101 protein-coding genes (1 of these 101 running past the window's edge) are annotated in these 93,346 nt (G+C 27.0%); 96 read left to right on the top strand and 5 right to left on the bottom strand.

The window, feature by feature from the left end; all coding sequences use genetic code 11:
* The first annotated feature begins 65 nt into the window (after positions 1-65).
* From lspA to GOQ29_RS10880, 5 genes are all read left to right on the top strand, one after another.
* The gene (lspA, locus tag GOQ29_RS10900; RefSeq protein ID WP_203372682.1) at positions 66-515 is read left to right on the top strand and encodes a signal peptidase II; all 450 of its coding nucleotides are present in this window, start codon (positions 66-68) and stop codon (positions 513-515) included.
* Positions 516-528: 13 nt separating this feature from the next.
* On the top strand, positions 529-1,452 hold the full coding sequence (locus GOQ29_RS10895) for an RluA family pseudouridine synthase (protein WP_203372681.1): 924 nt from the start codon (positions 529-531) through the stop codon (positions 1,450-1,452).
* 169 nt (positions 1,453-1,621) lie between these two features.
* A complete protein-coding gene (pyrR, locus tag GOQ29_RS10890; RefSeq protein WP_203372680.1) occupies positions 1,622-2,161 on the top strand; it encodes a bifunctional pyr operon transcriptional regulator/uracil phosphoribosyltransferase PyrR in 540 nt (179 codons plus the stop codon).
* Positions 2,162-2,234: 73 nt separating this feature from the next.
* A complete protein-coding gene (locus GOQ29_RS10885; RefSeq protein ID WP_203372679.1) occupies positions 2,235-3,524 on the top strand; it encodes a uracil-xanthine permease family protein in 1,290 nt (429 codons plus the stop codon).
* 133 nt (positions 3,525-3,657) lie between these two features.
* The gene (locus GOQ29_RS10880; protein ID WP_203372678.1) at positions 3,658-4,515 is read left to right on the top strand and encodes a phosphatase PAP2 family protein; all 858 of its coding nucleotides are present in this window, start codon (positions 3,658-3,660) and stop codon (positions 4,513-4,515) included.
* 34 nt (positions 4,516-4,549) lie between these two features.
* On the opposite strand, the gene GOQ29_RS10875 is transcribed toward GOQ29_RS10880, so the two are convergent.
* Positions 4,550-6,322: an Rqc2 family fibronectin-binding protein gene (locus GOQ29_RS10875; protein WP_203372677.1), complete on the bottom strand. Its 1,773-nt coding sequence runs from the start codon at positions 6,320-6,322 to the stop codon at positions 4,550-4,552.
* A 327-nt stretch (positions 6,323-6,649) separates the two neighbouring features.
* Between GOQ29_RS10875 and GOQ29_RS10870 the strand changes: the two genes are divergently transcribed.
* From GOQ29_RS10870 to GOQ29_RS10790, 17 genes are all read left to right on the top strand, one after another.
* A complete protein-coding gene (locus GOQ29_RS10870; protein ID WP_203372676.1) occupies positions 6,650-7,531 on the top strand; it encodes a YicC/YloC family endoribonuclease in 882 nt (293 codons plus the stop codon).
* A gap of 22 nt (positions 7,532-7,553) precedes the next feature.
* Entirely contained in the window at positions 7,554-7,814 is a 261-nt protein-coding gene (remA, locus tag GOQ29_RS10865; protein WP_484477081.1) for an extracellular matrix/biofilm regulator RemA, read from the top strand.
* Positions 7,815-7,827: 13 nt separating this feature from the next.
* The gene (gene gmk, locus GOQ29_RS10860) at positions 7,828-8,430 is read left to right on the top strand and encodes a guanylate kinase (RefSeq protein WP_203372674.1); all 603 of its coding nucleotides are present in this window, start codon (positions 7,828-7,830) and stop codon (positions 8,428-8,430) included.
* A gap of 3 nt (positions 8,431-8,433) precedes the next feature.
* Positions 8,434-8,643: a DNA-directed RNA polymerase subunit omega gene (rpoZ, locus tag GOQ29_RS10855; RefSeq protein WP_203372673.1), complete on the top strand. Its 210-nt coding sequence runs from the start codon at positions 8,434-8,436 to the stop codon at positions 8,641-8,643.
* Positions 8,644-8,656: 13 nt separating this feature from the next.
* Positions 8,657-9,838: a bifunctional phosphopantothenoylcysteine decarboxylase/phosphopantothenate--cysteine ligase CoaBC gene (coaBC, locus tag GOQ29_RS10850; RefSeq protein ID WP_203372672.1), complete on the top strand. Its 1,182-nt coding sequence runs from the start codon at positions 8,657-8,659 to the stop codon at positions 9,836-9,838.
* A 106-nt stretch (positions 9,839-9,944) separates the two neighbouring features.
* Positions 9,945-12,425 carry a primosomal protein N' gene (priA, locus tag GOQ29_RS10845; RefSeq protein WP_207750698.1) on the top strand — a complete coding sequence of 827 codons (2,481 nt, stop codon included), beginning with the start codon at positions 9,945-9,947 and terminating at the stop codon, positions 12,423-12,425.
* 10 nt (positions 12,426-12,435) lie between these two features.
* Entirely contained in the window at positions 12,436-12,882 is a 447-nt protein-coding gene (gene def, locus GOQ29_RS10840; protein ID WP_203372671.1) for a peptide deformylase, read from the top strand.
* A 6-nt stretch (positions 12,883-12,888) separates the two neighbouring features.
* On the top strand, positions 12,889-13,821 hold the full coding sequence (gene fmt / locus GOQ29_RS10835) for a methionyl-tRNA formyltransferase (protein ID WP_203372670.1): 933 nt from the start codon (positions 12,889-12,891) through the stop codon (positions 13,819-13,821).
* A 16-nt stretch (positions 13,822-13,837) separates the two neighbouring features.
* The gene (locus GOQ29_RS10830) at positions 13,838-14,587 is read left to right on the top strand and encodes a DUF116 domain-containing protein (protein ID WP_203372669.1); all 750 of its coding nucleotides are present in this window, start codon (positions 13,838-13,840) and stop codon (positions 14,585-14,587) included.
* 96 nt (positions 14,588-14,683) lie between these two features.
* Entirely contained in the window at positions 14,684-16,024 is a 1,341-nt protein-coding gene (gene rsmB, locus GOQ29_RS10825) for a 16S rRNA (cytosine(967)-C(5))-methyltransferase RsmB (RefSeq protein ID WP_203372668.1), read from the top strand.
* 55 nt (positions 16,025-16,079) lie between these two features.
* Positions 16,080-17,111, top strand: coding sequence for a dual-specificity RNA methyltransferase RlmN (gene rlmN / locus GOQ29_RS10820; RefSeq protein WP_203372667.1), 1,032 nt, complete (start codon positions 16,080-16,082; stop codon positions 17,109-17,111).
* 17 nt (positions 17,112-17,128) lie between these two features.
* Positions 17,129-17,869, top strand: a complete 741-nt coding sequence (locus GOQ29_RS10815; RefSeq protein WP_203372666.1) for a Stp1/IreP family PP2C-type Ser/Thr phosphatase — start codon at positions 17,129-17,131, stop codon at positions 17,867-17,869.
* Positions 17,870-17,881: 12 nt separating this feature from the next.
* Positions 17,882-19,828: a Stk1 family PASTA domain-containing Ser/Thr kinase gene (pknB, locus tag GOQ29_RS10810; RefSeq protein ID WP_203372665.1), complete on the top strand. Its 1,947-nt coding sequence runs from the start codon at positions 17,882-17,884 to the stop codon at positions 19,826-19,828.
* Between the two features lie 11 nt (positions 19,829-19,839).
* Positions 19,840-20,715, top strand: a complete 876-nt coding sequence (gene rsgA / locus GOQ29_RS10805; protein WP_203372664.1) for a ribosome small subunit-dependent GTPase A — start codon at positions 19,840-19,842, stop codon at positions 20,713-20,715.
* A 2-nt stretch (positions 20,716-20,717) separates the two neighbouring features.
* A complete protein-coding gene (gene rpe, locus GOQ29_RS10800) occupies positions 20,718-21,368 on the top strand; it encodes a ribulose-phosphate 3-epimerase (protein ID WP_203372663.1) in 651 nt (216 codons plus the stop codon).
* Between the two features lie 52 nt (positions 21,369-21,420).
* Positions 21,421-22,065 carry a thiamine diphosphokinase gene (locus GOQ29_RS10795; protein WP_203372662.1) on the top strand — a complete coding sequence of 215 codons (645 nt, stop codon included), beginning with the start codon at positions 21,421-21,423 and terminating at the stop codon, positions 22,063-22,065.
* A gap of 82 nt (positions 22,066-22,147) precedes the next feature.
* Complete coding sequence (locus GOQ29_RS10790; protein WP_203372661.1) at positions 22,148-22,327, top strand: hypothetical protein; 180 nt, start codon at positions 22,148-22,150, stop codon at positions 22,325-22,327.
* A gap of 47 nt (positions 22,328-22,374) precedes the next feature.
* On the opposite strand, the gene rpmB is transcribed toward GOQ29_RS10790, so the two are convergent.
* On the bottom strand, positions 22,375-22,566 hold the full coding sequence (gene rpmB, locus GOQ29_RS10785) for a 50S ribosomal protein L28 (protein ID WP_203372660.1): 192 nt from the start codon (positions 22,564-22,566) through the stop codon (positions 22,375-22,377).
* A 220-nt stretch (positions 22,567-22,786) separates the two neighbouring features.
* Between rpmB and GOQ29_RS10780 the strand changes: the two genes are divergently transcribed.
* The 6 genes from GOQ29_RS10780 (at position 22,787) to GOQ29_RS10755 (ending at position 28,772) form a co-directional block, all read left to right on the top strand.
* On the top strand, positions 22,787-23,143 hold the full coding sequence (locus GOQ29_RS10780) for an Asp23/Gls24 family envelope stress response protein (protein WP_203372659.1): 357 nt from the start codon (positions 22,787-22,789) through the stop codon (positions 23,141-23,143).
* 18 nt (positions 23,144-23,161) lie between these two features.
* Positions 23,162-24,790, top strand: a complete 1,629-nt coding sequence (locus GOQ29_RS10775) for a DAK2 domain-containing protein (RefSeq protein WP_203372658.1) — start codon at positions 23,162-23,164, stop codon at positions 24,788-24,790.
* A gap of 112 nt (positions 24,791-24,902) precedes the next feature.
* Positions 24,903-26,960, top strand: a complete 2,058-nt coding sequence (recG, locus tag GOQ29_RS10770) for an ATP-dependent DNA helicase RecG (protein ID WP_203372657.1) — start codon at positions 24,903-24,905, stop codon at positions 26,958-26,960.
* A gap of 278 nt (positions 26,961-27,238) precedes the next feature.
* On the top strand, positions 27,239-27,820 hold the full coding sequence (gene rsmD, locus GOQ29_RS10765; protein ID WP_350446014.1) for a 16S rRNA (guanine(966)-N(2))-methyltransferase RsmD: 582 nt from the start codon (positions 27,239-27,241) through the stop codon (positions 27,818-27,820).
* 4 nt (positions 27,821-27,824) lie between these two features.
* Complete coding sequence (coaD, locus tag GOQ29_RS10760) at positions 27,825-28,304, top strand: pantetheine-phosphate adenylyltransferase (protein WP_203372655.1); 480 nt, start codon at positions 27,825-27,827, stop codon at positions 28,302-28,304.
* Between the two features lie 3 nt (positions 28,305-28,307).
* A complete protein-coding gene (locus GOQ29_RS10755) occupies positions 28,308-28,772 on the top strand; it encodes an ATP synthase subunit B family protein (RefSeq protein ID WP_203372654.1) in 465 nt (154 codons plus the stop codon).
* A gap of 13 nt (positions 28,773-28,785) precedes the next feature.
* Here the strand turns inward: GOQ29_RS10755 and ylbJ are convergent, their stop codons facing one another.
* On the bottom strand, positions 28,786-30,057 hold the full coding sequence (gene ylbJ / locus GOQ29_RS10750; protein ID WP_203372653.1) for a sporulation integral membrane protein YlbJ: 1,272 nt from the start codon (positions 30,055-30,057) through the stop codon (positions 28,786-28,788).
* 91 nt (positions 30,058-30,148) lie between these two features.
* On the bottom strand, positions 30,149-31,369 hold the full coding sequence (locus tag GOQ29_RS10745; protein ID WP_203372652.1) for a nucleotidyltransferase: 1,221 nt from the start codon (positions 31,367-31,369) through the stop codon (positions 30,149-30,151).
* A 185-nt stretch (positions 31,370-31,554) separates the two neighbouring features.
* On the opposite strand from GOQ29_RS10745, the gene GOQ29_RS10740 reads away from it, so the two are divergent.
* The 27 genes from GOQ29_RS10740 (at position 31,555) to GOQ29_RS10610 (ending at position 54,838) form a co-directional block, all read left to right on the top strand.
* On the top strand, positions 31,555-32,745 hold the full coding sequence (locus GOQ29_RS10740; RefSeq protein WP_203372651.1) for an acetate/propionate family kinase: 1,191 nt from the start codon (positions 31,555-31,557) through the stop codon (positions 32,743-32,745).
* 112 nt (positions 32,746-32,857) lie between these two features.
* Complete coding sequence (locus GOQ29_RS10735) at positions 32,858-33,361, top strand: YceD family protein (protein WP_203372650.1); 504 nt, start codon at positions 32,858-32,860, stop codon at positions 33,359-33,361.
* A gap of 16 nt (positions 33,362-33,377) precedes the next feature.
* Complete coding sequence (gene rpmF / locus GOQ29_RS10730; RefSeq protein ID WP_203372649.1) at positions 33,378-33,557, top strand: 50S ribosomal protein L32; 180 nt, start codon at positions 33,378-33,380, stop codon at positions 33,555-33,557.
* A gap of 189 nt (positions 33,558-33,746) precedes the next feature.
* Entirely contained in the window at positions 33,747-34,310 is a 564-nt protein-coding gene (gene fapR, locus GOQ29_RS10725; RefSeq protein ID WP_484477080.1) for a transcription factor FapR, read from the top strand.
* A gap of 4 nt (positions 34,311-34,314) precedes the next feature.
* A complete protein-coding gene (gene plsX, locus GOQ29_RS10720; protein WP_203372648.1) occupies positions 34,315-35,319 on the top strand; it encodes a phosphate acyltransferase PlsX in 1,005 nt (334 codons plus the stop codon).
* Positions 35,312-36,304 (top strand): beta-ketoacyl-ACP synthase III, encoded by a 993-nt coding sequence (locus GOQ29_RS10715; RefSeq protein WP_203372647.1) that lies wholly within the window; start codon positions 35,312-35,314, stop codon positions 36,302-36,304. Before plsX ends, GOQ29_RS10715 begins: the two co-directional genes overlap by 8 nt.
* Before the next feature lie 22 nt (positions 36,305-36,326).
* Positions 36,327-37,259: an enoyl-[acyl-carrier-protein] reductase FabK gene (gene fabK, locus GOQ29_RS10710; protein WP_203372646.1), complete on the top strand. Its 933-nt coding sequence runs from the start codon at positions 36,327-36,329 to the stop codon at positions 37,257-37,259.
* Between the two features lie 21 nt (positions 37,260-37,280).
* Positions 37,281-38,216: an ACP S-malonyltransferase gene (gene fabD / locus GOQ29_RS10705; RefSeq protein WP_203372645.1), complete on the top strand. Its 936-nt coding sequence runs from the start codon at positions 37,281-37,283 to the stop codon at positions 38,214-38,216.
* Between the two features lie 14 nt (positions 38,217-38,230).
* Entirely contained in the window at positions 38,231-38,974 is a 744-nt protein-coding gene (fabG, locus tag GOQ29_RS10700; protein ID WP_203372644.1) for a 3-oxoacyl-[acyl-carrier-protein] reductase, read from the top strand.
* Positions 38,975-38,995: 21 nt separating this feature from the next.
* Positions 38,996-39,223: an acyl carrier protein gene (gene acpP / locus GOQ29_RS10695; RefSeq protein WP_203372643.1), complete on the top strand. Its 228-nt coding sequence runs from the start codon at positions 38,996-38,998 to the stop codon at positions 39,221-39,223.
* Between the two features lie 65 nt (positions 39,224-39,288).
* A complete protein-coding gene (fabF, locus tag GOQ29_RS10690; protein ID WP_203372642.1) occupies positions 39,289-40,533 on the top strand; it encodes a beta-ketoacyl-ACP synthase II in 1,245 nt (414 codons plus the stop codon).
* A gap of 164 nt (positions 40,534-40,697) precedes the next feature.
* Complete coding sequence (gene rnc, locus GOQ29_RS10685) at positions 40,698-41,411, top strand: ribonuclease III (RefSeq protein WP_203372641.1); 714 nt, start codon at positions 40,698-40,700, stop codon at positions 41,409-41,411.
* On the top strand, positions 41,411-42,481 hold the full coding sequence (locus tag GOQ29_RS10680) for an elongator complex protein 3 (RefSeq protein WP_203372640.1): 1,071 nt from the start codon (positions 41,411-41,413) through the stop codon (positions 42,479-42,481). The genes rnc and GOQ29_RS10680 overlap by 1 nt, the downstream gene beginning before the upstream one ends.
* Positions 42,482-42,509: 28 nt before the next feature.
* Entirely contained in the window at positions 42,510-46,091 is a 3,582-nt protein-coding gene (gene smc, locus GOQ29_RS10675; RefSeq protein ID WP_203372639.1) for a chromosome segregation protein SMC, read from the top strand.
* A 10-nt stretch (positions 46,092-46,101) separates the two neighbouring features.
* Positions 46,102-47,145 carry a signal recognition particle-docking protein FtsY gene (gene ftsY / locus GOQ29_RS10670; RefSeq protein WP_203372638.1) on the top strand — a complete coding sequence of 348 codons (1,044 nt, stop codon included), beginning with the start codon at positions 46,102-46,104 and terminating at the stop codon, positions 47,143-47,145.
* Between the two features lie 90 nt (positions 47,146-47,235).
* Entirely contained in the window at positions 47,236-47,610 is a 375-nt protein-coding gene (gene ylxM, locus GOQ29_RS10665; protein WP_203372637.1) for a YlxM family DNA-binding protein, read from the top strand.
* Positions 47,610-48,953 (top strand): signal recognition particle protein, encoded by a 1,344-nt coding sequence (gene ffh, locus GOQ29_RS10660; RefSeq protein ID WP_203372636.1) that lies wholly within the window; start codon positions 47,610-47,612, stop codon positions 48,951-48,953. The genes ylxM and ffh overlap by 1 nt, the downstream gene beginning before the upstream one ends.
* Before the next feature lie 29 nt (positions 48,954-48,982).
* Positions 48,983-49,252 (top strand): 30S ribosomal protein S16, encoded by a 270-nt coding sequence (gene rpsP, locus GOQ29_RS10655; RefSeq protein ID WP_203372635.1) that lies wholly within the window; start codon positions 48,983-48,985, stop codon positions 49,250-49,252.
* A gap of 22 nt (positions 49,253-49,274) precedes the next feature.
* The gene (locus GOQ29_RS10650) at positions 49,275-49,502 is read left to right on the top strand and encodes a KH domain-containing protein (RefSeq protein ID WP_203367688.1); all 228 of its coding nucleotides are present in this window, start codon (positions 49,275-49,277) and stop codon (positions 49,500-49,502) included.
* 62 nt (positions 49,503-49,564) lie between these two features.
* Complete coding sequence (rimM, locus tag GOQ29_RS10645) at positions 49,565-50,059, top strand: ribosome maturation factor RimM (protein ID WP_203372634.1); 495 nt, start codon at positions 49,565-49,567, stop codon at positions 50,057-50,059.
* The gene (trmD, locus tag GOQ29_RS10640) at positions 50,056-50,793 is read left to right on the top strand and encodes a tRNA (guanosine(37)-N1)-methyltransferase TrmD (RefSeq protein WP_203372633.1); all 738 of its coding nucleotides are present in this window, start codon (positions 50,056-50,058) and stop codon (positions 50,791-50,793) included. Before rimM ends, trmD begins: the two co-directional genes overlap by 4 nt.
* Before the next feature lie 93 nt (positions 50,794-50,886).
* Complete coding sequence (rplS, locus tag GOQ29_RS10635) at positions 50,887-51,234, top strand: 50S ribosomal protein L19 (RefSeq protein WP_203372632.1); 348 nt, start codon at positions 50,887-50,889, stop codon at positions 51,232-51,234.
* Positions 51,235-51,303: 69 nt separating this feature from the next.
* On the top strand, positions 51,304-52,155 hold the full coding sequence (ylqF, locus tag GOQ29_RS10630; RefSeq protein WP_203372631.1) for a ribosome biogenesis GTPase YlqF: 852 nt from the start codon (positions 51,304-51,306) through the stop codon (positions 52,153-52,155).
* Between the two features lie 76 nt (positions 52,156-52,231).
* A complete protein-coding gene (locus tag GOQ29_RS10625; protein ID WP_203372630.1) occupies positions 52,232-52,837 on the top strand; it encodes a ribonuclease HII in 606 nt (201 codons plus the stop codon).
* Positions 52,838-52,848: 11 nt separating this feature from the next.
* Complete coding sequence (locus GOQ29_RS10620) at positions 52,849-54,210, top strand: hypothetical protein (RefSeq protein ID WP_203372629.1); 1,362 nt, start codon at positions 52,849-52,851, stop codon at positions 54,208-54,210.
* Positions 54,211-54,216: 6 nt separating this feature from the next.
* The gene (locus GOQ29_RS10615) at positions 54,217-54,498 is read left to right on the top strand and encodes an EscU/YscU/HrcU family type III secretion system export apparatus switch protein (protein ID WP_203372628.1); all 282 of its coding nucleotides are present in this window, start codon (positions 54,217-54,219) and stop codon (positions 54,496-54,498) included.
* Positions 54,482-54,838, top strand: coding sequence for a YraN family protein (locus GOQ29_RS10610; RefSeq protein ID WP_203372627.1), 357 nt, complete (start codon positions 54,482-54,484; stop codon positions 54,836-54,838). Before GOQ29_RS10615 ends, GOQ29_RS10610 begins: the two co-directional genes overlap by 17 nt.
* A 22-nt stretch (positions 54,839-54,860) precedes the next feature.
* Here the strand turns inward: GOQ29_RS10610 and GOQ29_RS10605 are convergent, their stop codons facing one another.
* On the bottom strand, positions 54,861-55,316 hold the full coding sequence (locus tag GOQ29_RS10605) for a putative ABC transporter permease (RefSeq protein WP_252187593.1): 456 nt from the start codon (positions 55,314-55,316) through the stop codon (positions 54,861-54,863).
* A 266-nt stretch (positions 55,317-55,582) separates the two neighbouring features.
* Between GOQ29_RS10605 and GOQ29_RS10600 the strand changes: the two genes are divergently transcribed.
* The 41 genes from GOQ29_RS10600 to GOQ29_RS10400 form a co-directional block, all read left to right on the top strand.
* On the top strand, positions 55,583-57,115 hold the full coding sequence (locus GOQ29_RS10600; protein WP_203372626.1) for a YifB family Mg chelatase-like AAA ATPase: 1,533 nt from the start codon (positions 55,583-55,585) through the stop codon (positions 57,113-57,115).
* 32 nt (positions 57,116-57,147) lie between these two features.
* A complete protein-coding gene (gene dprA / locus GOQ29_RS10595; RefSeq protein ID WP_203372625.1) occupies positions 57,148-58,245 on the top strand; it encodes a DNA-processing protein DprA in 1,098 nt (365 codons plus the stop codon).
* Positions 58,246-58,297: 52 nt separating this feature from the next.
* Positions 58,298-60,373 (top strand): type I DNA topoisomerase, encoded by a 2,076-nt coding sequence (gene topA / locus GOQ29_RS10590; protein ID WP_203372624.1) that lies wholly within the window; start codon positions 58,298-58,300, stop codon positions 60,371-60,373.
* A gap of 15 nt (positions 60,374-60,388) precedes the next feature.
* Positions 60,389-60,919, top strand: coding sequence for an ATP-dependent protease subunit HslV (gene hslV / locus GOQ29_RS10585; RefSeq protein WP_203372623.1), 531 nt, complete (start codon positions 60,389-60,391; stop codon positions 60,917-60,919).
* Between the two features lie 12 nt (positions 60,920-60,931).
* On the top strand, positions 60,932-62,323 hold the full coding sequence (gene hslU / locus GOQ29_RS10580; protein ID WP_203372622.1) for an ATP-dependent protease ATPase subunit HslU: 1,392 nt from the start codon (positions 60,932-60,934) through the stop codon (positions 62,321-62,323).
* A gap of 225 nt (positions 62,324-62,548) precedes the next feature.
* The gene (gene flgB, locus GOQ29_RS10575; protein ID WP_203372621.1) at positions 62,549-62,956 is read left to right on the top strand and encodes a flagellar basal body rod protein FlgB; all 408 of its coding nucleotides are present in this window, start codon (positions 62,549-62,551) and stop codon (positions 62,954-62,956) included.
* 6 nt (positions 62,957-62,962) lie between these two features.
* Positions 62,963-63,400, top strand: coding sequence for a flagellar basal body rod protein FlgC (gene flgC / locus GOQ29_RS10570; RefSeq protein ID WP_203372686.1), 438 nt, complete (start codon positions 62,963-62,965; stop codon positions 63,398-63,400).
* A gap of 15 nt (positions 63,401-63,415) precedes the next feature.
* The gene (fliE, locus tag GOQ29_RS10565) at positions 63,416-63,706 is read left to right on the top strand and encodes a flagellar hook-basal body complex protein FliE (protein WP_203372620.1); all 291 of its coding nucleotides are present in this window, start codon (positions 63,416-63,418) and stop codon (positions 63,704-63,706) included.
* Between the two features lie 26 nt (positions 63,707-63,732).
* On the top strand, positions 63,733-65,259 hold the full coding sequence (gene fliF, locus GOQ29_RS10560) for a flagellar basal-body MS-ring/collar protein FliF (protein ID WP_203372619.1): 1,527 nt from the start codon (positions 63,733-63,735) through the stop codon (positions 65,257-65,259).
* Positions 65,260-65,269: 10 nt separating this feature from the next.
* On the top strand, positions 65,270-66,277 hold the full coding sequence (gene fliG, locus GOQ29_RS10555; RefSeq protein WP_203372618.1) for a flagellar motor switch protein FliG: 1,008 nt from the start codon (positions 65,270-65,272) through the stop codon (positions 66,275-66,277).
* On the top strand, positions 66,270-67,016 hold the full coding sequence (locus tag GOQ29_RS10550; protein WP_203372617.1) for a FliH/SctL family protein: 747 nt from the start codon (positions 66,270-66,272) through the stop codon (positions 67,014-67,016). The genes fliG and GOQ29_RS10550 overlap by 8 nt, the downstream gene beginning before the upstream one ends.
* Before the next feature lie 7 nt (positions 67,017-67,023).
* A complete protein-coding gene (gene fliI, locus GOQ29_RS10545; RefSeq protein ID WP_203372616.1) occupies positions 67,024-68,334 on the top strand; it encodes a flagellar protein export ATPase FliI in 1,311 nt (436 codons plus the stop codon).
* Between the two features lie 13 nt (positions 68,335-68,347).
* Positions 68,348-68,785, top strand: coding sequence for a flagellar export protein FliJ (gene fliJ, locus GOQ29_RS10540; RefSeq protein WP_203372615.1), 438 nt, complete (start codon positions 68,348-68,350; stop codon positions 68,783-68,785).
* An 11-nt stretch (positions 68,786-68,796) separates the two neighbouring features.
* A complete protein-coding gene (locus tag GOQ29_RS10535; RefSeq protein WP_203372614.1) occupies positions 68,797-69,948 on the top strand; it encodes a MotE family protein in 1,152 nt (383 codons plus the stop codon).
* A gap of 24 nt (positions 69,949-69,972) precedes the next feature.
* Positions 69,973-71,337: a flagellar hook-length control protein FliK gene (locus GOQ29_RS10530; protein WP_203372613.1), complete on the top strand. Its 1,365-nt coding sequence runs from the start codon at positions 69,973-69,975 to the stop codon at positions 71,335-71,337.
* A gap of 14 nt (positions 71,338-71,351) precedes the next feature.
* A complete protein-coding gene (locus GOQ29_RS10525) occupies positions 71,352-71,780 on the top strand; it encodes a flagellar hook capping FlgD N-terminal domain-containing protein (protein ID WP_203372612.1) in 429 nt (142 codons plus the stop codon).
* 15 nt (positions 71,781-71,795) lie between these two features.
* Entirely contained in the window at positions 71,796-72,158 is a 363-nt protein-coding gene (locus GOQ29_RS10520) for a TIGR02530 family flagellar biosynthesis protein (protein ID WP_203372611.1), read from the top strand.
* Positions 72,159-72,234: 76 nt separating this feature from the next.
* A complete protein-coding gene (locus GOQ29_RS10515) occupies positions 72,235-73,512 on the top strand; it encodes a flagellar hook protein FlgE (protein ID WP_203372610.1) in 1,278 nt (425 codons plus the stop codon).
* A 128-nt stretch (positions 73,513-73,640) separates the two neighbouring features.
* A complete protein-coding gene (locus GOQ29_RS10510; protein ID WP_203372609.1) occupies positions 73,641-73,829 on the top strand; it encodes a flagellar FlbD family protein in 189 nt (62 codons plus the stop codon).
* A 19-nt stretch (positions 73,830-73,848) separates the two neighbouring features.
* The gene (locus GOQ29_RS10505) at positions 73,849-74,631 is read left to right on the top strand and encodes a flagellar motor protein (RefSeq protein ID WP_203372608.1); all 783 of its coding nucleotides are present in this window, start codon (positions 73,849-73,851) and stop codon (positions 74,629-74,631) included.
* The gene (locus GOQ29_RS10500; RefSeq protein WP_203372607.1) at positions 74,631-75,359 is read left to right on the top strand and encodes a flagellar motor protein MotB; all 729 of its coding nucleotides are present in this window, start codon (positions 74,631-74,633) and stop codon (positions 75,357-75,359) included. Before GOQ29_RS10505 ends, GOQ29_RS10500 begins: the two co-directional genes overlap by 1 nt.
* Positions 75,360-75,374: 15 nt before the next feature.
* Positions 75,375-75,785, top strand: coding sequence for a flagellar basal body-associated FliL family protein (locus GOQ29_RS10495; RefSeq protein ID WP_203372606.1), 411 nt, complete (start codon positions 75,375-75,377; stop codon positions 75,783-75,785).
* Positions 75,786-75,802: 17 nt separating this feature from the next.
* Positions 75,803-76,798: a flagellar motor switch protein FliM gene (gene fliM, locus GOQ29_RS10490; RefSeq protein WP_203372605.1), complete on the top strand. Its 996-nt coding sequence runs from the start codon at positions 75,803-75,805 to the stop codon at positions 76,796-76,798.
* Positions 76,791-77,906 (top strand): flagellar motor switch phosphatase FliY, encoded by a 1,116-nt coding sequence (fliY, locus tag GOQ29_RS10485; RefSeq protein ID WP_203372604.1) that lies wholly within the window; start codon positions 76,791-76,793, stop codon positions 77,904-77,906. Before fliM ends, fliY begins: the two co-directional genes overlap by 8 nt.
* A gap of 11 nt (positions 77,907-77,917) precedes the next feature.
* On the top strand, positions 77,918-78,280 hold the full coding sequence (locus GOQ29_RS10480) for a response regulator (protein ID WP_203372603.1): 363 nt from the start codon (positions 77,918-77,920) through the stop codon (positions 78,278-78,280).
* Positions 78,281-78,293: 13 nt separating this feature from the next.
* On the top strand, positions 78,294-78,797 hold the full coding sequence (fliO, locus tag GOQ29_RS10475) for a flagellar biosynthetic protein FliO (protein ID WP_203372602.1): 504 nt from the start codon (positions 78,294-78,296) through the stop codon (positions 78,795-78,797).
* The gene (gene fliP / locus GOQ29_RS10470) at positions 78,798-79,553 is read left to right on the top strand and encodes a flagellar type III secretion system pore protein FliP (protein ID WP_203372601.1); all 756 of its coding nucleotides are present in this window, start codon (positions 78,798-78,800) and stop codon (positions 79,551-79,553) included.
* A gap of 10 nt (positions 79,554-79,563) precedes the next feature.
* A complete protein-coding gene (gene fliQ, locus GOQ29_RS10465; RefSeq protein ID WP_203372600.1) occupies positions 79,564-79,833 on the top strand; it encodes a flagellar biosynthesis protein FliQ in 270 nt (89 codons plus the stop codon).
* Between the two features lie 11 nt (positions 79,834-79,844).
* The gene (gene fliR / locus GOQ29_RS10460) at positions 79,845-80,627 is read left to right on the top strand and encodes a flagellar biosynthetic protein FliR (protein WP_203372599.1); all 783 of its coding nucleotides are present in this window, start codon (positions 79,845-79,847) and stop codon (positions 80,625-80,627) included.
* Between the two features lie 5 nt (positions 80,628-80,632).
* The gene (gene flhB / locus GOQ29_RS10455) at positions 80,633-81,715 is read left to right on the top strand and encodes a flagellar biosynthesis protein FlhB (protein ID WP_203372598.1); all 1,083 of its coding nucleotides are present in this window, start codon (positions 80,633-80,635) and stop codon (positions 81,713-81,715) included.
* Positions 81,716-81,735: 20 nt separating this feature from the next.
* Positions 81,736-83,766, top strand: a complete 2,031-nt coding sequence (gene flhA / locus GOQ29_RS10450; protein ID WP_203372597.1) for a flagellar biosynthesis protein FlhA — start codon at positions 81,736-81,738, stop codon at positions 83,764-83,766.
* Positions 83,766-84,857 carry a flagellar biosynthesis protein FlhF gene (locus tag GOQ29_RS10445; protein ID WP_203372596.1) on the top strand — a complete coding sequence of 364 codons (1,092 nt, stop codon included), beginning with the start codon at positions 83,766-83,768 and terminating at the stop codon, positions 84,855-84,857. Before flhA ends, GOQ29_RS10445 begins: the two co-directional genes overlap by 1 nt.
* 1 nt (position 84,858) lies before the next feature.
* Positions 84,859-85,743 (top strand): MinD/ParA family protein, encoded by an 885-nt coding sequence (locus GOQ29_RS10440; RefSeq protein ID WP_203372595.1) that lies wholly within the window; start codon positions 84,859-84,861, stop codon positions 85,741-85,743.
* Positions 85,744-85,816: 73 nt separating this feature from the next.
* Positions 85,817-86,863 (top strand): protein-glutamate methylesterase/protein-glutamine glutaminase, encoded by a 1,047-nt coding sequence (locus GOQ29_RS10435; protein WP_203372594.1) that lies wholly within the window; start codon positions 85,817-85,819, stop codon positions 86,861-86,863.
* The gene (locus GOQ29_RS10430; RefSeq protein WP_203372593.1) at positions 86,863-88,857 is read left to right on the top strand and encodes a chemotaxis protein CheA; all 1,995 of its coding nucleotides are present in this window, start codon (positions 86,863-86,865) and stop codon (positions 88,855-88,857) included. Before GOQ29_RS10435 ends, GOQ29_RS10430 begins: the two co-directional genes overlap by 1 nt.
* Positions 88,858-88,868: 11 nt before the next feature.
* Positions 88,869-89,318, top strand: a complete 450-nt coding sequence (locus tag GOQ29_RS10425; protein WP_203372592.1) for a chemotaxis protein CheW — start codon at positions 88,869-88,871, stop codon at positions 89,316-89,318.
* Entirely contained in the window at positions 89,318-89,929 is a 612-nt protein-coding gene (locus GOQ29_RS10420; protein WP_203372591.1) for a chemotaxis protein CheC, read from the top strand. The genes GOQ29_RS10425 and GOQ29_RS10420 overlap by 1 nt, the downstream gene beginning before the upstream one ends.
* A gap of 4 nt (positions 89,930-89,933) precedes the next feature.
* Positions 89,934-90,416, top strand: coding sequence for a chemotaxis protein CheD (locus GOQ29_RS10415; RefSeq protein WP_203372590.1), 483 nt, complete (start codon positions 89,934-89,936; stop codon positions 90,414-90,416).
* A 25-nt stretch (positions 90,417-90,441) separates the two neighbouring features.
* Positions 90,442-91,176, top strand: a complete 735-nt coding sequence (locus GOQ29_RS10410) for a sigma-70 family RNA polymerase sigma factor (RefSeq protein WP_203372589.1) — start codon at positions 90,442-90,444, stop codon at positions 91,174-91,176.
* Between the two features lie 16 nt (positions 91,177-91,192).
* A complete protein-coding gene (locus GOQ29_RS10405; protein WP_203372588.1) occupies positions 91,193-93,064 on the top strand; it encodes a flagellar assembly protein A in 1,872 nt (623 codons plus the stop codon).
* Positions 93,065-93,087: 23 nt separating this feature from the next.
* On the top strand, positions 93,088-93,346 hold the 5' portion of the coding sequence (locus GOQ29_RS10400) for a DUF6115 domain-containing protein (protein ID WP_203372587.1). The gene runs 149 nt beyond the window's last position; 259 of the gene's 408 nt are visible here — the first part of the coding sequence; its start codon is at positions 93,088-93,090; its stop codon lies off the right edge, out of view.

The following is a 93,346-nucleotide window of genomic DNA, read 5'->3' as shown; positions in this document are numbered from 1 at the left end:
ATATAATAAATAAATTAGATTGAACCTGTAGCTTGACTACATGTTCATTATACAAGGAGGATTAAATGTATATTATTCCAATTTTAATTATTTTATTAGATCAAGTAACGAAGTATTGGGCTGTAAATGTACTTAAAGAACAAGAGGCTATTATAATTATTGATAGATTTCTTCAATTGAATTTTGTAAAAAATTATGGTGCTGCATTTGGAATAATGCAAAATCAAAGGGCTTTTTTTATAATAATTACTAGTTTAATAATTATAGGTATTGTATATTACATAAAAAAATATAATAATACAAAAATAATGAATTATAGTTTATTAATGATAATTGGAGGTGCTATTGGAAATTTTATAGATAGATTAAGAATTCAATATGTAATAGATTTTATAGATATTGATTTTTGGGGATTCTATGATTTCCCAGTATTTAATATAGCAGATAGTTTTATTGTAATTGGTACTATATTATTAGTTATACTAGTATTAACTAATAATCATGAAGTAAATTAGAAAGAGTGATTTAATGGATATTATTGAATTAATAGTAGATGAAGAATCAGAAGGGAGAGTGGATTCATTTTTAGCTTCTGAATTAGATGAAGTATCTAGATCTTTTATACAGAAACTTATAAAAAATAAGAAGGTAACTGTAAATAATAGATTTGTTAAATCTAAATATAGTATTAATGAAGGAGATAGAATAGTAGTAGAGGTACCAGAGCCTAAAAAATTAGAAGTAAAGCCTGAGGACATTGATATTGATATAGTCTATGAAGATGATGATGTAGCTATAGTGAATAAACCTAGAGGAATGGTAGTGCATCCTGCACCAGGAAATTATAGTAAAACTTTAGTAAATGCTTTACTTTATAAATTGAATAACTTATCATCGATTAATGGTGTTATAAGACCAGGAATTGTACATAGAATTGATAAAGATACAACTGGCTTGCTTATGATAGCAAAAACTAATTTGGCTCATTTAAGTTTATCTCAACAACTTAAAGAACATTCTATAACAAGAAGGTACCAAGCTTTGGTTGAAGGAAATATAAATGAAGATAAGGGAACTATTAATGCTCCAATAGGTAGAAATCCAAAGGATAGGAAAAAGATGTGTGTAATAAGAGAAAATAGTAAGGAAGCAGTAACTCATTTTAGAGTATTAAAAAGATATGGTAATTATACTTTGATTGAAGCTAGACTAGAGACTGGTAGGACTCATCAAATAAGAGTTCATATGAAATATATAAATCATCCAATTGTAGGAGATCCTATTTATGGGACTAGAGATCAGAAGTTTAATTTAGAAGGGCAACTTTTGCATGCTAAAATAATAGGATTTAATCATCCAAGAGAAAATGAATATTTAGAATTTGATTCCAACTTACCAGAAGATTTTATTAGAATATTAAACATATTAGAAAAAAGTAGACAAAATATGTGATTTATGATATTATATAAAAAATGAATTAACCTTTAAATCAGCACGAGAGGCTGATAAGGGATTATAAATGTTAAATTGGCATTGCATATTTAACTCCTTATCAGTGATAAGGAGTTTTATTTTTGAAATAATATATTATTATAGAAAATTAATCTCAGGAGGTGATAATATGAAAACTAAAGCAATATTATTGGACCAAAAAGCTATAAGTAGAGCTACAACTCGTATTTCTCATGAAATTATTGAAAAAAATAAAGGTATAGAAGATTTAGTTTTAGTTGGTATAAAAACAAGAGGAGTTCCTTTTTCTCAAAGAATTGCAGAGAAAATAAATGAAATAGAAGGAAAAAAAGTTCCTGTAGAAGAATTGGATATTACATTGTATAGAGATGATTTATCTGAAATATCAGATAGTCCTTTAGTAAAAAAATCTCAATTCAAAACGGATATAAGAAATAAGAATGTGATTTTAATAGATGATGTATTATATACGGGCAGAACTGTTAGAGCCGCATTGGATGCTATTGTTGATAATGATAGACCTAAAAAAATACAATTAGCAGTTTTAATTGACAGAGGACATAGGGAACTTCCTATTAGACCAGATTATATTGGAAAAAATGTACCAACTTCAAAAAGCGAAGTAGTAAGTGTTAAATTTAATGAAATAGATGATAAAGATGAAGTTACAATTAAAGAAAAGGCGTAACCTTTTAACTCAGTCCTGAGAGACTGAAAAGGGAGATTGTTCTCCCTCCTAAATTAGTTAAGGAGGTATTTTTATGGCAGAAAAAACTATGGTAAACAGTAAAGAAATTAAGAGTGTAAATACTACTGGTATATTTAGAAAAGGGATTTTGAGTATACAACACATTGTAGCAATGTTTGGAGCTACAGTATTGGTACCTATGATTACTGGTCTTAATCCAGCAGTTGCATTATTTTGTGCAGGAGTAGGAACATTATTATTCCATCTAGTTACAAAGGGAAAAGTACCAGTTTTTCTTGGTTCTAGTTTCGCATTTATTCCTGTGATTGGGGCTGTAGCATCTAAATTTGGCGATTTAAGGTATGTTCAAGGTGGCATAATGGCAGCTGGATTATTGTACCTTATGTTTGCATTGCTGATTAAATTATTTGGAGTAGAAAAGATTAAATCTTTTTTTCCTCCTATTGTAACAGGACCAATGATTATAGTAATAGGATTGATATTGAGTCCTACTGCACTTGAAATGGCATCTACTAATTGGCCAGTGGCATTAATTGTAGTAGCAACAGTAATAATAGTATCAATTTTTGGAAAAGGTATATTTAAGATAATACCAATACTTTGTGGAGTGTTAGTAGGTTATATTTTATCAATGATGTTAGGAATTGTAGATTATACTCCTATAACAGAAGCTTCAATGATAAGTGTACCAGAATTTACTTTACCAAAGTTTAGTATAGAAGCAATAGCAATAATTGCTCCAATAGTACTTGCAGTATTTATGGAACATATTGGAGATATTACTACTAATGGAGCAGTTGTAGGTAAAAACTTTTTAGAAGATCCCGGATTACACAGAACACTTCTAGGAGATGGATTAGCTACTTTATTTGCTGGATTTGTAGGAGGACCTGCAAATACAACTTATGGAGAAAATACAAGTGTATTAGCAATGACTAAAAATTATGATCCGTCTATACTAAGGATTTCTGCAGTTATAGCAATAACAATTAGTTTTATTGGAAAGATTGGAGCTATATTACAAACAATTCCTGAAGCTGTAATGGGAGGAGTAAGTTTAATACTTTTTGGTATGATTGCCAGTGTAGGAATAAGAACTTTAACTACAGCTAAAGTGGATTTTTCTAGCAATAGAAATTTAATAGTGGCTTCATTAATACTTGTGATAGGGATAGGAACGGAAATATTAAAAGTTAAGCAAGGTCTCTATACTGCTGATGGAGTTCAAGCATTTACTGGTTTGATCAGTATTCAAATAACTGATAGTATACAAATAGTGGGTTTAAGTTTAGCTGCTATTGTGGGTATAACAATTAATAAATTATTGCCTGAAAATGATTAACATAACTATAAAAATAAGATATAATTAATGAAATATAGTATAAATAATAGGTTATTTAATATATATTAAATAACCTATTACTTATGTGTAATATATAATAATTAAATTGATATATATGATTAGAGGTGTATATATGCAAGTAAAAATATTATTAAAACTTCAAGAAATTAGTAATCCAATATTGGATAAAATTTTTGTATTCATAACTAATATTGGAGGAGAGTTATTTTATGTTTTTGCATTAACATTGGTTTATTGGTGTATAAGTAAGCGTGCAGGGGTGAGAATGTTTACTATTCTTATATTTTCTGTATTTGGCAATAGTATTTTGAAAAATATATTTGCTACAGAAAGACCATTTTTTACGGAAGGAATAAATCCCTTGTATCAGGAGTCTGCTCCAGGGTATTCTTTTCCTAGTGGGCATACCCAAAATACTACAACTTTTTGGTTTTATACAATGAGAAAACTTAAGAGAAAAAGTATATATGTATTGGGGATATTTGTGATATTATTAGTAGGATTTTCAAGATTATATCTAAGAGTTCATTGGCCTATTGATGTGTTAGGAGGTCTTATTTTCGGTATTTTATTTGCCCTAATAGGTGATTATCTAATAGAAAAAATAACTCCATTTAATTATAATCTTTTAAATGTATTTATATTTTCTATATTGATTCCTAATTTACTATTAATTGTATTTATGAGTGAAAATAATTTGAAATTAATTGCATTAATCACAGGAGCGTTATTGGGTTACTTTATTCAAGAAAATAAAATAAAGTTTGAAGTTAAGAACAAAATGTTTTTTCAGATAGTTAAATTTATATTTGGTATTCTTATATTATTGTCTATAAGAACAGCTCTTAAAGGTATATTTCCTGAAACTTATGCTTTTGACTATATAAGATATTTTATTATAGGAATATTTATTACTTTAGTTATTCCTATAATATTTATAAAGACAGGACTATCTAAAAAGCCCCTTTAATTAGAGGAGCTTTTTAGATAGTAGTAATGAAATCCTATTTATTTTTTTCTATTTTACTTATTTCTTTTTCGGTTGGAGTAACATATAAGGTATTGTTATTTTCATATATAACCATTCCTGGTTTTGCTCTATTAGGTTTCTTTACATTTTTCTTTTCTGTATAATCTATTGCTACATTACTAGACATCTTGCCCTTACTGTGGAAGGCTGCTAAAAGGGCTGCCTCGTATAGAGTTTCTTCTGGTACTTCTTTATTATTTTTTCTTATAATAATATGGGAACCAGGGATATCTTTAGTATGAAGCCATATATCTTCTTTATCAGCAAATTTTAAAGTTAAATAGTCATTTTGTCTATTATTTTTTCCCACATACATATCAAATCCATCTGAGGATATAAAGTGAAGAGGTTTAGATTTAATATTTTTCTTTTCTCTTGATTTGTTTTTTCTTCTGTATTTAACATATCCTCCATCAATTAATTCTTCTTTTATTTCTTCTAATTCAGATAAATCTGTAGAATTTTCAATACTTAATAAAATATGTTCTAGATAATTAATTTCCTCTTTAGTTTGAGAAATCTGTATAGAAACTTCATTAAATGCATTTTTTAATTTGTTGTATCTTTTAAAGTATTTTTGAGCATTTTCTGAGGGAGTAAGATTTGGATTCAACTTTATTTCAATTAAATTATTATTATCATAATAATTTTCGGTGGTTAGAATATCCATTCCCTTTTCAATTTTATAAATATTAGCTGTTATTAATTCACCGTAGATTTTATATTTTTCTCTATTTTTTGCATTAAATAATTCTTCTTTTTGCTTAGCTAATTTATTCTTATCTCTATCTAGTTTTGTTTTTATGTGTTTTTTCAATGATAAAGATTTTTGTTGAATTCGATCTAATCTATCTTTAGTTTCATATACAGTATTTAGAAGGTCACTAATTGAATTAAAGTATACTTTTTTGGATTCTTTAAATTGAGTAAGATCAATACTTGAAAAGCCTAAAATTTTAGTTTTATATTCATTGTAAATCATACTAGGTTTATTATTGTTGTTTATAACATCATTAATAAGTTTTTTAAAGGATAAAAATATTTTCTCTTTATCTTCTTCATTTAAACCACCAATTAAAGAATTTTCATATATATTTTCTCTAGAACAGATTTCTTTAGCAATTAATGGACTTATTCCTACAAAATTTTCATATATAAACTTATATATTTTATTTCCTTCATTTACATTATTTATTATATTAAAAAATTGTTCTTTATTTAACTTTAAAGGATTAAGTTTATTTTGATTAGGAGGAAGTTGATATTTTACTCCAGGTAAAACTTGTCTTACACTACTAATATCAGGGGTTATTCTTTTTATAGCATCAATTATTTTTTTAGTTCTTTTTTCAATTAAAATAATATTACTGTGACGTCCCATAATTTCTATTATAAGTTCTTTTTCTGATAAAACTCCTAATTCATCATAATTAGAGATTGTAATTTTAATGATTCTTTCTAAATATTGTTGTTTTATTGATAAAATTTTTCCGTTTTGTAAGTGTTTTCTTAATAACATACAAAACATAGGGGGACTTTGAGGGTTTTCTTTAGTGCTATTAGTAAAGTGTATTCTAGGATTATTACTACTAGCTGATAATATTAATTTTTCATTTTTTCCTTTATTTCTTATACTAATTAATAATTCATCGTTTTCTGGTTGATAGATTTTATTTATTTTTCCTTCTATCAATGTATTTGAAAGTTCATGCACTAAGCTTCTTAATGTAATTCCATCTAAAGACATAAGTATTCCTCCGATAATTGTTTTTATAATGTATTATAACATCTAAATAGGAATTTATAAAGAAGGATATAATCATATATTAAGTTTTAGTAACAATTAAAAGGTTTTTAAAATATTTAATATAATTATATGAGGTATAATTAAAATTAGAGGAGAAATCGTATGATTGAAAATTTGTAATTTACTTTAATGATTGATAGAGTTTTTTATAAGGATAAGGGATAAATATTAGATGTGTAATTTAGTAGAAGATATCTTCTATTTCTAAAAATTGACTTTAGTCTAATTTATGGTAAAATTGATTATAATATTTAGGAGGATGATAATTTGATTAAAAGTATGACTGGGTTTGGTAGAGGAGAAAATGATGATGGAATAAGAAAATTTACAGTTGAAATTAAATCTGTTAATCATAGGTATAATGATGTAATAGTTAGAATGCCTAAACATTTTTCATATTTAGAAGAAAATATTAAAAATAGAATAAAGGAAAAAATTAAAAGAGGTAGAGTGGAGGTTTATATAAACTTAGAAAATTTACAAACATCAAATTTAGATGTAAAGGTTGATATGGACTTAGCAAAATCATATAAGAATGCTTTGGAGTTATTAAATAAAGAGTTGTATTTAAACACATTAGTAACTCTAGATCAGATAATAAAATATCCTGATGTTATTAATGTGGAAAAAGAAAAAGATGAAGAGGATGTTATTTGGAATGTATTGTCAATTGCTTTAAATCAAGCTTTGGAAAATCTTTATAATATGAGAATAAAAGAAGGTAAGAAATTGGCTGAAGATATTATAAAAAGATCGGAATACATAGAATCTTTGGTAAAGGAAATAGAAAAAAAATCACCTATTGTGGTAGAGGAATATAAGGAAAAGCTTGAAGATAGAATAAAATCTATTTTAGATGAATCTGTTGAGATTGATGATATGAAATTAGCAAATGAAGTAGCATATTTTGCAGATAAATCAAGTATAACTGAAGAAATTGTTCGATTATATAGTCATATTGAACAATTAATTAATACATTAGAATCAAAAGACTCCGTTGGTAGAAAGTTAGATTTTATAGTACAAGAAATGAATAGAGAAGCAAATACTATGGGTTCTAAAGTTGGAGACATAGAAATCACAAATAATGTTGTTGAAATTAAAAGTGAATTAGAAAAGATAAGGGAACAAATACAGAATATTGAGTAGTTAGGAGGTAATATCTGTGACAATAAAATTGATCAATATTGGCTTTGGTAATGTAGTATCTGGTAATAGGGTCATAGCTGTTGTTAGCCCAGAGTCTGCTCCTATAAAAAGAATTGTGCAAGAAGCTAGAGATAGAGGGATGCTAATAGATGCAACCTATGGTAGAAGAACTAGAGCAGTTATTATTACTGATAGTGATCATGTTCTTTTATCTGCTATTCAACCAGAAACAGTAGCTCATAGGTTAGATAATAAAATAGAATATGATAATATTAAAGAATAGGAAGGAGACTTTGATGCCTAAAGGATTATTAATTGTAGTTTCAGGACCTTCAGGTGCTGGTAAAGGAACTATATGTAAAGAATTATTGAAAGAAATAGATTTAAACATATCAATTTCTGCCACTACAAGAGAACCAAGAACAGGGGAAGTTGATGGGAAAAATTATTTTTTTATTTCAAAGAATGAATTTAAGGAAATGTTATTAAGAAATGAGTTTTTAGAGTATGCTGAGGTTTATGGAAATTATTATGGTACCCCTAAGAAATATGTATTAGATATGTTGGAAGAAGGTAAGGATGTTTTATTAGAAATTGATATTCAAGGAGCTCTTTCTGTAAAGGAAATATATCCTGATGGTGTATTTATATTTATACTTCCACCATCAATGGAAGAATTAAAAAAACGGATAGAAAAAAGAGGATCCGAGACAAAAGAAGCAATGTTAAAAAGGCTTGATGCTGCATATAGAGAGTTAAAATATGTATTTAAATATGATTATGGTGTGTTAAATGATGAAGTAGATTCAGCAGTTGATAATATTAAAGCTATTATTAAAGCTGAAAAATGTAAAGTGAATAGAAAAAAAGATATTATTGATAATATAAAGGAGGTATAGAAAATGTTATATCCATCAATAAACGACATGTTAAAAAAGGTAGATAGTAGATATACATTAGTATTATTAGCATCAAAAAGAGCGAGACAATTAGTGGATGGTAAGGAGCCGCTTGTCGATGTGAAGATTACAAAACCAGTATCTATTGCATTGCATGAAATTGCAGAAGATAAAGTAACTTATACAAGATCAGATATTTTAAGTGCTAAGTAGGGAGTGAAATTTAATGCTTAAAAATAAAAATATAGTTTTAGGAGTTACAGGTGGCATAGCAGTATACAAAGCTGTTGATGTAGTAAGTCGTTTGAAAAAGTTAAATGCTAATATTGATGTTATAATGACTGATTCGGCTTCTAAATTTGTTACTCCATTAACATTTCAATCAATGTCACAAAATCATGTTACAGTAGACATGTTTAAAGAGCCTGTTAATTGGGATATTGAACATATAAGTTTAGCAAAAAAAGCCGATATATTTTTAATAGTTCCTGCAACGGCTAATGTTATAGGTAAAGTTGCTAATGGAATTGCAGATGATATGTTAACAACTACAATAATGGCTACAAAAGCAAAAGTGATTTTTGCTCCAGCAATGAATACTCAAATGTATTTGAATCCAATATTTAAAAATAATATGAAAGTATTGCAGGAATTAGATTATGAATTTATATCTCCTGAGGAAGGAAGACTTGCTTGTGGAGATATAGGACCAGGTAAGTTAGCTGATCCTGAATATATTGTTAAATATGTAATTGATCATTTTAATAAAAAAAAAGATCTTGAAGGTAAAAAAGTATTAATAACAGCGGGACCTACGATAGAAGCATTTGATCCCGTTAGGTATATTAGTAATCATTCTAGTGGGAAAATGGGATACAGTATTGCTGAAGAAGCAAAAAATAGAGGGGCAAATGTTACATTAATTAGTGGTCCTACAAAATTATTAAAACCTGTAGGTATAAATATTATAAATGTAACAAGTACCGAAGAAATGTATGAAGAGACAATAAAATACTTTAAATCTACAGATATACTTATCAAGGCTGCTGCTCCTTCTGATTATAAACCTATATCATATAATAAGAATAAAATAAAAAAATCAGAAGGATCTATGCATATAGAATTAACTAGAAATCCTGATATATTAGAGAAGTGTGGAGAGATAAAAGATAGTCAAATAATTATAGGATTTGCAGCAGAAACAGAGAATATTGAAGAATATGCAATTAATAAAATGGAAAATAAAAATCTTGATATGATAGTAGCAAATAATATTGCAGAGGAAGGTGCTGGATTTAAAGGAGATACTAATAAAGTTATAATATTTAATAATTCTGGCAAGAAAAAAGAATATCCTTTAATGAGTAAGAAAAATTTAGCTAAAATAATATTAGATAATATTAAATAAAAAATTGAAGCTAGTAGTTGGCTTCAATTTTTTATGATATTGTTTTGAAAATATTTAATAAAGTTTTGATATAATATATATAGAAAATTTGGAGAGGCTGATATATATGGGTTTGTATGCAGAAGTAATTGTAGATAATCAGAGCTCTAAGACAGATATTCTTTTTACATATAAAATACCTTCAAATATGATAAAAAGAGTTAATATTGGTATGAGAGTCATGGTTCCATTTGGAAGAGGAAATAAAACAGTACAAGGTTTAATAATTAATATAAAAGAATCGATAAATTTTGATAAAAAGAAATTGAAAGATATTATTGCTTTGATTGATAAAGATCCTATTATTTCTGAAGAATTAATAGAATTAGGAATATGGATGAGACGGGAATATTTAGCACAATATATTGAAGTATTTAAGACAATTATGCCTTCTGGCATAACTCAAAAAGTAAAAAAGTATATTTCTATAAATGATTTTACTGTAGAGAAGATAAAAAAAATTAATTCCAATAATCAAAAAAAGATATTGAAATATTTGATGGAAAATAATGAAGAATCATTTGAGAAATTAAATAACGAATTAAATATTAAAAATATTCATAGCAGTATAAAAGCATTAGTAAATAAAGGAATTATTAAAGTTGAACATAGAATAGAACAGGAAGTTAATAGAAAATCCGAAAAATTTATTATAAAGGAATTTGATAATGAGAGTATGCCAAAAATATTAAAAAATATAAGTAATGGAGCATACAAACAAAAAGAAATTATCATGTTTTTAGAAGATAAAAAAACAATAAAATTATCACAATTGATAAAGGAGACTAATTCCAGTAGTTCATCGATAAAAGCCTTAGAGGATAAGAAATTAATAAAAGTAGTGGATAAAGAAGTAATAAGAGAAGTATTAAATAAAGAATTTAAAAGAACAAACAATAAAATACTTACTAAAGAACAGAAAAATTGTTATGAGATTATATATAATAGTATAATGAAAGAGAGAAATGATAAATTTTTAATCCATGGGGTTACAGGTAGTGGTAAAACTGAAGTATATTTACAGTTGATTGAAAAAGTATTAAAAAAAGGTAAACAAGCAATAGTATTAATACCAGAAATTTCTTTGACTCCACAAACAGTAGAAAGGTTTGTTAGTAGATTTGGTAAGAAGATAGCTATTCTTCATAGTAGACTTTCTTTGGGGGAAAGATATGATCAATGGAGAAAGATAAAAGAAGAAAAAGTAGATATAGCTATAGGAGCTAGGTCTGCTATATTTGCTCCTTTTAAGAATTTAGGAATCGTTATTATAGATGAAGAACATGAAAGTAGTTATAAGTCTAGTATGAATCCTAAATACGATGCAATAAAAGTAGCAGAAAAAAGATGTGAATTAGAAAATTCAGTATTAGTTTTAGGTTCAGCAACTCCATCTATAGATTCATATTATTTAGCTTGTAAGGGTATTTATAAGTTAATAGAAATGAATAAAAGAGCTAATAATCAAAAAATGCCTAAAGTTGAAGTTATAGACATGAGAGATGAACTTGAAAAAGGTAATAAATCAATTATGAGTGAAGAATTATATAATGAAATCAAAAATACTTTAGAAAATAAAAAACAAATTATATTATTTTTAAATAGAAGAGGTTTTTCTACTTTTGTTTCTTGTAGGGAATGTGGATATGTAGAAAAGTGTCCTCATTGTGAAATAACACTTACTTATCATAAAAATGAAGGTTGGCTTAAATGTCATTATTGTGGTTTTGCCAAAAAACCCCCCAATGTATGTCCAAATTGTGGGAGCAAATATATAAAGTTTTTTGGTATTGGGACACAGAAAGTTGAAGAGATAATAAAACGAGAATTTTGCAATAACAAAGTAGAGAGAATGGATTTAGATACTACTGGTAAAAAAAATAGTTATGAGGAAATATTGAATAGATTTAGGATGAAGGAAATTGATGTATTAGTAGGAACTCAAATGATTTCTAAAGGCTTAGATTTTCCAAATGTTACTTTAGTAGGTGTGGTTGCAGCTGATTTGACTTTAAATCTTCCAGATTTTAAAGCACCGGAAAGGACTTTTCAGTTGATTACTCAGGTTTCAGGTAGATCAGGTAGAGGAGAAGATGAAGGTAATGTAATAATTCAAACTTATGATCCTGAACATTATAGTATAATTCATGCAAAGAATCATGATTATAAGGGCTTTTATAAAGAAGAAATTAAATTAAGAAAAGCATTTAATTATCCCCCTTTTACTAATATAATGTCTATTGTATTTTCTAGTGTAAGTCAAAAATTATTAGAAAAGATTACAAAAGAAGTTTCAAATGTTATAATAAAAAATATAGAATATAAAAATAAGGATTTTGATATTCAAAATAATATAATAGGTCCTACACCATCGCCTATTACTAAGATAAAAAATAAATATAGATGGCAAATTTTAATAAAGGCTAATGATAATGATTTAAATATGATAAAGAATATTATTTATTGGGTATGTATAAATAATAAATATAATATACCTATTGATGATATAACAATAAGTATAGATGTTAATCCAAATTCAGTTATTTAGGAGGTAAAAAATGGCAATTAGACAATTAAGGTTTGTAGAGGATCCAATTCTAAGAAAAAAATGTAGGAAAGTTGAAAAAATAGATGATAGATTACTTACTTTGCTAGATGATATGTTAGATACAATGTATAAAGAAGAGGGAGTTGGTTTAGCTGCTCCTCAAGTTGGCATTTTAAAAAGATTAGTAGTTATAGATATAGGAGGACGACCAATAAAATTAATTAATCCAGAGGTTATATATAAAGAAGGAGAAGTAATAGATGTAGAAGGATGTTTAAGTATACCTAATAAATCTGGAAAAGTAAAAAGACCAGAAAGAGTAAAGGTTAAATATATGGATGTAGAAGGAAATGAAAAAATTATAGAAGGAGAAGGGTATTTAGCTAGAGCTTTATGTCATGAGACAGATCATTTAGAGGGAATATTATATACGGATAAAATGGAAGAAGAGGAGTAGATTGTAGTGAATATAATCTTTATGGGTACGCCAAATTTTGCAGTTCCTTCGTTGGAAAGGCTATATAATGAAGGACACAATATAGAATTAATAATAACACAACCGGATAAACCAAAGGGTAGGGGGAAAAAATTACTTCCTACCCCTGTTAAGAGCAAAGGGTTAGAATTGAGTTTGGAAGTTTACCAACCTGATAATGTAAATAATGAAGAGAGTGTAGATAGAATAAAAAAAATAAATCCGGATGTAATTGTTGTAATAGCTTATGGTCAAGTCTTAAAAGAAGATATCTTAGATATACCTAAATATGGATGTATAAATATACATGCTTCTCTTTTACCTAAATATAGAGGAGCTGCTCCAATAAATTGGACTATTATAAATGGAGAAAAAGAATCAGGTATAACTACTATGTTAATGGAAAAAGGTCTTGATTCGGGAGATATGCTTTTAAAAGAGAAGATTTTAATAGATAAATTTATGACAGCAGAAGAACTTCATGATAAATTGATGATTATGGGTGCTAGTTTAATCGTTGATACATTAGAAAAATTAGAGAACAATACAATAATTCCTAAAAAACAAAATCATGATATATCTTCTTATGCTCCAATGATTGATAAAACTTTAGGAAAGATTAATTGGAATAGTTCAAAAGAGAAAATTATGAATTTAGTAAGAGGAACGAACCCTTGGCCATGTGCATATAGTTATTATGATAAGAAAAAATTTAAGATATATAAAGTTAATATTTCAAATGAAATTCATAGTGGTGTAAACGGAGAAATTGTTAAGGTGAATGATGAAGGTATATTTGTAAAGGTAGATAATGGTACAATAATAATTGAAGAGATTCAATTTCCAGGGAAGAAAAAAATGCAGGTAGCAGAATATATAAAGGGGAATATTATTGAGACAGGGAAAAAATTAAGTAATTAAACTTGGATGTGATAAGATGAAAGAAGAAAAAAGTTTTATATTAGTATTATCTTATATTGTATTAATAACCTTAGCTATTTTAATAAGTAGTTTATATATTGGATTTACAAATAACACTACATTAATAAATAGTATTATATTGTTAGTTACATTTGTGTTTTCATTGGTAATTATAAATATATTATTGATTATTATATTGATTATAAAATTATTTAAAAAGAATAATTTAAATAATATAGAGTCTAAGATTTTATATTATTCTGTATCTCTGTATTATCCTTTAGTACTTACGATAACTAAGATAACTAAAATAGATAAAAATAAAATTAGGTTAATATATACCAAGATAAATAATCTTTTAATTCAATCAAAGAATGTAAAGCTAAAGCCAGAAGAGTTATTAATACTTCTACCTCATTGTCTTCAATGGTCGGAATGTCAATTTAAAATAACTAACGATATAGATAATTGTAGGAAATGCGGCAAATGTGATATACATAAAATTATAGAGCTTAAAGATAAGTATGATGTAAATGTTGCAGTAGCTACTGGAGGCACATTAGCAAGAAAATGGATTAAGGAAACAAAACCTAAGGCTATTGTTGCTGTTGCTTGTGAAAGGGATTTATCTAGTGGAATTAGTGATGTAAGGGGATTACCAGTGATAGGAGTTGTGAATGACAGACCTAATGGACCATGTATAAATACTAAAGTAAGCATAGAAAAATTAGAAGATGCAATTAAATTTTTTATAAAAGGTGAATAATAAAATTCTAAAGGGGGGTCCCCTTTTTTTTTAGGTGTAAAAGTATTAAAATTAAATAATTAGAAAAGAATATATAATAGTGATGGGAGGAATTATATGAGTTACAATGCTAGGAAAATTGCAGTAGAAATATTAAATTCAATAGATGAATCAAAATCATTTTCTAATATTGAAATAAAAAAGAGGGTCAAAAGAGTTAAAGATATAAGGGATGAGAATCTTATTCGTGAATTAGTTTATGGAGTTTTAGAAAATAAACTTTATATCGATAATATAATTAAAAATTATTCAAATACTAATTATAAAAAAATAAATAATATTATATTACAAATTTTGAGGATTGGTATTTATCAAATTTGTTTTGTAGATAATATACCTGATAGAGCTGCTTGTAATGAATCTGTTAATTTAACAAAAATTTTTAATAAGAAAAGACTTTCTGGATATGTAAATGGAATATTAAGAAATGTTGTGAGAAATAAAGATAAGGATTTTTTACCTGATAAAAATAATAATATTATAGATTATTTTTCTATAAAGTACTCTCATCCTAAATGGATCGTAGAAAAATTCATAAATGATTTTGGAGAAGATTTTACAGAAAGACTTTTAAAATCAAATAATGAAAAACCTTCTTTGAATATAAGAGTAAATAAGATAAAAATTAATAGAAATAATTTAATTGAAGTTTTATCAAAACATGGTATCTCAGCAGAGAAAACTAAATATGCACAGGATGGTTTAATAATCAACAATCCTAGAAATATAACAGAGTTGACAGAATTTAAAGAAGGATATTTTAGTATACAAGATGAGAGTTCAATGTTAGTAGCTCAAATAATGAATCCTGAAGAAGGAAGTACAGTATTAGACATTTGTAGTGGTCCTGGTGGTAAGGCTACTCATATAGCTGAGAAAATGAAAAATAAAGGTAAAATAATATCTAGGGATATATTTAATCATAAATTAGATTTGATTAATAAAAATGCTACAAGATTAGATATTGATATAATTGATACTGAAAATTTTGATGGTTTGAAATTAGATAATAAAATGAAAGAAAAAGTAGACTATTGTTTAGTTGATGCACCATGTTCTGGATTAGGTTTATTAAGAAGAAAGCCAGATATAAGATGGAATAAAGATATAAAAGATTTAAATATTTTAGTAGAAATGCAATTGGAAATTTTAAAGAATGCATCACAATATGTGAAAGTTCAAGGTATTCTTATTTATAGTACATGTACTATAAATAAAAAAGAAAATTTAAATATTATAAATAAATTTCTTCTAATGAATAATAATTATTCATTAGAAGAAATAAAGAATGTTGAAATGAAAAGTAATGAAACATTAAAAAAAGGTTATATAGAATTATTTCCTAATATACATGGAACTGATGGTTTCTTTATTGCAAAATTAAAGAGAAATATATAAATAATAATTAAATATGATATAATATTTGAAAAAGAATTTAGTTAGGAGAATATATTTGAAAAAATTAGATTTAAAGTCGTTTGATATTAAAGAATTAGAAGATATAATGATTCGTATAGATGAAAAATCATTTAGAGCAAAGCAGTTATTTAAATGGATTCATGGGAAATTAATAAATGAATTGGATGAAACAACTGTATTTTCTAGTCAATTAAAAGATAAATTAGATAATAGATATTATATAGGTAATCTTAAATTATTAAAAAAATTTGAATCTAAATTAGATGATACAATAAAATATTTATTTTTATTAGAAGATAATAATATAATTGAAAGTGTAAGAATGAAGTATAAACATGGAAACTCTTTATGTTTATCTACACAAGTGGGTTGTAAAATGGGCTGTGATTTTTGTGCATCTACGAAGGAAGGATTAGTAAGAAATTTAAGTTCTTCTGAAATTTTAGACCAAGTTTATAAAATAAAGAAAGATATAAATGAAGAAATAAATAATATTGTATTAATGGGATCTGGTGAACCGTTAGATAATTATGATAATGTGATTAAGTTTATAAAATTAATAAATAGTAGTGATGGGCAAAATTTAGGTATTAGAAATATAACATTATCAACTTGTGGACTAGTTCCAGAAATATATAAGCTTGCAGAAGAAGACCTTCAGATGACATTGTCAATATCACTGCATTCTTCTTCTAATGAAGAACGAAAGAGAATAATGCCTATTGCTAATAAATATAGTATAGAAGAAATAATAGATGCTACAAAATACTATATAGAAAAAACAAATAGAAGAGTAACTTTTGAATACACACTTATAAATAATATAAATGATAAGAAGGAGGATGCATATAAATTATCTAAATTATTAAAAGGAATGTTATGTCATGTGAATATTATCCCATTAAATCCTATAAAGGGAAGTGAGCTAATTAAATCAAATTATGCGAAAGAATTTAAAGATTTATTGGTACAGAAGGGGATTAATGTGACAATTAGGAGAGAAATGGGTTCAGACATTAATGCTGCTTGTGGACAATTAAAAAGTGACTATATGATGAAATTATAAATATTAGGGGGGTTTCTATGAAATATGGAGGATGTACTCATGTGGGAAAGGTGAGAGAGACAAATCAAGATTCTTATTATATAAATTATAATGATAACTTACCTGTTTTTGCAGTAGCAGATGGAATGGGTGGACATAATGGCGGAGAAATAGCTAGTGATATTGCAATCGATGTAATAAAGAATAATTCTGAAATTTATTTAAATAAACTTTCAGAAGAAAAATTGTCTATTGAAAATTTTATTAGACATACATTGGAATTAAGTAATGAACAAATATATAAAGCTGCTATAGAGGATGAATCATATAAAGGAATGGGTACAACTGTAACTATGGGATGTATATTTAAAGATGAGTTATTTATAGGTAATATAGGAGATAGTAGAGCTTATATTATTAAAAATAATAATATAATTAAAATAACAGAAGATCATTCTTTAGTAGCAGAGTTAGTAAAAAATGGTACGATAACAAAGGAAGAAGCTATTAATCACCCACAAAAAAATATAATTACAAGAGCATTAGGTACTGATGAGAATGTTAAAATTGATATATATAATTATCATATTCAAGAAAATGATGTTATATTATTATGTACAGATGGATTAACTAATTTGGTTAGTGAAGCTAAAATTATGGAATATATAGAAGAATTTAATGATATTCAAAATATATGTGATAACCTTATTAATCATGCAAATGATAATGGAGGATATGACAACTCTACAGTTATAATAATCAAGGTTGATAAGGAATAAAGGGGAGATATTATGATAGGAAAAACATTAGGTAATAGATATGAGATTATTGAAAAAATTGGCGGCGGAGGTATGGCTTTAGTATATAAGGCTAAATGTAATTTGTTAAATAGATACGTGGCAATAAAAGTATTGAGAAAAGAATTTGTGAATGATGAGGAGTTTATTGAAAAATTCAATAGAGAATCTCAATCTGCTGCAAGTCTATCTCATCCTAATATTGTAAATATCTATGATGTTGGAGTAGAAGATAATATTTATTATATTGTAATGGAATATATAAATGGTATTACATTAAAACAACATATAAAAAATAAAGGGAAACTTAGTCCATTAGAAATGTTAAAAATTTCTATCAATATAGCTAAGGCTATTAATAATGCTCATAAAAATAATATTATTCATAGAGATATAAAACCCCATAATATTATGATCACAGAGGAGGGTCAGATTAAAGTAACCGATTTTGGAATAGCTAGGGCGGTAACAAGCTCCACTATTACCCAAACTAATAGTATGATGGGTTCAGTCCATTATTCGTCTCCTGAGCAGGCTAAAGGAAGATATACGGATGTCAAATCTGATATTTATTCATTGGGTATAGTCATGTATGAAATGATAACAGGAAAATTACCTTTTAATGGAGAAAGTCCAATTTCTGTAGCCTTAATGCATATTCAAGATGAATTAAAGTCTCCAAGAGAATTAGATGATTCTATTCCATTGAATATAGATAAAATCATAAGAAAGGCTACGGAAAAAGAAAAATCATTAAGATATGAGAATGTTGAAGAGTTATTGAAGGATTTGGAATTAGCTAAGAATAACTTAGATGAAGATGTAATCATTATGAATAATTTTGAAGATAGTCCAACACAAGTTATGCCAATTATTGATAATAATAATGTTAAAGATGAAGAAAAGAAAGAGCCTTCCTTAGAAAGGAAAAAACCCAAAAAAAAGAAAAAACCCCAAAAAAAGAAAAGTAAAAAGTGGACTGCTATATTAGCTATTTTATTAGCATTGTTAGTGACTGCAGGAGCAGTAGGTGGATTTTTAATTTTACAAAAGAATTCAAGTGATGATGAGGTAGAGGTTCCTAATTTTGTTGGAGATACTTTAAAAGAAGCTGAAGCAAAAGCAGAGGAATTAGGATTAGAAATATTAGTTGTAGAAGAAAAATTTAGTGAAGAATATGACGAAGGTTTAATAATGAGTCAGAATAAAGAAGAAGGAAGAACTGTTGTTGTAGGAAATGTAATCGAAGTTGTTGTAAGTAAAGGTATAGAATTAGTAAAGATACCTAAAATAATTGGACAATATTATAATAATGCAAAGATACTTTTAAACGATGTAGATTTAGAAGAGGGAGAAGTAACAGAAGAATTTAGTGATTTGCCAGTCAATATAGTAATTAGGCAATCACCAGAAGCTGGTGAAGAAATAGCGAAAGGAAGTAAAGTTAATTATGTTATTAGTAAAGGACCAGAAGTTAAACTTACTACCGTTCCAACATTGATTGGATCTAATGTTGATTCAGCAAAGAATAGTTTATCAGCTTATAATTTGAAATTAGGTGAAATAGAGTATGAGTATAATAATGAAGTACCAGAAGGTATTATATTTAAACAAAGTCATGCGTCAGGAGAAGAAATAGAAGAAGGAAAGTCAGTAAATATTAGTATAAGTAAAGGTTCTGAACCAAAATCGGATCCAAAACCAGATCCAAAGCCAGTAACAAAAAGTTTTAAATTTACATTACCTGAATCTGATGAAGATCGAGATGTTCAAGTTCAAATTTATAAAGAGCAAAATGGGAAAAGAGAATTAGTATATGAAGACACGCATAATACTTCGGAAGGAGAAACACCATCAATTTCTATTACAGGTCAAGGTACCATGATTATTACCGCTTATTATGATGGTGAAAAAGCAAGTTCTAAAGAAGTAGAATTCTAGGAGGTCGATATATGTTAGAAGGTATAATCATAAAAGGAATTGGTGGATTATATTATGTGAAAACAAATGAAGGATTATATAAATGTAAGGCTAGGGGATTGTTTAGAAAGAAAAAAATAAAACCTTTAGTTGGGGATAGGGTAATAATAGAGTTAAATGAAATAGATAATATGGGTTATATTATGGAGATAGAAGATAGAGATAGTGTATTAGTACGGCCTGCGGTTTCAAATGTTAATCAAGTTATAATAGTATTTGCAGTAAAAGATCCTTTTCCAAATTTATGGTTATTAGATAGGTTTCTTTTATTATCAGAGAAAGAAAATATAAATCCTATTATATGCTTTAATAAAATTGATCTTATTGATGAAGACAAATTAAAGCATATAAATGGTATTTATAAAGATACAGGATATAAGATTATAAATACTAGTACAAAAAAGATTCATGGAATTGAAAAATTAAAGAAAGTTTTAAAAGATAAGATTTCGGTTTTTGCAGGGCCATCTGGAGTAGGTAAATCTTCCTTACTTAATTTTGTACAACCTAATTTAAAATTAAAAATTGGAGAAATAAGTGAGAAAACTAAGAGGGGAAAGCATACTACAAGAAGTACTAAGTTAATGGAGCTAAATTTTGGTGGATGGATAGTTGATACACCTGGATTTAGTTCTTTAAATATTGATTTTTTAGAGGAAGACGAGTTGGAAAGTTATTTTCCTGAAATAGTAAAATATAGTGGGAATTGTAGGTTTAACGATTGTAAGCATGATAAGGAACCAAGCTGTGCAGTTAAAAATGCGGTTGAAGAAAATTTAATTAGTAAAGAACGATATAATAATTATCTAATGGTTTTAAATGAGATAAAGAATTTTAGGAGGTATTAAATATGTATAAAATTTCACCGTCAATACTTTCTGCAGATTTTAGTAATTTGGAATCTGAGATAATGAAAACTGTAGAAGGAGGGGCAGATTATATTCATTTAGATGTTATGGATGGAATATTTGTTCCTAATATAACTTTTGGAGCTCCTGTTATAAAGAAATTAAGGAAGATTACAGATAAACCTTTTGATGTACATCTTATGATTGATAGGCCTGAAAGGTTTATTAAAGATTTTGTAGAAGCAGGTGCCGATATATTAACAGTACATCAAGAAACTTCGATACATCTTCATAGAACTATACAAGAAATAAAAAGTTATGGTATAAAAGCAGGAGTATCTTTAAATCCATCTACTCCCGTAGAAACGATAGAACATATACTTGGAAATTTAGATATGATATTAATTATGACAGTAAATCCTGGATTCGGTGGTCAAAGTATAATTAAAGAAATGAAAAATAAAGTGACTAAATTAAAATCAATTATAGAGGAAAAAAATTTAGATATAGAAATTCAAGTTGATGGAGGTATTAAACTTGATAATATAGAAGAAGTTAGGAATTGGGGAGCAAATGTATTTGTTGTGGGTTCAGGTATATTTGGGTCTGAAGATATAAAATTAGAAACAATAAAATATAAAAAAATATTATAGAATTAAGCTCTTATCTTTATGATAAGGACTTAATTCTCTTAAAAATAGAGGGGTGATAAATATTAAAGGTCTGATAGTCGGTGGAGGAGAATTTTTAGATGAAGAATTGGTAATGGACTTGATTAATGATTGTGATATTATTATTGCAGCAGATGGAGGAGGTAAATATTTATATGATATAAATGTATTACCTGATATTTTAGTTGGAGATTTTGATACTTTAAATCCTTTTATTTTGAATTATTATAAAGATACTAATATTACTATTTATTCTTTTCCTCCTGAAAAGGATAAAACAGATTTAGAGTTAGCTATTGATTGTGCTTTAGATAATCATATAGATGAATTAAAATTAATAGGTGTTTTAGGCACTAGGATAGATCATTCGCTAGGAAATATTATGTTGTTATTTAATTTAATAGAAAAAGGAATTGACGCAAGAATTATTAATGATAAAAACGAAATTTTTGTAGTGAACAAAGAGATGATTATTACAAAAAATAGATTTGAGTACGTGTCTATATTGCCTATATTAGAAGATTTAAAAGGAATAAAATTAAAAGGATTTGAATACGATATTGATGATTTGAATTTAAAAATATCTTCTACTAGAGGAATCAGTAATAAGCTTGTAAATGATAAAGGTATCATTAAAATAAAATCGGGTAAGGGCTTAATTATTTTATCAAAGGACTAATTATAGTCCTTTTTTTTGTAACATAAATTTTAAATATTAATATAATGAAATATAACATCCTATTATTAGGAGGACTGAGGATATGAAGAAGTTTAATAGAAGAGGTTATTATCATAAAAAAAAATATTATAAAATATTAGGAATTATCTTAGGAGTAGTTGGAACGATAATAATTATACAGGCTATTCCAGTGACTTTTTGGTTAATTATTCTAGGAATATTATGTATTTTATTAGGCTGGACTTTTTTTAGAATGATGTAAATTACATAAAGAATATAAAATGGCTTCCTTTTGGAAGCCATAATGTATTATAAAGCTCTTTGAACTTTATCAGATCTTAAACATCTTGTACATACATATATTCTTTTAGGCGTGCCGTCTACTATTGCCTTTATCTTTTTAATATTAGGACTCCAAGTTCTTTTATTATGACGCTTTGAGAATGTTACATTATTTCCACTTACTTTACCTTTTCCACATACTTCACAGTATTTAGCCATTTAAAACACCTCCTAACTTCCTTTGGTTCAAGAAGCTATTTATATAAACATCAATATTTTATCATAAATTTAAATGTATTTGCAATAAAATGTTGAAATTTTATTTAATTTTGATTATATTATTAGATATGGGTAAATAGTTAAAGAGAATGATAAGTTGAAGAATAGGTAATAATAGGATAAAATATATATATACTAAAGTTTAAAAGGAGGCTAAGTGATGCCTGGAAAAATTAATAATAAATATGGTAACATTAATATTGATGATAATGTATTAGCTTCTATTGCTGGAATGGCAGCTATGGAGTGTTATGGGCTTGTAGGTATGGCAATAAAGAATGCAAAGGATGGATTAGTTGAATTATTAAAAAAAGAGCATTTAACTAAAGGTGTAAAAGTTTATAGTGATAATAGCAAAATAACTATTGATTTATATATAGTAGTTCAATTTGGAACTAAGATTTCCGTAGTAGCTAATAATATAATTGATAAGGTTAAATATAATATAGAAAATCTTACTGGGATGGAAGTGGATAAAGTTAATGTACATGTACAGAGTGTAAGAGTTCAAAAATAGTGTTAGGAGGAAGTGGTTTTGAAAGTTGAATATTTAGAAAGTATCATTGTAAAAAAAGCATTTATTAATGCTGCAAATAAATTGGATAAAAATAAGGAAGTAGTAAATTCATTGAATGTATTTCCTGTACCAGATGGAGATACGGGTACTAATATGTCCCTTACTATGCAGTCTGCAATAAAACATATAAGAAATAATAGTGATAACACAATAGAGTCTATAGCTTCAGCAGCTTCCAGTGGTTCTTTAATGGGAGCTAGAGGAAATTCAGGAGTTATATTATCTCAATTACTTAGAGGATTTGGAAATGGGTTAAAAAATAAAGAGCAACTAAATATAGCAGATATTGCTAATGCGTTTAAATTAGCTTCTGATACAGCTTATAAAGCTGTTATGAAACCTATTGAGGGTACAATACTTACGGTTGCAAGGGAAGTTGCAGAAAAAGCTCTTGAATTAGTTGAAATTGAAGATGATATACAATTATTTTTAGAAAAAGTAATAGAACAAGGAGAAGATGTATTAGAGAGAACTCCAGATATGTTAGATGTATTAAAAGAAGCAGGAGTTGTTGATGCTGGGGGAAAAGGACTTATTTATATACTTAAAGGTGCATTAGAGGCTATAACTGGAAAAGAAGTTATAATAAATGATATAGATTTTGAAAAAGAAGGAAAAAAAATTCATAAAAAAGCTACAGAAGATAGTGAAATAAAATTTGGATATTGTACAGAATTTATTATTAATAATACTGATTATGATCCAAATGTGTTTAGGAATAAAATATCAAGACATGGTGATTCAATGTTGGTGGTTGGATCAGAAGGGATTATAAAGGTTCATATTCATACTAATAATCCAGGGAAAGTCTTACAAGAAGCATTAAAAATTGGTGAATTAATTGATATAAAAATTGATAATATGAGGTATCAACATAGAAGTAATTTGATTGAAGAGAATGAAGATACTGAGAAAAAGAAATCGAAATCTAAAAAGTATAGTTTCATTGCTGTTTCTATGGGAGAAGGAATAAAAAGTGTATTTACTGATTTAAATGTAGATCATATTATCTCTGGTGGACAAACTATGAATCCAAGTACAGAAGATATTTTATCAGCTATTGATAAAGTAGCTGGAGAGAATATTATAATATTACCTAATAACAGTAATATTATATTAGCAGCAAACCAAGCAAAAGAATTGAGTGAAAGAAATATTGAAGTAGTACCAACAAAAACTATTCCTCAAGGAATTTCTGCATTATTAGCTTTTGATGAAGAATTAGATATTGAAGATAATATTGAAAACATGAAAGAATCCATAGCTTATGTAATGACAGGTCAGATAACTTATGCAGTAAGAGATACAAGTATAAATGATAAGGAAATTAAGCAAGATGATATTATAGGAATTTCTGATGGGGATATAAAGGCTGTAGGTAAAGATATAAATACTGTTGCATTGGAATTATTAAGAGAATCTATAAATGAAGATAATGATATAATAACATTATTTTATGGAGAAGATATTAAAGAGGAATATGCTAATGAATTAGCTGAGCTATTAGAAGAAGAATTTGAAAGCCTTGATATTGAAGTTGTTTTTGGAGGTCAACCTTTATATTATTATCTAATATCTGTGGAATAGGAGGAGATAGTTTACTATCTCCTTTTTCTAAATAGTATAAAAATATTATATATTTGATGAAGGAATATATAGATATTGAAAATATTGTTTCTTAAAATTAAGAGGTGGTTATATGAATCTATCGGATTCTGTCCAATATTTGAAAGGAGTAGGGCCTAAAAAAGCTGAAAGACTTAAGAGATTAAATATAAAAACAATAAGTGATATTTTATTTTATTTTCCTAGAAGTTATGAAGATAGAAAGAGTATAAAAAAGATTAGAAATTGTGAAAATAGAGAAAAAGTTACTTTAAGTGTACAAATTTCTGGTTCAGCAGTAACATTAAGACCTAAAAAAGGTATAACTATTACAAAAATACCTGTAAAAGATGAAACTGGATTGGCTTATTTAGTTTATTTTAACCAATCTTATATCAGTAATAATCTTAAAATTGGAGATAAAATTAAAGTAAATGGGAAAGTAAATATATCATATGGTCAAATCCAAATACAAAATCCTATATATACTAAAGGAAATGATAAATCTAAGGTGGGAAGTATTGTACCAATATATTCATTGACTAACAAGATTTCTAACAATGAAATGATAAAGATAGTTAAATATAGTCTTAATAATTATTTAGATCAAGTAGAAGAAATTTTTCCTTTGACAATGAGAGAAAAATTAAATCTAATTTCTATAGATGAAGCTTTTAAAAATGTACATTTTCCAATTGATAGAGATGCATATAAAAGTGCTAAATATAGATTAGTTTTTGAGGAATTCCTTATATTACAGTTAGGTCTACTTTTAATTAAGTCTAAGTTGCAAAATAATAAATTAGGAATTAAGTTTAATATACAAGATCGAAGTAAAGAGTTTATTAATACTCTTCCTTTTAAACTGACTTCAGCTCAGTTAAAAGTGTTTAAAGAAATACAGAAGGACATGGAGTCTACTAAAGTTATGAATAGGTTAGTTCAGGGTGATGTTGGATCAGGGAAAACTATTATTGCAATATTAGCTATGTTGAAATCTACTGTTTCAGGTTATCAATCAGTTATGATGGCTCCTACAGAAATTTTGGCAACTCAACATTATGATGAGATTAATAAATTATTAGAATTTTTTGGTATTAGATGTGAATTGTTAGTGGGAAGTTTAAGTTCAAAAGAAAAATTAAGAATTTTACAAGAATCTAAACAAGGTAATATAGATATTTTAGTTGGAACTCATGCATTAATTGAAGATGGTGTGGAATTTAAAAGATTAGGATTAGCTATAACAGATGAACAACATAGGTTTGGAGTAAGACAAAGAGCAAAATTATCAGATAAAGGTATTGCACCAGATGTGTTAGTAATGACTGCTACTCCAATACCAAGAACTTTAGCAATGATTCTTTATGGAGATTTAGATATATCTATAATAGGTGAATTACCACCAGGAAGAAAAAAAATAGATACTTATGCTGTTAATAGTGGAGCAAAGGCAAGAGTATTTGAATTTGTTAAAAAACAGATAGAAGAGGGAAGACAAGCTTATATTGTTTGTCCTTTAGTAGAAGAATCGGAAAGCTTAGATTTAGAATCTGCTACAGAAATATATGAAGAAATAAATGAAGTATATAAAAATAATTATAAAATAGGATTATTACATGGGAAAATGAAATCCTCAGAAAAAGAAGATATTATGAATAGATTTAAATATGGGGAGCTTGATATATTGGTATCTACCACAGTTATTGAAGTTGGGGTAAATGTACCTAATGCAAATATTATGGTGATAATGAATGCTGAAAGATTTGGATTAGCTCAATTACATCAACTAAGAGGTAGAGTTGGTAGAGGGGAATATAAATCTTTTTGTATTTTAATAAATGAATGTAATAATAAAATTGCTAGGGAAAGAATGAGAATAATGGAAAGAACAACGAACGGTTTTGTTATTTCAGAAAAAGATTTAGAGTTAAGAGGACCTGGAGAGTTTTTTGGTACCAGACAACATGGATTGCCAGATTTGAAAATAGCAAATATATTTACTGATATAAAAATACTTAAAATGGCGCAAAAGGTTGCAGAAAATCTTTTGCATGAAGATTCTACGTTAAATTTACCTAAAAATATAAGGATAAGAAATAGAGTAGATAAATTAATTAATGAAAAATTAAAAAATATATCTATTAATTGATATATTTATTTTGGTTAAAATAAGTAAAAGAGAAAAAAATAAAGAAAGATTATATAATCTTTCTTTATTTTAAAATCCTTATTTTATTGATTTATAAATCTTTAAATTAATATTAATAGATTTTGTCGTATAGTATTTAGTTATGAAAGGGTTTAGTGATAGATGAAGGTATAGTAAAAGGGGAATAGATTTTACTACTTAGTTATCTTACACTATTTTCAACAAAATTATTCATAATTTTTAATTAAACTTTGTAAGTAAAAGTATAATATGCTAAAATAAAATTATTAAACAGTGGAGGAATTAAATTGAGAGTAATAACAGGAATTGCAAAAGGGCATAAATTAAAGGCTCCTAAAGGAATGAATACTAGACCTACTACTGATAGGATAAAAGAAAATTTATTTAATATTATTGGAGATATAGATTGTAATTCATTGGTATTAGATTTATTTGCTGGAAGTGGTAATGTAGGAATAGAATTTTTAAGTAGAGGAGCAGAAAAATGTTATTTTATTGATGTTAATATTTCTAGTTACAAAGTTATATTAGAAAATATAAAGAAAACTAAATTAAATAAGAAATCTGAAATCTATAGAACTACATATGATAAGGCATTAAGAGTTTTAGGAAATAAAAATATAAAATTTAATTATGTTTTTTTAGATCCTCCTTATAATAAAGACTTAGTTAAAAAGGCTTTAAATTTTATAGATGTATATAATTTATTAGCTAAAGATGCTTTGGTAATTGTAGAACATGAAAAAAAACTAGATTTAAGTGAATTTAGTAGTAAATATCATATAAATACAAGAAATTATGGAGATACAAGTATTTCTTTTTTAAGTATAGGGAGGTAGTAAAATGACAGTAATATATCCAGGCAGTTTTGATCCAGTTACATATGGACATTTAGATATCATAAAGAGAGCCAGTAAAAAATTTGATAAAATTATAGTGACTGTACTTAATAATCCATCAAAAAAATCAATGTTTGATGTGAAGGAAAGAGTAGAATTATTAAAGAAAACTACTGAAGATATAAATAATGTAATGATCGATAGTTTTACAGGATTATTAATTGATTATGCAGAAGAAAAAGATGTTTCAATTATAATAAAAGGTTTAAGAGCTATTTCAGATTTTGAATATGAATTTCAAATGGCTCATACCAATTCAATGCTTGATAAAAATATAGAAACAATTTTTTTGATGACAAGCAATAAATATTCTTTTGTAAGTTCAAGTGTAGTAAAAGAAGTTGCTAGATTTAATGGAGATATAAAACAATTAGTACCTAATATAGTAGAAAAAGCTATAAATGAAAAAATAAAGGAGGAATAATAAATGGATTTATTAAAATTATTAAATGAGATTGAAGATATTTTAGAAGAAAGTTCAACAATACCTTTATCAGGTAAATCTCTAGTTGATAGACATGAATTATTGGAAATAATAAAGGAAATAAGAATTAAATTGCCAGATGAAATTAAACAGGCAGAATGGATTAGAGAAGAAAGACAAAGAATATTGGCTGAAGCACAAAAAGAATCGGAAACAATTATAAATGAAGCTAAGTTACATATAGAGGAAATGATAGAGAATGATGAAATAACTAAAAAAGCAAAAGAAAGGTCAGATGAGATAATTTCAAAGGCACAAAATAATGCAAAAGATATACGATTAGGTGCTAAAGAGTATGCTGATGAATTATTAAAAACAGTTCAAGGAGAATTAGCATCTTTTGAAAAAGAAATAGGAACACTGATTAAAACATTAGAAGAAAATAGAAATGAGTTGAGTGAGATGTAAAGGACCTATTTATTTAGGTCCTTTTTATAATATATTTATAGATATCATAAAGTATTTTTGAGATAATAGATAAAATTAAAAGTAGTAGAATAATAAATAAGATTAATTTAAAAGAAATATAAAAAGTATCAAAGAAATTTCTAAAGTAATAATTATTTGTTTTTTTTGAAATAGATTGATTAAATACATTAACAGATTTTATAATTGGTATTTTATATAATATTATTGTAATTATACCTGAAAATATACCATGAAGAATTTTAGAAAATAAGTATATTTTATTATTAATATCTGTCTTAGAAAAAAAGGTTATTGATTGACTATGAATAGATAGACCACTCCATCCGATTAATATACTTACTAAACTAATTACTAATAGATTATTATTAGTAAAGGATTCAGATAGTATTTTACAACCATTTGTAATTTCAATGAGTCCAAAGACAAAACCTTTAATAATATTTACATCTATATTAAGTCCTATGTTAGATAAAAAAATATTTGTTAAAGGTATAAAATTCAATGAATTAAAAACTTCAATAAAAACAGAATAAAATATTATAAATCCACCTACAACTAGAATTGTATTCATAGCATTCTCAACGGATTTAGACATAATAGAACCAATATTCTTTTTTTCAATTAATTCATTATAAGATGCTTTTACCATTTTTTTATATCTATAATTTTGAAAAAATGAATTATTTTTATATTTAAAAAATCTAAATAATAATCCAACGGTTATAGCTCCTAAATAGTGAGATAAGGCAATTATAAAGCCTAAACTTTCATCATTAAACATACCAATTGCTACTGCACCAATCATAAATAAAGGTCCTGAGGTGGAACAAAAAGAAGCTAATCTTTGAGCTTCAGTTTGTGTGATTTTATTTTCCAATCTAAGTCTTGAAATTAATTTTGCACCTATAGGATATCCAGATGTTATACTCATAGTAAATATAAAAGCACCTTCTCCTGGTACGTTAAAAATTGGAAGCATAAATGGACTCATTAAAGATCCTATAAATTTTACTATTCCTAATCTAATTGTTATTTCAGAAAGTATAAAAAAAGGAAGGAGAGAAGGTAATACTGTAAAAAACCAAATATCTACACCAATCAAAGCTGCATTTAGAGAATTTTTAGGATTTAATATTATTAATGTCATTAAAAATAGAAAAAGAATTGGAAATATTAATCCTTTAATATTAAGTTTATATTTTACTAGTTTTTTTATTAAAATGATGAGTATAATAAATAAAATCAAATATAATATATAATTCATTATAGACCTCCGTATATGTTCTAATATATTATATTTAATTGTACTTTTTATTATGTTATACTACATATAAAAACTATCTAAGAATTAATTCTTAGATAGTTTTTATATAAGGAGATATATGATAATCAAAGTTATTTTTTATTTTAGTGGTATTTTTTGTTCCTAAAAAATAGATGTTTGAAGCTTGTATATCTAAATAAAAAATAGGATTTTTCTTTTTGTAATGGGCTACTTTATTGATTATAGAAATATTTGAGTTGTTTTTTATTTCATTTAATATTTTAAATCCTTTTGAATTAGCCCCTAATATTCTAGCATAAAGTGGGAAGTTTAATATATGTTCTTTTTCAAACTTTATATCTAATAGAATATGTATAAGAATTCGTTGTAATCGTGTATAAGCATATCTTTTTGTTTTAACTGAATTGATAATAGAAATAATATTATCAGATTTGTTAGCTTCTTCTATAATTCGATTTTCTAATCCATCTTCAATATCAAAAAATTTTTTCATAGTTTTAGGATTTATAGTACGTAGTTTATATAATAATATATCATTATAATTAGCTAAGGTATTAAAATTACTATATTTTTTAAGATATTCATTTATATATTTTCTGCTAGATTTAGGTAAATTATTAATTAAATCTTGTGTTAGAATATTATTTTTTAATAATGAATTACGTATTCCTGTAGCACTGGATATATTTTCACTTAAATTAATATCATGATATCCTGCACCTATTCTTTGAACTGAATGAGGTTTTATTGAACTATTTAGAATTTTTAAAGCTTTCATATATTCTATGGCTAATATATTATTTGGATTATTTAGGATATTTATTATTTTAGTATCATTAAGTATTTTCTTTAATGTTTTAGCTCGAGCTTTAGGGTAAGATAATCCTTTGTTCAAATGATATTTTATAGTATCTTTGAAAATAGGAGTTTCATTAATTAATATATTAGCAATTTTATCAAAAGATTTTATATTATTGGTTTCACTTCCAAAAGAAATAAAATCTACAACATTTAATTCATTTAATAATCTTACTGCTCCATAGGCAAAAAATTCTGCACTCATAGTTGAATAAATAGTAGGTAACTCTAATACTAAATCTACTCCTGAATCTATTGCCATTTTTGCTCTATGCCATTTATCAATAATAGCAGGTTCTCCTCTTTGAACAAAATTTCCGCTCATTATAGAAATACTATAATCACATTTTGTTTCATGTTTGGATTGTTTTAAATGATATTTATGGCCATTATGGAAAGGATTATATTCTGTAATTAATCCTACAATATTCATATATAACCTCCTAATATTTTAAAAAGTAATAATTGTTAATAATATTATACATAGTATTATATTTAATAATCAAATTATAATAAGAAATTATATGTTTTTTTAATTTGATATAGTATATATAGTTGATTTTTTAAAGGAATTATAATAACATTAATATGTTAGAATATGTAGCTAGGAGGATGAAAATGAAAATATTAGTAGTTAATTGTGGTAGTTCTTCACTTAAATATCAGTTAATTGATATGACAAATGAAGAAGTATTGGCAAAGGGTTTAGCAGAAAGAATAGGAATTGAAGGTTCTAGAATAAAGCATAAATCTACGGGAAAAGAAGAAGTGTTAATAGAGCAACCGATGGATGATCATAAAAAGGCTATAGGATTAGTTCTAGAAGCGTTGGTAAATGAAAATCATGGGGCTATTAAATCTATGGATGAGATTAGTGCTGTAGGACATAGAGTTGTACATGGAGGAGAAAAATTTTCAGATTCTGTAATAATAGGTGATGAAGTGTTAAAAACTATTGATGAATGTTCAGATATAGCACCATTACATAATCCACCAAATATTATGGGGATAAAAGCGTGTCAAGAATTAATGCCAAATACTCCAATGGTGGCTGTGTTTGATACTGCATTTCATCAAAGTATGGAAAGGTCTACATATATTTATGCTCTTCCTTATGAATTATATGAAAAATATGGTATTAGAAGATATGGTTTCCATGGTACGTCTCATAAATATGTGTCACAAAAGGCAGCAGATATGTTAGATAAGGATTTAGAAGGTTTAAAGATAGTAACATGTCATTTAGGAAATGGAGCTAGTCTATCTGCTGTAAAAAATGGAAAATCTATTGATACTAGTATGGGATTTACTCCATTAGAAGGTTTAGTAATGGGGACTAGAAGTGGTGACATGGATCCAGCTATTATTTCATATATAATGGAAAAAGAGAATATGAGTATTGATGAAGTAAATAACTTATTGAATAAAAAATCGGGTGTTTTAGGAATATCAGGAGTAAGTAGTGACTTTAGAGATATAGAAGATGCTGCTTCTCAAGGAAATGAAAGAGCTCAATTGGCTTTAGATAAATTTAAAAGTAGAGTTAAAAAATATATTGGTGCATATGCAGCTATTATGGGTGGAGTTGATGTCATTGTATTTACTGCTGGTTTAGGTGAGAATGCACCAGAAACAAGAAAGTCAATTTGCAAAGGATTAGATTTTATGGGTGTAGAAATTGATGATGATAATAATAATGTAAGAGGAAAAGAAACTGTAATAAGTAGTTCAGATTCAAAAGTTAAAGTTCTTCTTATACCTACGAATGAAGAATTAATGATTGCTAGAGATACTAAAAATTTAATATAAGGAAAAATAATAAATTGTAATATGTATTTTTACGGGTCTGTCAACAAAAAAACTTGACAAAAATATTATTAGTTAATATAATAAAGTTTAGTCACGATAAGAGGTGAATAATATGAAGATTGACCTATCTAATCTTATAGTTGGAAAGTATTATCAGATTAATCTTGATAGTACAATTGAAATTAATGAGATTGAAACTGAGGAAAATAATATTAAATTAACTAAACCTATAAAAATAAATGGAGGTATTTATAATACTGATGATGGCATTTATTTAGAAGCTAAAGTTTATTTTGAGTTTGAGACTAATTGTTCTAGATGTTTAAAAGAACTTATTGTAGAGGAAGAAGCTAATCTTCAATATAGAATTCAAATTGAAGAAGATGAGGAAATTCCGTTTGATGAGGAAATTATCAAAGCATCTGAATATACTATAGACTTAACTAAACCAATTATATCTTCAATATTACTTTCTATACCAATGAAGACCATTTGTGATGAAAATTGCAAAGGAATATGTCCACAATGTGGAAATGATTTAAATGAAGGTCAATGCAATTGTGAAGATGATAATATTGATCCTCGGTTGGCTAAACTGAAAGAATTAATGGATTAATAAGGAGGTGTTTTTAATGGCAGTACCGAAGCGTAAAACATCAAAATCAAGAAGAGATAAAAGAAGATCAGCAAATTCTAAAGCAGTAAAACCAAATATAATGGAATGCCCACAATGCCATGAACCAAAATTACCACATAGAGTATGTCCTTCTTGTGGTTACTACAAAAATAAAGAGGTTAAGGAAGTTAACTAAAAAGATAGTGTAATTGCACTATCTTTTTTTTATAGAAATATTTGATATAATATACTTATGTAATTTTAAATGTTTAGATGCATTATAATATATATAAAATGAAATTAGTACTTGAAAAATAAATAGTAATAATATATACTTACTATTAGTAACAGGTACTAATTTCAAGTTTTAACTTGAGGTGATAATGTGAAAAAACGAATGTCTAAAGCAGAGAGACAAAAGGAATTAAAGAAAAAGTTATCAAATGATCCCTTTTTTACGGATGAAGAACTTACTAATATATTCAATGTAAGTATTCAGACCATAAGATTGGATAGGTTAGAACTTGGAATTCCAGAGCTCAGGGAGAGAGTAAAAAATGTTGCTGAAAAAAATCATTCTAAAGTTAGATCTTTAGGTGGCAAAGAAATTGTAGGAGAGTTAATTGACTTAGAGTTAGGAAAGTCAGGAATATCAATATTAGAAACAACAGAAGATATGGCCTTTGAAAAAACTAATGTTATAAGAGGACATCATATATTTGCTCAGGCTGAATCAATAGCTATGGCGGTCATAGATGCTGAAGTGGCTTTAACAGGAGTAGCTAATATAAAATATCAAACTCCTATTAAGTCAGGAAATAAATTAATAGCTAAAGCTGAAGTTGTAAGACAAAGAGGGAATAAATATTTTGTTCATGTATTTATTTATGAATCTCAAAAGCAAGTTTTTAGAGGAAAATTTATTTTAGTATCTATGGATAAGGAGTGATAGTATGAAAATAGCGATTGATGCCATGAGTGGTGATGGAGGACCTAGAGTAACTGTAAAAGGCAGTATAGATGCAGTAAAGGAATTTGGAGTAAATATTATTCTTGTAGGGAAAGAAGATCTTATTAATGATGAATTAAATAAATATGAATTTGATGCAAATAAAATAGAAGTTATAAATGCTAGTGAAGTTATTGCAAATGAAGACAAACCAGTAGTTGCAATTAGAAAGAAAAAAAATTCTTCTATGGTTAAAGCATTAAAATTAGTGAAAGATAAAGAGGCTGATGCGGTAGTATCTGCAGGTAATACAGGAGCATTATTAAGCGGTGGATTATTTATTGTAGGTAGAATTAAGGGAATTGATAGACCTGCATTATCACCAGTATATCCTACTGAAAAAGGAATATCATTGCTTATAGATGCTGGAGCTAATGTGGATTGTAAACCTAAAAATTTACAACAATTTGGAATAATGGGTTCAATATATGTAGAAAAGGTATTAAATATTAAGAATCCAAAAGTTGGGTTAGTAAATATAGGTGTTGAAGAAGGTAAGGGTAATGAATTAACTAAGGAATCTTTTGATTTACTTAGAAATACTAATATTAATTTTTATGGAAATCTTGAAGTTAGAGATATTCCAGAGGGTAAATGTGATGTATTAGTGTGTGATGGTTTTGTAGGAAATACGATTTTAAAATTAACAGAGGGGTTAGCAACTTCAATTTTTTCATCTTTAAAAAGTGAATTTATGAAAAGTTTGAAGACAAAAATTGGGGCTTTGTTATTAAAATCGGGATTAAAGAATTTCAAAAAGAAAATGGATTATACTGAGCACGGTGGGGCATTGCTTTTAGGTGTAAAAGGAGGAGTGATAAAAGCCCATGGTAGCTCTGATGAAAAAGCCATCAAAAATGCAATTAGACAAGCAATTAAGTTTACTAATAATAATGTGATAGAAATAATTCGTAATGAAATTATAAATATGGAGGGTGACAATGGATAATACTAATTTTGGCGTTGGAATTATTGGCACTGGTAGTTATGTTCCTGATAAAATACTTACTAATAAGGATTTAGAAAAAATTGTAGATACTTCTGATGAATGGATAACTTCTAGAACTGGTATAAAAGAAAGAAGAATTTTAGATAAAGATAAATCTACATCATATATGGCAGAAAAAGCAGCGAAAAAGGCAATAGAGTCTTCAGGATTAAATAGAGAAGATATAGATATGATAATAGTTACGACTGTAACTCCAGATATGGCATTTCCTTCAACAGCATGTATTGTACAAGAAAAATTAGGGCTTAAGAATGCTGCAGCTTTTGATTTAGAAGCAGCTTGTACTGGATTTATATATGGCTTATCTGTAGGATATTCTTTTATTAAATCAGGATTATATGAAAATATTCTAATAATAAGTGCTGATAGTTTATCAAAAATCACGGACTGGGAAGATAGAAATACTTGTGTTCTTTTTGGTGATGGTGCAGGCGCAGCGGTGTTGTCGAAAGTTAAAGATGGAAGGGGATTACTTTCTATTGATATTGGTGCTGATGGTGGAGGTGGAGAATTGTTAACTCAACCAGCAGGAGGTTCTCTTAAACCAGCAAGTATTGATACAGTGAAAAATAAATTACATTATATAAAAATGGAAGGTAATTCTGTTTTTAAATTTGCGGTTAAAATAATGGTTGATTCTTCCAGGAAAGTTATGAGAAAGGTTGGTATGAATATAGATGATATTAATTATTTGATACCTCATCAAGCTAATATGAGGATTATTGAATCTGCATCTAAAAGGCTAAAGATAGATTCAGATAAAGTGTGTTTAAATTTAGATAAGTATGGGAATATGTCTTCGTCATCAATTCCTGTAGCTTTAGATGAAGCTGTTAGAGATGGTAAAATAAAGGAGAATGATAATGTTTTATTAGTTGGTTTTGGTGGAGGATTAACTTGGGGTGCTACTTTAATAAAGTGGTAATCTAGCGTTTAGGAGGTTTTTTATGTTTAATACAAGATTAACTGAAATGTTAAATATAAAATATCCCATAATACAAGGGGGTATGGCTTGGGTAGCTACTGCAGAATTAGCAGCTGCTGTATCAGAAGCAGGTGGATTAGGAATTATAGGATGTGGTAGTGCTCCAGCAGATATAATAAGAAAAGAGATTAGAAAAGTTAAAAGAACTACTAAAAAGCCATTCGGTGTTAATGTAATGCTTATGTCACCTTTTGTAGATGATATAATGGAAATGCTTTATGAAGAAAAAGTTAATGTTGTTACTACTGGAGCTGGAAATCCGGGCAAGTATATTACTAAATTAAAGGAAGTAGGCACAAAAGTTATTCCTGTGGTTCCATCAGTAGCATTAGCAAAGAGAATGGAAAAAGTAGGAGCAGATGCTATAATAGTTGAAGGAACTGAAGCGGGAGGACATGTTGGGGAGCTTACAACTTTTGTTCTTGTACCTCAAATTGTAGATAAAATTGATATTCCGGTTATTGCGGCTGGGGGTATTGCAGATGGAAGAGGATACATAGCAGCATCATCTTTAGGAGCTGAAGGAGTACAGATAGGTACTAGATTTGTTTGTTCAGAAGAGTGTGTTGTTCATGATAGATATAAAGAAAAAATAGTGAATGCTAAAGATAGAGATGCCATAGTTACAGGTAGAAGTACAGGTCATCCAGTAAGAATAATTAAGAATAAATTATCAAAACAAATAACACTTCTTGAAAAAGATAAATCTAATAAAGAAGAAATAGAAAATTTGACGGTAGGTGCTCTTAAAAGAGCTGTTATTGATGGAGATATTGAAAATGGTTCAGTAATGGCTGGACAAAGTAGTGGATTAATAAAAGATATAAAAACTTGTAAAAAAATAATAGATGATATAATAAATGAAGCTAATGATGTAAGAAAGAATTTATGTTAAATTAGCGAAAGGAGAATATTTATGAAAACAGCTTTTGTATTTCCAGGTCAAGGTTCTCAGTATGTTGGAATGGGAAAGGATTTTTATGACAATTATCCGATTGCAAAAAACATATTTGATAAATCAGAAAAGATATTAGGAATAAATATGAAAGAATTATGTTTTGATGGTCCAATGGAAGAACTTTCATTGACTGAGATAACACAACCTGCTATTTTAACTACATCTTATGCTATATTGAAGGTATTAGAGGATAAAGGATTAAAAGCAGAAGTTACTGCAGGATTAAGTTTGGGAGAGTATACAGCATTAGTATATACTGAGGCAATAGACTTTGAAGATGCAGTGAAATTAGTTAAGAGTAGAGGTAAATATATGCAGGAAACTGTGCCTGCAGGTGAAGGAAAGATGGCTGCCTTAATCGAAATGAGTATTGAAGATACTAATAAATTAATAAATGATATAAAAAATGAAGGTATAATAGAAGTAGCAAACTATAATTGTCCTGGGCAAATAGTTATATCTGGTGAAGCACGAGTAGTAGAAAAAGCTTCAAAATTAGCAAAAGAATATGGAGCAAAAAAATCAGTAATATTACCTGTAAGTGCTCCTTTTCATTCAAGTTTATTAAAGCCGGCAGGGGATAAATTAGAGAATGATTTAAAAAATATAGATATAAAATCAATGAATTGTGATCTTATATCTAATGTTACTGGAGATTATGTTGTTGAAGAAGATGTTAAAGAACTATTAAAAAAACAAGTTTATAATTCCGTTTATTGGCAGCAGTCAATTGAAAGAATGTTGAATGATGGAGTTACAAGATTTATTGAAATTGGTCCTGGGAAATCATTATCTACTTTCATAAAGAAAATTTCAAGAAAGCATAAGATTAAAGTTGAAATTAAAAAAATAGAAAATATTAAGGATTTAGATTCAATAGATAGTATAAATTAATTGGGGTGATTTAAATGAATCTTAATGGAAAAAATGCTATTATAACTGGAGGTTCAAGAGGAATTGGTAAGGAGATTGCTCTTATTTTGGCTAAGAATGGTGCTGATATTGTCATAAATTATTCTAATAATGCAAAGAAGGCTACAGAAGTAGTAGATATGATTAAAGATATGGGTAGAAATGCATATGCAATAAAAGCAGATATATCAAAAATGGATGAGGCGAAAAAATTAATAAAAGAGGCCTATGAAAAATTCGAAAAAATTGATATATTAGTTAATAATGCAGGAATAACAAGAGATAATTTAATTATGAGAATGAAAGAGGAAGAATGGGATGATGTTATAGAAGTTAATCTTAAAGGAACTTTTAATGTAAGTAAATCCATTATAAGAAAAATGATGAAACAAAAAAGTGGAAGTATTATAAATATTAGTTCTGTAGTTGGTATAACGGGTAATCCTGGACAATGTAATTATGCTGCGTCAAAAGCTGGTATAATAGGTTTTACTAAGTCATTATCTAAGGAAATAGGAAAGAAAAATATAAGAGTAAACGCTATAGCACCAGGTTTTATTCAAACAGAAATGACTGATAATTTAAATGAAGATATAAAAGAAGAATATCTTAAAAATATATCTTTAGGGAAATTTGGAAGTGCTTTAGATGTAGCAAATGCAGTATTATTTTTATCCAGTGATTTATCTCAATATATTACTGGTCAAACTATAGTAGTTGATGGAGGATTATCTGTATAAATTGAAAGGAGGTGTAAGTAAATGGTATTAGAAAAGTTAAAGGATATTGTAGCAGAACAATTAGATGTTGAAAAAGATGATATTAAATTAGAGTCATCTTTTCAAGATGATTTAGATGCTGATTCATTAGATGTGGTTGAACTTATAATGGCAATTGAAGAGGAATTTGAAATAGAAATACCTGATGAGGATGCTGAGAAAATTTCTAAAGTGAAGGATGCAGTAGATTATATAAATGATCATAAATAATGTTTCATTAAGGTCCCGCCTATGACGGGACTTTAATATTAAAACTTCTATTTAGGAGGTAAATTATGAATAATAGAGTAGTTATAACGGGAATTGGAGTTATTAGTCCTATAGGGATTGGTAAAGATGATTTTTGGAAATCTTTAATAAATGGTGAAAGTGGTATAGATCACATATCTCGATTTGATGTCTCAGAATATTCAACAAAGATAGCTGCAGAAGTTAAGGATTTTGATCCTGTTAATTATATAGATAAAAAAGAAGCTAAGAGGATGGATAGATATACTCAATTTGCAGTATCGGCTTCAAAATTGGCTGTAAATGATGCTAAATTGAATATTGAAGAGATAGATAATGATAGGTTTGGAGTAATACTTGGTTCTGGAATCGGAGGTATAGATACTTTTGAAAAACAAAAAGAAAAGTTAATGAGCAAAGGGCCAAAAAGGGTAAGTCCTTTCTTTATACCAATGATGATAGGAAATATGGCTGCTGGTCAAATAGCAATTACATTTAACGCTAAAGGACCTAATGAAACGGTTGTAACTGCTTGTGCATCATCAACTAATGCTGTAGGAGATGCATTTAAAGTGTTACAGAGAGGAGATGCTGATGTTTTAATAACTGGAGGAACAGAAGCTTCAATCACACCGATGGCCTTAGCAGGTTTTTCGTCTATGAAGGCTTTATCTACTAATAATGATGAACCTAAAAAGGCGAGTAGACCTTTTGATAAAGACAGAGATGGTTTTGTAATGGGAGAAGGCTCTGGTATACTTGTAATGGAAACATTGGAACATGCATTTAAAAGAGGTGCTGATATATATGCCGAAGTAGTAGGATATGGAGCAACATGTGATGCAAATCATATAACAACTCCTTTGGAAGATGGAAGTGGAGCGAAACGTGCTATGGAATTAGCAATTAAAGATGGAAATATAGACAAATCTGAAGTTGATTATATTAATGCTCATGGTACATCCACTTATTATAATGATAAGTTTGAAACAATTGCAATAAAGAATTTATTTGAGGATTTATCATATAATGTTAAAGTAAGTTCGACTAAATCAATGACGGGTCATTTATTAGGCGCGGCTGGAGGTATAGAGGCTATTGCAACTGCATTAGCAATTAAGAATGGAATAATACCACCAACTATAAATTTAACTAATAAAGATGAAGAATGTGATCTTAATTATGTTCCTAATACAGCTGTTAATCAAGAAGTTAATTATGCATTATCAAATTCTTTAGGATTTGGAGGACATAATGCATCTATATTATTAAAAAGATATACAGATAAGTAGAAGTCGGCTTAATGTCGACTTTTGTTTATTAATATGAGAATTAAATTGAAAGAATTTGCATCATAAGTGCTAATTATAGTAAACTATAGAAGGGTATATTTGAAAATGTTTTAGATTAATATTTAAAATATCTTCAATTATATCTATATGATTGGAGGGATTATATGAAAAATTTATCTAAAAAAATAAAAGATAAATTAGTAGAGTTTGAAAATATTATTAATTATAAATTTAACGATACTAAATTACTAAATAGAGCATTAACTCATAGTTCTTTTGCTAATGAATATAAAAAAAGAGATTTAAAGTATAATGAAAGATTAGAATTTTTAGGAGATTCGGTTTTAGGTTTAGTCATTAGTGATTATATATTTAATAAATATGAGAGTTATCCGGAAGGAGAGCTCACAAAAATTCGTGCATTGGTGGTATGTGAAGCATCATTAGCCGAGAGTGCAAGAAAGCTAAAAATTGGAGAATTTTTATTACTTGGAAAAGGGGAAGAAGCTACTGGTGGTAGAACTAGAACGAGTATATTATCTGATGCATTTGAAGCAATAATAGGAGCTATATATATAGATGGTGGAATTAGTGTTTCAAGAAGATTTATATTGGGAAATTTATTGGAAACTATTGAAGATGCTGTAAATGGTGAATTATTATTAGATTATAAAACAGAACTTCAAGAATTAATTCAAAAAGATAATAAATATCCTATTGAGTATAAAGTTATTAAAGAAGAGGGACCTGATCATAATAAAAGTTTTTTCGTGGAAGTTTTAAATGATAATAGAGTTTTAGGTAAGGGTAAAGGAACTAGCAAGAAAGAAGCTGAACAAGCAGCAGCTAAAGTAGCTTTGAAAAGAGTTGAAAAATAATGAATAAAAAATATTATATAATACCTATTTTTATACCTCATAGAGGCTGTCCTCATGATTGTGTTTTTTGTAATCAGAGAAAAATTACTGGATTAGATACAGAGATTACTGAGGAAGAAGTTGTTGAAATTATTGAAAAAAATTTGAATACTATGCAAAAAGATTCTATAAAAGAAGTAGCTTTTTTTGGCGGAAGCTTTACAGGATTAGATATAAGTACTCAAAAATCACTTTTAAGTATAGCAAAGAGATATAAGGATAATGGAAAGATTCATAAAATCAGATTGTCTACTAGGCCGGATTATATCGATTGTGAAATAATCGAAAACTTAAAGGGTTGTAGTGTTGATATAATTGAATTAGGAGTACAATCTATGGATAATGATGTACTTATCAAGAGTAATAGAGGTCATGATATAAGTGATGTTTATCATGCTGTAGATCTTATAAAGAAAAATGATTTTGAGTTAGGGTTACAAATGATGGTTGGTCTTGTAGGAGATACAAAATTCAAATCATTATTTACTGCAAAAGAGTTTATTAAACTTAGTCCAAATTTAGTAAGAATTTATCCTACATTAGTAGTTAAAGAAACTTATTTAGAAGAGTTATATAAAAGTGGAGAGTATGAACCTTTGACTATTAATAAGACTATAGATTATGTTAAAGATATTTTAATGCTTTTTGAATATTATGATATACCAGTAATTCGAATAGGATTACAGCCTACTGATAATATATCCTTGAATAAAGATGTTATAGTAGGACCATTTCATCCTGCAATTAGACAGATTATTGAATCTAAGATATATAGTGATGTATTAGAAATGTTTATTGATGAAAATAAATTTAAATCGAAGGAATTAATTGTTAGTTTAAATAACAAGTATGTTTCAAATTTTGTAGGGTTTAAAGGTGAGAATTTAAAGAAACTTAAACAAAATTTTAGAGTAAAGATTTTAGGAACAAATAGTGGAGATGAAATAATAATAAATGATGGAACTGATAAATATAAGTTGAATAGGAAATATTTTACAGAAAGATATTTAGCTGAACATAATTTAATATAATTTTCTATGGAAAAAAGAGGGGAATAATATGTATTTAAAAAGGTTAGAATTACAAGGATTTAAATCTTTTGCTAATAAAACTACTATAGATTTTGAAGATGGAATAACAGGAGTGGTAGGACCAAATGGAAGTGGAAAAAGTAATATATCAGATGCTATAAGATGGGTTTTAGGAGAACAGAGTGCTAAAACATTAAGAGGAAGTAAAATGGAAGATGTTATATTTTCTGGTACTTCTAAACGTAGACCATTGGGTTTTGGAGAGGTGACTCTTGTTTTAGATAATAAAGATAAAGAAATACCTATTGATTTTTCTGAAGTAAGTGTAACTAGACGAGTTTTTCGATCAGGAGAAAGTGAATATTATATAAATAAGAGTTCAACTAGACTAAAGGATATTAGAGAATTATTTATGGATACTGGAGTTGGTACTGATGGTTATTCTATAATAGGACAAGGCAAGATAGAGGAAATTTTATCAACTAAATCTGAAGATAGAAGAAATCTTATAGAAGAAGCTGTTGGCATTGTAAAGTATAAAACTAGAAAAAAAGAATCTGAAAAGAAATTAGAAAAAACTAGAGATAATTTAGTTAGAATCAGTGATATAGAAGAAGAGTTATATAAACAAATAGAACCTCTTAAGGCTCAATCTGATAAAGCCGAAAAATATTTGAGATTATCTAAAGATTTAAAAGAAATGGAAATTAATTTATTTATAAGAGAGATTATCAGATTAAAAGATCAGGTAAAGCATTTAAATCAACAGAAAGATTTGGTTGAAAAACAATATAAATTTAATAATAAAAAGAAAAATCAAATAGAAGATAAATTTCAAGAAGTAAAAGAATTAATAGAAAAGTTAGATAAGGATATTGAGAGAATACAAGATAAGAAACAAGAAATTCAAAGTGAAAATGAGAAAAAAGTGGGAGATTATAAAATAAGTAATGAGAGAATTACTTATTTAAATAGAGAGATTAACAGATTAAAATTAGATTTAGAAGATACTATTAAAAATTATGAGAAAAAGAATAAAGAAATAGACGATTTATATGAAGAAAAAGAAAAAATAAATTTCTCTATGAATGATTTAAAAAACACATTAGATGAAAAAATAAATAGATTAAAATTAAAAGAAGAAAAAGTTCAATCTGTTGAAAAAAATATTGAAGATAAAAAAAATAGTATAATTGATTTATTAAATTATATAACTGAAAAAAAAGGTGAAATAAATACATTAGAATCTTTTTATAAGAATATAGATAAAAGATTAGAACAGATATTGGAAGAAAAAAATCAATTAATAAAAGATAAGAAACAATTTGAAAGTGATATTTGTAGTGTAAGTGATGAACTTGAAGATTTAAATATTAAATTAGAATCATCTAATGAAAATAAGATGAAATTAATAAGTAAGATTGAAACTTTAAAGGAAAATAGTGAAGAAACTTCTGATAAACTTAATGATTTAAAGGGAGATATTCAAAGTAAGAATTCAAAACTTAAGATGCTAGAAAATATGAAGGAACAATATGAGGGATATTATAAAGGAGTTAAAAATATCTTAATAGCATGTAAAAAGGATAGAAATTTACAAAAAGGTTTTAAGGGTGTAGTAGCTGAATTATTAAAAGTAGAAGAAAAGTATGATAAAGCTATAGAGATAGCAATAGGAGCATCAGCCCAAAATATAGTAACCGAGAAAAAAGATGATGCTAAGAGACTTATTGAATATTTGAAAAAAAATAAATTAGGAAGAGTTACATTTTTACCTCAAGAAGCTATTAAAGGTAGACAGCTTAATAAACATGAATCCAATGTTTTACAAGAGGATGGAGTTTTAGGGATAGCTTCAAAGATTATAAAATTTGATAAGGAATTTAAGGATATATTTGAGTATCTTTTGGGTAGAACATTAATCGTGAAAGATTTGGATACAGGGATATTTGTTTCTAAAAAGATTAATAATTCTCTTAAAATTGTAACTTTAGATGGAGATGTTTTTAATCCTGGTGGTTCTATGACCGGTGGAAATTATAAGGGGTCAAATAATAGTTTAATAGGTAGGAATAGAGAAATTGATATATTAAAAGAGGATATTCATAATTCCGTTGAAAAGTATAATAATTTAGTTAAAGTGTATACTTCATTAAAAGATGAAATTAGTAAGTCTGAGGATATTTTAGAACAATCAAATGATAAAATAGGATCTTTGAAAATTAATATAGGTAGTATGAAAAATAAAATTAAAACTTTTAATGATCAATTAAAAGACAAAGAGACTAGAATTAATAAATATTTAAATGAGATTGAAAGTCTTGATAGTGAGAAGGAAGATTCAATTATACAAATTAATAATATAAAAGAAGAAATTAAGAGTTTAGAAAGAAAAAATAATTTAACTAAGGATAATATAGATTCAGAAGTAAAAGATTATGAAAAAAAAGTACAAGAAATTAAAGCTTTAAATGATGAAATAATAAAGATGAAGATTAAATTAGCTTCTATAGAACAAAAAAATGAAGAAATTATTAATACTTCTTCAAGATTAGAAAAAGAAATTGAAAATTTATTAAATAAAAGAAAAAATATAGAAACAGATATAAATAATAAGAGAAAAGGAATAGAAAAAAGTGAGAATGTAATTGAAAAATTAGTTCAAGAAAAAGAAGAATTACAAGAAAAACTTTCTAAGTGTAATTCAGATTTAATTAAAATTAAAAATAAAAGAACTTTATATATGGACACATTTTATAAAGAACAAGAAAAATTAAAAAAGATGAACGAAAGTATATCAGAACTTCAAAATAGTATTAATGCAATGGAAATTAAATTAGCAAAATATGAAACTCAATTAGAAAACTATAATAATAAATTATGGGATGAATATGAATTAACATATCAAATGGCTTTAGATTATAAAGTAGAAATAGAAAACGTAACAAAAGTTCAAAATAATGTAAGGGATATAAAAAGAAAAATAAAGACTCTTGGTAATGTAAATATTGAGTCTATTAATCAGTATAAAGAAGTATCAGAAAGATATGAATTTCTGATAAAACAGAAAGAGGATTTAATAAATGCTCAGAAGAGTTTAGAAAAAGTAATTGATGATATGGAAAAAAAGATGAAAGAACAATTTTTAGAGAATTTTAATGTTATTAAGAATAATTTTAAAGATATATTTTCTCAATTATTTGGAGGCGGAAAATCAGATATATATTTAGTTGATGAAGAAAATGTACTTACAAGTCCTATAGAAATAAAGGCCCAGCCACCAGGGAAAAAATTACAAAGTATTAGTCTTTTATCTGGAGGAGAAAAATCATTAACAGCAATATCATTATTATTTGCAATTTTAAAACTTAAACCTACTCCATTTTGTGTTTTAGATGAAATAGAAGCAGCTTTGGATGATGCCAATGTAGTTAGATTTTCTGAATATCTTAGACAGTTTTCTGATAAAACTCAATTCATTGTTATAACTCATAGAAAAGGTACTATGGAGGCAGTAGATTCATTGTATGGTGTGACAATGGAGGAAAATGGTGTAAGTAAATTATTATCTGTAAAACTTATGGATATAATGGAAGAAAAAGTTAGTTAGGAGGAAGAAAATGTTTAATAAATTTTTAAAAAAATATAAAGATGAAGAAAAAAGTAATGAAAATGTAGAAAATAAATCATTGAAAGATAGTGAAGTAGAGGAGAATGCATCTATAGATAATATTGAAAAAAATAGAGAAGGTTTTCTTAGTAGATTTAAAAAAGGATTAGAAAAAACTAAAAGAGGAATATCTGATAAAGTTGATGATATAATTAAATCTTATCAGAAAATTGATGATGAGCTTTTTGAAGAATTAGAAGAAGTACTTATAATGGCAGATATTGGTTTTGAAACTACAGAAAGAATAATAGAAGAAGTTAAGGATAAAGTTAAGGAAAGAAAAATAACTGATGCGAATGATATTAAATTAATTCTCAAAGAAGAATTAAAAGAAATTCTTGAGGATGTAGATGGAAAAAATAAATTGAACATTAATCCATATCCTGCCATTTTATTAGTTGTAGGGGTTAATGGAGTAGGAAAAACTACTACAATAGGAAAATTAGCATATAGGTTTAAAGAAGAAGGTAGAAAAGTATTATTAACTGCTGGAGATACTTTTAGAGCAGCAGCAATAGAACAACTTGGTGAATGGGCAAATAGAGCAAATGTAGATATTATATCTCATAGTGAAGGTTCAGATCCTGCTGCTGTTATATTTGATGGGATACAGGCTGCCAAAGCAAGAAATGTTGATATATTAATATGTGATACTGCTGGTAGGCTTCATAATAAAAAGAATTTAATGAATGAATTAAATAAGATTTTTAGGGTTGTAGCTAGAGAATATCCTGATGCAAATAAGGAAGTGTTACTTGTAGTTGATGCTACAACTGGACAGAATGCTATTATGCAGGCTAAAGTATTTAAAGAAGCTTGTGATATTACAGGAATAGCATTAACTAAATTAGATGGAACTGCAAAAGGTGGTGTTGTATTTGCAGTTCAATCAGAGTTAGATGTACCTGTTAAATTAGTAGGCGTAGGTGAAGGAATAAATGACTTGCAAGATTTTGATTCTGAAGATTTCGTAGATGCAATTTTTCCTGAATAAAATAATTGACAAGTAGGGAAATCTATTATACAATACATCTGTCAAGGTAATAACTTTACAGTTATATATTATTATATAAAGGTTGATTACATGTTTGAAAAAGTTGTGGAAATAGGATTATTATTCGATTTTTATGGAAAACTTTTAAGTACAAAACAGTATCAAAGTATTGAATTATATTATATACATGATCTTACTTTAAGTGAGATAGGTGAGCAGTTAAATATAAGTAGACAAGGTGTATATGATTTGATTAAAAGGGCTGAGGTATCTTTATATAAATATGAAAAAACTTTAGGATTGGTAGAAAAATTTGAAAATAATCGATTAAAAATTAAAGAATTAAAATTTTTATTAGAAAAATTGAAGGAATTAGTTAATATTAATGATGAGAATAAAACAATATTTGAAAATATAAATTTAATTATTGAACAGTTACTTAAAAATAATCAGGAGGTGAGATAGTGGTTTTTGAGAGTTTAGCTGAAAAACTTCAAAATACCCTTGGAAAATTAAAGGGAAAAGGCAAATTGACTGAAAAAGATGTAAAACAAGCAATGAGAGAAGTGAAATTAGCACTTCTAGAAGCAGATGTTAATTTTAAAGTTGTTAAGAAATTTATTAATAAAATTAATGAAAGAGCTGTAGGGCATGAAGTTATGGAAAGTCTTACTCCTGGTCAGCAAGTTATAAAGATAGTTAACGAAGAACTTACATCTTTAATGGGAGAAAAAGAAAGTAAGATTAATTTTGCAGATAATCCTCCTACAATTATAATGTTATGTGGACTTCAAGGAGCAGGTAAAACAACATTATCGGGTAAATTAGGAAATCATTTAAAGAAGAAAGGAAAGAATCCTTTATTGGTAGCTTGTGATATTTATAGACCTGCTGCTATAAAACAATTAGAAGTAGTTGGAAAACAAGTTGATATTCCTGTATTCTCTATGGGGGATAAGCAGAATCCTGTTAATATAGCTAATGCAGCTTTAGAGCAAGGAAAGAAAAATGGTAATGATGTTATTATTATAGATACAGCGGGAAGACTTCATATCGATGAAGGATTGATGGATGAACTTAGAGATATTAAGGATTCGATTAATCCTAATGAGATTTTATTAGTAGTTGATGCTATGACAGGACAAGATGCTGTTTCTGTTGCTGAAAGTTTTAATGAAAGATTAGATATTGATGGTGTTGTATTAACAAAACTTGATGGAGATGCTAGAGGTGGTGCAGCTTTATCAATTAGAGCTGTTACGGAAAAACCATTGAAATTTGTTGGTATGGGAGAAAAACTTGAAGATTTAGAACCTTTCCATCCAGATAGAATGGCTTCTAGAATTTTAGGAATGGGAGATATGCTAAGTCTTATTGAAAAAGCTCAAGCTAATATAGATCAAAAAAAAGCAATGGAATTAGAAAAAAAATTAAAGAATCAAGAGTTTACTTTCGATGATTTCTTGGATCAATTGGAGCAAATGAAAAATATGGGTCCATTGAGTCAAGTTCTGGAAATGATTCCTGGAATGAATTCTAAACAATTAAAAAAACTAAATGTTGATGATAAAGAATTAGTTAAAATAGAAGCAATAATAAAATCAATGACTAAGGACGAAAGAAATAATCCATCTATTATAGATGGTAGTAGAAGAAAAAGAATTGCAAAAGGAAGTGGAACTAATATTCAAGATGTAAACCGACTTTTAAAACAATTTAAAGAGACTAGGAAAATGATGAAGCAATTTTCTGGTATGGAAAAAGCTATGAAAAAAAGAGGAAGAATGAACTTCCCATTTTTCAAATAAATAGGAGTACTTTAAGGAGGTGAAATTAAATGTCAGTTAAAATTAGATTAAAAAGAATGGGAGCTAAGAAAAAGCCTTTCTATAGAATAGTAGTTGCTGATTCTCGTTCACCAAGAGATGGAAGATTTATCGAAGAGCTTGGATATTACAATCCAATTTCTGAACCTAAAGAATTTAAAATAGATGCTGATAAGGCTGTAAAATGGTTGAAAGATGGTGCTAAACCTACTGATACTGTAAATAGTCTTTTCAAAAACAATGGTGTTCTTGAAAAATTTGAGGAATCCAAAAAAGCATAGTAGCTTTCAGGGGGGTGAAAAAATGAAAGATTTAGTAGAAATGATTGCAAAAGCACTTGTAGATAATCCTGATGCTGTTGAAGTAAATGAAGTAGAGGGATCACAGTCAGTTATCATTGAATTAAAGGTAGCCCCAGATGATATGGGTAAAGTAATTGGAAAACAAGGTAGAATAGCAAAAGCTATAAGAACCGTTGTTAAAGCAGCTGCTATTAAAGAAAATAAAAGAGTAGTTGTTGAGATTATATAAAAGGGATTAGTTTTACTAGTCCCTTTTATATAATCCCATTATTAAGCAAGAGGTGTGTAAAAATGATAGACAAAATAAAAGTAGGGAAAATAGTAAATACCCACGGGATTAAAGGAGAATTAAAAATACTTCCTTTAACTGACGATTATAAAAGATTTAATGATTTGAATAAAGTATATATTAATAGTGAGGAATATATTATTAATAAGGTATGGTATAAAAAGGGTTTTCCAATAATTAGTATTAAGGATTTTAATAATATAAATGATGTTATGAAGTTTAAAAATGAATATATGTATATTACAATAGAAGATACAGTGGAATTAGAAAAAGATACTTATTTTATATTTCAAATAAAAGGATTAAAGGTGCTTACTGTAGATGGATTAGAAATAGGTATTGTAAAAGATGTATTAACACCAGGAGCAAATGATGTATATGTGGTAAAAGGTAATAAAAAAGAATATTTAATACCAGCAGTTAAGGAATTTGTTAAAGGGATTAATTTAGAAGAGAAAAAAATTATAATAAAACCTATAGAGGGGTTATTAGAATGAAAATTAGTATTTTATCTCTTTTCCCAGATATGTTTAAATCAGTATTAGGGGAAAGCATTATTGGAAGAGCTATTGAAAATAATATTGTAGAATTAAAATACATTAATATAAGAGATTTTTCTAATGATAAACATAATAGAGTTGATGACTATCCCTTTGGAGGTGGACCAGGTATGGTCATGAAGCCTGAACCTATTTATAGAGCTATAGAGCATGTTAAATCAGATTATTCTAGAGTTATTTATTTAAGTCCAAAGGGAAAAGTTTTTAATCAAAGCATGGCCAATGAACTATCAAGAGAGAAAGATTTAGTTTTTTTATGTGGACATTATGAGGGTATAGATAATAGAATTATAGAAAATTATGTTGATGATATTATTTCGTTAGGAGATTATGTTCTTACTGGGGGAGAAATTCCTGCAATGGTAATGATAGATTCAATTGTACGTTTATTACCTGGAGTTTTAAAAAGTGATGAATCTTTTATAGATGAGTCTCATTACAATGGATTACTAGAATATCCTCAGTACACTAGACCTAGAGAATTTAAAGGACATGAGGTACCAGAAATTCTATTATCAGGAAATCATAAAAAGATAGATGAATGGAGAAAATATGAATCTATTAAGTTAACATATAAAAACAGACCAGATTTGCTTGAAAATATAAATTTATCATTAGAAGAGAAAAGATATTTAGATAAGATTGAACAAGAAGAAAAAAATAAGTTGTAATATGTTCTTCTATGTGCTATAATTACATGGGTAACACGGACGGTCCTCTATCTTAAAGGTAAGAACGTCTAGGCAGAAGGGAGGTAGAAAAATATGAATATAATTAAAATGATTGAACAAGAGCAATTAAACAATAATATTTGTGATTTTAATGTTGGTGATACAGTACAAGTACATTATCATATTAAAGAAGGTAATAGAGAAAGAATTCAGGTTTTTGAAGGTACAGTAATTAAGAAACAAGGCGGAAGTAATAGAGAAACTTTTACTGTAAGAAGAATTTCTTATGGAGTAGGGGTAGAAAGAACTTTCCCATTACATTCACCTAAAATCGAAAAATTAGTAGTAACAAGAAAAGGTAGTGTAAGAAGATCTAAATTATACTACTTAAGAGAAAGAACTGGTAAGAGAGCTAAAGTTAAAGAAAAAAGAGATTATTAATAAAGTTATGGGGCTGGTGACAGTCCCATTATTTCATATATAGAATGAATATGAAATTGGAGTGATTTTATGAATATAAATTGGTTTCCAGGACATATGAAAAAGACTAGAGAATTATTACAAAAGAATTTGAAATTAGTGGATATTGTGTATGAATTAATTGATTCAAGAATTCCTTTAAGTAGCAGAAATCCAGAAATAGATAAAATAGTTCAGAATAAACCAAGAATTGTTATTATGAATAAAAGTGATCTTAGTAATTCTAATATAAATAAAGAATGGGTAGAATATTTTAGCAAATTAGGAGTAAATACAGTATTAGTAGATGCTATAAAAAATAAAGGCGTATCACAAATTATAAGCGAGACTAATAATCTTGTTAAAGAAAAAAAAGAAAAATTATTAAGTAGAGGCATAAAGAATAAACCTATTAGGGCTATGATAGTAGGTATACCTAATGTAGGTAAATCTACATTAATAAATTCATTAGCAGGAAGAAAAAGTGCTAAAACTGGAGATAGACCAGGAGTAACAAAAGGAAAACAATGGATTAAATTGAAGGGAAATATTGAGTTATTAGATACACCAGGTATTTTATGGCCGAAGTTTGAGGAACAAGAAGTGGCATTAAATCTTGCATTTACTGGAGCAATAAAAGATGAAATAATGGATATTGAGACATTGGCTTTAAAATTAATTGAAAAATTAATGGTTTTAGCCTCTAATAGTATTGAAAAAAGATATGATGTTATGATTGAAGGTAAGACATCTCTTCAGGTAATGGATGATATTGGAATAAGGAGAGGTTGTATTTTAAGAAAAAAAGAAATAGATTATGCTCGTGTCGCTAATATAGTATTAGATGAGTTTAGAGATGGTACTATTGGAGATATTTCACTGGAAACTCCAAAGAAAATATAGTAAAATATAATAAAGGACTTCCACTATTTAGGGAGTCTTTTATTATATGAATCGACTGATAGAATGGAGTGTTAAAATGTTAAGTATAGAGAAAGAAATCTGGAATAATGGTTATCAATATATTGCTTGTATAGATGAAGTTGGTAGAGGATGTTTAGCAGGAGATGTAGTAGCTTGTGCTATAGTTATGCCGAAGGATTTAATTATAGAAGGAGTTAAGGATTCAAAAAAAATTTCTCCAAAGAAAAGAGAGAAATTGTACGATATAATATATGATAAGTCAATTGCGATAGGAATTGGATCGGTTGATAATAATGTGATAGATGAAATAAATATAAAAAAAAGTACTCATTTGGCAATGAAAAAGGCTATTGAAAATTTAAATACTAAAAATGGAGAGAAAATAAAGCCCGATATGTTGCTTATAGATGCTGAAAAATTAGATATTGATATAGAACAAAGAAATATAATAAAAGGTGATGAAAAGTGTCATGGTATTTCAGCAGCTTCAATAATAGCAAAAGTATATAGAGATAGAAAACTTATTGAATTAGCAAAAATATATAAAGGTTATGCTTTTGAAAGAAATAAAGGTTATGGAACAAAAGAACATAGAGATGCTATTAAAAAGTTAGGACCTACACCAATTCATAGGATGACATTTTTAAAAAATATATTATAGATGGTGATATAATGAAATTAAATAATATATCTTCATTATTAAATAAAGATATACTTAACATTAAAAATGATATATTTATTAAAGGAAAACTAGTTGAAAAAATAGATAATAAGATACTTATTGAATTAAATAATGGTGATATAATTAAAGCAGAAACAAAAATCCCATTAGATGCAGAAATAGGAAAGGATATAGAGTTTGTAGTTAAGGAAATAAAAGATGAAGTTTTATTTTTAAATCCAAAAGATAAGGCAACTAATGAAAAAATTTCTGAGGGATTAATTAGTAAAGTTTTAAAAGAAAATAATCTTGTAGATACAAAGCAAAATATAGAAATCATAAAAGGATTAATAAGTTTAGATATGAAGATTGATAAAGAAACTGTTTTAAATCTTATTAGAAATATTGATAAATTAGAATTAATTTTTAAGAGTTTAGATAATAAATTTTTAAATTTAGATTCTGATTTAGAATTTAATGAAATTTTAACCAGTGATTTAGAGCAAGAAAGAATAGAAAAAATAATCAATTATAATACTAAAGAGATAGAAGAAAGTAAAGAAGTAATAAAAAACTTATTTGAATTAAACCCAAATAATAGAGAAAGTGAAAATTTGAGTTTAAAGGAAAATACTATTAAAGCATTATTATTTCTTTCTAAAAATGATATGGATATAAATATTAAAAATTTAAAATTTACTATGGATATAATCGAAGGTAAAAATTTTTTATCTTCTAATGTTCAAAAGATTGAAGATTTTATAAATGCTGATAGCAAATTATATAATATAAAAGAAAAATTAGATAATTTGGTGAATATGAATGGTGATTTTACAAAAATTCAAAATGAAAAATTAATTATTAAAAATCATTATACTAAATTAACAGAAATTATAAATGAAATAAACGAAAAAATAAGTAATCAAGATAATAATGACATAAAACCTTTTTTGGACGCAGTAAAAGAAGAATTAGATTTTTTAAAGAATATAAATAAAAATATGACTTTTTTATATTATCCTATAAATTTGAAGAATGAAGAAATACTAGAAAAAGTATATATATTTAATAAAAATAAAAATAAGTTTAGGAATGATAAATTTAAAATTTATTTTTCATTAAATACAGATAATTTAGATAAAGTAGATATTATGTATGAAATTTTTCAAAATAATAATTATATAACTTTTAAGTTGAAAAATGAAGATATAGCTGAATATATTAGGAAGAATAAAAATATTTTAGAAATATATCTGGAAAATGTCGGTATTAAAAACTTTACTATTAACATAAAAGTTTCTGAAGAAACTACATATTTTAATCCTTTAAATGAAGTAGATTTAAATAATTATATATTTGACGCTAGGGTGTGAATATAGGTGAAAGATAAAGATATAGCTATTGCTTTGAAATATAAATCGGATAAAGATATAGCACCTAAGGTAATAGCTAAGGGAAAAGGGATTGTAGCTACGAAAATAATTAATAAAAGCAAAGATGAAGATATATATGTATATAAAGATGAGGATTTAGTAAATAAATTATATTCTATTGAATTAGGTAATGAGATTCCTTTCGAATTATATGAAACTATAGCTGGAATTCTAGCTTTTGTATATGAAGTTGATAAAAAGAAGGGATTAGATGAAAAAGGAGAATAGAAATAAAGGAAATTATGGTGAACAAACTGCAATAGAATATCTTCTGAATAAAGACTATAAAATTTTAGAAAAGAATTTTACCACTAAAATAGGTGAAGTAGATATTATAGCTAAAGATAATGATATAGTAGTATTTATTGAAGTTAAATTGAGAAGAAATTCAAAATATGGCTATCCTTTTGAAGCAGTAGATTATAAGAAGCAGAAGAAAATAATTAATGTAGCTCAATTATATGTAAAATATAAAAAATTATATAACACACAACTTAGATTTGATATAATAGAAGTATATTTGGACAATAATTATATAAATCATATTTCTAATGCTTTTTGGGCATAAAAATTCTTATTAAAAAAGGCTCTCATTTGAGAGTCTTTTTTAATATTGGTATTGAATTTTCAATATAATCGTGAACTTTTTCAAAGAGTAATCCTAGAATAAACCAATATGGAAGATAATCTAGTCTTATATAACCCAAAATAGTATAAGGAGAGTTTCCGCTATAATCCCAAGGACATATACCTATTATTTTTTCTAATAAAAATCCAGTTATAAATTCTATAACAAATATTACAAGAGACCATATACCTCCTCTTATTATAAAATTTTTATTTCTAATAGTATCATGTATTTTTTCTAAAAAAACAGCAGAACCATATATAAAAAACATCCATATATAAGTATGACCTATTAAAGTGAAATCTTTTGATTTAATAAGAGACATTATTCCGGTAAAAAAGATTTCAATTAGTAGACCTAATAAACCATAAACGATAAATTTAATCAACATATTATTATTATTTGATTTAAAAATCATATTATACTTTGTAAACTTTTGAAAAAATGACAAATAAAAAATGGCGTTAAATGTTGAAATTTCTTTATTACCCTGGCAATATAAGTTAATTATAAAAATAATGATAGATAATTTATCAAAAATAAAAGTAAAGCAATTATCAATTATTACATAAGATATTATCATAAATGATAATAAAAACGATAATAAAATTTAGAAAATTTAAAGGATTCCAATATTATATTATTGAATAATATTTAAGTATAAAAGAAAAGAGGTAATGAGATATGTTATCAAAAATAAATACATGTGTATTACAAGGACTAGAAGGAAATATAGTCGAAGTAGAAACAGATCTTTCTAATGGTATGCCTAGTTTTAATATAGTAGGCTTACCTGATATGGCAATTAAAGAATCTAAAGATAGAGTAAGAACTGCTATTAATAATAGTAATTATCGATTTCCATTAAATAGAATAACTATTAATTTAGCACCAGCTAGTTTAAAAAAAGAAGGTTCACAAATAGATTTAGCCATAGCTACTGGTATATTAAAATGTATGGATATTATTAAGAATATTAATTTATCAGACACTTGTTTTATTGGAGAACTTTCATTAGACGGAGAAGTCACTGAGATTGATGGTGCTTTACCTATGGTCATATCTTTACTATCATTAGGTATTAAAAGAGTAATATTACCTTTTAAAAATAAAGAAGAATGTGGTGTAGTTAAAGGAATTGATATTATTCCAGTAAAAAATTTAGAACAGCTTGTTTCATATCTTAACGGACTAGAAGTAATAGAGCCATGGAAAACTAAGGAATTCAGCAATGTAGAAAAAGATAATAAATTTTATGATTTTAAAGATATAAAAGGTCAAGAAACTTTAAAAAGAGCAATGGAAGTAGCTGCTGCTGGAGGACACAATATATTAATTATTGGTCCTCCAGGTTCAGGCAAGACTATGATATCTAAGAGACTCCCTACAATATTACCAGATATGTCCTTTGAAGAGGCTTTAGAAGTTACTAAGATATATAGTGTTGCCGGATTAATAAAAAGTAATGGACTTATAAGTAAGAGACCATATAGATCGCCACATCACACAATTTCTAAAGTCTCATTAGTAGGAGGAGGAAGAGTACCTACTCCAGGAGAAGTATCTTTAGCTCATTATGGAGTATTATTCTTAGATGAACTTCCTGAATTTGGAAAATCTGTATTAGAGGTATTAAGACAACCTTTAGAAGATAATATGGTGACTATATCAAGGGTGAATGCTACTTTAACCTATCCATCAAATTTTATGTTGGTAGCTAGTATGAATCCTTGTCCGTGTGGATATTATGGTGATCCTATTCATGAATGCAGTTGCAGTCCTAGAGATATAGATAGATATTTAAAAAAGATAAGTGGACCTTTATTGGATAGAATAGATATTCATATAGAAGTAAATCCTGTAAATTATCAAGATTTAAAGGATAAAAAAAATAACAGTGAAGCATCTAATATTATAAAAGATAGAGTCAACAAATGTAGAGAGATTCAAATTAAAAGATATTCGGAAGAAAAAATCTATTCAAATTCAGAATTACAAGGTAGAAGTATAAATAAATATTGTAAAACAAATAAAAATGGAGAAAAAATATTAAAAAATGCATTTGAAAAGTTAGGATTAAGTGCTAGAGCTTATAATAAGGTCCTTAAAGTATCAAGAACTATAGCAGATTTAGATGAAAGTGAAGAAATAACTGAAAAGCATATTTTAGAAGCAATTCAGTATAGAAATATGGATAGAAAATATTTTTCAATTTAATTTACAAAAATAATTATAAATTGGGGGATAATATGGAGAATAGAGATATTTTAATATGGTTGAATAGCATTCAAGGAATTGGTGATAAAACTATAAATAGATTAAATGAATACTTTAAAAACTTGACAGAATTATGGTACTGTAGTAAAAATGAGATAATGGAATTAAATTATTTAAATAGTAAAATTAAAAGAAAATTAATTGATTTTAGAAATGATTCTTATTATAATGATATATTAACATATTCAAATGAAAATAATATAAAAATTATAACAATATTGGATGAAGAATATCCTTCCCATTTAAAGAATATATATAATCCACCTAAAACATTATACTTAAAAGGCAATTATAAATTAATATATAGACCATCTATTTCTATTGTGGGTTCTAGGAAAGCAACTTATTATGGGAAATGGGCTGCTGAAAAGATAGCAAAAGAACTTAGTTGTTTAGGAATATGTATTATTAGTGGAATGGCATTAGGAATTGATGCTATAGCTCATAAAGGTGCTTTGGATGAAGGTGGTGACACAATAGCTATATTAGGATCAGGAATAGATAAACCTTATCCTAGAAGAAATATTAATATTTTTGAAGAAATTTCTTCAAAGGGACTTGTTATATCAGAATTTCCTATAGGTATGGAACCAAGAGCTGGTAATTTTCCTTTAAGAAATAGAGTAATTAGTGGTTTATCTAAGGGAGTTGTAATTATTGAAGCTAGAGAAAAAAGTGGTTCATTAATTACTGCATATCATGCATTAGAACAGGGGAAAGAAATATTTGCCGTACCAGGAAATATTAATAGTATTTATAGTAAGGGAACAAATCTTTTAATAAAAGATGGTGCAAAAATAGTTACAAATATTGAAGATATATTAGAAGAAATTAATGAATTTAAGATGTTATTAGATAAAAATAAAGATAACAAAAAGAATTATGATGGTTTAAGTGATAAAGAATTATTAGTTATAAAATCAATAGAAAATGGACCAATACATTGTGATATGATAGCATATAATACTGATATAGATATAGTAGAATTAAATAGTATTCTTACAATTTTAGAGATGAAAAATTTAATTACTAGTATGCCTGGAAAAGTATTTACTATTAAAGATTATTAAATCTAAATAATTTATATTGCATAGTTTTTATAATTAATCGGAGGTGCATGTTTTGACAAAATCATTGGTGATAGTTGAGTCTCCTGCAAAGGCAAAGACTATAGGAAAATTTTTAGGGAAAAAATATAAAATTAAAGCTTCGGTAGGTCATATTATTGATTTACCAAAAAGTAAATTAGGTATAGATGTTGATAATAATTTTGATCCGAGATATATAACTATAAGAGGAAAGGGACCAATTCTTAGTGAATTGAAAAAGGAAGCAAAAAAGGCTGATAAGGTATATCTTGCTACTGACCCTGATAGAGAAGGTGAAGCTATTTCATGGCATTTAGCTAATGCTTTAAAATTAGATAAGGAAGAAAATAATAGAATTGAATTTAATGAAATTACTAAAAATGCAATAACTAATGCAATAAAAAAACCTCGTAAAATTGATATGGATCTTGTTGATGCTCAACAGGCAAGAAGGACGTTAGACAGACTTGTAGGATATAAAATTAGTCCATTATTATGGAAGAAAGTTAGAAAGGGATTAAGTGCAGGGAGAGTACAATCTGTTGCAACTAAGTTAGTAGTAGATAGAGAAAGAGAGATAGAGAAATTTAATCCAGAGGAGTATTGGAGTATTGATTTTTTATTATTAAAAGATAAATTTGAATTTGAATCAACTCTAAAAAATAAAATAATAAATGGAAAAATTGAAAAAGTTAAAATATCAAATGAAAAAGAAAGCAATGATATAATAAATGAAATTTCTAAATCAGAATTAATAATAAAGAATATTAAAAAAGGAAGAAAAAAGAGAAATCCCTATCCCTCTTATACAACAAGTAATTTGCAACAGGATGCTTCAACTAGATTAGGATTTTCCACAAAAAAAACTATGAGTCTAGCCCAAGATTTATATCAGGGAATTGATATAAAAGGAGAAGGAACTGTAGGACTCATTACTTACATAAGGACTGATTCTACTAGAATATCCAATGAAGCACAACAAGCATCTAAGGAATATATATTGAAAAATTTTGGTAAAAAATATCTAGCAAAGAGTAAAGCAACAAAGAATAAGAAAAATATTCAGGATGCTCATGAAGCCATACGTCCTACTGATGTACAGAAAACACCATCATTAATTAAAGATTCATTGAAAAAAGATCAATATAGGTTATATAAATTGATTTGGGAAAGGTTTGTTGCTAGTCAAATGGCACCAGCTTTATATGATACTTTAACTATTGATATAAGTGCGGGAAATTATATATTAAGAACTAGTGGTTCAAAAATTAAATTTGATGGATTTATGAAAATTTATTCAGTTAAAAATAAAGATAAAAATATAAATATACCAGATATGAAAGTAGGTGATAAAGTAGAAATTAAAGATATATTACCAAAACAGCATTTTACACAACCACCTGCTAGATATTCTGAAGCAAGTTTAGTAAAAACTATGGAAGAATTAGGCATAGGTAGACCTGCTACTTATTCACCAACAATTAGTACAATCTTGAGTAGAGGTTATGTAATACTTGAAAATAAATATTTCAAACCAACTGAGTTGGGTATCATAGTTACAGATTTATTAATAGAATATTTTAAAAATATAATTAATGAAGAATTTACAGCAGATTTGGAAAGTAAATTAGATAAAATTGAAGAAGGGAAAATTGTTTGGAAAAAAGTAATAGAAGAGTTTTATGAAGATTTTAAGACTGTATTGAAAGTAGCAGAAGAAGAAATTATTGAGATAGATATGGATGAGGAAACAGATATTGAATGTGAAAAATGTGGAAGAAATATGGTTATTAAGCATGGAAGATATGGGAAATTTCTTGCTTGTCCGGGGTATCCAGAGTGTAAGAATACAAAACCTATATTAAATAAAATAGATGTTTCTTGTCCAAAATGTAAAGACGGAGAAATAATTGAACGAAGGTCAAAAAAGGGAAGAAAATTTTATGGATGTACTAATTACCCAGAATGTGATTTTGTATCTTGGGATAAGCCTATAAATAAAAAGTGTCCTAATTGTAATAATATTTTGGTGCAAAAGAATAGCAAAAAAGGTAGTTATATAAAATGTAGTGAATGTGACTATAAATTAAAAGAAAATGAAAATAATTAAGTTGGGGGTGAAATAATGTTGAAAGCTACTACAATAATAGCAGTAAGAAAGAATAATAAATTAGCTTTTGCAGGAGACGGTCAGGTGACTATGGGTGATAAAACTATAATGAAGAATTCTGCCAAGAAGATTAGGAGATTGTATAATGATAAAGTAATAATTGGATTTGCTGGATCTGTAGCTGACGCAGTTACCTTGGCAGATAAATTAGAAGAAAAATTACAACAATTTAATGGGAATTTGATGAGGGCATCTGTTGAGTTAGCTAAAGAATGGCGTGGAGATAAGATATTAAGAAAGTTAGAAGCTATGTTAATAGCAGGAGATAACGAAAATCTTTTACTCATATCGGGTAATGGGGAAGTAATAGAACCTGATGAGAATATCATTGCAATAGGTTCAGGAGGAAATTATGCATTAGCAGCAGGGAAGGCTTTGATGGAAAACACTAATTTAGATGTAAAAGATATTGTTTTTAAGTCGATAAAACTTGCTTCGGAGATTTGTGTTTTTACCAATGACAATATTATAGTTGATGAGTTATAGGAGGTTTTTTATATGAAAGATTATACACCGGCTGAAATAGTAGAAAAATTAGATAATTATATAATTGGACAGGATAAGGCCAAAAGATCTGTAGCTGTTGCGTTAAGAAATAGATATAGAAGAAATAAATTAGATGAAGAGTTTAAAGAGGAAATAAAACCTAAAAATATTATTATGATGGGACCAACAGGTGTTGGAAAGACTGAAATTGCAAGAAGATTATCAAAATTAGTTAATGCTCCATTTGTTAAAGTGGAAGCAACAAAATTTACTGAAGTAGGATATGTTGGCAGAGATGTAGAATCAATGATTAGAGATTTAATAGAAACTTCAATTAGATTAGTAAAAAATGAAAAAATAGCTAATGTATATGATAAAGCGCAAAAAATAGCAGAAGAACATATATTAGATATATTAATCAATGGACCTAAAAAAAAGAAAGAAAAAAACATGAATCCTTTTGAAGTTTTTTTTGGTTCAAATACTGATGATGAAGACATTAATGACAAAGAAAAAAATGAAAGAGTTAATGATAAAGGTGATAATAGTATTATAGAAAAAAGATTAAAGAATAAGGAAATTGAAGATCAGTATATTGAAATTGAGGTTGAAGAAAACTATAATCCTCCAATGGGGATGATAAATAATATGGGAACGGATGATTTAAATATGAATGATATCTTCTCTGGGATTTTACCAAAGAGAAAGAAAAAAAGAAAAGTTACAATAAATGAAGCAAGAAAAATATTGGCTAATGAAGAGGCTCAAAAAATGATAGATATGGATGATATCGTTTCTATAGCTATAGAAAAAGCTGAAAATCATGGGATAATATTTATTGATGAAATAGATAAAATAGCTGGAAGAAGTGGTTCTGGTCCGGATGTATCTAGAGAAGGAGTGCAGAGAGATATATTACCTATAATAGAAGGAGCTACAGTTATGAGTAAGTATGGACCAATAAAGACGGATCATATATTATTTATTTCAGCTGGAGCTTTTCATGTATCTAAGGTAACGGATTTAATCCCAGAAATACAAGGTAGATTTCCTATTAGAGTTAAACTTCATAATCTTACAGAAGAAAATTTTGTTGAAATATTAACCACTCCTCAAAATGCATTAATAAAACAATATAAGTTATTGCTTCAAACTGAAAATGTTGAATTGATGTTTACAGAGGAAGGGATAAAAGAAATAGCAAAAGTAGCTTTTATAGTAAATGATCAGACAGAGAATATAGGTGCTAGAAGATTACATACTATATTGGAAGAATTATTAGAAGAAATATCTTTTAATGCTCCGACGTATAAAGATGAAAAAGTTATAATTGATAAGGAATATGTAAATGAAAAATTGAAGGATAATATAGCTCAAATTGATGTTTCAAAATATATATTATAAAAAACTAGTCATTCATGACTAGTTTTTTTAAAAAATAATTGTTAATTATATAGGTCAAAATTACCAATTAAAAGTTTCTTTCAAAATGCCTCGAAAAAAAAAGGATTTTATAGTATTATTGTAGAAAAGATTAATAATATAAAAAATACAAGATTTCTTGTATAAATTGTTACTTTTATTTCCTAACAGAATATTTAGTTAATTAAATAATTGGAGGTGTGGAAATTGTTAAATAATTCTTTTAGTAATATAGATTTTATGGGTAGAGCTTTAGATGGACTTTGGGAAAGAAATGAAGCAATAAATAATAATATATCTAATGTTAATACTCCAGGTTACAAAAAGACAAAAGTATTATTTGAAGATAACCTTAAAACAGAGTTAGAAATTAATAATAAGTTAAAGGTAAACACTACAGATCCTAAACATATAGAAGTTATAGGACAGAATAAAAATGGCGATATACAGGTTGTAAAAGATGAGTCTTATTCTACTAAAAAAGATGGGAATAATGTGAATATAGATGTAGAAATGGCAGAGTTAGCTAAAAACAGTATGATGTACAATGGAGTCATTAGACAAGTATCTGGTGAATTTAAAAAACTTAAAAGTATTATAAATGAAGGGAGATAATTGGAAATGGGGTTGTTTGATTCAATAAATATAAGTGCTACAGGTATGACGGCAGAGAGAACCAGAATGGATGTTATTTCAGAAAATATTTCAAATGCAAATACCACAAGAACTAGTAGTGGTACTCCTTATAGAAGAAAGATGGTTACATTTGAAGAGAAAAAGCCTAATTTTTCTTCAGTATTAAATGGTACTTTAAATTCTTATAATAAATCATCAGGGGTAAAGATTAGCGGCATTGTTAATGATAAAACTGAATTTAAACAAGTATATGAACCAGGACATCCAGATGCAAATGAAGATGGATATGTAGAAATGCCAAATGTAGATGTGGTTAAGGAAATGGTGGACATGATATCAGCCGCTAGAGGATATGAAGCAAACATAACATCACTAAATTCATCTAAATCAATGTTTACAAAAGCATTAGAAATTGGTAAATAATTAAGGGGGATTAAATTGGAAATACAAGGATTATCAAATTTATTAAATACTAATGAACAAGTTAAAAATATAAACAAAGAAAAAACAACTGATTTTGGAGAATTTTTAAATAATGCATTAAGTAATGTAAATTCTTTACAAAAGCAGAGTGAATATTTAAAAAATATGTTAGCAGTTGGTGAAGTTGATAATATACATAGTGCAGTTATAGCTAGTGAAAAAGCTGATTTAGCCTTGCAATTAACCCTAAATATAAGAAATAAAGTAATGGATGCATATAAAGAAATTATGAGAATGCAAATATAGATACAGCAAGGATGGGGTGAGTTTAATTGGTTGAAACAATTGAAAAGGCTAAGGAACAGTTATTAGGATTTTGGAAAGAGTTAGAAAAGAAGAAAAAAATCAGATTAATTGTAGGTATTTTTCTGATACTCGTAGTTTTGACCGGATTGATTTATACTTTTACTAAAACTGAATATGTTATTTTATATAAAGATTTACCAATGAAAGATGCAGGAACAATAACTGAAAGATTAGATGAAATGGAAGTAGATTGGAAATTTGGAGAAAGTGAGACTACTATACTAGTTTCTAAAGAATATAAAAACAAAGCAATGCTTGAATTAGCTTCTGAAGGTCTACCTAAAGAAGGATATAGTGTATTAGATGCATTAAATGAAAGTGACTGGACTATGACAGAATATGAAAAAAAGGAAAGAGTAAGATATGCAGATGAAAGTCAATTAGCGGCTACTATATCTCAAATTGAAGGCATTGCTGAGGCAAATGTTATAGTTGATATGCCTGAAGATACTGCCTTTATGAATGATGATGAGGTGGCTACATCTTCAGTTTTTGTAACATTGGATGGAGATTCATCTTTAAAGAATGACAAAGTGGTGGCAATCAAGACTTTAGTATCTAGTTCCTTTAAAAATATGGAAAAAGAAAATGTAAATGTAATTGATGATACTGGAAGATCCTATGGAGACGATGAAAGGGATATGGGAGAATATGATTTAACAGATCAATTATCTGTGAAACAAGGCTTTGAAAGTAAACTAAATAATAGCATTAAAAAATTTTTGGAGAACCTATTTGGGTTAGGCAATGTTGATGTTAGAGCAAGTGTAGATATGAATTTCGATAGTGAAATAACTAATATAGTAGAATTTACACCACCATTAGAAGATTCTACTGAAGGATTAGTTCGAAGTATGGAAAAAATAGAAGAACATACGATAAATGGAGCTGATGGTTCTGTTGTAGGTACTGAACCAAATACTGAAGATACTACAGATTACGCAACAGAAGACGGAAATGTATCTAAATATGATAAAGCTAGTGAAGTTATTAATTATGAATTGAATGAAATTAATAGAGAAATTAAAAAAGCTCCAGGAGGAATTGAGTCTGTAACTGTAGGTATTTTAATTAATAATGAAGCGATTGATGGAGAACTTACAGATGACATGAGAGGAGAAATAGAAGATTTAATACATGCATCAACAGGTATAAATACGGAAGAAGTAATTGTTAGCACTGGTGATTTCAATTCTATTGATGATAGTGATTCTGATGTAGATGCTGAGGAATCATCTGGAATACCATTGTGGGCATATATTTTAATAGCAGTTGCTTTACTTGGAGGAGCAGGTGTTATTGTATATAGAAGGAGAAAATCTAATGAGGAAGAAGATGAGTTATTAGTAGATGAATATGATCAAGATGAATATATAGAAGATATAGATTTTGAAACTGAAAAATCTCAATACAAATCAAAAATAGACGACTTTGTTCAGAAGAAACCTGATGCTGTAGCTCAACTTCTCAGAAGTTGGCTTAATGAGGAATAGGGGTGATAGTATGAGTAAAAAACAATATTTAACTGGAAAAGAGAAATCGGCAATATTATTAATAACCTTAGGGCCAGAGAAGTCAGCTGAAATTTTCAAACATTTGAACGAAGAAGAAATCGAAGAATTAACTTTGGAAATAGCAAATATGAGAAAAGTTTCTCCAGAGGATAAGGATAAAATAATAGAAGATTTTTATCAAATGTGCTTAGCTCAAGAATATATATCAGAGGGTGGAATAAATTATGCTAAAGATGTATTAGAACGAGCTTTAGGAGGACAGAAAGCTTCTAGTATAATAAGTAAGTTGACTACTTCTTTACAGGTTAGGCCTTTTGAGTTTATTAGAAAAGCTGATCCAAATCAATTATTAAATTATATACAAAATGAACATCCACAAACTATAGCATTAGTACTTTCTTACTTATCTCCAAATCAATCTGGACAAATTTTATCTAGTTTAAGTAATGAAAAGCAGGCTGAAGTTGCAAAAAGAATTGCAGAGATGGATAGAACATCTCCAGAAATAATTAAAGAAGTAGAGAGAATTTTAGAAGATAAATTTTCTACTATGGTTAATCAAGACTATACTTCAGCGGGTGGAATTGAATCTATTGTTACAATTCTAAATTCTGTAGATAGAGGTACAGAAAAAAATATTATGGAAGAATTAGAATTAGAAGATGCTGAATTGTCAGAGGAAATTAGAAAAAGAATGTTTGTATTTGAAGATATTGTTACATTAGATAGTAAATCAATTCAAAGATTTATTAGAGAAATTGATAATAGTCAGTGGTCTATTGCTTTAAAGGGTGCTAGTGAGGAAGTTAAAGAAGTTATATTTACTAATATGTCTAAGAGATTAGTAGAGATTATAGAAGAAGATATGGAGTTTATGGGACCTGTAAGATTAAAAGATATAGAAGAATCACAACAAAATATAGTTAATGTAATTAGAAAACTTGAAGATTCTGGAGAAATTGTTACGCCAAGGGGAGGAGATGAAGTTATTGTCTAGAATTATAAAATCTTCTCTTGTGATTGAAAATACTGAAAAAAAAGATTTAAAAAAAGATATGAGTTTAAAGAAGGATTCGTTAGAAAATCAAATATTAGATGATGCTAACGAGAAAGCAGAAAAAATTATTAAAAAAGCTAATGAGAAAGCAGAAAAAATCATTAATAATGCAAAAGAAGAATCAGAAAATATTCTGATTAAGACTCATAGTAAAAAAGATGAAATCATAGATGAATATAGAGATAAAGGTTATGAGGAAGGGTATAAAAGGGGTTATGAGGAAGGATATGAAGAAGGGAAATCTGAATCAACAAGTTTAATTGATGAAGCTGTAAAAATAAAAGAAAATAATATAAATAGTAAAAAAGAAATAATTGACAAATTAGAAAAAGATATTATTACAGTTGTTATGAAATCATGTAAAAAGATTATTAATAGATTATATGACGAAGATAAAGAAATCATATTGTCTATAATTCAAAAAGGTTTAGATGATTTAAATAATCCTTCAAAACTTACTATTAAAGTTTCTAAATATGATTATGATTTCTTGGAAATGTATAAAGATAAAATTAGTGTAATGATTAGTTCTATAGAAAAAATAGATGTAGTTATAGATAAAGCTTTAGATAAAGGTGGAATAATAATTGAGACACCTAAAGGAAGTGTTGATGTAAGTATTAATACTCAGATAGAAGAATTAGAAAAATTTTTAGAAGACTTATTAAATAGCGAGTGATTTTATTATGATAAATTTTAAAAAATATATAGATGAAATTGATAATATTGAATTTATAAAATATAGAGGTGTAGTTACTAAAGTAACAGGACTCACTATTGAATCTAATGGACCATTATCTAAAATAGGCGAATTATGTTATATATATCCATATAATTCTAAAGATCCTATTATGTCTGAAGTCGTAGGTTTTAAAGAAGATAAAATTTTATTAATGCCACTTGGAGAGATGGAAGGTATTGGTCCAGGAAGTATTGTTGTAGCTACAGGGGATACATTAAGAGTAAATGTTGGATACGAACTTGTAGGAAGAATATTAGATGGTATGGGTAATCCAATAGACGGAAAAGGACCTATAAAAGTTAATTCTAAGTATCCCGTATCTAACTTACCTCCAAATCCATTAGAAAGACAAAAGATAAAAGATGTATTACCATTGGGAATAAAAGCTATTGATGGGATGTTAACTTGTGGTAAAGGTCAGAGGATTGGTATATTTTCAGGAAGTGGAGTTGGTAAAAGTACTCTTATGGGAATGATAGCTAGAAATGCTTTAGCGGATGTTAATGTGATAGGGTTAATTGGAGAAAGAGGTAGAGAGGTAAGGGAATTTATTGAAAATGATTTGAAAGAAGAAGGTTTGAAGAAGTCAATTATTGTTGTAGCTACTTCAGATCAACCGGCTCTAGTAAGGATGAAGGGAGCTTTATTAACAACAGCTATAGCTGAATATTTTAGAGATAATAATGAAGATGTAATGCTTTTAATGGATTCTTTGACTAGATTTGCAATGGCTCAAAGAGAGGTAGGTTTAGCTATAGGTGAACCGCCGGTTACTAGAGGATTTACTCCTTCTGTTTTTTCGGTACTTCCAAGATTGTTAGAACGATCTGGAAATTCAGATAAAGGAACGATTACTGCATTGTATACTGTATTAGTTGATGGAGATGATATGAATGAACCTATTACTGATACTGTGAGAGGTATTTTAGATGGGCATATAGTTTTATCACGAGATTTAGCTAATAAAAATCATTATCCGGCTATTGATGTTTTATCAAGTATAAGTCGTGTTATGCCTAATATAGTGGATGATTCTCATAAAAATTGTGCAAACGAAATAAAGGATATTTTATCTACATATAAGACTTCGGAAGATTTAATCAATATAGGAGCATATAAAAAGGGTTCTAATGCTAAAATTGATAGAGCAATTAAATTAAATGATAATATAAATAATTTTTTAACTCAAAATGTAATGGAAAATTATTCTTTTAAAGATGTAGTAAATTCAATGAACAGTATAATTAGTAATTAAAGAGGGGGATTAAATGGGAAATTATGATTTCAGGTTACAAAATGTTTTAAATTTCAAAGCATCAACAGAGACAGAAATGGTATCTAAATATAATGATGCAAAACAAATATTGAGAAATGCAGAAAACGTATTGATTGATTACAATAAATTAAAGAAAAAAATAGAGAACGAAAAGAATAATTTAAGTATGTCTGGTAGAATTAAAGATTTAAAGCTTTATAATCAATATATAGATCAAATTAAATATCAAATAAAAAAACAAAAAGAACATGTTAAAAATGCAGAAGTTAAGGTAGAGTCAGCTAAAGAGGAGTTAATTGAGGCATCAAAAGATAAGAAAATATTTCAGAAATTAAAGGAAAAAGATTATAATAGATATTTAGAATATGAAAAAAAGAAAGAAGAAATTGTAGTAGATGAAATAGTCACATATATAAATAGTAATAATTAATGGGTGATGATATGAAAAATGAAAAATTAAAAGTAATATTGATAATTATTATAGTTTTTGTTTTAATACCATTATCTATATTAACAATACTTTATAATACTAGTAATGGATTTAAAATTGAAGCTAATAAATATTTAAGAAATATGCCTGGCAAGGTTGGGGATTATTTTAATCAATACCCTACTAATAAAGAATTAAACGATAAAATACTATATATAGCCGAATATTATAGTTTTATGGATTCAGATGCCGCAGCAGATAAATTGTACATAATAAAAGAAGATGACGAAGAATTATATCATCAAATAATTAAACAAATGAATAAATTATCTTCAGATAAAACTGAAGAGGTTTTAACAAAAATAAGAGATATTGAACTTAGAAAAAATTTATTGATATCTGTATATGATGAAATTGTTTCAACAAAGGAAAATGAGCTTTTGGAAGATGTAAAAAAGATTGAAGGAATGGATTTGCTAGTCGCTAAAAATTTAATATTACAATATTATAATGACGAAAATTTTGAGAGAGTTAACGATATATTTAATATAATAAGTATTGATAAAGCTGTAGATTTAATTTATTATTTTGAAGATGATATTTATGATTATATATTTAATAATTTAGAAAATGATAGAAAAATAAAGATTGATACTGATCTCACGGAAAAAGAGTTAGAAAATGAAAAATTAATTAGTAAAAGTGAAATTTATCAAGTAAATGATAATGCTGATATTATAGAAGAAATTGGGAATACGGATAATTATAATTATAATCAACTGGCAATAATTTATTTAAATTTGACTGTTGAGAAATCCAGTGAAATATTATCACAAATAGAAGATAAAGAATTTTTAGAAGAATTATTTTCTGAAATGAAAAATATAGAGTTATTAAATGCCATTAAGGATCCAAAGACAGTTAAGATAGCTAGTGAGATAGAAAACATAAAGGAATATAATGCAAAAATAAATGATTTAGTAAAAATATATCAAAAAATGAGTAGCAATGCGGTTTCTTCAATAATAGAAAAAATGTTTAAGGATGATCCTGAATTAGCTATTGATTTAATTGGGAGTATGTCAGAGGCAAAAATGGCTGAAATACTAAATTATGTGGATACCGATATTGCTAATCAGATTTCAAAAGAATTAACATCATGATTTTTATAATAATGAAAGGGGGTGATGAAAATTAACGATATGATTGTATTTAATCAAATTAGTCAATCTTCTAATAATTCAAAAGAAAAAAATATTGTAGATAAAAAAGATGATAAATTTGACTCTTTCTTAAAAAAAGAATCTGATAAAAAAGAAAAAGTCGAAACATCTAATAATAGTGAAAAGAATCAGGTTAAGAATGAAAAGAATGATAATAAACAAATTAAACAAAAAGATAGTAAAGTTATAAGTAAAAAATTTAGTAAAGATAAAGATATAGATTCTAAAGAAAATGATAGTGAAGATTTAGATATTAAATCAACAAATGACAATCAAATTTTATATCTAATTAATTCTATAATTAATAATATGGATGTAGATGCAATGGGTATAGAGGAAATAGAAACTCTTTCAAATATTGAGGAAACTATTCAGCATATTAATGAAGAAATGTTGAATGTTGATTTGGATTCAAAAAAAGAAGTTATAAAAGAATTATTAGTTAAATTAGAATCTATGAATAATGATATCTTTAAAAAGGACTTAATGGAAATAATCAATAAATCAGGAATATCAAACATTGATAATACTGATTTAACTATAGACCATAAAAAGTTATTAGAAGATTTAGAGGCTGTTATTAATGAACTTAGTGATGAAGTAAATAAAAAAAATTCTAATGTAAATATTGAAACTAAATCTTTAGAAATAGAAAGAGAAGATGGAGAAAAGATATTAATAACTGAAGAAAACTTTGATACCACTAATAAAAGAAATGATGCTAAAGAGAGTAATAATGATATTTCCGTAGATAATGATGAATATATTATGGAAAAAAAATCAAATCAATTTATTGAAATAAATTCTTATGATAATGAGAATAATTTAAAATCTAAATTTGATATTCCATATAAAGAAATTAATAACAAAGTTACTGAATTATCTTCAAATTCTTTTGATGAATTTGACATTATAAATCAGGTAAAAGAAAAGATTACATTCAGTGATATGGGAGATATGCAAGTAGCAAAGATTAAATTAAAACCTGAATCATTAGGTGAAGTATCAATTAAATTAAGTATTCAAGATGGTAATATAACAGGAAAAATTTCTGTAGAAAATCAAGAAGTAAAACAGTTATTAGTTAATAATATTGATCAATTAAAAGAATCTTTTTTAACTAAGGGAATTAATGTAGAAGGATTTAATGTATCGGTAGGTGAAGATTCTCAGTCTAACAACAAGAGAAATCTTTATTCTCAAAAGAGAAGAAAGATAGTATTAGATTCAGATCTAGAAGATTTAAATGAAAATGATTATTTAACTATAATTTCAAATAATTATCAAGAATCTTATATAGAAAATGGATCACTAGATATTAAAGTTTAAATGGAGGCGATAAAATGAATGTTAATGAAACATCTGATGGTACGTTCTTTTATAATATTAATGAACAAAACAATAATTCTACGGATGAAACAAGTGAAACGGATAATGGGATGTTAGGCAAAGATTCCTTTTTAAAATTATTAGTTGCTCAACTGCAAAATCAAGATCCTTTAAATACTATGGAAGATAAAGAGTTTATAGCACAAATGGCACAATTTAGTTCTTTGGAACAACTGCAAAATCTTAATACTTCTTTACAATATTCACAAGCTGCTATATATGAACAACTGCAAAATTTACAATATTCACAAGCTGCTGTAATTGAAAGTATTGATAATTTAAATGATAAAACTGTGAATAATAATGAAAGCCTTGTAGAAGAAATAAAAGAAATAAAAGATTCTCTAAAAAGTCTAGTAGAGGCTTATGAAAATAGTATTTAGTATGGAGTGAAATGTATGCAAACATATAATATTAATCAAATAAGTCATAAAATAAGTCAAAAAAAGATTAATACTCAAAAGAAAAATAACAATACATCATTTGAAAAAATATTAAATGATGTAGAAAAATTGAAGTTTTCAAATCATGCAGTAAAGAGAATAGATGAAAGAAAGATATCTATTGATAATGATGATGTTTTGAAGATTAATGATGCAATAGACAAAGCAAAGGAAAAGGGTGTGGAACAAGCCTTAATTCTTATGGATAATAAGGCATTTATTGCAAGTGTAAAGAATAATACAATAATAACGAGTATTAATTCAGAACAGCTTAAAAACAATATATTTACAAACATAGATGGCACCGTGATTATATAGCTGGACCTTATTAGGAAAGCTATTAGTATCTGATTGATTGAAGATATTACACGGATAATAAAGGAGGTTATAAAAAATGATGAGCTCAATGTATTCTGCTGTGTCTGGTTTAGCAACACATCAGAAGAAAATGGATGTAATAGGTAATAATATTGCCAATGTTAATACTATAGGATATAAAAAAGGACAGGCTGTTTTTAAAGAAATATTTAGCCAAACAATTCAAGGAGCAGGTGCACCTCAAGGAGGTAAAGGAGGTACTAATCCACAACAAATTGGTTTAGGTGTAGATTTAGGAGCAGTTACTACTATACACACTCAAGGAGGGGTTCAAAGAACAGGTAAACCTACAGATTTAATGATAGATGGAGAGGGTTTTTTTATAGTTTCTGATGATGAAAGTCTCAATAATAGATATTATACTAGAGCAGGAAATTTTGATAGGGATGAAGCAGGAAATTTAATTACAGTGGATGGGATGAAGGTATTAGGTTATAATACAGATGGAGAGCTTGTACCTTTAAGAATAGATAAAACTGAAAGAGTTCCGTCTGTAGCTTCCAATATGATAGGGATAATAGGAAATTTAGATTCAAGATTGGCTGAGGATGAAGTTTATAATACTGATACAACAATTAAAGATAGTCTAGGAAATTCATATAAAGTAAATTTTGAATTTAAAAAGACTGGTGATAGTAATACATGGGAACTAGCAATAGGAAGTATAGAAAATATAAGCAATGGTGACATTGTGAATATTGATAATCCATCTGCTCCTATTGAAATTACATTTGGTGACAGTGGTGAGCTTAATACTATAAATGGTAGTGGTACTGACTTTAATATTGATATTCAAATTGAAGATATTGATGGTTCATTTTTTGGAAATGGAGATGATATTATAAATCTTGATTTATCAAAACTTAGTCAAGATGCTAATAAAAATGATGCTAAAGGATTTGATGGTGGTAAAGATGGTGAAAGTGGTTCTGCATCAGGAAATCTTACAGGATTTTCCATTAGTGCAGATGGTGTAATAACTGGTGTTTTTAGTAATGGTATGAATAAAACTTTAGGACAAATTGCATTGGCCGAGTTTGACAATAATTCAGGACTTGAAAAAATAGGGAATAATTTATTTCAAGTAACACCTAACTCAGGAGAACCACAAATTAATACTCCAGGCAGTAGTGGATTAGGAGATATAAAAGCAACTTCACTAGAAATGTCTAATGTAGATTTATCCATGGAATTTACCGATATGATAACTACTCAGAGAGGATTTCAAGCTAATTCAAGAGTAATTACTACTTCTGATGAAATGCTTCAAGAATTAACAAATCTTAAGAGATAATATAAGATATTAGATTTATTTGATAGTTTTCAATTCTAATACTCCATCCTATTTAGGATGGAGTAAAGGATTGAATAGTTTCTAGTTAAGTTTTACTTTATATTTAACTTTTATAAGAGAGGTGTATTATGATAGAAGTTAATAGGTTAAATGGGGAAAAGATTTATTTGAACTCAGATCTTATTGAGTTAATTGAAGAAACACCTAATACTATAATTAGAATGACTAATGGAAATAAGTACATAGTAAAGGAAAAAGGTGAGGAAGTAATTCAAAAAATGATCAACTTTAGAAATAATATTAAGAAATTTATGTAGAAGAAATGGGGTGTAAAATTTGGATTTAGGAACAGCTATTGGATTTGTAGTAGGTTTAGTTTTTATAATTTTTAGTATACTACTATCTGGGAAATTAAGTGCTTTTTTAAATGCTCCTTCAATCATGATTGTTCTTGGAGGAACAGTGGCTGCTACTTTGGTTAGTTTTCCATTGAAAAAGGTAGTTACTTCTATTAAAATTGCAAAACATGCTTTTACTGATAAAAGGATAGATGAAAGTAGTATGATAGAAGAAATTATAAAATTAGCTAATATTGCAAGGAAGGAAGGTTTACTTGCTTTAGAAGATGCAGCAGAGAATTTAAATGATGATTTTTTGAAAAAGGGTATACTTCTAATAGTTGATGGTACAGATCCAGAATTAGTAAGAAATATTTTAGAAACAGAATTAGTATTTGTAGAAGAAAGACATAAAGAGGGACAAGGTATATTTGAAACTATGGCTACTTTTTCACCGGCGTTTGGAATGATAGGTACATTGATTGGATTAATAAATATGTTACAGGAGTTAGAAGATCCAAGTACTGTTGGACCAAATATGTCTGTAGCTCTCATAACAACCTTTTATGGTACTGTGTTAGCTAATCTTGTGTTTCAACCAATAGCAAATAAGTTGAAAGGTAGAAGTAAAGTAGAATTAGTAATAAAAGAAATGATTGTGGAAGGATTATTATCAATACAATCTGGAGAAAATCCTAGAATTATTGAAGAAAAATTAAATACTTTTATATCGCCTGATATGAGACAAAGTAATAATGCATCTGAAGGAGAGAGTGCATAATGAGAAGAAGAAAGAAGGAAAATGATTCTCAACAAAGTAGTTGGTTAGCTACATATTCTGATATGGTAACATTATTATTATGTTTTTTTGTTTTGTTATTTAGCTTTTCGACAGTTGACGCTCAAAAATTCAGGGAAATAATGAATTCATTTCAAGGCAACTTAGGAGTACTAGAAGGAGGTAAAACTTTAGATGAAAATACTGAAACTGGCAAAGACTTAGATGAAGTAAGTGAGAAAGATATGGAAGATTTAAATGAATTAAAAAAATACTTGGAAGAGTATGCTGAAGAAAATGGATTAGCTGAAAAAATATTGTTGGAGCATGATGAAAGAGGATTGATTATTAGAATTATGGATAGTGTTTTTTTTGATTCAGGAAAAGCTGAGATAAAGTTTCAAGCTAAAGAAATTCTTATGGATATTGGTGAAATATTAAATGAAAAACATGTTATAGAAAAACATATAAAAGTTGAAGGACATACAGATAATGTAAGCATGAATTCTGAAGAATTTCCATCTAATTGGGAACTTTCAGTTATTAGAGCAACAAATGTTTTAAGACTTTTTGTTGAAGAAACAGGTATAAGTCCTGATAGAATATCTGCGTCTGGATATGGGGAATTTAGACCAATAGCTCCTAATGATACAAGTAAAAACAAACAAAAAAACAGAAGAGTTGATATAATTGTATTAAATTCAGATTTAGATAGTTCAGAACCGAATTAAAAAGGGGGAGGTATTATGTCTTCAAAAAAAATATTATTAATTGCAGTTATTGTTCTTATATTGTTAGTAATAATATCAGGTATTATTTTTTCAATTTATTTGTTAAAAGATGATAGCAAAGAAAAATCTACAGATTATTATTATGATGTTGGAGAAATATATAGTAATTTAGATGAATCAAATAGGATATTGAAGGTGAATTTAACTATTACAGCTCAAGATGAGAATTTAGTTGAAATATTTAATGAAAAAAGTTTTTTAATTAAAGATGAACTTTATAAAATTTTAAGAAGTAAAACTATCGAAGATATTGAAGGTGAAAAAGGACAATTGAAGTTGAAAGAAGAAATTATTTCAAATTTAAATAAAATATTTACTACTGATAAGATAAATAATATATACTTTGATGAACTAATAGTACAATAAAAGGGGGGGTAGATACCTTGTCAGAAGTATTATCCCAAAAAGAGATTGATTCATTATTAAATGCATTAAATTCTGGAGAGATTGATGCTTCAGAAATGAAAGGAAACACAATTGAAAAAAAGATTCAGGAATATGATTTTAGAAATCCTCAAAAAATAGCAAGGGATCAGCTAAGAACTTTGGAGATAATTCATGAAAATTTTGGAAGGTTATTTCAAACATTTTTATCAGGATATTTAAGAGCACCAGTAAAGACAACAGTTCTTACTGTGGATCAGTATGCCTATAGTGAATTTAGTAATGCTATTACAAATCCTACTTTTTTATCAATTATTGATTTTAATCCTTTGCCAGGAGAAGCTATTATTGATATTTCCACTAATGTAGCTTTTTCTATAATAGATAGATTACTAGGAGGAAAAGGTAAGAATACAAGTGAAAATAGAAACTTTACAGAAATTGAACAAAATTTATTAAAAAATTTAGTGTCTAAATCAATTAATTTGATTTCTAGAGCTTGGGAAAATGTTGCAGAAATAAATCCATTATTAAAGAAAATTGAAACTAATCCTCAGTTTGCGCAGATAGTATCACCAAATGAGACTGTAGTTTTAATTACTTTAAATCTATCAATTGGTAAGGTTGAAGGAATGTTGAATTTTTGTATTCCTCATGTAGTATTAGAGCCAATTTTAGATAAATTAAGTACTAGATTGTGGTTTTCTAACTCTGATAGAAAAGGAAATGAAAAAAATATTGATTTAATTGAAAAAAGATTAAGAACGGCAAATGTGCTAGTTAAATCCGAAATTGGAAGTTCTGTATTGACTGTGAAGGATATACTAGAACTTTCAAAAGGAGATGTGATAGAATTAGATGGTTTTAAGGGAAATAATGCAAGAATAAAAATAGGTTCTAATTTGAAATTTTATTGTGAACCAGGAAGTATAGGGAAAAATGTAGCAGTTAAAATAACATCAGTAAAAAAGGAGGGTGACGTAGAAGATGAATAGTAATATGCTTTCTCAAGAGGAGATAGATGCACTGTTGAATGATGATGCGGATGAAAATAATACAGATGAAAATGTATTAACAGAAGAGGAAATAGATGCTTTAGGGGAAATAGGTAATATAAGTATGGGAACAGCGGCTACTACACTTTTTACTTTGTTAGGACAAAAAGTTACTATTACTACACCCGAGGTATCAATGACTACTATGAAAAAGTTAACTCAACAATATCCAATGCCATTTGTTGCAGTTGATGTAAGCTATAAAATTGGTTTAGAGGGTTCAAATGTTTTAATGTTGAAGACAGATGATGTAAAAGTTATAACAGATTTAATGATGGGTGGAGACGGAACAAATATAGATAGAGAAATAAGTGATATGGATTTAAGTGCAGTAAGTGAGGCAATGAATCAAATGGTAGGATCATCAAGTACATCTATGTCAGAAATGTTTGCAAAGAAAATTGATATTGATCCTCCAGAGGCCTATAAAGTTCAATTGGATGAAAATATTGATGATATTGAACTTTTTAATGCTGAGGATGATATTGTAAAAATATCTTTTAAAATGGTTATTGGTGATTTGGTTGATAGTGAAATTATGCAATTATTACCCAAAGAATTCGCAAAAGAATTAATTAATGGGTTATTAAATTCAGAAAATAAAGATGAGGATAATATTAATAATTCAGATGATGGTATTAATTCTAATATTGACTCTTATGAAAAAGTAGAATCTAATAATTATAACATTATGGAAGAAAAAAGTGGTTCTAAACGTTCTAAAGATGGAAAGGTAAATGTTCAAAAATTTGAATTTAATAATTTTGATAATGGACAAAATACTGTATATAATGAAAGTATAGATTTAATTCAAGATATTCCAATAGAAATAACTGTTGAACTAGGAAGAACTACTAAAAAAATAAGTGAAATATTGGAGTATGGTCCAGGTACAATAATAGAATTAAATAAGTTAGTTGGAGAGCCTTTAGATATAAAGGCTAATGGCAGAGCAATTGCTAAGGGTGAAGTTGTTGTTATTGATGATAACTTTGGAGTTAGGATTACTGATATAGTAAATTCATCAAAAAGAATAAAGAAACTTTAGGAGGAATAATTATGTCAAAAAGAGTATTAATAGTTGATGATGCGGCTTTTATGAGAATGATGATTAAAGATATCTTGTCTAAAGATGGATATGAGATAGTGGGAGAGGCTGAAAATGGATCTAAAGGAATTGAAAGTTTTAAGGAATTATCTCCTGATTTGGTTGTAATGGATATAACTATGCCAGAAGTTGATGGTATACAAGCTGTTAAAGAAATAAGAAAAATAGATGGAAATGCAAAAATAGTAATGTGTTCAGCTATGGGACAACAAGCTATGGTTATAGAGGCTATTCAGGCAGGTGCTAAAGATTTTATTGTTAAGCCATTTCAAGCTGACAGAGTATTAGAAGCAGTTAGTAAAGCACTTGCGTAGATGAGGGGTTATTATGTTATTAACATTTATGACTGTAATTCCTAATAGTAATATGATTGGAAATATATTTAGAATGATATTTGCAATATTTGTGTTTTTAATTATCCTAGCTTTAGCATATTTTACCTCTAGGTTTATAGCAAAAAGTAATACTAAGCTAAATAATGGTAGAAATATGATAATGCTTGATGCATTGAATCTTGGAAATAATAAAAAGATAATTATGGTAAAAATAATTGATGATATATATATATTAGGAGTTAGCAATTCTCAAGTAAATATTATAGATAAACTTGACTCTGATATTTCTATAGAAAATTTAACTAAAGAAATAGATACTAAACCTAATTTTGAAAATTTTTTGAAGGATAAATTATCAATGTTTAAAGGTAATAAAAGTGAAAATGAAGATTCTGATTTACATGAGATTGATTACACACATGTAAATAATCTAAAGAAGAAAATAAGTTATTTGAAAAAAAATAAAGCAATATCTAAAACAAAGGATGAAGATTAGATGAAGAAAAAAATAATAATAATCTTTTTTATTTTAATAATATTTGTAAATACTGGAGTGTATGCTGAACCTGATATTTCTTTATTTGGGAAAGACGTTAATATAGAAGATAGTGAAAATCCTGAAGATTATGTTGTGGGTTTTGAAATTCTACTAGTTTTAACTATACTTACATTAGCGCCAGCAATATTGATAATGATGAGTAGTTTTACTAGAATAATAATTGTTCTTTCATTTATAAGAAATGCTTTAGGGACACAACAGACTCCTCCAAATCAAGTTCTTATTGGATTAGCTTTATTTTTAACATTTTTTGTTATGGCCCCAATAGGGGCCGATATTAACGAAAATGCATTACAACCTTATTTAGAGGAAGAAATAGGACAAGCTGAAGCTATTGACAATGCAATGGTTCCTATTAGAGAATTTATGTATAAACAAACTAGAGATAAGGATCTTGCTTTATTTGTAGATATCGCAGATGTTGAAGAAGAAATAGTGAATATGGAAGATATACCAACTAAAGCTTTGATACCTGCTTTTATTATTAGTGAGTTAAAGACAGCTTTTCAAATAAGTTTTATAATATTTATTCCGTTTTTAATTATAGATATGGTTGTAGCTAGTACATTGATGTCTATGGGTATGATGATGCTACCTCCAGTAATGATTTCACTACCCTTTAAAATATTATTATTTATTATGGTAGATGGTTGGAATTTAATAATTAGATCATTGATAAATGGTTTTAGTTAGGAGTGATCATATGAGTCAGGGAGATGTGATAAAGTTAGCCCAAGATGCAATGTTTTCAATATTAATTTTAGCAGCACCAATGTTAGGATTTGGATTGTTAGTTGGATTATTAGTTAGTATATTTCAGGCTACAACACAAATACAGGAAGCTACATTGGCTTTTGTACCAAAAATAATTGCAGTGCTTATTGCATTTATTGTGTTTGGACCGTGGATATTAACTTATATTGTTGAATTTACTCAGGATTTATTTATTAATATAAATAAATATGTACAGTAGGATGAATGAATATGGATATATTTGATTATATTTTTTCTAAATACCAAATATTTTTATTAGTTTTTATAAGAATGACTGGGATTTTTATTATAACTCCAATTTTTAGTAGAACTAATATACCCACAATATTGAAAGTTTCTCTATCATTAATTATTTCTATAATAACTTTTACTACTATAGGAGAGCAAGACTTAATTATTGAAGGAAATATACATTTAATGATATTGATTTTTAAAGAGTTAACTATTGGACTTATAATAGGTTTTATTTCTTATTTATTTTTTGTATCATTAATTATAGCTGGACAGATCATTGATACTCAAATTGGATTTGGAATGGCGAATGTATTTGATCCTCAGCATAATACTCAGGTACCGATAACTGGAAATTTTTATTATATTTTAGCATTATTGATTTTTTTAACAATAGATGCTCATCATTGGTTTTTACAAGCTATAGTAAAATCTTATTCTGTATTACCAATTGGAAATATAAATTTAAATGATGGAATTTTAAATCAAATAATAGTGATTTTTTCTGAAATTTTTAATATAGGATTTAAAATTAGTAGCCCAGTGTTAGCAACAATATTTTTGTCCAATGTATTATTGGGAATATTAGCTAGAACAGTGCCTCAAATGAATGTTTTTGTAGTAGGTATGCCATTAAAAATAGTGGTAGGATTATTAACTATATTTATTACGTTACCTATATATTTAATAGCTCTTCAACATATTTTTAATAATATGTCTGGGGAAATTTTTAATTTTTTACAGTTACTTACAAAGGGTTGATTTAGTTGAATAAGTATTTTATAGACTTGCAATTGTTCGCATCAGAGGAAAAGACAGAAAAACCTACTGCTAAAAAGAGAAAAGAAGCTAGAGAAAAAGGACAAGTTTTAAAGAGTAGGGAATTAACATCAGCTTTTTTATTGATATTTGCTTTTTTATCTTTAAGAATTTTTGGAAAATACATGCTTGAAAATTTACATGATTTTACTGTCATGATTTTTTCAGATGATAATATATATAAGAGTTTATATACGGTTGAAAATTTATCTATTTTTTTTATGAACATGATAATTATAACTGGTAAAATTGTAGCACCAATCATAGGAACTGTGTTTGTTATGGCAATAGTAATTAATTATTTGCAAGTAGGTTTTTTATTTACAACTAAAACATTAAATGTAAAAATCAGCAGAATAAATCCTATAGAGGGATTTAAAAAAATATTTTCAACAAAATCATTAGTTGAATTAATAAAAGCTACAATAAAGATATTTATAATAGGATATGTTGTTATTTCATATGTTCGTAATAATATGAATATAATTTATAATTTATTTAATATGGAGATTAATGAAATAACGAAGAATATTGGTTCCTTAACGTTTGGCATAGCAATTAGAAGTGGAGGAATATTGTTACTTCTCGCTATATTTGATTATTGGTATCAATGGTGGCAACATGAAAAGAATCTTAAAATGACAAAACAAGAAATAAAACAAGAACATAAACAATCTGATGGAGATCCATTAATTAAATCAAAAATAAAAGAAAAACAAAGACAGATTGCTATGAAAAGAATGATGCAAGATGTTCCAAAGGCGGATGTTATTATTACTAATCCTACTCATTATGCTATTGCTTTAGAATATAATAATGAAAAATATGAAGCTCCTTATGTATTAGCCAAGGGAAAAGATATAGTAGCTCAAAAAATTAAGGAGATAGCAAAGGATTCAGATGTGCCTATGGTTGAAAATAAATTATTAGCTAGATCTCTTTATAGTTCTTGTGAAGTAGGAGACAGTATACCAGAAGAATTATATCAAGCAGTCGCAGAAGTTTTAGCTTATGTGTATAGTTTAAAATAGATAAGTGAGAGGAGATAAATATGAAATTTGGAGATATAGTGGTAGCTATATGTGTAATAGCAATCATAATAATTATTATAATACCTGTTAATGAAAGTGTTTTAGATATATTATTAAGCTTAAATATTTCTTTAGCATTATTAATATTACTTCTTTCAATGTATATAGAAAATGCTTTGAAATTTTCTATATTTCCTTCTTTGTTACTAATTACTACAATGTTTCGGTTATCGTTGAATATCTCTAGTACAAGATTAATCCTTTCAAAAGGAAGTGCAGGAGGAGTGATTGAAAGCTTCGGAGGTTTTGTAATACAAGGGAATCCTATAGTAGGATTTATCATATTTTTAATTATTGTAATTATTCAATTTGTGGTTATAACTAAAGGTTCAGAAAGAGTAGCAGAGGTAGCTGCTAGATTTACTTTAGATGCTATGCCAGGAAAACAAATGGCTATTGATGCTGATTTAAATTCTGGATTAATAACAGATATTGAAGCCAGACAAAGAAGACAAGATATACAAAAAGAAGCAGATTTTTATGGTTCAATGGATGGAGCAAGTAAGTTTGTTAAAGGAGATGCTATTGCAGGTATAATAATAACTATTTTAAATATAGCCGCAGGATTTGTTATTGGGATGTTAACATTAGATTTAAGTTTAACAGAATCTTTAGCCAAATTTACTACATTAACTGTAGGTGATGGATTAGTAAGTCAAATTCCAGCATTATTAATTTCAACTGCTACTGGTATTGTAGTAACAAGAGCTGCTTCCGATTCTAATTTAGGTAATGATATTATAGATCAGTTATTTTCAACTCGTCCAAAAGTAATGTTTCTCATTAGTGGAGTATTATACTTTTTTGGTATTGTAGGATTACCTAGAATTCCATTTTTCTTATTGGGAACTGTTTTTCTATGGTTAGGTTTTATTATGAGAAAAAATATGAATAAAATCATAGAATCAGAAATTGAGGATGAATCAGAAAGAGATGAAGAAGAAATTAGAAAGCCTGAAAGTGTAAAATCATTGCTTAAAGTAGAAGATATAGAGTTAGAATTTGGATATGGAATTATACCTTTAGCTGATTCTAAACAAGGTGGAGATCTCTTAGATAGGGTAGTTATGATAAGGAGACAAATTGCGTTAGAGTTAGGTATAATTGTGCCTATAATAAGGCTTAGAGATAATATTCAATTAAATCCTAATGAATATTTAATAAAAATAAAGGGAGTAGAAGTTTCTAAAGGGGAATTAATGTTTGATCATTATCTTGCTATGGATCCTGGGACTGCTGATGGTGAAATTAATGGTGTTGATACTGTAGAACCAGCATTTGGATTACCAGCAAAATGGATTACGGAAGAACAGAGAGAGAAAGCAGAAATATTAGGATATACAGTTGTTGATCCTCCATCTGTTATTTCTACTCATTTAACTGAAGTTATTAAAAGAAATATAGACGATTTATTAGGAAGACAAGATGTAAAGGTATTAATTGATAATGTAAGCGAAGAACATCCCGCTTTAGTGGAAGAAGTTATACCAAATGTTATGTCAATAGGAGAAATACAAAAAGTATTATCAAATTTATTAAAAGAACAAATATCTATAAGAGATATGGTTACTATTTTAGAAACGTTAGCAGATCATGGTTCTGTTACTAAAGACACTGATATGCTTACTGAATATGTTCGTCAAAGATTTTCTAGATATATTACAAAGAAATATGTTGACGGTAATATACTTAAAGTAGTTACATTAGATTCAGAATTAGAAGAATTAATAATGGAATCAATTAATCAAACAAATAATGGTTCTTATTTATCATTAGAACCAAAGTTAGTTCAGCAAATACTTAATAGCTTAACAAAAAATGTTCAAAAATTAACTTCAATTGGTGAACAACCAATTATTTTAACGGCACCAATTGTTAGATTATATTTTAAGAGATTAACAGAACAAATTGCAAATGATTTTATTGTTTTATCATATAATGAAATTGAACCAACTGTTGAGATTAAATCCTTAGGGATGGTGAAATTATAATGAACATTAAAAGATATATTGGAAAGACAAATCATGAGGCTATGTTGAAATTAAAAAAAGAATTAGGGAAAGAAGCTATAATTCTTCATACCCGAAAAATTAAACCTAAGGGGATATTAGGTTTATTTAAAAAACCGTTAATAGAGATAGTGGCGGCTAAAGAAGAAAATAATAAATCAAAAAATGATATTAAAGGAAATGCGAATTTTAAAGAAAATGATATTAATAAATTAAATATGGAAATTAATAAATTAAGAAAAACTATAGAAACTCATGTGGTTTCAGATAAAGAAATTAATGAAAATAAATTAGATGATAAATTAATTTATTTAAAAAATATATTAACTGATAATGGTGTTATAGACGAGTATGCATTAAAAATTATAAATGATATTGATACTAACTTCAATTTAAGTAATTATTATGAAGAAGATTTAATTAATCTTTTAAAAGAATCTATAAAATTCATCTTAGAAGGAGCTATTTCTTTAGAAAATAATGATAATAAAAAAGTTGTTTTTTTTATTGGAACAACTGGAGTGGGAAAAACTACTACACTGGCAAAGATTGCTGCTAATATGTCTTTAAATGATGAAAAGGAATTAGGTCTTATAACTGCTGATACTTATAGAATTGCAGCAGTAGATCAATTGAAAACATATAGTCAAATTTTAAATTTACCTCTTGAAATAATATATAATACAAAGGATATTTATATACCTATGTCGAAGTTTAAAGATAAAGATATAATTTTAGTAGATACTGCAGGAAGAAGCTATAAAGATCATGAAAAAATTAGTGAAGTTGAAGAAATGATAAATCTTATTAATAATAAAGAAGTATATTTGGTTCTTAGTGTTAATACAGATTTCCAATCTATGAAATCTATAATTGATAATTATTCTAAAATTAAGGGGTTAAAGCTTATTTTTACAAAGATGGATGAAACTGAAAAAATTGGTAACATTTTAAATGCGAAATTTTATTCCAATTATCCTATAGCTTACATAACAAATGGTCAAAATGTACCAGAAGATATTGAAATATTTGATAATGAAATTATTAGCAAAATGATAGTTGGTGAAATTTAAAGTGGGAGATCAGGCTGAAAAGTTAAGAAAACTAATATTAAATAAAAGAAAAAATTATGAAAACACACAAAAATATATTTCTAATAATACTAGAGTAATAACTGTGACAAGTGGTAAGGGAGGTGTTGGAAAAACTAATTTTACTATAAATTTGGCTTTATCTTTTTGTAAATTAGGTTATAAGGTAGCGGTTTTGGATGCGGATATAGGATTTGCTAATATTGATGTCATGTTGGATATTATGCCAAAGTATACCTTAATAGATGTTATTTATAATAATAAGGACATTTTAGATATTATTGAAGATGGACCTTATGGATTAAAAATTATTCCAGGAGGATCAGGACTTGATGATATTATGAAATTAGATATTAGACAATTAAATTTATTAACAAATCAATTGTCTAAATTAGAACAATATTTGGATATTATAATTATAGATACAGGAGCTGGGGTCTCAAATACTGTTATTAATTTTATAAGGTCATCAGATGATATAATATTGGTAATAACACCAGAACCCACATCCTTAACTGATGGATATGCAATGCTGAAAGTCATTAATAATTATGTTAAAAAGAATATTGTGAAAATTGTTGTTAATAGAGTTAAAAATCAAAGAGAGTCTATTGAAGTGTTTAATAAACTTAATAAAGCTAGTCAAAAGTTTTTAAGTTTAGAATTAGATAATATAGGATATATATATGAATCTAAAATTGTAATAAATTCAGTTAAAAAACAAATTCCTTTTATATTGTCTGAGCCTAAATCTAATATAAGTAGAAAAATTGATTCTATTGCTGTTGACTTAATAAATAACAAAAAAGTATCTACAAATGGTGGATTGAAAGGTTTTCTAGATAATATAAAAAGTTTGATGAATTGAGTCTAGTGATTCTATTATAAAATATATATTTGGAGAAGAATGTAAGTTAAGAAAAAAAGGATTGAAATAAATTATGAAAAAGGTATTTATTGTAGATGATTCTGCATTTATGAGAAAAATAATATCCGATATGGTAAATAAAGATGATGATTTGATGGTAGTTGGTACAGCTAAAAATGGTAAGGAAGCTATACAGAAAATAGATGAAATAGATATTGATATTATAACGTTAGATATTGAGATGCCAAAAATGAATGGTATTGAAACATTAAAAAAATTAAAGGAAAAGAATATAAATATTCCAATTTTAATGTTAAGTAGTTTCACAAAACAAGGTGCTGAGTTGACCCTTAAGGCATTAGAAATGGGGGCTATAGATTTTATAACTAAACCTAGTAATGTATTTAGTATTGAGACTGAAGGTAAAAATAAAGAATTAATTAATAAAATAAAACTTGTGACTAAATCTAAAAGAATTGATATGAGCACTGTAAAAACAAAGAAATGTAATATAGAAGAAATGAAAAAAACTTATGATAGTAGAGTTAGTAATATTGTTGGTATAGGATGTTCTACTGGAGGACCTAGAGCTTTACAGGAAATCATACCTCGAATACCTAAGGGAGTAAATGGAAGTTTTTTAGTTGTTCAGCATATGCCACCTGGATTTACAAGATCTTTAGCTGACAGAATGAATAATATATCAAATATTATAGTAAAAGAAGCTGAAGATGGTGAAATTCTTAAAAATGGATATTGTTATGTGGCACCAGGAGCTAAACATTTAATAATTATAGATTCAAATAATAAATTTAAGATTAAATTGGATGATGGAAAAAATGTTAATGGACATAAGCCTTCTGTAGATGTGTTATTTAATTCAATAGCTAATTTTAAAAATGTAAATAAAATTGGTGTAATATTAACTGGAATGGGATCAGATGGAGCTCTTGGGTTAAAGAAGATAGTAGAATCTGGAGGATATTCTATAGGGCAAGATGAAAAAACTTGTGTAATATATGGAATGCCAAAAGTAGCTTATGATATTGGAATAATAAATATTCAATTACCATTGGAAAATATTATAGATGAACTAAATAATAAATTGGGGGTATTATAATGGAATTTAATCAGTATATAGATATATTTATTGAAGAATCGAATGAACATTTACAAAGTATGAATGATTCTTTATTGAAGCTTGAAAATGAACCAGAAAATATTGAATTATTAAATGAAATATTTAGAGTTTCTCATACTTTAAAAGGTATGTCTGCTACTATGGGATTTGAAAAAATGTCAACTTTGACTCATCAAATGGAGAATTTGTTACAAGAACTAAGAAATCAGAATATTTTAATAAATACTGATATTATTGATATTCTATTTCAGTGCTTTGATAAATTAGAGCAATATGTAAGTAATATAATTGAAGAATCTACAGAAGGTGATATTGATGTAACATATTTAACTGAAAAATTAGATGAATTAGTTAATGGTAAATCTTCAACTATAACTAAAGAAAAATCTACCGGAAAGGAAGAAATTATAGAGGAGCATGTATTGAAGATTTTAAAAGAGGCAGATAAAAAGGGTATGAAAGGTTATAAAATATCTGTAGAAGTAGAAGAGAGTTGCATGTTAAAAGCAGCGAGGGCATTTATTGTATTTAATACTTTAGAAGAACATTCTGATATAATTAAGTCTAATCCTACTACAGAAGATATTGAGGATGAGAAGTTTGATAATACTTTTGAGGTATTTATAGTTACAGAAGAATCTATTGAAAAAATAGAAAAAGAATTAGTTGCAATTTCAGAAATACAGAATATAAATATTGAAGATTTGAAAATTGATTCATATGATAAATCTAAAGTTAAAAAAGAAAATTCTATTAAAGATAAACCAAAAAATGCCGAGAATTTAAATAACACTAAAAAAAATACCGTTAAAAAATCTAAAAGTAGAAAAGTGGGAAAAACTGTAAGAGTTGATATTGATAGATTAGATAATTTAATGAATTTAGTTAGTGAGTTGATAATTATTAAAACTCGAATGGAAGAAATAGGAGAGAATAATGATAAACAAAGTATGAATGAAACTACAGAATATTTAGAAAGAATAACAACAAATTTACATGATGCTGTAATGAAAGTTAGAATGGTACCTATTGAAAGGGTTTTCAATAGATTTCCAAGAATGGTTAGAGATTTATCTAAAGAATTAGGAAAAGATATTAATTTAAAAATGTCAGGAGAAGAAACAGAGGTAGATAGAACTGTAATAGATGAAATTGGAGATCCTTTAATTCATTTAATTAGAAACTCTATAGACCATGGAATTGAAAAACCAAATGAAAGAAAATCAATTGGTAAAGAAAGTACTGGGACTTTACTTTTGCGGTCTTATCCTGATGGTAATAATGTTGTAATAGAAGTACAAGATGATGGTTCAGGAATTAATATAGATAAAGTTAAGAAGAAAGCCATAGAAAATAATATTATAACAGAAGAACAAGGAAGTCAAATGGATGATAAAGAGGTTCCTGAATTACTTTTTATGCCTGGTTTTAGTACAGCAGATAAAATAACTGATGTTTCTGGAAGAGGAGTAGGACTTGATGTTGTAAAATCTAAGATTAATTCTATTGGTGGAATTGTAGAAGTTGAAACAAAAAGCAATGAATATACAAAGTTTACTATAAGAATACCGTTAACTCTTGCAATAATACAAGCTTTATTGATTAAATTATATGATGAAATATATGCTATACCATTAAGTTCGATAAAAGAAATTACTACAATTAAAACTGATAATATAAGAAAAGTTCAGAATCAGGAAGTAATTTTATATAGAGGTAAAACATTACCACTAATTCGATTAAATAATGTTTTAGATATAGAAAATGACTCAAATAAAGAAGAATTAATATCAGTAATTGTAAAAAAAGGTGAAAAAGAAGCAGGATTAATTGTTGATGAATTAATAGGGCAACAAGAAATAGTTATAAAATCATTGGGTAAATATTTAGTAAAAGTTAAATATTTAGCTGGAGCAACGATTTTAGGTAATGGTAATATTTCATTAATAATAGATGTTAATTCATTGTTTTAAGGAGGCTTTTGATGGAAACTAATGTTAAGGTAAGAAATCAATATGTTATTTTTAAATTAGCAGAAGAAAATTATGCTATAGATATATCTATGGTTAAAACTATAGAAAAAGTATCAGGGTATACTCGAGTACCTAATTCTGATAAATATATAAAAGGAGTTATAAATTTAAGAGGAGAAGTTATACCAGTTATAGATCTTAAAAAAAGATTAAACTTAGGAGAGATTAAAGAAAGTGATAATTCTCGTGTTATAATTACATGCAGTGAAGATATAGTTGTAGGATTATTGGTAGATTCTTCTTCGGAAGTTGTTTATATAGAGAATAGTGAAATTGATAATATTTCAAATATGAGTGAAAAAGAAGAATATAATTATATTAAAGGTATTGGTAAAGAAAATAATAGATTAATTCTGATTATAGATTTAGATAAAATCTTAAATATTGAAAGGGAAGAATAATGACTATAGATATCAATAATTTAAATAATGATTTTTTAGATGTATTTAAAGAGTTAGGTAATATAGGAGCTGGAAATGCAGCTACTGCATTATCGCAAATATTGAATGATAAAGTTAATATGGATATACCTCAAGTTAGGTTACTAAACTTTTCAGATGTTGATAGAATGTTAGGAGGACCAGAAAATCCAGTTGTAGGCATTTATTTTGCTATGGGAGGTGATGCTGTAGGAAATATGATGTTTATATTAGATTTAGATTCAGCTAAAAATTTAGTAGAACTTTTATTAAATAAGGAAAAAGATAGTTGTAAGTTAGATGATTTAGAAATTTCAGCTTTATCAGAGATTGGAAATATTATAGCATCATCTTACATAAATTCCTTAAGCCAATTAACCAACCTTAATCTTAAAATTTCAATTCCATCTATTAGTATTGATATGGCAGCAGCTATATTAAGTGTTCCTGCAATTCAATTCAGTTATATTTCTGATAAGGTTTTATTTATCGAAACTGAATTTAAAGAGCAAAATAAATATATAACAGGCAATTTATTTTTAATACCAGATATTAATTCATTTGAGATTATATTTGACAGTTTAGGAGTTTAATAAGATGGAAACTATAAAAGTCGGAATGGCAGACTTAAATATTATTGAAAATAATGGAGTACTTGTTACTTTAGGATTAGGCTCTTGTGTTGGTGTTGCTTTATATGACAAAAGGAAAAAAATGGCAGGGTTAGCTCACGTAATGTTACCTTCAAGTAAAGAAATTAAAAACAATTCAAATAAAGCTAAATTTGCAGATTCAGGAATTGAAGTATTAGTATCTAAAATGGAACAATTAGGTGCTGATAAAAGATATATAGTTGCTAAATTAGCTGGAGGAGCACAAATGTTTAAGTTTAATAGTAGAGCAGATGTTCTTAAAATTGGAGAAAGGAATGTAATAGCTGTTAAATCAAAATTGAAGAATTTAGGTATTAAAGTTATTAGTGAAGATACAGGAGGAAACTTTGGTAGAACTATTGAGTTTAGTTCTAATGATGGAAGTTTATTAATTAAAACTATAGGATATGGTATAAAGACTATTTAATTAGTTACCTCGTAGGGGGAGAGTTATGGTAAGAGACAAGCTATGGAAGGATTATCAAGTCCATGATAGTATTGAAATAAAAAATAAATTAATTGAAGAATATGCTCATATTATAAAAATTGTAGCTAGTAGAATGTATAATTATTATGGTGGAAAAGTAGAGTTTGATGAGCTTATGGGCTTTGGATCTTTAGGATTGATTGATGCTATAGATAAATTTGATCCTTATAAAGGAGTAAAGTTTGAGACTTATGCTCAATTAAGGATTAAAGGAGAAATAATTGATAACATAAGAAAGAACGATTGGGTACCAAGAACTTTAAGAACAAAAGCAAAATTAGTTGAAAGAACTATGTATGATTTAGAGAATAAATTAGACAGAGAAGTTCATGTTGAAGATATTTCTAAGGAATTAAATATGTCAGTAAAGGAAATTGAAGAAGTATTAAAAGAAATAAATTCATTTAATGTATCTTCTTTAGATGATATAATGTTTAATAGAGGAGAAGATCCTTTAGATTATTTGGAAGACCCTCAATTTATTGTTGAATCTAAGGAATATATTGAAATTATATCTGATATAATTTTAGACTTGCCAAAGAAGGAAAAAGATGTAATAACTTTATATTATTATGAAGAATTAAATTATAAGGAAATAGGTAAGATAATTCAATTATCAGAGTCACGTATTTCACAAATTCATAGTAAGGCAATAAAAAACATCAGAAAACAATTAAATAGAATTAATATAAATAATTAATTTTAGGATGGTGTGTATGATGGAAAATTGTATTATATTAGAGGGAAAAAACAAGGAAAAGCTATTAAAAGAAGCTATTGAACATTTTAATGTACCAGAAGAAGACTTGCTAATTAATATTATTGTAGAAAAGAATAAATTATTTACAAAGTATTATAAGATTGAATTTAAAGTTAATGATGTTACAGATGAAAAAGAAAATATAAATGATGAAAAAAGTGTAGATATTAAAGATGAAATAGATAACAAAATAAATAGTGATACTGAAGAAATGGACGAGTTATTAAAAGATAAATGTATATCAGAATCCAGAAATTTAAAAGATGATTATAGTATTCAATTTACTGATGAAGGAATTAAACTATCTGTATATAATATTGAAAATATAAAAATTATGCAGGAACATATCTATTCTTATATTGGCAAAAAAAACATTGATAATCTTGATAGAAATAAAATAAATGAAGCCTTAAATGATATAAATAAAGGCATAATAATTGCCCCTCCACAAAAAGAATTTATAATTGATGATGAACTAAGTATAAGTATAAGTAAAGATAATATGAGTGTTTATATTGAAATTATTCAAGGAGATAATAAAGGTAAGGAAGTTGCATATGATAATGCATTAAAAATGTTAAAAGAAAAGGTCAGATATGGTTTAGATAAAGAGTTATTAGAAGAAATACTCAAAAGAAGACTATACAATAAAAAGTTTATTATAGCCGAAGGTAAAAAAACAAAAAAAGGTAAAGATGGATATATTGAGTATGAGTTTGATGATGATTTTAGTTCCAAGCCAGATGTTTTAGATGATGGAAGCGTGGATTTTAGAAATCTTGGATTGATAAATAATGTAAAAAAAGGAGAAGTATTAGCAAGGGTAGTATCACCTAGACTAGGAGAAAATGGCATAAATATTTTAGGTGAAGAGCTCTCTTCTATAGATGGAAAGCCTGCAAATATAAAATTAGGAAGTAATGCATCAATAGTTGATGATCAAATTATTGCACATATAGATGGACAGGTTAAATTGATAGATGGGAAGATTGAAGTTTTAAATGTATATAATATAAATGGAAATGTAGATAGTCGTACTGGTAATATAAAATTTAATGGAACGGTATCGATTAAGGATTCTGTTAATACGGGCTTTGAAGTAGAAGCTTTGGGAGATGTTTATGTAAATGGAGTAGTTGAAGACGCATTTGTAAAAAGTAATGGCAATATATATTTAGCTAGAGGTATAGTAGGTAGAAATAGAGCTACTTTAGAGGCTAATGGTGAAATCGCATCAAAATATATTGAAAATTCAAAAGTAAAGGCTGAAGAGGACATTATTTCAGAAGCTATATTACATAGTGAAGTGGAAAGTAATGGAAATGTAAGAGTTCAAGGGAAGAAAGGATTAATAGTTGGCGGTAAATGTAAAGCTCAATTTGGGGTACATGCTAGGACTATTGGTTCTCCAATGGAAACTGATACATTGATAGAAGTTGGAACAAATATAGAAGAAAAAGAAGAGTTAATCAATATTAGATCTAGAATTGATGAAATAGAAAAAGAAATAATTAAAATGGAGAAATCAATAAATATTTTGGAGAAAAGTTATAAAGAAAATAAATTATCAGATAAGAAAAGTATCTTATTTAAAGAGTTATTGAAAACTAGAAAAACATTAAGTGAAGAAAGAGTAGAATTAATGAATAAATATGAAGATATAGATGATGAAATAAAGAAAAAAACTACAGGTACAATAATTGTAGATGAAATAATTTATCCTAAAGTGAAAATAGTTATAGGAAGTCATATTATATATAATAATAAAATTCAAAGGAAATGTAAATTTACTTTGATAGATGGAAACATTAAAACAATAAAACTTTAGAAAATATTAAAGGAGAATAATGGATGTTTTTTAGTGTAATTACATTTGGTGTATTATTAATTATTATATCTATTATTTCAATAATAAGACATGACAAAATGGAGAATATTAGATATAGAGAATGTAAAAAAATGCATAGTGAAATAATTGAATATAGCAATTTTATGAATGAGATTATTTTAGATTTAGAAGGTTTAATAAATGATATTTCATTAATAAATGAAAATGAAGAAAGAGATTCTATTAAAAAATTAGATGAAGATAAAGAAGAATCTGATAGAA

The organism is Anaeromonas gelatinilytica (genome assembly GCF_016820635.1).
GTDB classification, from domain to species: Bacteria; Bacillota; Clostridia; order Tissierellales; family SIT17; genus Anaeromonas; species Anaeromonas gelatinilytica.
This window is presented reverse-complemented; position numbering and strand designations above follow the sequence as displayed.

Bases quoted from the DNA above. Each gene is read 5' to 3' on its own strand.
- GOQ29_RS10790 (WP_203372661.1), top strand. From the start codon at position 22,148: ATGAAGAAGTTTAATAGAAGAGGTTATTATCATAAAAAAAAATATTAT.
- GOQ29_RS10680 (WP_203372640.1), top strand. From the start codon at position 41,411: ATGAATAAAAAATATTATATAATACCTATTTTTATACCTCATAGAGGC.
- GOQ29_RS10715 (WP_203372647.1), top strand. From the start codon at position 35,312: ATGGATAATACTAATTTTGGCGTTGGAATTATTGGCACTGGTAGTTAT.
- GOQ29_RS10480 (WP_203372603.1), top strand. From the start codon at position 77,918: ATGTCAAAAAGAGTATTAATAGTTGATGATGCGGCTTTTATGAGAATG.
- gmk (WP_203372674.1), top strand. From the start codon at position 7,828: ATGCCTAAAGGATTATTAATTGTAGTTTCAGGACCTTCAGGTGCTGGT.
- fliP (WP_203372601.1), top strand. From the start codon at position 78,798: ATGAAGAAAAAAATAATAATAATCTTTTTTATTTTAATAATATTTGTA.
- fabD (WP_203372645.1), top strand. From the start codon at position 37,281: ATGAAAACAGCTTTTGTATTTCCAGGTCAAGGTTCTCAGTATGTTGGA.
- ftsY (WP_203372638.1), top strand. From the start codon at position 46,102: ATGTTTAATAAATTTTTAAAAAAATATAAAGATGAAGAAAAAAGTAAT.
- GOQ29_RS10495 (WP_203372606.1), top strand. From the start codon at position 75,375: ATGTCTTCAAAAAAAATATTATTAATTGCAGTTATTGTTCTTATATTG.
- fliR (WP_203372599.1), top strand. From the start codon at position 79,845: ATGGATATATTTGATTATATTTTTTCTAAATACCAAATATTTTTATTA.
- hslU (WP_203372622.1), top strand. From the start codon at position 60,932: ATGAAAGATTATACACCGGCTGAAATAGTAGAAAAATTAGATAATTAT.
- GOQ29_RS10735 (WP_203372650.1), top strand. From the start codon at position 32,858: ATGAAGATTGACCTATCTAATCTTATAGTTGGAAAGTATTATCAGATT.
- dprA (WP_203372625.1), top strand. From the start codon at position 57,148: ATGGAGAATAGAGATATTTTAATATGGTTGAATAGCATTCAAGGAATT.
- GOQ29_RS10885 (WP_203372679.1), top strand. From the start codon at position 2,235: ATGGCAGAAAAAACTATGGTAAACAGTAAAGAAATTAAGAGTGTAAAT.
- GOQ29_RS10740 (WP_203372651.1), top strand. From the start codon at position 31,555: ATGAAAATATTAGTAGTTAATTGTGGTAGTTCTTCACTTAAATATCAG.
- GOQ29_RS10530 (WP_203372613.1), top strand. From the start codon at position 69,973: ATGAAAATTAACGATATGATTGTATTTAATCAAATTAGTCAATCTTCT.
- flgC (WP_203372686.1), top strand. From the start codon at position 62,963: ATGGGGTTGTTTGATTCAATAAATATAAGTGCTACAGGTATGACGGCA.
- GOQ29_RS10520 (WP_203372611.1), top strand. From the start codon at position 71,796: ATGCAAACATATAATATTAATCAAATAAGTCATAAAATAAGTCAAAAA.
- pyrR (WP_203372680.1), top strand. From the start codon at position 1,622: ATGAAAACTAAAGCAATATTATTGGACCAAAAAGCTATAAGTAGAGCT.
- GOQ29_RS10605 (WP_252187593.1), bottom strand. From the start codon at position 55,316: ATGATTTTTAAATCAAATAATAATAATATGTTGATTAAATTTATCGTT.
- rpmF (WP_203372649.1), top strand. From the start codon at position 33,378: ATGGCAGTACCGAAGCGTAAAACATCAAAATCAAGAAGAGATAAAAGA.
- recG (WP_203372657.1), top strand. From the start codon at position 24,903: ATGAATCTATCGGATTCTGTCCAATATTTGAAAGGAGTAGGGCCTAAA.
- GOQ29_RS10875 (WP_203372677.1), bottom strand. From the start codon at position 6,322: ATGTCTTTAGATGGAATTACATTAAGAAGCTTAGTGCATGAACTTTCA.
- GOQ29_RS10430 (WP_203372593.1), top strand. From the start codon at position 86,863: ATGGAATTTAATCAGTATATAGATATATTTATTGAAGAATCGAATGAA.
- rimM (WP_203372634.1), top strand. From the start codon at position 49,565: ATGATAGACAAAATAAAAGTAGGGAAAATAGTAAATACCCACGGGATT.
- lspA (WP_203372682.1), top strand. From the start codon at position 66: ATGTATATTATTCCAATTTTAATTATTTTATTAGATCAAGTAACGAAG.
- ylqF (WP_203372631.1), top strand. From the start codon at position 51,304: ATGAATATAAATTGGTTTCCAGGACATATGAAAAAGACTAGAGAATTA.
- pknB (WP_203372665.1), top strand. From the start codon at position 17,882: ATGATAGGAAAAACATTAGGTAATAGATATGAGATTATTGAAAAAATT.
- GOQ29_RS10780 (WP_203372659.1), top strand. From the start codon at position 22,787: ATGCCTGGAAAAATTAATAATAAATATGGTAACATTAATATTGATGAT.
- GOQ29_RS10420 (WP_203372591.1), top strand. From the start codon at position 89,318: ATGACTATAGATATCAATAATTTAAATAATGATTTTTTAGATGTATTT.
- rpmB (WP_203372660.1), bottom strand. From the start codon at position 22,566: ATGGCTAAATACTGTGAAGTATGTGGAAAAGGTAAAGTAAGTGGAAAT.
- GOQ29_RS10410 (WP_203372589.1), top strand. From the start codon at position 90,442: ATGGTAAGAGACAAGCTATGGAAGGATTATCAAGTCCATGATAGTATT.
- trmD (WP_203372633.1), top strand. From the start codon at position 50,056: ATGAAAATTAGTATTTTATCTCTTTTCCCAGATATGTTTAAATCAGTA.
- def (WP_203372671.1), top strand. From the start codon at position 12,436: ATGGCAATTAGACAATTAAGGTTTGTAGAGGATCCAATTCTAAGAAAA.
- GOQ29_RS10445 (WP_203372596.1), top strand. From the start codon at position 83,766: ATGAACATTAAAAGATATATTGGAAAGACAAATCATGAGGCTATGTTG.
- GOQ29_RS10880 (WP_203372678.1), top strand. From the start codon at position 3,658: ATGCAAGTAAAAATATTATTAAAACTTCAAGAAATTAGTAATCCAATA.
- GOQ29_RS10650 (WP_203367688.1), top strand. From the start codon at position 49,275: ATGAAAGATTTAGTAGAAATGATTGCAAAAGCACTTGTAGATAATCCT.
- priA (WP_207750698.1), top strand. From the start codon at position 9,945: ATGGGTTTGTATGCAGAAGTAATTGTAGATAATCAGAGCTCTAAGACA.
- GOQ29_RS10525 (WP_203372612.1), top strand. From the start codon at position 71,352: ATGAATGTTAATGAAACATCTGATGGTACGTTCTTTTATAATATTAAT.
- fabF (WP_203372642.1), top strand. From the start codon at position 39,289: ATGAATAATAGAGTAGTTATAACGGGAATTGGAGTTATTAGTCCTATA.
- flhA (WP_203372597.1), top strand. From the start codon at position 81,736: ATGAAATTTGGAGATATAGTGGTAGCTATATGTGTAATAGCAATCATA.
- rplS (WP_203372632.1), top strand. From the start codon at position 50,887: ATGAATATAATTAAAATGATTGAACAAGAGCAATTAAACAATAATATT.
- plsX (WP_203372648.1), top strand. From the start codon at position 34,315: ATGAAAATAGCGATTGATGCCATGAGTGGTGATGGAGGACCTAGAGTA.
- fliY (WP_203372604.1), top strand. From the start codon at position 76,791: ATGAATAGTAATATGCTTTCTCAAGAGGAGATAGATGCACTGTTGAAT.
- fliQ (WP_203372600.1), top strand. From the start codon at position 79,564: ATGAGTCAGGGAGATGTGATAAAGTTAGCCCAAGATGCAATGTTTTCA.
- fliJ (WP_203372615.1), top strand. From the start codon at position 68,348: ATGGGAAATTATGATTTCAGGTTACAAAATGTTTTAAATTTCAAAGCA.
- GOQ29_RS10600 (WP_203372626.1), top strand. From the start codon at position 55,583: ATGTTATCAAAAATAAATACATGTGTATTACAAGGACTAGAAGGAAAT.
- rpsP (WP_203372635.1), top strand. From the start codon at position 48,983: ATGTCAGTTAAAATTAGATTAAAAAGAATGGGAGCTAAGAAAAAGCCT.
- rsmB (WP_203372668.1), top strand. From the start codon at position 14,684: ATGAGTTACAATGCTAGGAAAATTGCAGTAGAAATATTAAATTCAATA.
- fabK (WP_203372646.1), top strand. From the start codon at position 36,327: ATGTTTAATACAAGATTAACTGAAATGTTAAATATAAAATATCCCATA.
- rnc (WP_203372641.1), top strand. From the start codon at position 40,698: ATGAAAAATTTATCTAAAAAAATAAAAGATAAATTAGTAGAGTTTGAA.
- smc (WP_203372639.1), top strand. From the start codon at position 42,510: ATGTATTTAAAAAGGTTAGAATTACAAGGATTTAAATCTTTTGCTAAT.
- acpP (WP_203372643.1), top strand. From the start codon at position 38,996: ATGGTATTAGAAAAGTTAAAGGATATTGTAGCAGAACAATTAGATGTT.
- GOQ29_RS10755 (WP_203372654.1), top strand. From the start codon at position 28,308: ATGGATTTATTAAAATTATTAAATGAGATTGAAGATATTTTAGAAGAA.
- GOQ29_RS10435 (WP_203372594.1), top strand. From the start codon at position 85,817: ATGAAAAAGGTATTTATTGTAGATGATTCTGCATTTATGAGAAAAATA.
- rpe (WP_203372663.1), top strand. From the start codon at position 20,718: ATGTATAAAATTTCACCGTCAATACTTTCTGCAGATTTTAGTAATTTG.
- GOQ29_RS10745 (WP_203372652.1), bottom strand. From the start codon at position 31,369: ATGAATATTGTAGGATTAATTACAGAATATAATCCTTTCCATAATGGC.
- fliO (WP_203372602.1), top strand. From the start codon at position 78,294: ATGTTATTAACATTTATGACTGTAATTCCTAATAGTAATATGATTGGA.
- GOQ29_RS10625 (WP_203372630.1), top strand. From the start codon at position 52,232: ATGTTAAGTATAGAGAAAGAAATCTGGAATAATGGTTATCAATATATT.
- rsgA (WP_203372664.1), top strand. From the start codon at position 19,840: ATGTTAGAAGGTATAATCATAAAAGGAATTGGTGGATTATATTATGTG.
- rpoZ (WP_203372673.1), top strand. From the start codon at position 8,434: ATGTTATATCCATCAATAAACGACATGTTAAAAAAGGTAGATAGTAGA.
- GOQ29_RS10500 (WP_203372607.1), top strand. From the start codon at position 74,631: ATGAGAAGAAGAAAGAAGGAAAATGATTCTCAACAAAGTAGTTGGTTA.
- GOQ29_RS10895 (WP_203372681.1), top strand. From the start codon at position 529: ATGGATATTATTGAATTAATAGTAGATGAAGAATCAGAAGGGAGAGTG.
- fliG (WP_203372618.1), top strand. From the start codon at position 65,270: ATGAGTAAAAAACAATATTTAACTGGAAAAGAGAAATCGGCAATATTA.
- GOQ29_RS10830 (WP_203372669.1), top strand. From the start codon at position 13,838: ATGAAAGAAGAAAAAAGTTTTATATTAGTATTATCTTATATTGTATTA.
- GOQ29_RS10620 (WP_203372629.1), top strand. From the start codon at position 52,849: ATGAAATTAAATAATATATCTTCATTATTAAATAAAGATATACTTAAC.
- coaBC (WP_203372672.1), top strand. From the start codon at position 8,657: ATGCTTAAAAATAAAAATATAGTTTTAGGAGTTACAGGTGGCATAGCA.
- coaD (WP_203372655.1), top strand. From the start codon at position 27,825: ATGACAGTAATATATCCAGGCAGTTTTGATCCAGTTACATATGGACAT.
- GOQ29_RS10415 (WP_203372590.1), top strand. From the start codon at position 89,934: ATGGAAACTATAAAAGTCGGAATGGCAGACTTAAATATTATTGAAAAT.
- GOQ29_RS10515 (WP_203372610.1), top strand. From the start codon at position 72,235: ATGATGAGCTCAATGTATTCTGCTGTGTCTGGTTTAGCAACACATCAG.
- GOQ29_RS10535 (WP_203372614.1), top strand. From the start codon at position 68,797: ATGAAAAATGAAAAATTAAAAGTAATATTGATAATTATTATAGTTTTT.
- GOQ29_RS10610 (WP_203372627.1), top strand. From the start codon at position 54,482: ATGAAAAAGGAGAATAGAAATAAAGGAAATTATGGTGAACAAACTGCA.
- hslV (WP_203372623.1), top strand. From the start codon at position 60,389: ATGTTGAAAGCTACTACAATAATAGCAGTAAGAAAGAATAATAAATTA.
- GOQ29_RS10405 (WP_203372588.1), top strand. From the start codon at position 91,193: ATGATGGAAAATTGTATTATATTAGAGGGAAAAAACAAGGAAAAGCTA.
- fliI (WP_203372616.1), top strand. From the start codon at position 67,024: ATGATAAATTTTAAAAAATATATAGATGAAATTGATAATATTGAATTT.
- GOQ29_RS10510 (WP_203372609.1), top strand. From the start codon at position 73,641: ATGATAGAAGTTAATAGGTTAAATGGGGAAAAGATTTATTTGAACTCA.
- ylbJ (WP_203372653.1), bottom strand. From the start codon at position 30,057: ATGAATTATATATTATATTTGATTTTATTTATTATACTCATCATTTTA.
- ylxM (WP_203372637.1), top strand. From the start codon at position 47,236: ATGTTTGAAAAAGTTGTGGAAATAGGATTATTATTCGATTTTTATGGA.
- GOQ29_RS10815 (WP_203372666.1), top strand. From the start codon at position 17,129: ATGAAATATGGAGGATGTACTCATGTGGGAAAGGTGAGAGAGACAAAT.
- fabG (WP_203372644.1), top strand. From the start codon at position 38,231: ATGAATCTTAATGGAAAAAATGCTATTATAACTGGAGGTTCAAGAGGA.
- GOQ29_RS10425 (WP_203372592.1), top strand. From the start codon at position 88,869: ATGGAAACTAATGTTAAGGTAAGAAATCAATATGTTATTTTTAAATTA.